Genomic DNA, 115,343 nt, shown 5'->3' with positions numbered 1-115,343 from the left:
CATGATCAGTTTTCTGAATCAGAAATTGAGTAATCCATTAAGCGACCTCTCGTAACTAAGATTGGCAAAATGCGTCATGAAATTCAAACACCTCTATTATCATGAGTCGTCTAAAAAACTTAGGAGTTGAAGGATAAAATGAAACTGAATCGTCCTATGAAAAAAATCCGGGAGCATCGCAGAAGAAGTCTTTTTCTTTGTTTGGGCATTAGTTGTTTTTTACTCGGAGCTGTCCTCTTCTACAGCGAAAATCAGCCAGCAGCAGCCTACGAGCAGTTTTTAGAGATCGATTACTTAACTGCTTTACTGGAAGAAAGACCTTCCCCTGAATCTATCAGCGATCTTGGCCTCGCTCTCATCAAACGTAGTGATCGGGTAAATCAAGAGCGCAGTGCCATTAACCGAAAGCGGCGCCGCGAAAATGTGATCGTCACGGAAGAGACTAGAAAAGTTTTTTCTCCCGATCAAGGAGCAATGGTTGATGAAGTAAGAAAAGTAACCACTCGTTTGCCTGATTCAGCCATTGATTTGTTATCAACGATGGCTGACAGCAGCGCTCTCGAGACAAAAAGAGTTCCTTTAGGTTCAAGGGACAAACTGTCCAAAATCAGCTTTGATTTTGACTCCGATAACGCGGGAAATGAACATTTATCTAGAATCACATTGGTTGATGTCCCAGAATTTTTCGGTATTGATTTCTCACAATTCGGGAAAGAGGATGATATTGAGGAGATCAAAGAGACATTGATCGAACAGTATGGTTTAGATGCTCACATCAGAGACGTTAGCGCCATTCGGAGACTTTTCTTTGTTCATAAAGGATTTGAGTTTTACATTAGTCATACCTATAATCCAAACGGAGTCGGCATCACCGTCCAAGCAGTAGAACCATAAACAAAAAAATAGTGAATCCCCGTCTCTTTGCGGGTTTAACAAAAAAGGCGTCTGCGAATCCAAACGCAGGCACCTTTTTTCTACTTCTATTTTTATTTAGGCAAAAACGGTCGACCAATTGTCACGTTCATCAAGAAATTCTTGCGCTAATTTTTGCGCACCCTCTAAGGTATGGTTCGCCGCCCAACCGCATTGCACTTCATTGCTGGCAGGTACTTCAGTTGCTTGCAAAACGTCCTTCATGGTTTTTTCTAGGACGGTCAAAATCTCTTCATAATCGTCATGATTCAAGACAGTCAAATAAAAGCCGGTTTGGCAGCCCATTGGCGACCAGTCCACGATATAATCCGCATGATTACGAATCAATTCTGCCGTCAAATGTTCTAGCGAGTGCAGACTTGCCATATCCATATGCGCTTGGTTCGGCTGCTTCAAACGGACATCATATTTGATGATGGTATCATTCGTTCCTTGTTTTTTATCGGCAACCCGTACATAAGGTGCTTTGACTTTCGTATGATCCAAATTAAAGCTTTCAACATTCATTTTCATTGTACTTCTCTCCTACTCTTTTTGTGCTTCCACAAGCCAAACATACTCATTGATCTGCTTAAAACGACTGATAAACCCATGCTGACGAAAGTATCGTTCGATATCCGCTGTGACTGGATAGTACTCTCTTTGCAGATCAGCGGCTAGTCGCTGGTGACCAGCTTGCCGTGCTTCATCGATTCGTTCCATTTTGTGGGCTAGAGAAAGAAACATCGTATCCCCGAAAAGCACTTTCCCGCCTTTGGGCAGCATCGCAGCATATTTGCCGATTGCCCGTTGTTTTTCGTCCTCCGTAAGATGATGAAAAACATAGGTAGAAACGATCGTATCAATCACATCCGTGATCTCAGGAAAAACCTCCATATCACCATCTACAAAAGTCACTTTAGAAAGACTGGGTTTTGACTTGGCGATTCGCCGCATCTCTGGCGATGGCTCGATTGCCAGCACGTTTTTTCCTTGATCAAGCAGAGCTTGTGTTAGATTTCCAGTTCCACTACCAAATTCTACCACAGACTGCCCTGCTTTTTCAGCTATTTCAGCGAGTAACTGTTCATATTTGAAAAAAACCGCTCGATATTCTTCATCCTTACCTGCAACTGTTTCATCGTACTCAGCTGCCCAGTCAGAAAAAATTGGAATAAACTCTCTCCCCATCACTAGCTACCTGCCTTTTCAAACGCTTGCTCTAAATCTTCCTGCAGATCCTCACCGTCTTCGATGCCGAGAGACAACCGAATCAAGCCATCTTTGATCCCAGATTGCTCACGAATTTCTTTAGGGATCGAGGCATGGGTCATCACGGCTGGCACTTCTACCAAGCTTTCCACGCCACCTAAGCTTTCTGCTAAAGTAAAAATCTTTAATGATTCAACAAATTCTGCTGTTTTCGATTCATCGTTTAGTTCAAAAGATATCATACCGCTATACCCAGACATCTGTGATTTGGCGATCTCATGTCCTTCATGGGCAATCAATCCTGGATAATAAACCTTTGCGACAGCTGGATGTGCTTGTAAGTAGTGGGCAATTCTCATCGCGTTGTTTTGATGTGCTTCCATCCGCAAAGCAAGTGTTTTGATGCTTCGTTGGATCAACCAGCTATCATGAGGCCCCAATACACCACCAATGGCGTTTTGAAAAAAAGCAATTCTTTTGGCGATTTGCGGCTCTTTGGCAACCGCTAACCCAGCTACTACATCACTGTGTCCACCGAGATACTTGGTAGCACTGTGAATCACAATATCTGCGCCTAATTGTAGCGGCTTTTGAAAGTAAGGGGTCGCAAAGGTATTATCCACGATCGTCAAAATGTCCTGTTTTTTAGCTAGTTGGGCAACGATTGCGATGTCCGTGATCTTCAATAATGGATTAGTCGGCGTTTCCAGAAAGATCGCTTTGGTTTCTGGAAGGATGGCTGCTTCAACGGCAGCTAGCTCATTTGTTTTGACAAGTGTATAAGACAATCCGCTTTTTTCTAATACTTGATGGAGCAAACGAAACGTCCCGCCATATACATCATCCCCTAAAATGACATGGTCTCCAGTCTGAAACAGCGAGAAGACCGCATGGGTGGCTGCTAATCCAGAGGCAAAAGCAAACCCTTGGGCGCCTTCTTCCAGATCCGCAATCAATTCTTCTAAGGCAAATCGAGTTGGATTGCCTGAACGACTGTATTCATATTGCTTTGGCTGACCAAGAGCATTTTGCCGATAGGTTGATGTTTGGTAAATTGGCACACTAACAGCACCAGTCATTTCGTCTTCGCTGATACCGCCGTGGATTACTTTTGTATTAAAATGCATGGTTTACTCCTCCTATGAATGGGGTGATTGCTGATTCACCCGCATAAATCTGTTTTGATAGATAGCGATCGCCTCCATCTGGAAAGACGGTAACGATCGAGCTTCCAGTTGGTAATTCGAGGCTTTCTTTTACTGCTGCTGCCATCGCCGCTCCACTTGAACTTCCAACAAGCAAACCATAGTTTCTTGCCAAGTAACGAGTAAAAGCAAAGCCTTCCGCATCACTGATCGTATAAATTTGATCAATAAGCAAATCGTCAAAAAATTGTGGAATGAACTCAACACCGATCCCTTCAATCTCATGTCCATGGGCAGGCCCGCCATTTAAGATCGATCCTTCTGGTTCAACGACAGCAAGTCGAGTGCTTGATTTTTGCTTTTTTAAGTATGTTGCGACACCCGCGAAGGTCCCCCCGCTGCCAGCTCCAGCAACAAAGCTGTCGATTTTTCCAGATAACTCCTGAAAGATCTCTGGGCCTAAGGTTGCTTGGTAGGCTGCAGGATTGTTTTGATTGTGAAATTGCATTGGCATAAAACTATTTGGCAGCTGTTTTGCTATTTCCTTTGCTTTTTCAACCGCCCCTTGAATGCCTACTTCAGTGGGCGTATGAACGATGGTCCCGCCCAACGCTTCAATCAGTTGCTGCTTTTCAAGGCTAAATTTTTCAGGAATGACAAAAATCATTTTTAAGCCATACTCGATCCCAGCTAAAGCTAAACCAATTCCAGTATTTCCCGCTGTCGGTTCGATAACGGTTGTCTCATGATCGATCACATGCTCGCGAAACGCTTCATCGATCAAATACTTTCCTAAGCGGTCCTTGATACTTCCACCAGGATTTAAATACTCAAGTTTCGCATAGATGGTACTTCCCTTTTTGCCGCCAAATGCTGCGGCATCAAATTCAAAGAATGGGGTGTGCCCAATCAATGCTTTTATATTATTAACGATCATCGCTTGACTCCTCGCTCAACTTTGTTTGGCACAACTCGTATGCTTCATGTACTCATTTTCATTTGCAATCATCAGCCGTCGCCAATGAAAGCGGTAAAAAACAGCAAACAAAAAGGGGTACTGACTATTACATCAGTACCCCAAAAAAATGTCGTCTTATCCGGATAGAAGTGAATCACTAAAGAAACTTCAGCGATCTTCTGCGACAAAGGAACTAATAATAGGCATGACAAATCGGTATGCTGCTTTTTGCACCATACAACAACAACAGGTAGTTTGTGTGTTGACGTTTGTCATGTCTTGTTCCCTCCTTTAATTTGCTTGTTATCAAAATAGCACGACTCTTTTTTATTGTCAAACGTTTTTTGAAATCACCGAGCACACATTGATGATCTTTAATAAAATAACATCATAGAGGATAGTAAGCACTCACATAGGCATCCACGGCTTTGATCGCTGCTGCAACATCTTCTGCAGAAACCGGAAATGGCATATTGTGGATCGTTTCCCCTTCGATGGTTGCTTGCTCGCCAATTTTTAATAGGTCTGCATCGCTGGCTTCCGCAAGATGCATGTCGGATAATGTCGTCGGTAATTCTAATGCCTGATACAATTCTATATATTGGTCGAGCTCTTCAGGATCTGCATTTTCCAGCATCAATTGAGTGAGTGTTCCGTAAGCAACCTTCTCACCATGGGTCAGATCATGAACGTCTCCTTCAAGGGCTGTCAAGCCATTATGAATCGCATGAGCTGCTGCCAGACCTGCACTTTCAAAGCCTAATCCACTAAGCAAAGTGTTGGCTTCCACGATTTGTTCAAAAGCTTCGGTAACGACTTGTTTTTTATTCGCTTGATAGGCTTTTAAGGCATTCTCAAAAAGGATCTCTTCGCATTTTTCAGCGATCGCCATGCTGGCAATTGGTTGCACTCCGCCGACCATATTTTTACTATGGCTTCGAGCAACAGCACGTGCCTCGACATAGGTTGCGAGTGCATCCGCAATACCAGCGGCTAGCAATTTGGCAGGCGCTTTGGCAATCACAGCGGTATCCACTAAGACAAGTTCAGGATTTTTGTTATAAAAACGATACTTTTCAAAACGACCTTCATCAGTATAAATAACAGAAAGTGCCGAAGTTGGTGCATCAGTGGAGGCAATCGTTGGCAAAACAGCAATCGGTATTTTCAATTCATCCGCAACAGCTTTCCCAGTATCGATGGCTTTCCCACCACCTAATGCGGCAATCACTTCGATTGATTCACTTTTGGCTTTAGAGACGATACGATCGATTTCATTTGCAGAAGCTTCTCCACCAAAAATTTCTTTTACCGGTTCTAACTCGGCTGCTTTCAGGTTCTCAAATAGTTCTTCACCGGCAATTTTCCAAACAGTTTCATCGGTCAAAAGAAGCACTTTCTTTCCTAAATCTTTGATATGGGATAACCCATGCTTCAAGACCCCTTTTCCTTGAACGTATCGTGACGGACTCGCAAATATTCTTTCCATTGTATCTCCTCCTTTAATTGGTCTACTTTTATTGTGACACACTAAGCAAGCGATTTCAAAGGAAAAGAAAAAAAGATGGCAAAGAAGATTCGATTCTTGCCCATACTGCACATTTATAGCCATACAAACACTCATGCCCTTATAAAACGGATGGTTTTATAAGGGCATGAGTTGGATTTTTTCATGGTTATTTCTTTTTCCCACCAAAAGCATCTTTCATTTTATCAAAAAATCCTTCTGGTTGTTGTTCGTTCGTTTCATGGCCACTGGCTTTTGCATAAGCCCGCAATGCCTCTTTTTGTTCCTCATTTAAGTTCTTAGGTGTGATCAGCTTCACTTTGACCTGTTGATCGCCATTGCCGCCTCCCCGTAAGCGAGGGGCTCCCTTACCGCGTAAGCGGAAGTTTGTGCCTGTTTGCGTACCAGCTGGAATTTTTAATTTCACATTCCCATGAACCGTTGGTACATTGACTTCGTCGCCTAAAGCAGCTTGGACAAAGTTTAACGGCAGTTCGTAATAAATTTCCGACCCATCACGGTCAAAAATATCACTTTCTTCCACTCGGAAAACAACGTACAGATCACCATAAGGACCACCATTGGTGCCAGCTTCTCCTTGACCAGACAAGCGCATTTGTTGTCCATCTTCGACACCTGCAGGTACGTTGACTTTCACACTATGTTTTTTCTTTTCATGGCCAGTACCATGACATGTTGTACATGGTTCTTTGATTTCTTTCCCAGTTCCATGACAAACATCACAGGTTTGACGGCTCATCACACGACCAAGCGGTGTTTGACGTTCAACATTGATGGTACCTGCACCATGACATTTATGACAGGTTTCTGGTGAAGTACCTGGTTTTGCCCCGTTCCCACCGCAGGTATGACAGGTTTCTTCACGATTGTATTGAACAGTTTTTTCCACTCCGAAAATCGCTTCTTCAAAGGAAAGATCAACCGCATATTGCAAGTCCGCTCCTTGTCGAGGTGCATTAGGATTGGCTGCTCTGCCGCCTCCACCACCGAAAAACGATTCGAAAATGTCTTCAAATCCACCAAAACCGCCACCGGAGAATCCGCCACTGTTAAAGCCGCCGAATCCACCGCCATAACCGCCTCCGTAGTTCGGATCGGTACCAGCATGACCATACTGGTCATAAGCAGCTCTTTTTTGGGAATCACTTAATATTTCATAGGCCTCAGAAATCTCTTTAAACTTTGCTTCTGCATCAGGTTCTTTATTGATGTCTGGATGATATTGTTTTGAAAGCTTACGATAAGCTTTTTTGATTTCGTCATCCGAAGCCCCTTTTTGTAGACCTAAGACCTCATAATAATCTCTTTTGTCTGCCATTGGCTTCCCTCCACTATATTCTTGCGTCTCTCGTATTTTAGCATATAATTCGCTCTAGAAAAATACGTTTCGCAAATTCATAAGAAAAAGCCAAAGCGGTGACTTTGGCTTTTTCACAAACAGCGATTATTTATCGTCACCGTCTACTTCTTCAAAGTCGGCGTCAACCACATCGTCTGCGCCGCCTTGTGCAGCTTCTGGATTTTCTTGTGCTTGTTGTTGTGCTGCTTGTTCGTATAATTTAACAGTTAAGTTTTGTACGATTTCATTCAAAGCATCACGTTTCGTTTTCATTTCTTCTAAGTTGTTTGCTTCAAGTGCAGCTTTCAACTCATCACGAGCTTCTTCCGCTTTTTTGACTTCGTCTGCATCCACTTTGCCTTCAAGCTCTTTCAATGTTTTATCAACAGTGAACAACAAAGCATCGACGTCATTGCGTAGATCAACTTCTTCTTTGCGTTGTTTGTCGGCTTCAGCGTTTGCTTCAGCATCTTTTACCATGCGTTCGATTTCTTCATCTGATAAACCTGAAGATGATTTGATCGTGATTTTTTGTTCTTTTTGTGTACCTAAATCTTTTGCAGAAACATTGACGATCCCATTTTTATCGATATCAAATGTTACTTCGATTTGAGGGATGCCACGAGGTGCTGGTGGAATATCCGTCAATTGGAATCTACCTAATGTTTTGTTGTCAGCTGCCATTGGGCGTTCCCCTTGCAGGACATGGATATCAACGGCTGGTTGATTGTCTGCTGCAGTTGAGAAGACTTGTGATTTACTTGTAGGGATCGTTGTGTTACGATCGATCAGTTTTGTGAAGACGGCACCCATTGTTTCGATACCTAATGATAATGGTGTAACGTCTAGTAAGACGACATCTTTCACATCACCTGTGATCACGCCACCTTGGATCGCAGCACCCATCGCTACCACTTCATCTGGGTTTACTGATTTGTTTGGTTCTTTATTGGTTTCTTTACGAACAGCATCAACTACTGCTGGAATACGTGTTGAACCACCAACTAAGATGACTTCATCGATTTCTGATTGTGATAAGCCAGCATCTTTCAAAGCTTGGCGTACTGGAATTTTTGTCCGTTCGACTAGGTCTGCGGTCAATTCATCGAATTTCGCACGAGTCAAGGTCATTTCCAAGTGCAATGGACCAGCATCACCAGCTGTGATAAATGGCAAGCTGATTTGAGTACTTGTTACACCTGACAAGTCTTTTTTTGCTTTTTCAGCAGCATCTTTCAAACGTTGCAAGGCCATTTTATCTTTTCCAAGATCAATGCCGTTTTCTTTTTTGAATTCTGCTACCATGTGATCGATGATTTTGTTATCAAAGTCATCCCCACCTAGGTTGTTGTCCCCAGCAGTTGATAATACGTCAAAGACGCCATCCCCTAATTCAAGGATCGATACGTCAAAAGTACCGCCACCTAAGTCAAAGACTAGGATTTTTTCATCTTTATCTGTTTTATCTAACCCATAAGCTAAAGCTGCGGCAGTTGGTTCGTTGACGATCCGTTCTACTTCAAGACCGGCAATTTTACCAGCATCTTTGGTTGCTTGACGTTGTGCATCGTTGAAGTATGCAGGAACAGTAATGACTGCTTTTTCAACTTTCTCACCTAAATAGTCTTCAGCAAATCCTTTGATGTATTGAAGAACCATTGCGGAAACTTCTTGTGGTGTATAGGATTTGCCTTCAACTTCTACTTTGTATCCAGCTTCACCCATATGGCGTTTAATAGAAGAAATCGTATTCGGGTTTGTTACTGCTTGGCGTTTTGCAACTTCCCCTACTTGGATCTCACCGTTTTTGAATGAGACAACAGAAGGTGTGGTACGGTTTCCTTCTGGATTCGTAATGATTTTTGCTTCGCCGCCTTCAAGGACAGCAACAGCTGAGTTTGTTGTTCCTAAGTCGATACCGATAATTTTACTCATAAGTAATACACTCCCTTTTTTAATTTAAACATCTACTTATAGATAGAAAGAACTATTGTGCAACGATGACCATGCTTGCACGCAAGACACGATCATGCAATTTATACCCTTTTTGCAAGACAGTAACGATTGTGTCTGCCGGTGTTTCATCAGAGGCAGGTACAGTCTGCACCGCTTGATGCAAGTTCGGATCGAACATTGCACCTTCAGCAGGAATCTCTTCGATTCCCTCTTCTTTTAAGGCTTGACGCAGACTTTCAAGAACCATTTCAACGCCTTTTTTCAAATTCGCAGCTTGGTCTTGATCGACATCTGCTGCCATCGCTCGTTCCAAATTGTCGATTGCTGGCAACAGTTTTTTGCCAAGATCTTGCGAGCGGTATTTTTGTAAAAGTTCCCGCTCGTTGCGGTTACGTGAAGTGATATTTGCGATCTCTGCACGAGCACGCAGGAATTGATCTTCCAATTCGTTATTCTTTTCTTGCAAAAGTTCCAATTCGCTTTTTTCCACTGCTTCTTCCTCTGGTTGAGGAGTCTGTGCTTCAGTTTCAGTTGATTCATTTGAAGATTCAGTTGTTTCTGCGGTTTCTTCAGCAGTTTTATCTAATTCTTCATCTAAACGCTCTTCTTTTTCCGTCACGTTTCAACCATCCCTTCTACGATTTGTTTCATTGCCGCTTATTCATTGGCAGCGTCTAATGCGCGATAATAATCGGCCAATTTTTTTGCTAACTCGCCTCGAAAAACTTCCATCAATCCAAACATCCGTGAATACGGCATACTTGATGGACCTAATAAAGCGATCGTTCCTTGTCCATGACCTTCGATTTCATAGCTGGCTTGGATCAAACTCATATTTTGTAACAAGTCGTTGCCAAGCTCAGAGCCGATTCTGATTTGAATCGCAGAATCTCTTGGCGCCAGCAGCTGTGTCAGCTGATCTGCGTTTTTCATAAATGAATACATCGATTTGAACTGACTAACATCTTGCGTCGGTTCAAAATCCAGAAGATTCATTCGCCCGCCGACGAAGATTTTTTCTTCAAAAATATGGCTCAGCATCGTATCAAAGAGATCAACGATTCCGTCAGTCGTTTGAAAATACTTATGCAGAATCATAGGAATCTCGGTTCTTAATCGATGGTAGACCGTCATTAGAGGTTCACCGATCAATTTGTCGTTGATGATCCTTACCATTTTTTCCAAATCTTCGCTGCTCATCGATTCAGGAAGAGTAAAGACTTGATTTTCGACATTTCCTTTATCCGTCACGATGATCGCGATGATCTGTCGTGCATTCAAAGGGACGATTCGAAAGCCCGTCAATTTCCTTTCCTTCATATCTGGTCCGAGAGATAACGCTGTATAGCTAGTCAAGTTGGACAAGATCGTGGCAGACTGCTGGATGATTTCATTGATTTCATGAAAATCTTTTCCAAAAGAATGACGAATGGTTTGAATTTCGTTTTGGTCAACTTCAGATGGCTTCAATAAGTGATCAACGTAATAGCGATACCCTTTTATTGATGGCACACGCCCTGAAGATGAATGTGTCTTTAACAGAAGTCCAGCTTCTTCCAGCGCCTTCATCTCATTACGAATGGTGGCAGAGCTAGCTTCAACCCCATCTTCCATCAATCGCTTCGAGCCCGTGGGCTGACCAGTATTCGTATAGTTTTGGATGATGAGGTGTAAAATCATTTGTTGTCTAGGTGTCAACATTTTATCCACTCCTCCGTTAGCACTCATTCCTATTAAGTGCTAACACGATTATAAATATACCATATTTGCTAGGAATGTCAAGTATTTGCATCACTTTTTTAGCACTCTTTCTAAGAGAGTGCTAAAAAAAGAAATCAAAAAAAGAAGCAGCGCGAAATGGCTACTTCTCTTCCTTGTTCTTTCTTATTTTTCTCCATCCAAGAGAAATGCTTCAAACACTTCGTTGCCAATGAACATCCCAGCTTTCGTTAAAAAGACACGATCACCTTGACTAGCCAACCAGCCTTTTTGAATCAACTGTTCGCTAGTTGAACCATAGATTTCCTGAAAAGACTTCCCGAATTTTTCTGCAAAGCGTATTTTTGAAATGCCAGCCTTTTTACGAAGGCCTAAAAACAGTTCCTCTTCCATTTGATTACTGGTTGTCAATTCTTCGGTTTCATGGATTGGCAATTGATTTTCCTGTAATGGTTTCAAATAATGCTGGATTGGACCTTTGTTCTTGTAGCGGGTCTGTCCAAGATACCCGCTGGCGCCTGCCCCAAAGCCAAAATAATGTTCATTGTTCCAATACACTAGATTATGCAAGGACTCATACCCTGGTCGTGCAAAATTACTGATTTCATATTGATTCAAGCCAGCTTTTGTCATCGCGGCGATCGCCTCATCAAACATCTGCGTTTCAGCTTCTTGAGAAGGCAGCGCCATTCTCCCTTGGCGAACCCAGTTCATAAACATGGTTTTGTTTTCTAAAATCAAGGAATACATCGCATAGTGAGGCAACCCGAGATCAATCGCTCGCGTCAGTGTATCACGGAAGCTTTCTATGCTTTGTCCCGGAAGTGCATAAATCAAATCGATCGTCACATTCTGAAAATCATGTTTTTCCAGCAGCTGAATGGTTGAATAAACATCTTCAGCGGTATGCTTGCGGCCAATTTTTTTAAGCAAGCGATTATCAAAGGTTTGGACCCCCATCGACAAGCGAGTGACTTGATGGTTTTTCAAAACCAGCATTTTTTCTTCACTCAAATCACCAGGATTTGCTTCCACGGTAAACTCTTTGGTTGTGTGGGTCGGCAGCAATTCATGCACACCTGAAAGCAATCGATCCAGCTGGTTCGCCGAAAGCGACGTTGGCGTCCCGCCGCCGATATAAATTGTTTCCGCCTCATTGATAGGCTGACGCAAGAGGGTCAGCTCAATTTCTTTTAGTAACGCTTCGATGTACTCATCCACTGGCTGCCCTTCTAAAAACACTTTGTTGAAGTCACAGTAATAGCAGATATGTTCACAGAATGGTATATGTATATACGCAGAAATATTTTGCGCGCTTTTTGTAGATGGATCGTTTATTGTTTGACCTTCAGGCATTCCTAAGTGATTCTCCTCTACCTTCTTTTTACTCCCATCGCTGAGAGCATCGGCACTCATTGTAGCATAGTTCTTAGAATTCTCCTATCACTTGGACTATTTTGGGCAAAAAAAAACACCACTTCCAAGAAGTGATGTCTTCAAATAGTCATAGCAAAAATTAAGAGCACTACTCTTATTAAGTACGGTAAAATACCGCTTTTGTTCTTATCCCACCCAGAAAAAAATCTGTTTGTTACAAGAACTAACACTTCCCCCAAACTGTTAGCGCCACAATAGATAAGCTGTTGCTGACGGCTTACTTAACAAGAGCAGGACTCTTATTCTTGAAAGACAATTGCTTGTCTTATCTGACTTAAGTATACCTTTTTTAAAAAATTAAGTCCTATCATCTTTTTCACCAGTCTATGAAAACGATGAGAATCATCCCCTTGGCGACCGTTATAGAATGTGCAGCAAAATATCGATCAGATAGCGGATCAACCGATACGCAATAAATAAGAAGAAAATATTTCCCAGCAAGAATTGAAAAACATTGCCGATCGATCCTTTAAAGGAGCGAAAGCTGAAATAACGCGACCAACGATTGAACCCGTTTTGGCGATTTCGTTTCAAACGATACGCTTCATCATACTTCATTTCCAAGAGGTCATAGTAAAAAATCATCAAGGGTTGTTGCACAAAGAAAACTTTTTTATAGCCTGCCATCAACGTGTACTGCTTATTATTGGAAGGGAAATTGCGATTGCCGTTTTTCTTCACGCGCATCGTTGTTCCATCGTTCATTGGGAACGCATAATGATCCTCGAATTCTGTCAGTTGATGAATTTGCGGCACCTGATTTTCTTCTTCAAAAGCACGTACGACCTCACTCGCCTTCTGAGAAAGTGAAACTAGCCACGCCATCATCCCTAGCAAAATACCTAACAAGATGATATTTAAAAGCAAACTTTCTTGTAACAAAAATAAATAACCTAAGATAATCAAAATCGCCACACCAAGGGCAATCATTCTTCTACGGAAATAACTGCGATACATCAACTCAAAAGAGCGCCGATAATAGGCAAAATCTTCTTTTACAAAATCCATTTTTTCCACATCTTTCTGCGTTTAGGTTGCTGATAATGTATCAAAGATCCTTTTGAAAGTCAATTTACCGAAAAAGTTTCAGCGTCTGATTTGTTTCAAACAAGAAAACGTTTTATAATGGAAGATGTAACAAAAAAAAGCGATGAAAGTAGGTTGAGATACGTGATATTACAAGAAACATTTACCTTGCAGAACAAACTGACGATTCCTAAGATTGGCCTTGGAACCTGGCAATCTTCTCCAGAAGATGCTTACAACGCCACAAAATTTGCCATTCAAAACGGTTATCGACATGTCGATACAGCGGCAGCTTACAAAAACGAAGAAGCGGTTGGGAAAGCTGTGCGCGATTCAGGCGTTGCCCGCGAAGAAATTTTTGTTACCACGAAAGTACCTGCTGAGTTGAAGACCTATCAAGAAGCGGTTGATAGCATTGATGCTTCTCTAAAAAAACTTGACTTAGGGTATATCGATTTGATTTTGATCCACGCTCCTCGTCCTTGGAAAATCATGGGAAACAATCCAGAAAACAAAGATTTTTATCTTGAAAACATCGATGTTTGGAAAGCACTAGAAGAAGCCTACTTAAGTGGGAAAGTAAAATCAATTGGTGTTTCCAACTTCGATCAAAAAGATTTACAGAATATTTTTGATCATTGCGATGTGAAACCGATGGTCAACCAGTTTGTTTACCATATTGGACGCACAAATGAAGAGTTATTGGCATTTTGTAAAGACCACGAAATTTTAGTGGAAGGCTATTCTCCAATCGCCACCGGTCGTTTGCTCGATAACGATGCAGTGAAGACGATTGCGGAAGCTTATGGAAAATCTATTCCACAACTTTCAATTCGTTACTTGCTACAAAAAGACATTCTGCCATTGCCAAAATCCGTTCATGAAGAATACATTGCTGACAATGCCAAAGTTGACTTTGAAATTTCTGAAGAAGACATGAAGAAATTGGATGCGTTGCAAGCTTAAGAATGCTTACGTTTAATTGAAAAAAGCAGTCCGATCAAGTCCAGTAAATGCTGGTCATGGATCGGGCTGCTTATTTTGTTCTAAAACTCTGTTTAGAAAAACAACCGTTTCTTAGTTTGTCAAAGCTGGAATCTTCTTACGTTAGTTGCTCAAAGGTACCCCACACTTTCACTTCTTGTTTTTCTACCATCGTTCTGCCTTTCGCTAGAACCGTTTCTACTACTAATGTTTCTTTGTTCAGCAAGCAAATATCAGCATCCATCCCTGCTGCAAGACGTCCCTTTTGATCAAGCTTCAATACTTTCGCTGGATTAGAAGTGATTGCTCGAATGGCGATCTCCAATGGAATCTGCTCTTTTTGGACTGCTTCTTTAATGCCTACCATCAAGGCTCGCGAACTACCGACACCCAGACCTATGAATTGATTGTTTTCATCAAAGTACGGGAGGCTGCCTTGCCCATCAGAGGTCATGGTAAATTGATCCAGCCCGATCCCTTCTGCTAACAAACGCTTCAATCCTTTACTGAAGCGAACCTCATCGTCTTCTTTTTCCCAGAAATCAGGATCCTCACTCGCTGTAAAATCAATCGTTCCACCCATTTTTGCAAAAGCAATACTTGCTTCGAAAAGCTCGCTGGTCCGATTGGCATGTGTCGGTAAAAATTGGCTGATTGGAATCTCTGTTTCTTCGATGGTTCGTAAAAGCAGCTCATATTTTCTCTTTCCTCCACCTAAGTGGACGTTTACGATGCCTGCTTTTCCAGAAAGCATCCCACCAACACGGGCATCCGCCACCGCGCGGGTAAATTCTTCGAAACTCGGTTGTGAAGAACGATGGTCAGAAACGGCAATTTCACCGATACCAATGATTTTGTCAATAGTCAAAAAATCTTGAATGATAGAATCGGTGACCGGAGTCAATGGCAATCGATAAGAACCGGCATACAAGTACGTCGTGATGCCTTCTGCCTCTAGTCCACGGGCCTTACTGATCAAGGCAGTCATATCTCTGCCTACTCCGTCAGTACCCAAACACCCAACCACTGTCGTTACCCCCGCAGAGGTCAGCTGAGACAATTTCACTTCTGGTGTCCGGTTCTGAAAGCCGCCTTCCCCGCCACCTCCTAAGATATGAAAGTGGCAGTCAATAAATCCGGGAACAGCAAGTAACCCTGTGCCATCGATTTCTTCAAGAGGAACCCCTGAGAATCCTCCTTCGATCGAATCTTCAATAGCAATAATCTTGTCTTCGCTTAAAAGAATATCTTTTTTTCCTAAATAGTCAGGCGCATAAACCTCCGCTTGTCGTATCACCTTCATGAGTGCTTCCTCCTCGTGTCTGATTGCTTCTTATTGCAAGCCGATCGCGACTGCAATAAAGATGAAGATCGTTCCTAATACAAATAAGAACCCTTGCATTTTGATCTGGAATTTCGCCCATTTCACCCATTCGATTCTTGCGACACCTAGCACACCGATCAGACTTGCCGATACTGGAGTGAAGGCATCCATGAAGCCTGAGCCTAATTGATAAGCCAATACAGCGATCTGTCTTGAAACACCTAAAAGATCAGCTAATGGCGCCATGATCGGCATGGTCAATGCAGCCTGACCTGAATTGGAGGTCACGATCAAATTGAAGAAGCTTTGGAAAATGTACATGAACCATGCCCCAATAAATGCTGGAACATTGCTTAACAAACCACCGATGCTGTGCAAAATCGTATTCAAGGCTGACGGCACGTTGGCATCAGAACCGCCGAGAACCAGAAGAATCCCTTTGGCCATCCCTACAACGATTGCAGTTCCCGCTAATTCTGAGGCCCCTGATTGAAAGGCACTCGCCACATCATTCAAGCCCATATTTTCTAATTTGAAAAGAACCGCTATGATTCCTGCCCCTAAGCCCATAACAAAGAATTGAGAAGCGATCTCGGGAATATAATAGCCTTTTTGTGTCACACCCCATACGATCCAGATCAAGACCGCCAGCATTTCAACCAAGATCAATTTATGACCTAATAAAAATGGTTTTTGCTCACTGGAGGTTTTTTCAAGATGATTTCGAAAATACGCATCTGATTGATACGTGAGCGATTTCTCAGGATTCTTGCGAATTCTTTCGGCATAGATCATGAGGTATCCTGCGGATAATGCGGTAACCACGACCCACATGATGATTCGGAACGTTGCGCCTGAAAGAACGGGAATACCTGCGATCCCTTGAGCCACTGCCACACTAAATGGACTCATCCACGAGGTGGCATTCCCAATCTGGGAGGCGACATAGGTGACAGTGACCGCCACGATCGAGTCATACCCTAATGCGATCACGAAAGGCACCATGACCATCGAAAACGGAATGACTTCTTCTGCCATCCCAAAAGTAGCACCACCAAATGAAAAAGCAAAGAACAACAGCGGCAATGCCAAACGTTCTAATCCACGGGTTTTGCTGATAAATGCAAAGATCCCCGCATCGATCGCTCCCGTTTGCATGATAATACCAAATGCACCACCGACCACTAAAATCAGTGCTGCAATCCCTACTGCTGAGCCGTATTTGTCGCCAGAAACCAACCCTTCAAAAACAAAATTTAAAAAGCCGAAACCGCCAAAGTCATCGGTTCCCCAAACCTTGGCTGTTTTATGCAGTTTTTCTGAAGTATCATAAATCTTTTCGCCATAAAGGCTGTAAAGGGTGTCATCCGTTAGCCCGACCTCATCTAATTGACTCTGGGACAACTCTTTAGGCCCTTCAGCTAGAACAGCTGCTAAAGCCTCAGGATCGACATCTAATTCTTCCAGCTCTTGTGGATCGTCTTCCAATTGATTCAACTGTTGATAGACGTATTCGTTATCTAACGGGTAGGCATAACGAAACGAATCTTGCATCAAGACCGTTCTGGTACTTATGTCCCCATTTGCATCGGTATACTCGATTTCTTGTGTACTAAATTTCCCAGCAGGAACTAAGAAAGTCAGCAACCATGCCAACAGCACGACCCCAAAAATGATGACATACGTATGCGGCGTTTTCATTTTGGTTAAATCTTTCTTTTCTTTCCCCTTTTTCGCTTTTTTTCCAATTGTCACTTTTTCTCTCCCTTTCCCTTTGCAGCGTACTGCATAAATTATCATTTTAGCCTATTTTTTAGTATATCGAAAAAACGTTTTTTCCTCATGGGGAAAGCATTAGAATTCAAATAAACTACGTTATAAAAAGAGAGAAAAAGAAAAAGTGAAAAGAAGCCAGAAACGCTTCTTTTCACTACGAATGACTAGTTTTCTTCAGAAAGCCCATCAAAATAAGCTTCAGTGTCTCGTTCATCTTGCTTTAATTGCTCGATCAACGCTTGTGCGCCATTGAAAGCGACTTGATCACGTAAGAAATGATGCCAACGGATCGCCACGGTTTCACCATAGATATCTTGGTGAAAATCGAGAATATAAATCTCTACTGTTAACTGGCGACCTTGACCAAACGTATCATTGTGACCAATCGATCCCATCGATGGATACCACTTGTCACCAACTTTGATTTCCGTCACATAGACGCCTTCTTTTGGCAACCGAACGGTGCTCTTCACTTTGATATTTGCGGTTGGAAACCCAAGTTCTCGTCCTCTAGCATCACCGTGAACGACGGTTCCTTCAAATTCATAAATATACCCTAACAAGCGATTGACTTGCGCCATATCACCATTTTGTAGTGCAGAGCGAATGCGTGTGGAGCTGACCTTTTCCTCATGAAACGATTCTTGCGCGACAGTCACGACTTCAAAACGTCCTTCTGCATAGGTTGGCAAAAGCGCCATGTTGGCTATCTCTTTCTTGCCATAGGTATAGTCAAAACCTGCAACAACAACTTTTGCATGCAGTCCGATCATGTATTCATCTACAAATACTTGCGGTGCCAAATTTGCAAAAGCAGAAGTAAATTCAATGATATAAAGAATATCTACCCCAAGTTGTTCCATGTGCGCTTCTTTTTGCGGCAAACTGGTCAGGTATTGCATTTTTTCAGGATCAACCTTTTGAAAAACGATCGAGGGATGCTGATTAAAGGTCATCAACGCCAATTTTAACCCTTTCTCCTCTGCAATCTTTCGTCCTGTTTCAATGACTTTTTGATGACCTAAATGCACGCCATCGAAAAAGCCTAAAACTAAGACGATCTCCTCCTCAGGAATCGCTGCGTGATCATAAGGGTGTCTTATTTCAATGATTTCCATATTCATTCTCCTATTTCTGTACGGATGACTTTTACCGGTTTCATCATATCCTGGTATTTGTCATGAGCTTTATAGATACTGATCAATTGTTCTCGATAAAAAATCGCCACTAATTCCTCTGGGCGCTTTGGTAATCCAAACGCGCTGAAGGGCAAACGCATGCCATTTTTTACTTTCTGCCAGAGGTCTGCATCGATCGTCACTTGAAGAAATTCTGATACCCCGTATTCTAAAGGTAGTAGTAGTTCCGAAACACGTTGTTCATCGACTGCCTTTTGAACCTCTGCAATCGTGTAGGATTGTTCTTTTGAAAAACCACCGCTTTTTAGGCGAGTCAAATCAGACATATGCGCGGGTACACCCAGCAATTTCCCTGTGTCGACCGCTAACGTGCGAACATAAGTCCCTTTTCCACAAGCAACTTCAAAACGCCAGCTTTGCGTATTGTCCTCATGAATAATCGGCTCTGAAATTCGTTCAAAGGAATAAATTTCTGCTTTGCGCTGTGGCCGCTCGACAGTTTCATTGTTACGAGCATATTCGTAAAGTCGTTTGCCATTGACTTTGACCGCCGAATACATCGGCGGGATCTGGGTAATCGTCCCCGTCAACTGTTTCATTGCCTGATCGATCTCTTCCTTCGTAAACGGACGAGTTAGTGCTTGTTGTTCAACGATATCCCCCGACCGATCTTCTGTAGTGGTACTGAAGCCCAAAGTGATTTCCCCGGTGTAGACTTTTCCAGAATCAACCAAGTATTCGACGATCTTCGTTCCTTTTCCGATACAAATGGGCAAGACACCATCCACGTCAGGATCTAGTGTGCCGCTGTGTCCGATTTTTTTTGTCTTTAATATTTTTCGTAATTTAAACACGCAGTCGTGACTTGTTTGTCCACGCTCTTTCCATAATGGTAAAATCCCGTCCATCGTATTCCTCCATTTCACTTCAACTTGCTTATTATAACATATAAAAAAAATTCATTGCACGACAAAATCCTTTTCGCTCTTTCTCATTACATGATAAACTAAGCATATAAGGAGGTCCTAAAATGGTTGTTTTAACGATAGGGTCATTTATTGGATTTGCCATTTTTTTGATCATGATTCAGCTCGGCACGATGCAGCGTTGGGAAGAAGCGTTTGCTTTGCAGATCATCCAAAGCCGTACGCCCTCTTTGACGCGCATGATGCACTTTTTTACCAATTTAGGAAAAGCCTTTCCGACAGTTGCGATCGCTTTACTGTTGTTTGCCTTTCCATCATCGCGGGCGGATCTTGCACCAAAAACAGCAGTCAGTATCTTCATAGTATCAGCAGCTGCTTACTTGATCAAACGAATCGTCCGACGAGATCGTCCTATTGATCATCGTTTAGTTGAAGAAAAAGATCACAGCTTTCCTAGTGCTCATGCTGCCACATCCGCTGCCATGTATGGAACGATCGCCTTGAATCTTGGACAATTGGTTCCCTCAGCTGTCATCCCGATGACCTTACTGGCAATTTTGCTTAGCTTTATGATTGGCTTTAGCAGAGTCTACTTAGGGATCCATTTTTTAACAGATGTGATCGGTGGTTGGCTCTTAGGGGCAGGTGTTGCTGGACTGGTTACTTTACTGATGAATTCCTGATGCTTTTTCCAAATAAAAAAGAACAGCTTCGACTGGAAGCTGTTCTTTTTTTTATTCTTCTGAGTGCAATGCGCGAATCATTTCATCAATTTTATTCCCGTATTGTACAGATTCATCCAACTCGAATTGGATTTCTGGAACTTTGTAGAGCGTTAGCGCTTGGCCTAGTTCACGACGAACCAACCCAGTTGCTTTTTCCAGTCCTGCTTGGGCTTTTTGCTTATCTGAAGCCAAGTCCGTCAAGGTGCTGTAAAAGATCGTTGCTTGCTGCAAATCTCCAGTTACTCGTACATCTGTGATCGTCACATCTTGCACGCGAGGATCACGAACTTTTTTACGAAGAATTTGATTGACTTCTTTTAAGATTTCTTGCGCCACTCGGCGATCTCGATAGTTAGCCATTCAAAAAGCCTCCTTGTATAGTTGTCATTTCGTTTATTTTGTTGGTACTTCTTCCATGACATAGCCTTCGATCACATCATCGACTTTTACGTCGTTGAATTTCTCGATCATCGCGCCACATTCAAATCCTAGCTTCACTTCTTTGACATCGTCTTTGAAGCGTTTCAAGCTGGCAAGTTTGCCTTCATAGATGACGATACCGTCACGAATCACCCGTACACCACTGTCACGGCGAATGCTGCCTTCCGTCACATAGCAACCAGCGATCGTACCAACTTTAGAAACTTTGTAGGTTTCACGAACGATCATTTGACCGGTGATTTTTTCTTCGAATTCAGGATCAAGCATCCCTTTCATCGCTGTTTCGATTTCTTCGATCGCTTTGTAGATAATGCGATGCAAACGAATATCGACTTCTTCTGCTTCCGCTTGCTGTTTGGCTTGCGGTGTAGGGCGGACGTTGAATCCGATGATGATGGCATTACTTGCTGCTGCTAGCGTTACGTCACTTTCATTAATGGCACCAACGGCTGAATGGACGATGTTTACTCGCACACCTTCAACATCGATTTTCTTCAATGACGCAGCTAACGCTTCGGCTGAACCTTGTACGTCTGCTTTGATGATGACGTTCACTTCTTTCAGTTCGCCTTCTTTTAGACTTTCAAACAAGTTATCCAATGTCACACGACTGCTTGATGCACGTTGTTCCATCAAGGCACGTTTTGCACGTTCTTCACCTGCTGCCCGAGCCGTTTTTTCATCTTCAAAGGTAACGAAACGGTCACCTGCTTGAGGGACATCGTTCAATCCTGTGATTTCGACTGGCGTTGCAGGTCCAGCTGCTTTATCACGACGACCTAAATCATTCGTCATCACGCGGACACGACCGAAAGTGTTCCCTACAACGATTGGATCACCAACATGAAGAGTTCCTTGTTGTACCAATAGTGTTGCTACAGGACCTTTGCCTTTATCAAGGCGCGCTTCAATAACGGTACCGATCGCTCGTTGGGTAGGATCAGCTTTCAAATCTTCGACTTCTGCTACTAAGAGGATCATTTCAAGCAATTCTTCAATGTTTTGCCCAAATTTCGCTGAGATTTCAACGAAGATCGTATCCCCACCCCAAGCTTCTGGGATCAACTCATGTTCACTTAATTCTTGCATCACATGTTGAGGGTTAGCACCTAGTTTATCGATTTTGTTAACTGCAACGATGATTGGCACTTTTGCTGCTTTCGCATGGTTGATCGCTTCCACCGTTTGCGGCATGACACCATCATCAGCTGCGACAACTAAAATCGTAATATCAGTGATACTTGCTCCCCGTGCACGCATACTGGTGAACGCCGCGTGTCCAGGAGTATCTAAGAAAGTGATTGGTTTGCCGTTGATGTCGATTTGGTAAGCCCCAATATGCTGCGTGATTCCTCCAGCTTCACCACTTGTTACGCGTGAATGACGTAACGTATCAAGCAATGTTGTTTTCCCGTGGTCAACGTGACCCATGATGGTAACAACAGGTGGTCGTGATACTAAATTCTCTTCAATTTGTTCTTCTGCTTCGAAGAATTTATCGATGTCTGCGATATCCACTTGAACTTTTTCTTGTGGTTCGATTCCGTAATCGGTAGCAAGCAGTTCAATCGTATCTTTATCTAAAGGTTGGTTTTGATTGACCATAACCCCCATCATAAAGAGCTTCTTGATGATCTCTGCTGGTTCACGGTAGATTTTTTTCGCGATATCCGCTACGTTCATGCCTTCTGTATATTCCAATACTTCTGGCAGTTCACGGAATTTACGTGCTGGAACTGGCGGTTTCTTTTCCGTCTGCTGACGGCCTTTTTTCCCTTTTTTGTTAAATTTATTGCGATTGTTGTTGTTGAAATTGTTATTGCGTCCACCGTAATTTGACTTGCCGCGGTTTTGATTTCCTCCACGGGAATCATTCGAGCCTTGCGTACGGTTGTTGTTGCGGTCTGCCCCTTGCGTATTTCCTGCAGATTGAGCGGCTGGACGGTTTTGTTGCCCTTGATTGTTCGGACGATTTTGTTGTCCTTGGTTGTTTGGACGGTTTTGCTGTCCTTGGTTATTCGGACGATTTTGTTGCCCTTGGTTGTTTGGACGGTTTTGTTGTCCTTGATTGTTCGGACGATTTTGTTGTCCTTGGTTGTTTGGGCGATTTTGTTGCCCTTGGTTATTCGGACGGTTTTGCTGTCCTTGATTGTTCGGACGATTTTGTTGTCCTTGGTTGTTTGGGCGATTTTGTTGCCCTTGATTATTCGGACGGTTTTGTTGTCCTTGGTTTGTTGGGCGGTTTTGTTGCCCTTGATTGTTACGATTCTCTTGGTTATTCACTCGATTATGACTTCCTTGGTTATTTGGTCTGTTACTTCCTTGACTGTTCGTGCGCTCTACTTGTCCTTGACCAGCAGGACGGTTATTGCTTTGCGTAGTTCGCTGTTGACTTTGATTGTTATGACGGTTTTGGAAGTTAGGATTATTTCTTTGCGTTTTAAATTTCTTTTGTTCTTGTTTTTCCGGCTGGTTGGCTGGTTTCTGATTTGCGGGATTTGAGTTTGCAGATGTTTTACCATTTGGATTGCCGCCTAATGACTGCTGCAATTTCTGCGCCTCTCCATCTGAGATCGCGCCCATATGATTTTTGACATCAAAGCCTAAAGATTGTGCTTTTTCAACAACCTCTTTGCTCGATTTGTTCCATTCTTTTGCAAGTTCATAAATTCTTTTTTTCCCCATGCAATCACCTTCCTAACCTAATATTAATTCCTGCACCTTCCTTGCAAATCCTTGATCTAAGATGCCAATGACCATTCTTGGTTTCCCAATGGCCGCACTGATTTCATCAGCAGAAAATGCATCTAGGAGCGGAATTTCGTAATAAGAACTTTTGTCCTTAATTTTCTTTTGTGTATTTTTACCAGCATCACTGGCGACAATGACCAAAGCAGCTTTCTCATTGCGAATCTCTTTTAAGGTCATTTCTTCACCAGTCACTAATTTCCCAGCACGCATGGCTAGTCCTAACATATTTAATGCTTTGGTTTTATTCATTTGCAAATAACTCTTTTCGCGCTTTTTGGTGCGTTACATAGTCCAATAGTTCTTGGTAAAATTTATCTGTTAATTTCGTTTCCAGCACCCGATCCAAGATCCGCTTATCCCATGCTTTCTGGGCTTCAGCCGGTTCGATCGCTATATAAGCTCCTCGACCTGGCATTTTTCCTGTTGGATCGATGGAAACAACGCCTTCTTTTGAACGAGTGATACGAAGCATTTCTTTCTTAGGCAGCATTTCGCCTGAAATCACTGATTTTCGTAAAGGAATTTTTCGTTTTTTCATCACGATCTCACCTCAACTATTTTTCGTCAAACTCAACATTTTCATAATCATCTGCAGTCATGTCTGATGAAAGAATCGCTTCATCAACTGTTTCCGCAGATTCTGTTGCTTCTGTGCTGCTTTCTTCAGCAGCTTCTGAAGCAGTTGCATCATACTCATCGATATAGTCGCCTTCATCCAGCTTCGCATAAAACTCTTCCATGTCTGTTTCTGATTTGATATCGATTTTGAAGCCAGTCAATTTGGCTGCTAGACGAGCATTTTGTCCGCGTTTACCGATCGCCAATGATAATTGGTAATCAGGAACGACAACAGTACATGCTTTCGGATTATCAACGTCGAAAATAACGTCGCTGACTTCTGCTGGATTCAACGCATTGGCGATAAAGATCGCTGGATCTTCATTCCATTCCACGATGTCCATGTTCTCGCCTTTTAATTCATTGACGATCGCTTGAACCCGTTGACCTTTAGGGCCGACACAAGTGCCGACTGGATCGACGTTGGCATCAAAGGAACGAACAGCAACTTTGGCACGATCCCCTGCTTCACGAGCAATACTTACGATCTCTACAGTACCATCATATACTTCTGGCACTTCTTGTTCAAATAATCGGCGTAGCAAATCTGGATGGCTACGGCTAACGAATACTTGAGGGCCTTTCGAAGTATTTTCAACACGAGAAACGAATACTTTGATCCGATCATGGGGTTGATAAAACTCATTTGGCATTTGGTCTTGTTTTGAAAGCACGGCTTCAATTTTGCCTAAGTTTACATAGATATAACGATTGTCTTGGCGTTCAACGATTCCTTGCAGAATGTCTTTTTCGTACGCACTAAATTCGTTATAGATAATGTTTCTTTCTGCTTCACGGACCCGTTGCAAAATGACTTGTTTTGCCGTTTGCGCCGCAATACGACCAAAGTCTTTAGGCGTTACTTCAAAACGGATTTTGTCGCCGATTTCATAAGCGGGATTGATTGTCATCGCTTCTTTTAATGAAACCTCTAGTTGCGAGTCCATGACTTCTTCTGTCACTTCTTTGACTGCATAGACGTGGATGTTGCCTTTTTTCTGATCAAATTCAACTTCCACATTTTGCGCTTGCCCGTAATGACGTTTGTACGCTGAAACCAATGCCGCTTCCAAGGCATCGATGACAATCTCTTTTGAAATGCCTTTCTCTGCTTCTAATGCATCCAATGCATTCAACATTTCTTTACTCATGATTCTTTCATTCCTCCGTGTTTAAAATTGAATGGCTAAACGAGCTTTGGCAATATTTTTCCGGTCGATCGTTCGTTCTTTTTCTCTGGTTTTGATTCGGGTCTTAATAACTAGCTGATTTTCGTCGAATGACTGTAAAAAGCCTTCGAACTGTTTTTCTCCATCAATCGGTTGATATAAAGAAACATGAATGTACTCGCCGACTGCCCGTTGATAATCTGCTTCTTTCTTCAATGGACGCTCGGCGCCAGGGGAAGAAACTTCCAAGAAATAGGCCTGTGGAATAGGATCAGGTTCGCATTGGTCTAATTGTTCACTAAGTTGTTCACTGACAAAGGCACATTCCTCGATATCGATTCCGCCTTCTTTATCGATGAACACACGAAGAAACCAATTTTTCCCTTCCTTCACGAATTCTACTTCAACTAATTCAAATTTTTGCGCATCCAGAATAGGGGTCACTATATCTGTAACAGTTTCCACTACCGTACTCACAACATCGCCTCCTTTATTTCTCAACGAAACGAACTTCATTCCATTAAAAAGAGTGAGCGAAAAAACCGCTCACTCACTCTAAGTATCATTACATTGTAAATATAACACAATTTTCATAAAGATTCAACTACTGTCGCATGTTCCCTTCGCTTTCAGAAAAAAACAAAGCATTTTCTTAAAGATTTTTAATGCCTGGGTGAATGGCTGTTAGTGAATCACTTGACCAATCCGACGTAGTAGTTGTGGGAAAATGCTCTCTGGATCAAAGTCCATTGGCGCGTCATGTGGGAAATGAAGCCAGAGCCGACCACCATAAACCACTAGTACCAAAAGTGTCAAGGTCAGCCACAGGTTGTGACTGTGGTAAAGTTTGCTGATTTTCGGATTTTTTTTGAACAAAACGATTCCGAATACGATCGGCACTAACCAAAACAAGGGATGAAAATGCAGCGCACCTTCAAGATCACCCTGAAATAAGTGCAAGTAGGCGCGCGTCATGCCACAACCTGGACAAGGAAACCCCGTTAACCATTTAAACGGACAAATCAATAATCGACCCAATCATCTGAATCAGACGAATCGTTTGATGTAGCAGATGACATCATGGCATTTTGATCAGCTGCTTCCCACATTTGATTCATATCACCTTGTAAAATCGCCATGTTGATGAAATCAAAAGCAAAAAGGCTCAAGACGACAAAAAGGATTTTGTTGTCACTCAGACGAGGCATATTCGCTCGTTGTTGTGCACTCATAAAGATATCCGCAATTCGGTACCACCAATAAATTTGGTACAATCCGCAAGTAAGGATCGTGAGTAAAATCGACGTTTCTGGCGAAAGACGATTATCCCCGCTGTACTCTGCTAGCTCTTTGGTTGTTTGGTACATCCAAAAGAATGTATAAATGCCACAAGTAATAAATGTTAATAAAATGACCGATACAACCGATTTCTTTCTAACTCCGTAATTATAATTCATCACAAACTCCTTTTCTTTTTTTTCATTTTTGCCACTTATCAATTATACTACAATCTAATCATCATAACAAAACCTATTTATTTATTTTTGTGAATTTAGACAAAAAAGCACCATCTTAAAGAAGGTGCTTTTTCGCTTCATCCATCATAAAACTATTTTCGACTATAGTTTTTCACTTCTGCAGCCATTGCATCAACAAACAGATTCAATTCTTCGACTTGGGTCTCTTTGCTGCCGTAGCGACGGATATTGACTGTCGCGTCATTGACTTCTTGATCCCCAACAACGATTTGGTAAGGAATTTTTTGGGTTTGTGATGCGCGGATCTTATACCCCATTTTTTCGTTGCGGTCATCCACTTCTACCCGCAGTCCTTGTGCCTGCAAGCGTTCTTTGATTTCGTAAGCATAGTCACTGTGAGCTTCGACTGAAACTGGAATGATCGATGCTTGGATCGGCGCCAACCAAGTTGGGAATGCGCCTTTATAGACTTCCGTTAGATAAGCCACAAAGCGTTCCATCGTTGAAACGATGCCGCGGTGGATCACCACTGGACGGTGGTTGTTTTCACCATCTTCACCAACATACGTTAGGTCAAACCGTTCAGGCAACAAGAAATCTAATTGGATCGTTGACAAGGTTTCCTCCATGCCTAAAGCTGTTTTCACTTGGACATCTAGTTTTGGTCCATAGAAAGCTGCTTCGCCTTCTGCTTCAAAATAATCCAATTCTAATTCATCCATAGCGGCTTTTAGCATCGTTTGCGCATTTTCCCACATTGCATCGTCATCAAAATATTTGTCTTTGTTTTGTGGATCACGATAACTTAGACGGAAACGATAATCGGTGATATTAAAGTCTTCATAAACACCGATCATTAAATCAAGTGTCCGTTTGAATTCTTCTTTGATTTGATCCGGACGGACGAATGTATGCCCATCGTTTAAAGTCATTTCCCGAACCCGTTGCAATCCAGATAATGCCCCTGATTTTTCATAGCGGTGCATCATGCCTAATTCAGCGATCCGAATCGGTAGCTCACGATACGAATGAATGTCATTTTTATAAACCATCATATGATGCGGACAGTTCATTGGTCGCAATACTAACATTTCCCCATCCCCCATATCCATTGGCGGGAACATGTCTTCATGGTAATGATCCCAGTGCCCTGAGGTTTTGTATAGATCCACGTTTGCCATGATTGGTGTATACACATGTTGGTACCCTAAGCTGATTTCTTTGTCCACGATATACCGTTCGATCGTACGACGGATCGTAGCTCCTTTTGGCAGCCAGAACGGCAAACCAGCGCCGACTTCAGGTGATAACATGAACAATTCTAATTCTTTTCCTAATTTACGATGATCGCGTTCTTTTGCTTCTTCCCGTAAACGGATAAATTCCTTCAAGTCTTTTTTATCGAAAAAGGCTGTTCCATATACCCGTTGCATCATCTGGTTGTCAGAGCTTCCACGCCAGTAAGCACCTGCCACTGATAACAATTTGTACACTTGGATACGACCAGTTGATGGGACGTGAGGACCGCGGCAAAGATCGACAAATTCACCTTGCTGATAAGCAGTAATCGTTTCATCATCTGGTAATTCAGTGATCAACTCTACTTTGTATGGATCTTCGGCAAAAAGGGTCAACGCTTCTTCTTTTGTTAACACGCGGCGTTCGATTGGCAGATTTTCTTTGATGATCTTCATCATCTCTGCTTCGATTGCTGGTAGATCTTCTGCAGTTACTGGGTTTTCCCCATTGTCTGTGTCATAGTAAAAACCAGAATCAATTGCAGGTCCTACCCCAAAATGGATCGATGGATAGAGTCTGCGCATAGCTTGAGCCATTAAATGAGCTGTCGAATGACGAAGTAAGCCTAAGGCGTCTTCATGATCGGGTGTCACGATCTCAATCGTTGCATCTTCTTCGATCGGACGTGAAAGATCGATCAGTTGTCCATTGACTTTTCCAGCTAAGGCTTTCTTTGCAAGACTTTTCGAGATACTTTCAGCAATCTCTTTGGTTGTTACCCCAACAGCAAATTCTTTTTTTGCGCCATCAGGAAATGTAATAAATAATGACATATGAATGTCCTCCTTTGATGATTTCAATCAATAAAAAAAGTCCTAGTATCGGTTACGATACTAGGACGATCACTCGTGGTTCCACCTATTCTTCAAAAACAGAAAAAGTCTGTTTTCCTCTTCATGAGATAACGGTTCAACCGCCTCCGTTTCAACAGAGGTCTTAAAAAAGTGGTCATCCTTTGGTTTTCTTCTAGGAAATTTTCAGCCAAGATTTCCCTCTCTTATCGAAGACTCTCAAATTCAGGTGTCTTTTTTATTGATCGATTATGGCTCAATTAAACCACTCTCTTGATAAAAAAGCAAGAGAATTATTTCCAATCGCCATTCACAGCATAGGTTCCTTGCTTCATTTCATTGATGATAACATGGATATGCTCTTTAGGGGCGCCTGTATTTTTATGGACCGCCTCAGTGATTTCTTTCATCATATTCGTCAGTTGCTCTTGCGAACGTCCTTCAACTAGTTCGACATGGATAAATGGCATACGACTTCCTCCTTTGTTTGCTTTTGATTATACACCTTTTTCAAAAAGACAAAAACTATTACCTTGGTTTCCAAAGAAAACCATGACTTTATTCTTCCTGATAAACGACACAAAACTTTTCGCAAACACACAGCATTTGATCGTGAAAAGACAACCCCGCTGAGGCATAAGCTCGTCGAAAAAAAGCTTCATGAACACGGCGCCAATAAGCCAAAGTGCGATCTCCTTCCCCTTCTAAAAAGGCAAAGTCTGCTGTCACCTCATCAAAAGGCACGATCGACACTGACTCTAAGTAAAGATCAGCTTTCGGTACATCCGACCCATTTAAAAGGACACTATAGGTTCCTGATTGCGGCAATGCTTCTTGCTCGATTTCATAGAGCGCAGCGGCAGATGTCGTTGCCGTCTTTTTGCCAGCTAAAACCAGTGCTGCCAGTTCATCGGCCATTTGTGGTGTATTACCAAAGGACCAAGCATCTTCATAGGTCAAAGGAGATTGATTTCTTGGATTTGCTTTTAAAAACCGCTGCCAAAACGCCTGAATCTGACAGTCTTTTATTTTTGATTCTCTGGTTTCATCTGCCAATTTTTTTCACTCCAATACTTCGTATATGTTTGGACATTCTCAGCTTCTTGCCAATCATAAGCCAGCCCTAATTTCTCGCTGATGTTCTTTGCTTGGCCATCAAAACGTTTTTGCATCTTCAAGAGGGACTGACCGCAGGCAGTGATCGTGGAAAAATCAAGCAAAGAGGTCAATTCCCGCCACTCCTTTTCCGTTAGAAACGACTGTAGGTATTTATGATTTTTCCCTGTACTCACCTGAAATTGCTGAGCTTGGGCAACGAACAAATCTTCAATCCATAACAATTCTTGCCAACAAATAGTGTATAAATGATCCGCAGCATAAATCAGCTGCTTTCGAAGCAGCCCTTTCACGACATACGTGCTTACCCACCAAAATTCGTTGCAGTGTTCCTGAAAAGCGGCTTGGGTCGGGCGCTTGATCCAGTAATGCGAATGATTTGCTTGATTAGCACAACTTAGTATTTGGTCTGGATCAAGCAGCGGCTGCAAGCCTGGTTCGTTAGCCAGACGATCGACCAGTGCAAGAGGACATAGCATGAGATCGATTCTTACTCCGTCTAAAAAATGCATCAAGTACGTAAAACACCCGCCCAAACTTGGCGGATAGATGGTGCTAGCTTCCGGTGTTTGCCTGATCATGATCGGTCCAAAGGCTTCTAACCATGAAGGATCATCGACCAAGGGCTGAATATCATCCATTACGTAAACCACATCAAAGTCTTGTAAAAAATCTTTTGGCGCCTGTGGATCGGTCCGTGAACCAGATAAACCGATGGCACGTGCCCCAACACGTTGCCCCACAGACAGGATCAATTGGTGCAATTCTGCTTCTTCCCTCACCGTCTCCACCTCTTTTTCGTTTCGTTTTTGAACACCTAAGCTCTTTTTATAAATATTAGCATAGTTTCTTTTTTTCCACGACATTCGCAGGGAAAATATGCTATAATTTTATGTCGCAATTTTTTTAAGGAGGATCCTTCGTGAACGAACGTCAAAAAGAACAACAACATGTCAATGAAACCATTGCTCTGATCCACAGAGAACAAGCGATCCTTTCGCAGCAAAAACAAGAGTTAGCCGCTAAAATGGATGATCAATTAAAAGAAATCGCCGATAAGAAAATTCGCGGGGGCGACAGTGAAGCCTTTTATGAATCAGTTATCGAGTACCAGCAGCATGAACAAGAATTGCTGATAAAATACCAAACCGCAGAATCACAAGAAAAACGCGTCAAAACCTTAACAACGATGGCGGGCAATCCGTATTTTGCTCGAATCGATTTCAAAGAAGAACAAGAAACCGAGACCCTCTATTTGGGGATCGCTTCATTGCGAGACAAAGATGAAGAAACGATCGTCATCGACTGGCGCGCACCGATCGCCAATCTTTATTATGAAGGAGAGCTTGGTGAGACCTTCTACGAAACAGACACTGATCGGTTTACGGTAGAATTGCTTTTGAAACGCCAATTTAAAATTCAAAATGGTGAAATCTTGTCGATGGTCGATACTTCGGAGATCATCAATGACGAATTTTTGTTGGAAATATTGGATGAAGCCTCTACTTCTCAAATGCGTAACATCGTTTCGACGATCCAAAAAGCACAGAATCAAATCATTCGTGATACCACCAATAAATTCTTACTGATCGAAGGGATTGCTGGAAGTGGGAAAACCTCTGCTTTGTTGCAGCGGGTCGCCTTTTTACTTTATCGGAATCGCAAATGGTTGGACGAAAAACAAGTCTTGCTGTTTTCACCCAATCATTTGTTTTCTGACTATATTTCCATGGTCCTGCCTTCTTTAGGTGAAAGTGAAGTGCCCACAAGAACCTTCCACCACTTTATCCAATTGATTCTGACTGGCTATGAAGTGACGAAAGAAACCCAACAAGAAGAAACCTTTTTAAGCGGCGATGATGATGCCATTGAAAAAATCAAAAGTAGTCTTTTCTTGGTGGAAAAAATCAACCGTTATGTCCGTTCGATTGCACCGATCGGTCCCTTGTTCCGTGATCTAAAAATCCAAGGGCAAACCTATTTGACAAAAGAACAGATTCGCCGCTGGTATCAAGAAACCAATAACGAACTGCCGATTTACCAAAGAACCCAACTGCTTCAAACGAAATTATTAAAAAAAATCGGCGGCTTGGAAAAAGATGAAGCAAAAAAAGACTGGGTCAAAGAAGCGACCGAAGAACAATTGCAACAAGTATTTGCCAATGATCCTCATCAAGAATACAGCGAAGAAAACGAACGCCGTTTGCGGAAGAAACTTAGACAGCAGATCGTCCGCAAGAAGTTCCGTTCCTTGACGCGGGGAGTGAAAAACTTTCAGTTTATCAACCAAGCCAAGCAATACTTACACTTTTTACAATCGGTTGAGTCTGCTTCAGTCAAAGAAACTGGCATCGAGGCTGCGACTTGGCAGCAAAGTATTGCCGATATTCGACAAGGCATGCGCCAAAGACAGATCAAACAAGAAGACGCCGTTTTGTTTTTCTTACTGATCAAACAGCTTTATCCTGTTCACGTCGAAGAAAAAGCTCGGTTTATCTTTATCGATGAAATGCAGGATTTTCCACCAGCACAAGTGGCTCTACTGCGTCAGCTTTATCCAAAGGCTGGCATCACTCTATGCGGCGATTTGAATCAAAAAGTGTATGGCAATGAAACGATCGTCGGGGCATTAGCAGAATTATTCCCCCGCGAAAGTGTGAAACGTTATCAATTGAAAACCAGCTATCGTTCGACTAAGGAAATCACAGATTTCGCCAATCAATTTTTAGTTGGCAGTGATCAAGTGGAATTGACGGCTCGTAAAGGGGCGGTACCAACAATTGTTAAAGGAACTGCAACTGAAAATCTGGCTTTCCTAGAAACCAGTATTCGTGACGCAGCTGAGAATCAGCGTTGGCGCACCGCGATCATTTGTAAAACCGCAAAGGATTGCCAGCAGTTATATGCCCAACTGGCAGAAACAATGCAGGAACAAGTGCAGCTGATCACCTCTGAAGAAGACTTCATGAAACGCAATGTGATGATTTTCCCGGCCTTTTTAGCAAAAGGGCTAGAGTTTGACCAAGTATTTGTCTGGACACCAGGTGCCACTTTCGTGACTGAACAAGACCAATTGATTTTTTATACAATGGCGACACGGGCGATGCATCAGTTGACCGTCCTCACCCAAGAGGAATTGCCGCTGCTAGCAAAAGCTGATCCTACCACTTATCAGTTCCAAGAAGCATCAACGATCGGATAACAAAAAACATCACTTTCGGCGAGTTCCCAAAGGAAACAAGCCGATCGTGATGTTTTTTTAGCCTTTTAACTCGCCAATAAATAAACGGGTTTCTGGATAGCGCATCCCTACGATGGTTAAAATCATTTGCAGCTCAGAAACGTGTTCGGGATCTTCTGGAACGAATAATTTTGTATGTCGCCCAATGCTGCCGTTATCGATCAAGCGATGGGTACGATTCCACTCACTAAATTCTTCAATCGTCGTAAAGCGACTAAGAGGAAAGCCAGCGCCATCCAGAATTTCTGTCAATCGAAAAAGTACATAGGAACTGTCGATGACAAATTCTTTTCTATGAGGCAAAGCACGCGTTCGTTTATAATCAATAATTGCTTTTTCTGGTCGGTGCTCTAAAAGCCAATCCAACAGCAAGAAGAACCCTTCCATTCGATACTCATCGATAAAGAGCCGTTCAGAGTATTCCGACATGCGAAAGACTAATGGAATCAAGAATCGCTCTTTATAAATTAATAAGGGTGCGCGATCAACGACGACATTTAAATAACGATTCAAATAAGAAGAGCCACGATAATCACCTAGACGATACCCTTCTACCCCATACTTTTGATATTTCCGACAAAGAGCCGAGCAGTCAGAAATCGATACAGACACTTCTGCTAGCTTTTCAAAACCACTTAAGATTCGATTAAATGGCTCTAAAACGATTTTTTCTTCCATGTCTGCCCCCCTAACGATTTGTTTGCTTATGTAGTAAATCATAACACATAAAATGTATAGAAACCAACTGAAAAGATGATCAACACAGAAGAATTTTCAGTAAATGAGCAACGCTACCGCTTCATTATTTCTCTTGCATAAGCGATAAAGCTTCTACATAAAAAAACATACTAAAAAAATGGCAGCCAGATTGTCTCTAGGCTGCCAAGTGACACTTATTCTTCCGCGTCTGCCACATTGTGATAGACGTTTTGTACGTCTTCAAGATCTTCTAACACATCGATCATTTTTTCGAATTTTTCTAGATCGTCACCCGTCAAGGTTACTTCATTTTGAGGAATCATTTGCATTTCTGCAATTGAGAATTCAGTGATTCCTTTTTCTTTCAAGGCTTCTTGAATGGCATGGAAGTCACTTGGTTCACCGTGAACGATGATTTGTCCATCTTCTTCAACGACATCACGAACATCGATCTCTTTGTCCATCAAGTATTCTAAGATTTCATCCGCATCGTCACCGGCAAAGCCAAAGAGTGCCGTGTTATCAAACATATAAGCAACGGCCCCTGAAACACCCATATTCCCGCCGTTTTTACCAAAAGCGGCCCGAACATCGGCTGCGGTACGGTTGACGTTATTTGTCAACGTATCGACGATCACCATTGATCCATTTGGTCCAAATCCTTCGTATCGAAGTTCTGAGTATTGTTCATCGCCAGAACCTTTGGCTTTTTCAATCGCACGGTCAATAATGTGTTTTGGCACATTGTAGGTTTTCGCACGTTCGATAACAAAGCGTAATTTTTGGTTCGCGTGAGGATCAGGATCACCCGATTTTGCTGCTGCGTAGATTTCGATTCCAAATTTTGCATAAACTCGGCTATTGTTTGCATCTTTAGCAGTTTTTTTCGCTACGATATTTGCCCATTTACGACCCATGATTTCACTTCGCTTTCTTGTTTTTAAAAATCCTTATTCATTATACTTGTCAAATGGCGTTCTGTGAAGTAATTTTCACTTATTTATCAATAAAAAGCGGAATTCTTCGAAAATTTTGTTCTGTGATTTGAGGATTCCCTTGCTGATAGATCTGGTCGATCCGCAATGACAAGCCATAGCGCTGTGCTTCATGCTTACCAAATTTAGCGATCAGCGGCAGGGTCAGCTCTTTTTTGACCTCTTTTAAATAGTGCTGCCCTTGCTTCGTATACCCTAAGACTCGAATAAAGGAATGTTCTTGAGCTTCCTTCATTTCAGCTTTTGTCACTTGGAACAATACATAACAAGCAAGACGCTGCAGCCGCGTTTGGGTATAACGTTTCGTCTTTAACAACTTGATAAAATCTGTAAAAGAATCCGCCGCCGTCACATATTGTTTTAGTCGATATTCTAATCCTTCTTCCATCTGGTAAATAGCAGCTAATTTTTCGATTGGGGCAGAAATGATCTGGTATTGAAGATACGGCCAAAAGGCTTCCCAGTCGACTGTTGCTTGTGAAAGAAAGGTTTGTGTGGCTTCAGGAACAAAATCCGCAACAGCTGCACCTTGTTTGATTGCTTGGCGAATGGCTGTTGCACTGGCGATTGTGGGATGATCGAATTGTTCTGAATGATAGGACGCCGCAACGCGTTGGATGGGGACCAAACGCATTGGTTTTTCATAATGCAGCACTTCCCGTGCATACGCCATACCCAACAGATGATTGGGCTGGTCTTTTTCTTCATGGTACTCAGGATATAGCTCACTGAGGACCGCACTCATTTTTTGACTATAGGTAGCATTTTGCCTAGCTAAGCGTTGAAATGCGTCATCGATCATTAGTCGATTTTCTTTTTCAAAGTGAGCAAACTTGGCATAGTCGAAGGGGTGTTTCGTATCTGTGCCGAAGCATAACAACTCACATTGCAGATCCTGCAGAATCCTAATCGCTCCCGATGCAAAAAAATCAGCAGAGTGGACGGCCCAAGCGGGGGGCAATTCGACGATCAAGTCTACCCCATGTTGTAGTGCTGCTTGAGCTCGCTGCCATTTATCGATGATTGCTGGTTCGCCACGCTGTAAAAAATTTCCACTCATCACCGCAACGACGACATCAGCATTCGTTACTTGCCGTGCTTTTTCCACATGGTATTGGTGTCCATGGTGAAAAGGATTGTATTCTACGACTAGTCCGCAAGCCTTCATCGACATCCCTCCTGTTTTACATAACGGTTACTTATGGCAGACAAAAAACCAGCGACGGCTTTTTTCATTTGGTTTCGTATCGATAAAATCAGCATAGCATTCAACATTAGCAAAACCAGCATTTTCTAACATTCTTAAATAGCTTTCAAGAGGATAGGTTCTTTCTTGATGAAGCTCATCTAAGCGTTCAAACAACCCATTCTCTTGTGCAACAAAAAAGGTCAAGAAGTGTTCAATGCTATGGTCTTTTTCGCCTTGATAGCTTTCCCAAAGAAAGGCAAATTCATCGGTTTGGTAATGATAGCTATAATCAGGAAAGACTTCATCGATTTGATATACGGAATGCACATCAAATAAAAAGACGCCATCTTCTTCTAAACAACTGTAAACACCATCAAACACTTGCTGCACACTCTGCTCGTCTTCCATGTAGCAAAGGGAGTCAGAATAGCAGGTAATTGCTTGATAGGTGCCAACATCTACGAGATCCAGCATGTCACCCGCAACAAATTGCACAGCCGCCTCTTCTTTTTCAGCCCGTTGACTAGCGATCATCAGCATCTCTTCTGAAAGATCTAACCCAGTCACGACAAAACCAGCCTTGGCAAACTCAACGGCTAACGCACCAGTTCCACAAGCCAATTCTAACAGCTGTTTTCTTTTTCCTAAATGACGACAAGAAAAATCCAGCCACTTTTTATAGAGACTGGAATCCATTACTTCGTCATAGACAAATGCGAAGGTTTCGTAAGCCATTACGCCACGACCCATTCATTAAGATCCACAAGCGGCGCATCAGACCATAATTTTTCTAGGTTGTAAAAAGCACGTTCTGAGGCACTGAATACGTGAACGATCACGTCACCTAAGTCGATCAAGACCCATTTTCCACCATCTTTTCCTTCGACACGGCGAACAGATACTTGATTTTCTTCTTCTTTATCGATGACTTCATCAATGATCGCATTGATTTGACGTTCGCTATTTCCTGAACAGATCACAAAGTAATCTGCTAGCAAAGAGATTTCCCGCACATCTAATGCCATAATATCTTCGGCATGTTTGGAATCGGCGGCTTTTACAGCAATTTCTAATATTTTCTGACTATCTATGGTAATTCCCTCCTTTATTTGGCTACCCAAAAATTGTAGGTTTCGATCGTTTTTGGGTAGATAACTGCTTCTGTTTCGATCAAATGAAGCAAGGTATGTTTCGTTTCGTAAGCAACAGCGGCATCTAAGTCAATCATTGCGATCTCTCTGGCTTCAACGACTCCAGGAAACGTACGTCCGGGTTCGATATAATCTGCCACATAGATGATTTTATCTAACAGGCTCATCTTAGCAGCTCCGGTGGTGTGCAAACGGATCGCTTGTAAGATTTCTTCGTCATCGATTTCTAATTCTCGTTGAACGAAATCAGCACCGACAAGTCCATGCCAGATGGCATTGTTCCAGTTCAAGAGATCCAAGTCGAATCCGTCTCTACGAATGACTAATTGAAATTCTTCATCGCTGCGTTCTTTCGCATAATCATGCGTCAAGGCGGCGATGCTGGCTTTGACCGGTGAAGCACCATATTTTTCCGCAAGGGCAACGGCCGTTTTTTCGACACCTAACACATGCTCAAAGCGCTTTTGACTCATCTGCATTTGGACCTTTTGCATCAAAAGTTCCCGTTCTGCTTGTGTGTAGTGTTCACTCTTCATCCAAGTACAACCCCTTTTCTTGAATATAGTGTAACACATTATCTGGCAATAAGTAGCGAACCGAACAACCTTGTTGCACTTTTTTACGAATTGTTGTTGAGCTGACATCCATTAGCGGGATATCGATCCAAATAATCGGGTATGGGCTATCGATCGGCACTTCTGGACGACGAACCCCCACAAAAGTCACCAATTCCATCAGCTCATCGATTTGATGCCATTTTGGTAAATAGTTCACCATATCCCCGCCAATGATAAAATAATAATTGGTATCTGGATTCTTAGCTGTCAATTCCCGCATCGTATCAACCGTGTAACTCTTACCTTTTCGTTCCAACTCAATGGTCTCTACAGCAAATCGCGGATTATCGGCGATCGCCAACTCCAACATCGCCAAGCGGTGCTCCGCTGGGATCGTCTTTTTCTCATCAACATGAGGCGGTAAATACTCAGGCATGAAATAAACTTTATCCAGCCCTAATGCTTGCCCTACTTGCTCACCCATGACCAGATGTGCGTAGTGTACTGGATTAAAATTCCCACCAAGAATGCCCACTTGCTTTTTCGGTACAAGTTCTTGTGTTTGTGTCTCTAAAACCGTTTGTACCTTTCCAAATGTTTGTCCTTGCATGCCTTCTCCCTCCTAAATTGAACGAACTTTGCTTGAAATCGTTTGGTATTTTTCTTTGCTTGACGGTTTGAATAAAACGATCACTCGTCCGATGATCTGTACCACTTCACAGCCGACTTTCTCACGGATCGTTTCAGCTGCTTCGTCAGCAACCTCATCGGTATTTTGGAGCAATGAGACTTTGATCAATTCTCGTTTTTCTAGCGCTTCTTCAATTTGCGCCATCATCGCGTCATTCAAGCCGCCTTTGCCGATTTGAAAAATCGGGTTTAAATGGTGCGCTTCACTTCGTAAAAATCTTTTTTGTTTTCCTCGTAAGTCCATATTCTTCCTTCTTCCTTATACTAATGCTTTACGTCTAAGCACATCGACACCCTTTGGCGCCCACCCAGCGATGACACACGGTTTGGTGATCGTGATCCAGCCAAGTCCAGCAAAAACGATATCGGTTTTTTCTTTGATTGAAAATTCGAAACGGACGAGTTCAGGAAAATCCGCCACTTCATCTGCTCGCGGCGGCTGCAGCAGCCCACCAACATGTTTCTCATAAAACTCATCGGCTTTCGTTAATTTGGTCCGATGGATCGCCACATCATTTGCTACATAAGCAATAAATGAACTGCGTTCTCCTTGAATGAAATCAAATCGGGCAAGTCCTCCTAAGAACAAAGTTTGTTCTGGATTCAACTGATACACCTTTGGTTTGATCTCTTTGGCTGGTGCCACGATTTTTAGATCTTTTTTACCTAAATAATGCGCCATTTGATGACGATGAATAATTCCTGGTGTGTCGATCAAGAAGTGTCCGTCATCCAATGGAATCTCGATTTTATCCAATGTGGTTCCCGGGAAACGCGAAGTCGTGATCAATTCGTTGATCCCCGCTGTTTGTTTGATGATTTGATTGATCAATGTTGATTTTCCAACATTCGTCACACCCACCACATAGACATCGCGTCCTTCACGATACGTTTCGATCGCTTGCAGTAAAGCTTCCGTTTCACCTGGCTTCTTGGCACTCGTCAATAATACATCCACTGGTCTTAAACCAGCTTCATGAGCACGTTCCTTCATCCATTGGGTCATCTTCGATTTTTTCAAAGATTTTGGCAAAATATCCACCTTGTTGCCCACTAATAAAACAGGATTATTGCCGACAAAGCGGTGCAGTCCTGGGATCAATGAACCATTAAAATCGAAAATATCAACGACATTAACGATCAAGGCTTCTTTTTCCCCGATTTCATTCAGTAGACGCAGAAAATCATCGTCGGTAAGGGAAACATCTTGGATCTCATTGTAATGGCGCAAACGGAAGCAGCGTTGACAATAGACTTCTCCTGATTCAAGTCCTTTTTCTAATGCGGATCGCGGGGTGTAGCCCAATTCATTGGGGTTCGTTGTCTGAATCACTGCCCCGCAGCCGATACAGTGAATTTCTTCGATTCCTTCTGTCATATTAAATTCCTCCACGCCATTTTAACTCTGGGTTGTGCTTCAATAAATAGTTCATGATTTTTCTTTCTGCGGCTCGATTAAATTGGGTTTTCCAAGAATCCGTTGGGATCACTGGTTTCACTAAAATACTGCGAACACCGGCACGATTGGCACCTCGTACATCCGTCATGATTTGATCGCCGATCATCACGACCTCTTCTTTTTTCAAGCCTAATTGTTGATAGCCTTGTTTGATCCCTCTTGAAAAGGGTTTTAATGCGCGGTGTACGTACTTTAAACCAAAGGGCGCAACTGCCCGTGCCACTCGTTCACTATTGTTGTTGGAAACGACAACTACAGGTATCCCAGCATTTTTCATTTCTAGTAGCCAGTTTTTTAGTTCTTCGGTTCCGTCAGGATTGTTCCAAGCAATCAAGGTATTATCAAGATCGGTCAAAATCCCTTTGATCCCCTGTGCCTTTAGTTGGCTAGGGGTGATTTTATAAATCGCATCGACCATCCAAGTCGGTTTATAATTTGAAAACATAAAATCTCCTTTGCTGCATGATTTCTTCACGTATTAAAAATCGGCGACTAGTCATCGATCCAAATTGTCGATCCTTAAAAAGAAACAGTCCGATCTGCCTACAATCACGCAGATGGTTTCTATCAAGATCAGACCTCTTCAACCTGTAATTATACAATAGAATCTTTTTGAATACTAGCAAGTGCGCCAGTTTCTGCAGGTTTCTTGTAAAAGAACTGAAAAAGGAACCTGCCAAGACAACCGTTTGTTCTATCACTTCTTTAAAGTAGTCTTTTTTCCGTCAAAAAAGCATCCTTTTACTGAAAGGATGCTTAGGAAAGGTCCAAATTTATCACTAACAACTGCGAACTTCTCGCAGTTTACAATACTTTACTCAAAAAATCAATGGTTCGTGGATTTTTCGGATGATCAAAGATCTGTTCTGGCGTTCCTTCCTCCATAATGATTCCCTGATCCATAAATAAAATCCGATCCGCGACTTCTTTCGCAAAGCCCATTTCATGAGTGACGATGACCATCGTCATTCCTTGCTGAGCCAAACGCTGCATGACGGACAATACTTCGCCAACCATTTCAGGGTCTAACGCTGAAGTCGGTTCATCAAAGAGCATCACGTCTGGTTCCATCGACAAGGCACGTGCGATAGCGATTCGTTGCATCTGTCCACCAGAAAGACTTTGAGGATAGGCTTTTGCTTTGTCTGGTAAGCCAACATCATTTAGTAGTTGTTTTGCCAACTGATCAGCCGCCGATTTTGCTACCTTCTTGACTTTCGTCGGGGACAAAGTAATGTTTTCTAAAACCGTCATATTCGGAAAAAGATTAAAATTTTGAAATACCATACCCATTTTTTCACGCATCTTATACAAATCATTCTTTGGATCGGTAATATCGGTTCCTTCAAAAAAGATTTTTCCGCTTGTCGGTACTTCTAATAGGTTCAAACAGCGTAAAAACGTGCTTTTTCCTGACCCAGATGGCCCAATCACCACTACGACTTCTCCTTGATCGATCGTCGTTGTGATCCCTTTTAGCACTTGATTGCTGCCAAAGGTTTTGTGTAAATCTTGAATATCTAACATCATAGCTTGTCTTCTCCTTTTAACGACGATAGCCTTTGCCTAGTTTCTTTTCCCATAAACTCAATAGTCGCGAAGTCGTAAACGTCAAGATGAAGTAAATGACCGCCGCCACATAGAAAGGCGTTAATGGTTGGAAAGAACTGGTGACAACGATCTGCGCACTGTTCATCAGCTCGTAGATGCCGATCGTTGAAAGCAAAGAGGAATCCTTAATCAAAACGATAAATTCATTGCCTAGTGGCGGCAAAATGTTGCGTAGTGCTTGTGGCAATACGACATAACGCATCGTTTGAAAAGGCCGCAACCCTAAAGAACCAGCCGCTTCTGTTTGACCGTAATCAACGGCATTGATTCCCCCTCGGACGATCTCAGCAACATATGCCCCAGAATTAAGCGAGAGCGCAATGATCCCAGGAAATAGCCGCCCAAAATCAAGACTCAACACGCCGATCGAGACCGTCGGCAAGGCAAACATTCCTTGCAAAAGACCAAAAGCGATCAATATCTGCACCAGCATCGGTGTGCCGCGGATGACTTCAATATACGCATTAGCAAACCAGCGCAAAGGCGTCACTTTTGATAATTTCATTAGGGCAAAAATCACCCCTAGAATCGTTCCAAAGATCACGGTGATGATAGAGATCACGATGGTGATCACCACACCAGAAAGAAAATAAGGGTAATATATCGCTAAAAAGGATAAATCCATAATTGTGTCTACTCCGTTCTATCTATTGCGCCGCATTTTCGTTGGCTAGATCTGTGTTCTTTTGTACATACTCATCGATTGTACCATCTTCAATCAATTCTTTCAAAATACTGTTTAGTTCTTCTTGTAATTCGGTACTCCCTTTAGGTAAAGCAATTGCATAAGAATCGCCTTCAGATGCTTCTAATGCTACATCAGTGATCACGAGGTCATCATTTTGTGCAACATACGATTCAGCAACCGCACTTTCAAGGACCAAACCGTCGATCGAGCCTTGTTTCAATTCATTGACTAGATTCGGAACTTTGGCGATGGAAACCAATTGCGAATCAGCTAATTGATCTTGAACGATCATTTCTTGGATCGAGCCTTTTTGAGCGCCTACTTTTTTGCCAGACAAGCTTTCGATTGAATCAAATGCCGATTCATTGTTTTTATTAACAACTAATTTTTGTTCTGGTGTAAAATAGTTATCGGTGAAATCAAAAGTCTGTTTACGTCCGTCAGTTGCTGAGATGCCTGAAACAGCGATATCGGCTTTCCCTTGTTGCAAAGCAGTCAAAACAGCATTGAAATCAAGGTCCAAAATATTCACTTCGACACCAAGACGATCAGCGATCTCATTGACCATATCGATATCTGCGCCCACGATCGTATCTTTGCCATCGATCAAGGCATGAAATTCAAACGGGGCAAAGTCAGCAGAAGTTGCCACATTTAACACACCAGCTGCTTTGATGGCTTCCAATTGATTATCCGACGAACCGCTGGCACTAGAACTTCCAGTACTCGATGATCCGCCATTCCCACAAGCTCCTAAAACCAAAATCCCCGTCAATACAACAAGTGCTCCAAATAATTTTTTCATTAAAAACGCTCCTCTTCAAAACAAATATTTATGCAATATAATCTTCTTATATTCAGAATATATACATAATAGCACAGAATAATTAAATTTTAAACTAAAAACTTCGCCATTTGTACGATTTATTCAATAACACTTTTAATAAAAAAATACTAGGATACCCATCCTCTAATCAGAGTGGATATCCTAGTTTTTAAAATCGGCGAAAACGTTGATACCTTGCCTCAAGCAATTCATCTGTTTGCAAGGTAGAAAGTTCGGCAAGTTTCTTTGAAATTGCCGCTTTCATCTGTTCCATCAATTGCTCTTTCGGTAAAAAGGCCTCTTCATGGGTTTCAGCAATCACTTTTTCAATAACACCGAGTTCATATAGTTCTTGAGCTGTGATCTTCATCAAGCCAGCAGCTTCTTTGGCACGGCTGCCATCTTTCCATAGGATCGAAGCAAAGCCTTCGGGAGATAAAATGGCATAGATCGAATGTTCCATCATCCAAACCTCATCGCCTAATGCCAGTGCTAAGGCACCGCCGCTGCCGCCTTCACCAATGATGATTGCCAAGATCGGCACCGTTAAATCGGACATTTCCATCAAGTTACGGGCAATCGCTTCGCCTTCTCCGCGCTCTTCCGCGCCAATACCGCAAAACGCCCCTGCTGTATTGATCAATGTGACCACAGGTCGCTGAAATTTTTCTGCTTGCTTCATTAAGCGTAACGCTTTGCGATAACCTTCAGGATGTGGCGAGCCAAAGTTTCTGCGTAAATTTTCAGGCAGATTACGGCCTTTTTGAATACCGATCACGGTCACTGGCTTGCCATCTAAACAAGCAATGCCGCCAACAACGGCTTCATCTTCGCCAAACAGACGGTCTCCATGAAACTCTTCAAACTCAGAAAAAATGCCGTCAAAGTAATCCAGTGCCGTCAAACGGTCTTTGCTGCGAGCGAGTTCAACGATTTCGTGGGCTGCTCTAGTCATTACGATCCCATCCTTTCCGCGTATGCAAAGAAATCAAATGGTGGATTTTCTCCCGCAAGTTCGTCCGCGGAACGATTTGATCGACAAAGCCATGATCTAACAGAAACTCTGCCTTTTGAAAGTCTTCAGGTAGTTCCTGACGAATGGTTTGTTCAATCACACGTCGTCCAGCAAAACCGATCAAGGCTTGCGGTTCTGCCAGGATGATATCCCCTTCCATCGCAAAACTAGCGGTGACGCCACCGGTTGTCGGGTCCGTTAAAACCGTTAGATAAAACAAGCCAGCTTTACTGTGGCGTTTTACCGCTGCAGAGATTTTTGCCATTTGCATCAGTGACAAAATTCCTTCTTGCATCCGCGCACCACCTGAAGCGGTAAAAAGAACAACTGGTAGCTGTTTTTCGATCGCACGTTCAAACAAACGGGTGATCTTCTCCCCCACGACCGTTCCCATACTGCCCATGATGAAATTCGCATCCATGATCCCGATCGCTAACGGCAATCCTTGAACTTTTGCTTCTCCTGTGAGGACAGCCTCATGCAACCCAGTTTTTTCTTGCATTTGTGCGACTTTATCCAAATATCCAGGAAAATCAAGCGGATCTTTTGTGGTTACATCTGTGTCCCATTCTTCAAAACTTTTCTCATCAATCGTGATAGCGATCCGTTCCCAGGCACTGATTCGGAAATTATACCCGCAGTGAGGACAGACTTTCTCTGCCCCCATCTCCTTCGTATAAAGCGTTCGTTTGCAACTAGGACATTTCGCCCAAAGATTATCTGGTACGACTGGTTCGTTCGTTGGCAGCTGACCTCGATTAGGATTGATGCGAATGTAGTTTTTCTTCTTAAATAAAGCCACTCATCTTCCCTCCTATTGTTCAGGTGTCCAATTTGGCAGAAATTCCTCTTGTAAAAAGGCGGTTGTATAGTCTCCCGCAATCACTTTCGGGTGACTGATCAAGTCCATTTGGAATTCTGCATTTGTAATGACACCATCGGTCACTAATTCGGCTAACGCCCGCTGCATCTTCATCAACGCTTCGAAACGGTTCTCGCCGTGAACGATCACTTTAGCGATCATAGAATCATAATAAGGTGGAATCGTGTAGCCAGAATACATGGCACTGTCTACACGAACGCCTAGGCCGCCACTTGGTAAAAACAAATTGTTGATCTTGCCTGGTGACGGTGCAAAATTGAAGGCTGGATTTTCTGCATTGATCCGACATTCGATCGCCGCGCCCGTCATCTTGATGTCTGCTTGCGTCAAGCCTAGCGGTTCGCCACTAGCGACTTCAAGTTGTTTTTTGACTAGATCAATGTTTGTCACCATTTCGGTGATCGGGTGTTCCACTTGGATTCGAGTGTTCATTTCCATGAAATAAAACTCCCCAGTGTCCGCCATTAAAAACTCGATCGTGCCAGCATTACGATACCCTACCGCTTGTGCGGCACGTACCGCTGCTTCTCCTAGTTCTGCTCGCTTGCTTTCAGAAATCACCACAGAAGGGGATTCTTCCAACACTTTTTGGTTGTTGCGTTGTAGCGAGCAATCGCGTTCACCAAGGTGGATAATATTACCAAAAGAATCACCTAACACTTGCACTTCTATGTGTCGAGCAGGATAAATGATTTTTTCAATGTACATTTCATCGTTGCCAAATGCCGCTTTCGCTTCTTGCTGCGCCGAAGCAAAATGATGAGGCAATGCTTCTTTATCTGCGACTTTCCGTATCCCTTTACCGCCACCGCCGGCCGCAGCTTTGAGCATGACTGGGTAACCAATCTCTTCAGCGATTGTTAAAGCTTCTTCCACATCAGAAATCGCGCCTTTGCTTCCGGGAATGACCGGTACTTCTGCTTCGATCATCAAGCGTCTTGCATTGATTTTGTTTCCCATTGCATCGATAGTCTCACTCTTTGGCCCAATAAAGACGATATTGCATTCCTCGCACATCGCAGCAAAGCGGCTATTCTCTGAAAGAAAGCCAAATCCAGGATGGATCGCCTCAGCCTTTGTGACGATCGCAGCGCTTAGGATCTGCTGTACATTCAAATAAGAGTCGGCTGCTTTGGCAGGTCCGATACAAATCGCTTCATCGGCAAGCTCTGTATGCAACGCTTCTTTATCTGCTTCTGAATAAACGGCGACCGTTTGAATACCTAATTCGCGACATGCGCGAATGATACGTACGGCGATTTCGCCACGGTTTGCGATCAATACTTTAGAAAACATGTCTCACCTATCCAATCATGAAAGTCAATTCTGCTTCCGCCACTTTTTTCCCATCAACATAGGCAATTCCTTTGCCGATGCCAGCTGCAGATTTCACTTTGATTATTTCTACTTCTAAGATCAAGGTATCGCCTGGTGTTACTTTTTTTCTGAATTTCGCTTTGTCTAAACCGCCAAAGTAGGCAGTTTTCCCACGAAAATCTTCCAATGATAGCAATGCTACAGCACCTGCTTGCGCCATTGCTTCCACGATCAATACTCCGGGCATCACTGGTTCATGGGGAAAATGACCTTGGAAAAACGGCTCATTGATAGTAACGTTTTTCTTCGCAACGACCCGTTTGCCTTCTTCTAACTCCTCTACCCGATCCACTAAAAGCATCGGATAACGATGAGGGATGATTTCTTTGATTTCTTGAATCGTTAATGCGCTCATTGCTTTACCCTTCTTTCACACGGAATAATGGTTGATTGTATTCAACGATTTGTTCGCTTTCAACCAAGACTTCAACTAATTCGCCATCGACGTCACTGACGATTTCATTCATGACTTTCATCGCTTCAACGATACAGAGAATATCACCTTTTTTCACGTGATCGCCGATTTGTTTGAAGTTGTCTTTATCAGGACTTGGTTTCAAATAAACGACACCCACTAATGGAGAGACAACTTCTTTGCCCTCTAAGACAGGTTTTGCCGTTTCTACTGTGTCCGGTGTTGCTGAGACAGCAGGCGTTGGTGCAACAGGAGTTGGCGCAGCATTCGCTGCAGGAGCAGATGCAGGTGCAGAGGATGCACTTTGTAGCCCACTTGTCGTATTTTTATTAAAATAAAGTTCAAATGTCTCTTTTTTTAATTGAAGCTCAGTTAACGTCGATTGATCGAATTGGCTGAGCAGCTCTTTTACCTCATGTGTTTCCAATTACGCTTCCTCCCAACGTTTCAGCAAGATCACTGCATTATGACCGCCAAACCCAAGTGAATTACTCATGGCATAGGTCAATTCTGCTGGTTGGCTTTGATTGATAACAACGTTCAAGTCGATCTCAGGATCTTGTTCTGTCACGTTGATGGTTGGTGGAATAAATTGATGTTGTAATGCTAATAGTGAAGCAATGGCTTCGATTCCACCAGCCGCCCCAAGCAAATGACCAGTCATTGACTTTGTACTGCTGACGTATGGTTTTTTATAGTCTTCGCCCAATCCGTATTGGATCGATGTCGCTTCTGCACTGTCATTGGCAGGCGTGCTTGTACCGTGGGCATTGATGTAGCCAACTTCAGCCGGGGTGATCGATGCTTCTTGCATCGCCAATTTCATTGCTTTTCCAGCACCTGATCCATCTGGATTTGGCGCAGTCATATGGTAGGCATCACAGTTCGCACCATACCCTACGACTTCACCTAAAATCGTTGCCCCACGTTTTTGCGCATGCGCCAATGATTCTAAAATGAAGACACCAGCGCCTTCACCCATGACAAACCCACTACGATTTTTATCAAACGGAACGGAAGCTTTGTCAGGGTCTGATTCAGTGGTTAACGCCGTCAGAGACGCAAAACCAGCGATACCGATTTCACAGATCGTCGCTTCTGAACCACCAGCGATCATGACATCTGCGTAGCCATGCTTGATGTTCCGAAAAGCTTCACCGATTGAATGGGTACCAGAAGCACAGGCGGAAACAGTCGTCGTACAAATGCCTTTCGCACCTACCCGTAATGCAATGTTGCCGGCAACCATATTTACGATCGACATCGGTACGAACATTGGTGATACCCGATTTGCTCCTTTGTCATGCATCCGAATAACTTGGTCTTGAATCGTTGGCAAGCCGCCGATCCCTGAACCAACCATCACGCCAAAACGATCCACATCAATGGTTTCTGTATCTAACTTCGCCATTTCCATCGCTTCTAACGCCGCATAAATTCCATAAATGGAAAAAAGATCCATCCGCTTCGTATCTTTTTTAACGAAGTACTTTTCTAACGGAAAATCTTTGACTTCAGCGGCAACTGAGATCCCTGTTGCTTCTGCGTCAAATTTTGTAATCGGGCCGATGCCGTTGGTCCCGTTTTGTAAACTTGCTAAAAATGTTTCTGGGTCATTTCCGATTGGAGAAGTGACGCCGTATCCTGTAACTACTACTCGATTCATCTATTCTTCCTCCTACCCTTGCATTGCCATCCCGCCGTCTACACTGATCACCTGACCAGTGATGTAGGGGCTTTTTGCTAAAAAGACTGCTGTTTGCGCAACATCCTGTGTGGAACCAAAACGCTGTAATGGAATATTTGCCAATGATTGTTCTTTGACTTTATCCGACAGCACTTCAGTCATCTCTGTTTCGATAAATCCTGGGGCGATCGCATTGCAGGTGATCCCCCGAGCGGCACCTTCACGAGCGGCAGATTTCGTAAAACCGATCACGCCAGCTTTACTTGCCGCATAGTTGGCTTGCCCGATATTTCCCGTCAAGCCGACCACACTCGTCAAATTGATGATGCGGCCTTCTCGCAGCTTCATCATTTTTTTCAACGCGTGCTGCGTCATATTGAAGGTACCAGTCAAATTTATTTTGATCACTGAATCAAAATCTTCGGGTTTCATTCTCAACAATAATTTGTCATTCGTGATCCCGGCATTGTTGACTAAAATGTGGATCGGTCCGACTGCCGCTTCTGCTTCTAAAAGCATGGCTGCCGCTTGATCAAAATCAGAAATGTCCCCATTGATCGCTACACATTTCACGCCGTAGCTGGTGATGCGATCGATCAGTGACTGGGGAATTTCTTTTCGTCCATTTAAAACGATATTGGCTCCTTCTTTGGCAAAGGCTTCCGCGATGGTAAAACCGATCCCTCGCGAGCTACCAGTTACAAAGACGTTTCTATTTTGCAGATCCATAAATTCCTCCTAGTTGAATCGGGCTAGTGTATCTGCCAACGTTTGGCTATCTTCTACACGCGCAGTCTGTATTTCTTTGTCTATTTTCTTCATAAAACCGCTCAATACTTTTCCTGGTCCGATCTCGATGACTTGTTGGATGCCAAGCTGCTTCAGTGTCGCAATGCTTTCGTAAAAACGCACTGGCGATTTCACTTGCAGCGTCAACAGTTCCTTGATTTGGTCTTGCTGCATTGGCTGCGCGGTCGTATTGCTGATGACAGGTACTTGTAACTCATCAAAGGTGATTTGAGCTAATTCCTGTGCTAATTGCTGCGATGCGGGTTCCAACAAAGCAGTATGGAAAGGACCGCTGACATTTAAAGGAATCACCCGTTTGGTTCCAGCAGCTTGTAACAATTCCACCGCTTTATCCACTGCCGGCGCTTCACCGCCAATGACGATCTGCTGCGGCGTATTGTAATTCGCTGGTGTCACGATCCCCACTTGACTTGCTTCTTTACAGATTTCTTCAATCGTTTCAGCGGGTGTGTTCATCACAGCGACCATTTTCCCAATACCTGCTGGCGCCGCACTTGCCATATACCGACCGCGCTTTTGCACCAATGCGACTGCTGTCTGGAAATCAAGCGCACCACTAGCGACTAAGGCTGTATATTCGCCTAAACTCAAGCCAGCAACAGCATCTGCTTTGATTCCTTGCGCATCCAAAAGTCGCCAAAAAGCCGTACTTACCGTTAAGATGGCAGGCTGCGTATATTCCGTCTGGTTTAAACGTTCGTTTTCAGTAAAGCATAGCTCGGCCATATCATATCCTAGAATGGTGCTGGCTTGTTCAAACGTCTCACGAACGATTGCTTCTTGGTGATAGAGCTCTTCTCCCATTTGGGGGTACTGTGCGCCTTGACCGCTAAATAAAAAGGCTGTCTTCATCTTGCACTCCTTCATTACTTTGATCGTTGTCGTTGGAGAACATGGCTTCTTGCAGTTCGTCTATGAATCAGCAAAAACACGTTCTTAAAAAGGAAAGGCTAGGCTGTCTGCCTAGCCTTTGTTTTATGCTTGTTGTTTTTCTACATATTTAACTAGATCTTCAACGGTTGTGATACCATCTTCTGTTTCGATCTTCACATCGAATTCATCTTCGATCTCGTTAATGATTTGGAAAAGATCCAAGCTGTCTGCTTCTAAATCTTCTTGGATGTTTGTGTTCAATTTGATTTCTTCTTTTTCTTTTCCTAATTCTTCTGCTACGATTTCTTGAATTTTTTCGAATACCATGTGTATATTCCTCCAATGTGTTTTTCAATAGTAATTTTGTTTCGTGAACAAGTTATAAGGTGGCTAACATAGTTCCCCATGTCAATCCGCCGCCAAAACCTGAGAACACCACTTTTTGACCACTGCCAAGTGACAGTGTACCTCGTTTGATTTCTTCATCTAGCAATAACGGAATCGAGGCTGCCGAAGTATTGCCATAATCTTGCATATTTTGCAAAAATTTCTCACGGGGCTGCTTCAGCTTGCGAGCAACTTTGTCTAAAATACGTGAATTTGCTTGGTGAAGCAAAAAATAATCGATTGCTTCATCTTGTGTCAGATCATTGATCGAGGCGACCACATCACGCGTCGCAAAATCAAAGATTTCTCGTCCAATCATTTGCATACAAGCACTATACGCCGGAGCGTTTTGTGAAAAAGGATTCTCATTCGTGCGAAAACCAGATGTTAAGGACATGCCTCGCGTCCCATCTGCTTTTAAAGACTCTTTGAGCAAATGCTGCTCTGAAGATGCTTCCAACAATAGACCGCCGGCACCATCTCCGAATAAAACAGCCGTCGAACGGTCGTTCCAATCCAAGACTTTTGAAAGTACTTCTCCACCGATGACCAATCCTTTTTTAGCGCCCGTTCGAATCAGTTTTTCAGCCATAGACAATGCATACACGAAACCAGCACATGCTGCACTGATATCAAAAGCAAAGGCATTGACTGCCCCAATCGCCCCTTGGACTTGGCAAGCAACCGCCGGTGTATTGAAATCCGGTGTGATCGTCGCTACCAAGATAAAATCTAGACTTTCTGCTGAAAGCTGAGCATCTTGCAAAAGCGTTTGAGCGACGCGAATACAAAGGTCTGAAGTGTTTTCGCCAACAGCGACTCTTCTTCGTTTGATTCCCGTGCGAGAATGGATCCATTCATCTGAAGTATCCATCAAATTTGATAGATCATCATTTGTTACGATTTTTTCTGGAACATAACTTGCAGTCGCGGTAATTTTTCCAAACATATTCATCCATTATTCTCACTTATAATCTTGTAAAAAGTCATGCAGATTTTTCAGTGCTTTCAACAGTGCCTGTTCCTCTTCAGGAGACATCTGACTCAAGACACCTTTCACCATCTCACGATGAAAATGCTGATGAACACGATAAAGGAGTTTTCCTTTTTTCGTCAAACCTAGTTTGACGACTCGCCGATCATCTTCACTGCGAATCCGTTCTACATATTCTTTTTTCACCAAACGATTGATCGCGATGGTCAAAGTCCCAACAGTGATCGAAAGCTCTTTGGCAACTTCAGTCGTGGTCTTTTTTTTGTACATCCCGATGGCTTCGATGGTATGCATTTCGGTAATTGAAAGGTCTTTGAATTGAGATTTTTTCAATTCAGATTCTTCAATCACTAAGATGTCATTAAAGACGCTGACTAAGTAGTCATTAACTGTTTCTAAATTGGGTTCCATAACCTTCACCATCCGAATACTTTGATAATCAAATCATTTGATAGTCAAACTATATCGGAAGTTATTGAGAAATGCAAGAATTTTTTCGAACTTTTTTTATTTTTAAGCGCATTTTTATTTAAGCATTGATTTTCTAAGATTTTAAAAGCTGCGAGTTGACAAAATAATCCGTTTCCGTTATAGAGAAATTTCCTTTGAATGTCAAAGTTTATCATTGCGTTGCTTCCACTCTATTTCTAATTTTTTCTTGTCAAAGGCCAGCAAACGTTGCTCTCTTACGCTTCATCTGCTACTCTTTGAAGGAAGGAGAGGAACGATCGATGAATCCGAACAAAGAGTTTCTAAAAAACAAAGCAAATGCACTGCCTGAAAAGCCTGGTGTTTATTTAATGAAAGATCAGCACAACGAAGTCTTGTATGTAGGAAAAGCCAAATCATTGAAACAGCGTGTCGTTTCTTACTTCCGAAAAAATCAGCAGCATGCCAATAAGGTGCTTCGACTTGTTTATAATGTCGTTGATTTTGAAACGATCGAAACAGATACAGAATTGGATGCACTTTTACTTGAATGTCGTTTGATCCAAGCTTTTCATCCTATCTACAACCGACAAATGAACCATTCAGCCAACTATTGCTTTGTTGACTTGACGAATCATACCTTCACGATCACTCAAATACCCCAAATTGGCAGTTATGGCCCCTTTCGGCAAACAAAAAAATTGCCAGCATTGTTTCAATTATTGTCAGAAACCTTTCAATTGCCGACTGTCAACGAACTGACGCTATTGACCTTACGTAAGCAGCTCCCTCAAATGGATGCGTATCCCTTGGAAGAGAAGTGGCGGGAGATCGGCTGTTTTTTTGCAGGAAAGAAGACCGACTGTTTTTCACTCCTTAAACAACGCTTAGCATATCTGATTGATCACCTATTGTTTGAGCAAGCTAGTGTACTGCAGCGCGAGATCCATTTAGCACAAAGCTTTTACCAAGAAATCGTGAGGGTCAATCAGTTTATTCAAGAACCAGAAGTGATTTTTTCTATTCCCCTTGACTTAGAGGAGCCAGGATCACAGATGACTCAAATCAAATACTATCAAGTTAGCTTTGGCAAGTTGATCCAAACAAAAGTTCTTTCTCCCGAGGAAACATTCCAGCCACTCCCGTCAGCAAGCGCTGCGCTTCCCTTAGCCCCGGAAGATCTCGATCCATTAGGGATCATCCTTAATCACCTGTATCGCCAAGAAAAAGCAGCAGATAAATAAAAAACAGCAAGCCCAAGTAGGCTTGCTGTAAAGAAATGAGAAAGCGACGACGAACGTCCCACTCATTCTTATTGGATCAAATCATAGATTTCCATGGCTACAATATCAACATTATCAAATTGATAAGATTGACTTGATTCTGCTTCCGTTAATTCAAACGTTTCTGTCGAATTGTCATAAGTAACGGTACATTTTTCGACGCCTTCTTTTTCAAAACGACGTACTTGAACTTCATTGTCTTGCGCTTCGACCATCGCTTCTAAACGTTTGATGATAGCGACTAATTGCGAACTTTTCATTCGTAAGCCTCCTTTTTCTGTCCGTTATATTGTATCAAAACATCCTCTATCTTGCATTGATTTTTCGTATTTTTTTTGTCATTTTAAGATTTTTTTCCATCTTGCCACCAAAGTTTAATCAGCGCCTGCGTTCCGTCATTTTCGAAGCCTTTTTCAGCTAACTGATCATACAATTTTTTAGCTAAAGCGGTGCTTGGCAAATCCAATCTCATCTTCTTGGCCTCATCCAAAGCGATCCCCAAATCTTTGATGAAATGTTTGACAAAAAAGCCTGGAGAATAATCCTCTTTTAGGATACGAGGACTGTAATTCGTCATGGACCAATTGGCTGCCCCACCGCCAGAAAGCGTGTCAATCACTCGTGGTAAATCAAGACCGGCTTGATTCGCATAGACCAGCATTTCTGTCATCCCCGTCATGGTTCCGGCAATCATGATCTGATTGGCCATTTTCGTATGCTGACCCTTCCCTGCCCCTCCTTGAAGTTGAAACGTCTTTCCTAATACTTCAAAAAGTGGTTTTACTTGTTGGTAAGCTTCTTCATCGCCACCAACCATAATCGTTAGCGTGGCGTTTCTCGCACCAAGATCACCACCAGAAACTGGCGCATCAATACTCGCTGCTCCTTTTTCCTTCGCTGTCTGGTAGATTCGTTCTGCCAAATCAGGTGTACTGGTGGTAAAATCCACCAATGTTTTGCCCGTCACAGCCGTTTGAAAAATCCCTTGAGGCCCATAGTAAACCTCTTCAACATCGGATGGATAACCAACCATTGTAAAGATGATTTCACTTTCTGATGCAACTTCTGTTGGGGTGTCACACCAAATTGCTCCATTCGCAACGAGTTCATCTGTTTTTTCTTTCGTCCGATTGTAAACATTCACTGTATGTCCTGCAGCTAAGAGATGACCAACCATCGCTTGACCCATGACACCAGTACCGATAAATCCTAATTTCATGCAGATCCCTCCAAAATAAAAAAGTTCATGTCTTTAGTATACGCTAAAAACATGAACTTGCGAAAATTTTCTGTTTAATCGATCGTTCGGCGAAAGGCCTTTAATTTTACTTTGAATTTTTCTAGCGTCTGCTCGGTTTCTTTTTCGATGCGTTCTGTTTCATAATAAGCGACCATGTCATGGTAGAAAGATAGCATCGACTCACCGAAGCGCAATGCCGAGATCTCGTACATTTTTCTAGCAAGAACTTCGGGATCAGCAGGAATCTTTCGTTCATAATAATCAATAAATGCTTTTGCGAAATCCCGATCACTCTCATAGGTGACACCTAAAGACGGATCATCGATCAAGGTGTTTAAGTAGTCATTGCCTTCAACGACTAACGGTGTTCCAGCAGCCATTGCTTCCGTGTAAGTCAGTCCTTGTGTTTCTGATGTGGAGGCACTGACGAAGTAATCGGCAGCATGATAATAGATCGCCACTTTATCATTTGCCACTTCACCGACAAATTGAACATGGTCAGATAAAGCCATATCCACCACTTTTTCTTCTAATTTTTCTTTATGCGGACCTTTCCCAACGATCACTAATTGCGCATCAGGAATCTTCGTTAAAATTTCTGGCATGCCGTCGATGATTGCTTGGATATTCTTTTCATAAGAAATACGACTGAGGGAAAGCAGCATGGGTTGATTCTCAGTGATGCCCAATTTCTCCCGCAATTCTTTTTTCATGTCAGTTGTAATATCCGGTCGGCGAAACTTCTCAACTTCGATCCCTGTGGGGATGATCCGCATTGGTGAAACCACACCATACCCTCTCAGCGTATCGATGACCCGTTCACTTGGACAAACAACACCTGTCGAGTGGTTGGCAAATAGCCGTGAAAGATATTTCACGTGAGATGGCCGCAAGACCTTTCCGTTTGCGATGTAGTGCAAGTAATCTTCATACATTGTATGGTAGGTATGGATCACAGGAATCTGCAATTTACGCCCCACCATTTTCCCCAACATCCCAGAACCAAACTCTGTATGGGTATGGATCAATTCCAATTCTAATTCTTTAGCGATCAAATAGGCATACAACATGCCGCGAACCACGATTCGCCGATCTTTGAAGGACACAAACGGGACACTTGGCATGCGAATGATATCTTCTTCGTCCAGATCAGCATTTGGATCGGTCGTTGTAAAGATATACACTTTATGGCCTTTTTTCTCAAGCTCTTCTTTCAATGTCTTGATCGATGTCGCCACACCACTTACCTGGGGGAAGTAGGTGTCAGTAAAAAATCCGATTTTCAAAACGGTACCTCCAAACTTTACATTAGTTTCTTCATTCCGTATTCATCACTTTTGTATAAACCTCTTGTAATTTAAACCCAATTTCATCAATACTCTTTTGCTTTGCTGTTTCATAACCCGCTTCACTCAACGGTGGCAACGTGCCCTCCACGATTCCTTTGATTTTCTCAATAAATCCTTCATTGTTTTTTTCCATGTATGCATTGTGCCCATTACTTAGCCACCCTTTATAAACAGGAATATCCCGAACGAGCACATTTTGGCGGCTGGCTAACGCCTCAAGGACTACGATCCCTTCTGTTTCTTCATAAGAAGGAAAGAAGAATAAATCGGCAGCGGAATATGCGCCTTCGATAATGTCTCCTTTGATATAACCTGGAAACAACACATTTTCTGGATGGTCTTCATTGACGAGGTCGCGGATCTGTTTAGGAATCGTCATCATTGGTGTATGACCAAACCAGATAAACGTATACTCAGGCAACTGTCTAGCTATCTCTACAAAATCAAGAATGCCTTTTCGTTCAAAAAATAAACCGACGGATATAATGACTTTTTGATCTGGTAAGAGATTGAAATACTCGCGAAAGGCTTTTTCTTTCTCTTGATCCGGCTGATATTTGTCAAGATCGATGCCGTTTGAGATCGCTTCGATCGGTACTTGGATACCATACCCTTCCAAAAGTTCTTTCGAATAAGGAGTCGGGGTGATCAACTGATCGGCTCTAGAATAAAGATTGATCAAATATTTTTTATATAATGGCGAAAGCTGGTTTGAGCCGATAAATGAATTCCGAAAATCCTCTTCTGTAGAATGGGCATGGTAAATCACTTTTTTCCCTTGTCTTTTGGCTTTGTTGACCATGTGCATACTATTGATCCCATACGTGTTGATATGAAGGATATCATAGTCCTCATCATTTTTATCAAGAGTAAAAGGAATCCCGACAGATGTCAGTGCTCGTTGCTGATGGGCCAACGCTCGACCGATACCTGATTTAGCTAATAATTTTTCTCCTTCAAAATAAAGAAGTACTTTCAAAGATGATTCCTCCTTGGAAATGCTTATATCTGATATTAGTATACCATAGGCAATCGGAGACATACTCCTACCATGGTCCTAGATTTTGTTCCCCATTTAATCATGATACGTGAAAAACCTACGGAATCATAGCTTTATACAAAGATATGACAAAATTGTTCGTTTTCTGAAAAAACGAGCAGGCTATTGCAAGTCAAATCGAACAAGAAGGCTTCTTATAACAAAAAAAAAGGCAACAAGCAAAATTGCTTGTTGCCTAGAAATGATTAGTTTACATACTGTTCGATTAGCTCAACAACTTCTTCCATTGTATCGCAATCTTCTAAAGCACGTTTTGCTAATTCTTGCATGTCAGTCGTTGACAAGCGTTTCATTAAGCTACGTGTTTTCAGAACAGATGTTGCACTCATTGAGAACTCATCTAAGCCCATACCTACAAGAAGCGGCACAGCAGTTTGATCGCCCGCCATTTCTCCACACATACCAGCCCACTTGCCTTCAGCATGCGCTGAATCGATCACGTTTTTGATCAAACGTAAAATTGATGGGTTGTATGGTTGGTACAAGTAAGACACGCGCTCGTTCATGCGGTCTGCAGCCATGGTGTATTGGATCAAGTCATTGGTACCAATACTAAAGAAGTCAACTTCCTTCGCAAACTTGTCTGCTAAAACAGCAGCTGCTGGAATTTCGATCATGATTCCGACTTGGATCTCGTTAGAAACCTCAACGCCTTCGTCAATCAATTTTTGACGCTCTTCTTCATACATTTTCTTCGCAGTACGGAACTCTTTCAATGTTGCCACCATTGGGAACATGATACGTAAGTTGCCGTGAGCAGAAGCACGTAACAACGCACGAAGTTGGGTACGGAACATGTCATCCCCAAGTTCAGATAAGCTGATACGCAATGCACGATAGCCTAAGAAAGGATTCATTTCATGAGGCAATTTTAGGTAAGGAAGTTCTTTATCGCCACCGATATCCATTGTACGGACAACCACTGGTTTGCCAGCCATTCCTTCTAAAACTGCTTTGTATGCTTTGTATTGGTCTTCTTCTGTTGGGAAATCAGGAGAATCCATGTACAAGAATTCAGTACGGTATAAACCGACTGCTTCTGCACCATTGTTGTGGACACCTTCTAAATCTTTAGGCGTTCCAATGTTCGCAGCTAATTCAAAGTGCTTGCCATCAGCGGTAACTGTTTCAGCATCTTTCAATTTTTCCCATTCTGCTTTTTGTTCTGCGTAGGCTTTCCCAGCTTCAACAAATTCAGCTGCTTGGTCATCTGTCGGGTTGACGATAACGTCACCGATAATACCGTTAACAGCTAAGATGTCTCCCGCTTTCACTTTTGCAGTGATCTCCATTGTTCCAACGATTGCTGGGATTTCAAGAGAACGTGCCATGATAGCGGAATGAGAAGTACGTCCACCGATATCTGTTACAAAAGCTTTTACAAAGTTGCGGTCTAATTGTGCAGTATCACTTGGTGTCAAGTCATGCGCAACAACGACTACTTCTTCGTTGATCATTGAAGGATTAGGCAAAGTCACATTCAGCAAATGCGCCAAGATACGTTTTGCGACATCTTTAATGTCAGCTGCACGTTCTTGCATGTAAGCATTGTCATCCATTGCTTCAAACATACCAATATACATGTCAGTAACTTCTTTCAACGCAGCTTCTGCATTGACTTTGTTATCTGTCACGTTTTGTTTGATTTGACCAATCATCTCAGGATCTGAAAGAACCATTAAATGAGCATCAAATACTTGTGCTTCTGCTTCACCTAAAGTTTGCGCTGCTTTGTCACGGATTTGTTGTAATTCCGCTGTTGACTTCGCTAACGCATCATCTAAGCGTGCTTCCTCTGCTGCAGTATCTTCAACTGATACTTTTGAAAAAGATAAATCAGGTTGTACTAACAGGTAGGCTTTCGCAACGGCTACACCATCACTAGCAGCAATTCCTTTTAGCATCTCAACCATTATTCAGACAAACCTTCTTTTTTCATTGTTTCTACGATTGCAGCGATTGCATCTGCTTCGTCAGCACCTTCAGCAGTGATAGTTACATCAGAACCTTGGCCAACGCCTAATGACATTACGCCCATGATTGATTTAAGGTTTACTGATTTACCTTTGTACTCTAAGTTGATATCAGAGTTGAATTTGCTTGCTGTTTGAACCAATAATGTAGCTGGACGTGCGTGAATCCCTGTCTCAGCAACTACGTGAAAATCTTTCTTTTCCATATTGATCAATCTCCTTTATGATACGTTTTTTTGTGTGAAGGCAAAATTTCCATGCATGCAATGACACCCGAAAAAAATCGCCCTTTCAACTGTTAAGATTACCATTTTTTTCCTCGATAGACAACCGTTTTCTCTTAAATAAACGATTGAAATAAATGTCCTATTTATTTTCTTGCACATAACGGTAGATGATCTTCCCATTTAAGCCCGCTTCTCCGACAAAAGAAGACCGATCTTCCAACTGGAGCCAGACATCTCTAAACGCCAGGAATTCTGGCTGTTGGACAATCAATTCTTGGATCTCTCCATTGCGCAAACGCGTTATTTCTGAAGCAAAATCTCTGTTCTCCATCCTCAATTCTCACCTCTTTCTTTCTATTATAATGGAATTACTTTTTATTTAAAAGACGCTTCTGCTAATGAAAGAGCGGCAAAAATTTTTACGAGTAAAATTCTTGCAGTCTGACAAAAAGTTAGTATAATAGAATTATGGTCAGTAAAGGTCAATAACACATTACCTCGAAGATGACCGTTTCTATGCACACAGCCCCTTTTCTTTTACAAGTGTAAAAAAGCGCCGTAAAATAAGGGTGTTGGAACAAATATGAAAGGTCGTGAATCTATGCTTTGTCAAAATTGCGGCAAAAATGAAGCGTCTATTCATTTATATGCCAGTGTCAATGGTCAAAGAAAACAACTCGATTATTGTCAAAGTTGTTACCAAAAATTAAAAGCTCAATCTGGGAATGCTGCAGCTGCAATGGCGCAAGATCCTTTTGGATTCGGCAATATTGATGATCTATTTCGTCAAATGTCTCGCCAGATGCAGCAAGGAAATACCCCTTATGAACAAACCCCTCCGACGCAAACCGGCGGTAACGGTTTTGTCGGTGGACAGCCTCCACGCAATAACCAAGCACCTGCAGGTCTGTTAGGAGAATACGGTATCAATATTACCCAAATGGCTCGTGATGGCGAAGTCGATCCAGTCGTTGGTCGTGATTCAGAGATCAAACGAGTGATTGAGATCCTTAATCGTCGAACAAAAAACAACCCTGTGCTTATTGGTGAACCTGGGGTTGGGAAAACTGCCGTCGTTGAAGGGTTAGCCCAAAAAATCGTAGATGGCGATGTGCCACAAAAACTGATGGACAAAGAAGTCATTCGTTTGGACGTTGCGTCTCTTGTTCAAGGCACAGGTATTCGTGGACAATTTGAAGAACGCATCCAAAAATTGATTGAAGAAATCAAGCAAGCAGAAAACGTGATTTTGTTTATTGATGAAGTCCATGAAATCGTTGGCGCTGGTGCAGCTGGCGACGGAAATATGGATGCTGGAAACATCTTAAAACCAGCTCTTGCTCGTGGAGAACTACAAATGGTCGGAGCAACGACGTTAAATGAATACCGCATCATCGAAAAAGATGCTGCTTTAGAACGCCGTTTGCAACCAGTACGTGTGGATGAACCTTCTGTGGAAGAAACGATCCGTATCTTAAAAGGTTTGCAACCACGTTATGAAGATTATCATCATGTGAAATATACTGATGAAGCGATCGCAGCTGCCGCTACCCTTTCTAACCGATACATCCAAGACCGATTCTTGCCTGATAAAGCAATCGATCTAATAGATGAAACAGGTTCTAAGAAAAACTTGACGATCCAAATCGTTGATCCAAAAACGATCGAAAAGAAATTACAAGAAGCAGAAGAACAAAAACAAGCTGCCTCTCGAGAAGAAGATTTCGAAAAAGCTGCTTACTATCGCGATCAAATCAATAAATTGCAAAAAATGAAGGAACGCCAAATCAGCGAAGAAGAAACGCCAGTCATTACCGAAAAAGACATGGAACAAATCGTTGAAGAACGGACAAATATTCCAGTTGGTGAATTGAAAGAAAAAGAACAAACGCAATTGAAAAATCTTGCGGATGACTTGAAAGCTAAAGTTATCGGACAAGATGAAGCGATCGATAAAGTAGCCAAAGCGATCCGCAGAAATCGGGTCGGTTTAGGCAAACAAAATCGTCCGATCGGCTCTTTCCTATTCGTCGGGCCAACCGGTGTCGGGAAAACCGAATTAGCAAAACAATTAGCCTATGAGATGTTTGGTTCTGAAGAATCGATGATTCGTTTCGATATGTCAGAATACATGGAAAAACACAGTGTATCCAAACTGATTGGCTCTCCTCCTGGTTACGTTGGCTATGAAGAAGCGGGTCAATTGACGGAAAAAGTTCGTCGGAATCCATATAGCCTGATTTTATTAGACGAAGTGGAAAAAGCCCATCCTGATGTATTGCATATGTTCTTGCAAATTCTCGATGATGGTCGTTTGACGGATGCCCAAGGACGTACAGTCAGCTTTAAAGATACCTTGATCATCATGACAAGTAATGCTGGAACTGGCAAAGTTGAAGCCAACGTCGGCTTTGGCGCAGCGCGTGAAGGCATCACTCGTTCCGTGTTAAATCAATTGAACAATTACTTTACGCCAGAATTTCTCAATCGCTTTGACGGGATCATCGAATTCAAGGCACTAAGCAAGGAAAACTTGTTATCGATCGTGTCCCTTATGCTGCATGATGTCAATCAAACACTTAGTCATCAAAAATTGCATATCGATGTTCCACAAGACGTGCAAGAAAAACTGGTCGATCTAGGTTACAGCGCAACGATGGGTGCTCGCCCATTGCGCAGGACCATCCAAGATCAAATCGAAGACGGGATTGCTGAATATTATCTTGAGCATCCTCAAGTTCGTCAATTAAAAGCACAATTGGAGGATTCCGATAAAATCGTTGTAACTTCAGCCGAATCCTCTGCACTTCCTCAAGAAACACCTTCTGCTGAAGAGGAAAAACCATCGGAAACAGATGAGCAATAACGTGTCAAAACGGTGACCAATCCGTTCGTTTTGCCAGACAACCATGTTTTGCCAAAAAATTGGGTAATTCCGAGTTGTCTGGCTTTTCTTTTGAAAAAAAACGACCTATAATGTTATTAATAAATACATAGAATGTGAGGTGAGTCTGGTGAAATTAATCAACGTTACAAACAGCCATTCTCGACTAGTATTGAATCAACTTGAAAATACCGACGCAGAACTTGTAAAGGTTTACACCGCCGGAGACACGACCGTGATCTTTACCTCAGCGCCGAACCACAATGAAATTTTGCTGATCAATAAAAAACGGAATATTCGCCCGACGGAAGTAGAAGAAATCAAAAATTACTTCTTGAAAAAATTACCTGATGGCTCCTATGATCCTGCTACGATCTCTGTGATCCAAATGCCCGAAGTGGTAGAAATCTCCATCAAAAAAACGTTGTCTTCCTCACGTTAGCTTTGCCTAATCACGTGTATAAAAAATATCTATAAAAGGTGACTGTCGCAGCCCTCTTTTATAGATATCTTTTTTTGTCTTCTCTCCTCCTTCTTTCGCCTAGTACTTCGACCAACGCTACCTGATAGTCAAGCAAAAAAAGAGAGCGTTACGCTCTCTTTTTCAAGTATATTTATTAGAAATCATCGACTGGATCATCACATGTAGATTGTGCCAATCCTTGGTACTATGAACATTGCCAAAAAATGTAAATTTCTGTGACTCATTATGGATCAGCACGCCATCAGAAACCAGTATGTCTGAGTCTCCTAAGTTCGAACTAAAGTGAATCACATTTTCATTGTAAATTTTTAATAGTTTGTTCTTAATGACCGGAATATATTCAGGGTGGTTCAAAAGAGAAATACCAATGCGAATCGGTTCCTCTTTTTGGATAGGTAAATAAGATGCTGTAATCTGAGCGATTTTCCTTAAGAAAAGGGCTTCTTTTTCTATTACAAACGAATGGCGCTGCAAGACGGTCGCAATCAGCTCCTCCACCTCTAATACGCGTTCGTTCGTAGAGGACAAATCTTCAGTAGACACAAAACTATCCAAAAAGAGATGGAGACAGCCCCATGTATTCATCACTAATTCATAGGTAAGAAACGCTTCGATTGCTTTGGAAAGATCATACTTTTGCGACAAGACAGCCACAACATCGGCAGAAAATTCGACCAATGGATTCCCCGAGAGGTTTCGCAGCTGTTTCCCCAAAAGAAGTTTCTCTTGATCCGAGATCGTTTCAGGTATGAAGAGAAAAACCCAGAAATGATAAAAAATCTGTTCTTTCTCGATATCTTGCTGACTTCTGATCGGCAGCAGCTTGATCACTTGCTTTTCCCCATTGAGTTGCTTGATTTGCTCATAAATAGCGATGGAAGCTTCGTCTAATTCATTGACGATATAGCCCCTCAACACCGCATTCTCAATGATTGAAAACATAATGTCGTGCTTCACTTTTGTAGTTTTCAACGGCTCATATTCTTTCGCAGCTAATTCAACGCTTGCACGGGTGCGCTGATTGATGTAAACATTGCAAGCCATGATCTCAACTAAATAATGGTACATCCGCACACAAGGCTCTGCCCCTGTCAGATCAATGGAATCTGTGTTGTTATTGATAGTAATCGGGACATTTTGGATAACCAGCATTTTTTTCAGATAGCTGATCAATTTATAACAATAAGAAATACTAAAAATCAATTCTTCTGAGATGTCCACCATACGGGTCTTTCTTTTTCTTAACAAATAGGATAATAGACGATAATAAGGAGATTCTAAGAAATACTTCTTCTTTAGATTCACAAAAATATGCAGGCTTTGTTCTTCGTTTAATTCTCGTGACAAATAAACGGTTCTCTTTTTCAACAAAAAAATAGACTCGTCAAAGGTCGTAAACTCTCTCATATCTTCGGCGATTTCATTGATCAATATTTTCACCTGATACAAAGATTTGTTTATCGTTTCACATATTTTATCAAGAGACAGCTGCTTCTCCAAAATGATATTTCTAATAATAGTTAATTTATCTACCTGTTTTTTGGTTAAATAAAACCTATACAACTTTTCTATATACTCCAAAATTTTTTACCCGCCTTATTTAAAAAGTATCCTAGTTTCCAATTATAGTAAAATAAACTTAAATTTGAGCCTCTTTTTTCATTAAACGGACAATTTTAATAAAAACTTCAGAAAAATCCCCGCTTCTTTAAAACAGAACGGGTGAGAAAAACTTGTGAAACGATTCTTACCTTTTATAACAAAAAAGTGTTGGAAACCATTAAAAAGATCCTGTGAATTAGCTGTTTCCATAGACTTAGAAAAAATTCGTATTCTTTCATTGATTGGTAAGTGACTTGGAGAGTAAAATTATTTTCTAGCTGGACAAACTTCTTTGAGGAATCAAGTTCATTTCAAAGAGCTTGTAATAAAATATCTTCTCTTTTTAGCCAGCAATCTTTGTATTCATAAATGTTGATGATCGACAATTCATCACTCATCTCATTAATTGACCGCATAATTTCTTCATCATCCGAATCAACATTGCCAATGACATGCATATCATAATGAATACCAGATTTATCCACGCACTCAACGATATAACTGATGACATCTCCCCAAAAATGTTCCAATCGATGCGTGCCTCCTGCTTTTTCTAGCCTTGAACGTTCAGCGATACACAAAACGTTTTTCGAAGAGTATTGCAAGATGTTGATTTCCCCTAGTGATTCTGCTAAGTAGTCAAGAACCGATTGCCGATCATCCTCTTGATCCACAATTAAATTTCTCTCTAAAATCGTGTTCGTCTTGTTGCTGAAAAAGCGCACAGTCAACATGGTAGCATTCTTTTTTCCACTGAAATTTATTCTGGTTTGCAGCATTTTGATTCACTCCTTAAAAGAACTTTGATCCTCTGCTATTAAGGATATAGTAAGAACCAGCTGATTTTTATCGTCTTTTTTTCAAAAAAACTACAAATAAAATAATCATTGTCACTCTTTTTCTTTCTACTGACTAAAAGACCTGACGATTAGAAACAAGTGGCAACTTCATAAAATTGAGAAAGACAAAAAAACTCTTTCAAAGCTTTCTTCAAAGAGTCTGATTGTATATTCCTAAAAAATGATGCTTTCTATTAAAATCTAGGGTTCATGAGATAGCCATCCCACACAGTTAGTTTTTTGAGATTTCTTTATAATGAAACAAACATGAACGTTTATTAACACAGGAGTAACCCTTGATGTCTCTGTCGCTTGAAGCTAGAAGAATTGTAGGTGCAGATTACTAATTGAATGAAAACGTTAATTGATATTTTTTCATAAGTAACTTCGATATACCTATCCAATAGGAACGCATAAATAGAATCATACTTTTCAATCCCCACCCTACGCAACTGTTCATACGCGTAAAGCTACTGCCAAAATAGGTTCTTAAAAATGATAGAAAGTTGGTTTCTATTGAATTGCAGGTGTTCACTAAAGAAATATCAGACATGAATTTTCAGAACTGGTTTCTCTGACAGCGACTGGTTCAGAGCAAATTCTCAGAGACTACGAATAACATTTTTTTCTTTTTTTAGGTCCCATCCTAGTTGGAACGACAATTCTTTCAACTCTGAGAAGGCTTTGACTTAAAATAAATACCAAAATATACCCCTGCAACAAATTTACTTTCATAGTCATTATTACCGAATTGATAATTCATAGACAAAAAGATCGGTCGACTTGATAATCAACATCATTTGATTACTAGAATATTTAATTAAATTATTTTATAAAAAAATCAGATTAATAAAATACTTTCTACTTTTTCATTAAAAATAGCGAAAAAACGGATAATAACATAATACACCATCATTGTATACTTTATTTAAGCAGTAAATCATCTGCAAAAATTAAAGTGAGGTTTTATTATGAAAAAAGTTATTTTGGGTACTACATTGGCAACATCTTTACTACTAGTAGGAGGAATCACTGCGTCAGCGACTATTGGAGACCCGGTTACCGCTCCCCCAATCGCTGTTACTATCACCGAACCAGAAAATGGTGCTAGCTTTACATTTAACACCTTGACTTTAAATGAATTCGAAATTAGTGACGCCTTATTGGATGGAACTCAGGAAGGAACTATTGAAAACGTTGGTGGAATATTAACAAACTTGACTCGTGTCCCTATGAGCGTTACCATTAGAGTTTCTTCTGAATCTGATGGTATCTACTTCTCAGATTCACTGAAAGAAATCTCTTTGCCAGCAATAACTGCAGACCCTATCGCTCGTTCAACAGAAGGCGCGTCCGTTAACTTCACATTCAATCGTGAAACTGCTTTGCTAGACGAAGGCACGCCTACTATCACAGTTATTGCATCAGATACTCCTGACACTGGCAATGGCGATACATTTTAATTTAAAAAAAAGGATAGCATATGGATAAAATATCAAAACACAGAGACTCTTTTCTAAGAGTTTCTGTGTTCTTCCTCATATTGACAATAATCGCAAATATAAATATAAGTATTGCAACAGCGAATGAGACGACGAATACTTTAAAACTATCACTTAGTGATACCGAATATGAAACATCAAGAAATACTCTTACTTTTCCTTCTGATGTTGATAAAAAGTATACATTTGAAATTAAACTGGAAAACATTGGAGCTGGTGATTCATCAATAGCGGTCACTCCCTTTTCTTCAACTGCTATTTCAAGAGAATCCTCTATTTTGTACACCTCGAATACAGAGAACCTTCTCGATGATAAATACGACTTTTCAAATTATGTTACTATCGCTTCAGATGCTATAGACGAGGAGAATCAAATAGAAATTGCCCCTAATGAATCTGTTGGTGTCAGCATTACCATAAATGTTCCAGACGACATAGAGCTTGAAGGTACTGTAATGGGTGGAATTAATTTTAAGCAAATATTAGGTGTTGAAACAGCTGAAGATTCTATTAGTATTGCGTCTGCCTACGAGTCTATCATTTTTATCAACTTAATTTTTAGCGAATATGAGGATATTCAAGATATTATTTATCAAGACTTCTCCTTTGTTGCGCTTCAAGATACAGTAAATCTACAATTTTATGCCCTCAACTATAATCCTATTTTAGGCAACTTGAACAATGCGCTTTACGAACTAATAAATCCAAATGGAGAAACAATTGCCTCTGGCGAGTTAGCAGATTCCGTTCTTTTAACGCCGTTGACCAAATCAAGAATGCAGATCCCTTTAATAGACGATAGTGAACTTATTGAAGGCGAATACCGTTTAACTATAGAAACAACTAGAAAAGCGATCACGACTACTTTTTCTTATGAGAAAGAAGACTTGGATAACTTCAAAAAAGAGAACCGTCCAACGAACACTGCCGATGTTCAGACAAATAATCAAATCCTTATCTGGATTATCTTTGTTCTCGTTGCAGCGTTGGCAGCTGCAGTCATCTATATTTTTAAATCAAAAAGAAAAAGAGAGGGCTAGTGTTGTGACCCCAAAAGTTAGCTTTTAGGACTAACTTTTGGAGGTCGCTTCAAAGCTCCTTTTTTTTAGTACCACCAATTAGTCTCAAACTTATTCAGCAAAAGCACTTTTCACCTAGTATTAGAAAAAGATGTGCAAAAAAACCGCTCCTATTCAGCTAAGCGGTTTTTTCTACACTAGTTTTAAACATATCTTTTATCAAAAATCACTTCTTTTGTAAAAATTGTCGCTATCTCGTACTGGCACTCTTCCTCTAAACGATCCTCATGGACAGTATCATCATTGATATCCTCAAGTGATTCTTCTTGGCTGAATGAATCATTCTCTAATGAGTCTTCTTCCTCTGGGCGTTCAGATTCATCTTCAATGCCATCGTCTTCTTGCTTTTCATCCTCTTGGTCTTCATCTGTCAAGTTTTCGTCTGGAATCTCCTCTTTTTCCTCATCCGTCTGATTCATTTTTATATCTTTCGTAAAGGTCTCTGAATCATCAATTGCTGTAAACGTGACTAATAGGTAGTACTCAGAGTTGGCATCAAGATATTCCTTTATGTTCAATGTTGCAGCTACATTAAGAATCATTGATGCTTCATCAGTATCCTCAATCTGAATGATCATCTCTTCCGAACCGCTCACGCTGTTTAGTTCTGCTGAAAATCCTTCTCCGACAGCCGTGATCGTTACGTCAAAAGCACCTTCACTGCCGTTGCTATCGACAGTCAGCTGAAGATCTTGTGTGGTTTTCAACAAATAATAGTGTTCGTCCTTAAAGTCAATCGTGTTCAAATCAAAAATCAACGTTTCGGAAACCTCATCAGCTGCAGCCTCTATTGTTGGAAAGAAACATATCGCCGAAAATATGAATAACAAACTTTTTAGCACTACCTGGTCCCCTTTCTTCTTTCAGAAATCACTTTTATTTAAAAAATAATCATTCGCTTTAGCAAAATCGATAGATAGATAACTGTAAACTAGCAATAAGACTAATTCATTTTGGAGTCCCGAAGCCATGGTTCACCAACTGAAAACTTAAGCCATCTGTTAGAAGTGCTTCAAATGAAGTTTCAAGGGCTATAAACAAATCCTACACAGATATCTTCACTAGTAGCATCTGACAAAAAAAACATGTCCCTCAATCAAATGATTAAACGACCTTTATCACTGGCAATCTATTCTCTGCTTTTCCTCTACTTTCAAACAAGTGAAAATTTCCTGAATCATCAAATGTGCCTATGATCTTTTTCTATTCATTTCAAATGCATTTCCTTGTGGTCACCTTTAATACTACGCTCTTTTTCCGACTCATTTTATCTTCTTTTAAAAGAATGGTTATAAATTAGGATAATTGTCTGATCATTGGACGATTGCCCCCAATCATGCAACCTTCCTTCTGTATCAAAAGCACGTTTTCAGCAAAAAAAAGCCCCTTCTTATCCATTTGGATAAGAAAGGACTTTCTACGATCGTTCAATTAAAAAGAACAGCCTTACGTACAAAGTTGCGCATACCTAGACAGTCTCGCGGGAAACAGCTCTTACATCAAGCTCTTCAATTCGACATCTGGGTACTTGTCAGCGAACCAACGCATTGCAAATTGATTTTCAAATAAGAACAATGGTTGATCGAAACGATCTTTCGCTAAAATATTACGGCTTGAGCTCATGCGCTCATCTAAGTCTTTCGGATCGATCCAGCGAGCGATCTTGTGGCCCATTGGGGTCATAATGACTTCGGCATTGTACTCATTCATCATGCGATATTGGAAAACTTCAAATTGCAGTTGCCCGACAGCACCGATGATATACTCATCACTAAGATACGTCTTGTACAACTGGATAGCCCCTTCTTGGACCAACTGATAGATTCCTTTGTGGAAAGATTTTTGCTTCATCACATTTTTTGCAGTGACTTTCATAAAGAGTTCCGGAGTAAATGATGGTAGCTCTTCGTAAGCAACTTTTAGTTTTCCTTCATAGATCGTATCGCCAATTTGATAATTTCCCGTGTCATAAACCCCGATAATATCCCCAGCGACTGCTTCTTCAATATTTTCTCGGGTATCTGCCATGAATTGTGTCACATTGCTGAGTTTCATTTTTTTGCCAGTACGCTCAAGTGTCACGTCCATGCCTCGTTCAAAGGTTCCTGAACAAATACGGACAAAGGCGATCCGGTCACGATGGGCAGGGTTCATATTTGCTTGGATCTTGAACACAAACCCAGACATTTCTGGTTCATATGGACTGACTTCATCACCAGCCAAAGTTTTGTGACCGTAAGGCGCTGGTGCAAAGGACAAGAAGGTTTCCAAAAAGGTCTGCACGCCGAAATTCGTAAGGGCGGAACCAAAGAACACGGGTGTTTGATCGCCTCGTGCGATTTTTTCTGTATCAAAGGCATCGCCAGCTTCTTGCAGTAATTCTACTTCTTCTAAAACTTGTTGGAACAGCCCATCTTCGGCAAATGGATGATCTGCAGGAAATTGTCCATTTTCATCTAGGGCAACTAAACGTTCCCCACCGTGATTGTCTGGACGATAAAATTCGACCCGTTGGTTATGGATATCATACAGTCCTTCCAAGCCTTTCCCCATGCCGATCGGCCAATTCATTGGAAATGATTCGATCTCTAAAAGATCTTCTAGTTCTTCTAATAATTCTAATGGTTCGCGGCCATCACGGTCGAGTTTATTGATAAAGGTAAAAATCGGAATACCGCGTTTTTTAACGACCTGGAAGAGTTTTTTCGTTTGCGCTTCGATCCCTTTTGCGCTATCGATCACCATGACCGCACTATCCACCGCCATCAAGGTACGGTAGGTATCTTCAGAAAAGTCCTCATGCCCAGGGGTATCTAAAATATTGACCCGTTTGCCTTGGTAATCAAACTGCATAACAGAACTGGTAACGGAGATCCCCCGTTGTTTTTCAATTTCCATCCAGTCGGATTTTGCGAAATTCCCAGTCTTTTTCCCTTTGACCGTACCAGCTTGGCGAATCGCGCCACCGAATAATAATAATTGTTCTGTAATGGTTGTTTTCCCCGCATCCGGGTGGGAAATAATCGCAAAGGTACGGCGACTATCAACTTGTTGTTTTAATTTTGGATTATCCATTGATTTTATTGCTCCATTTCTTGTATTTACAATGCGAACAGTATCTATTTTAACCTGTCGCTAGTTTTCTGACCAAATCAGTATATCATGGATAAGGGTGATAAAAAAGCAAAAAAAGACAAGAAATCCCTTTGACTACTCTCTTTTACAGAGTTAGGCAAAGGGCGTTCTTTCCATTTGATGGAAAGAAATTAAAATGCTGGCAATAAGGTATCGCTATGGTCGTTTTCTAAAAATTCGCGAACTTTATCGCTAGTCATGGCACGGCGCAAAACGGCGATTTTTTCAGAATCTTGATTGTCTTCTCGAGCAACCAATGAGATAGCAAAGCGATCATCGATCGTTTTTTCTAAGAAAAGGGCATCGGCTGGTTTCAAACCGATTTTCGCGATATAGGTTGGGTAGTTGTATACCAAGGATACATTCGGTTCATCATAGGCTTCCGCAAGATTCAGTAAATCAACAGATAACCATTCAAAGTTTTTGGGATTTTCGGTAACGTCTTTAAGTGTTCCATTAACACCAACGCCATCTTTAAGGGTGATCAATCCTTCTTCTGCTAAAATCGCTAACGCTCGACCTTCGTTAGACACATCATTCGGCAATGCAACTTTTGTTCCTTCTGGAATATCATTGATATCCGTATACTCTTTGGAATAAAAACCGACTTTTGCGTTGTAGATTTTATCTAACGCCACTAGGTTTGCATCTTTTTCTTCATTATACATTTGCATATATGGTTCATGTTGCGCAAAGTTGGCATCGACCTCGTCATTATTCAGCAGCTCATTGTACTGGATATTGTCATTGACTTGGACCAACTGGATTTCCCAGCCATCTTCCACTGCTTCCGCTGCAACTTTTACGACATCGGTCATTGGCGTCGTTTGCGAAGCGACCTTGATGATTTTCTCTTCGCTCGCCTCATCCGAACCCGTACCGCAAGCCCCCAATACACCTAATGCCAATACACTCAATCCTAAAACAAATCCTTTTTTCACTTTCATTCCTCCTATTTTCGTTTATCAAGTTTTCTTGCTGCTTGATTGCCAATCCCTTGCAGGATAAAGACCAAAAGAATCATGATGATAATTGCAAAATACATGACGCCATATTCATAGCGTTGATAGCCATAGCGGATCGCAAAATCGCCGATACCACCACCGCCGACGATCCCCATCACCGTCGAATAAGAAACCATACTGACTGCTGTCGTCGTTAAAGATAAAATCAAGCCGCTTCTAGCTTCCACTAGTAAAAACGACCAAACGTATTGCCATTGACTGACGCCAAGGGATTTCGCCAAATAAGAAACTTCTTCTGGGACATCCAGCAGTACTTGCTCCGTCAAGCGAGCAAAAATACTCATAGCAACGATACTCAAAGGGAAACTGGCGGGAATCGGTCCAAATGAGCTGCCTAAAAGCATTCGCGTCAGTGGGATCAAGGCTACGACAAATAATAGAAACGGAAACGAGCGGATGATCGTCACAACGAGATTCAAACCCTCATAAAGAAATGAGATTTTTTTTCCACGACTGCGGCTAAGAAAGAGCCAGACACCTAGCGGTAGTCCTAAGACAATGGCTGCGAGCATCGAAATCCCCATCATGATCGCTGTTTCTTTCAAAGACTGAAGTAATTCAGGCAGATAATACAAAATACTCTCACTGATCGTCATGCAGCAAACTCCTCTCCACTTTGTCCACATAAGAGCTTTCTTTGCGGACAATTGGCTGCGGATGATTGACAAATTCCGCCGCAAAGACGGCATCTTCCAATACAAACACACGTTGACAAATTTGTCTGACTGCGGTTAGCTCATGACTAACGAAAATGACTGCTGGCTGAAACGTCTGTTGAACTTTTTGCAGTAAAGCAAGTACATCGGCTTTCGTATCTTCATCCAGCGCACTAGTGGGTTCGTCACACAGCAGGATTTTCGGCTCACGGATCAACGCCCGTGCGATAGCTACTCGTTGTTTCTCCCCACCGCTCAACTTGGCCGGATAGATATCGGCTTTGTCTTCCATCCCAACAAATGAAAGCATCTCCAACACCTTCTTTGATGATTTCCCCATTAACTTCAAGGGCAAATAGACATTTTCAAAAACGGTTCGATTGTGTAGCAGATTGTAATTTTGAAAAATCATGCCGATTTCCTGCTGCGCATGTAGCAGTTGCTTTTTGTTTAAGGGATCGATTCGTTTCCCGTCAAAGAACAGCTCCCCACTGTCAGGTGTCTCAATTAAGTTCAAAAGCCGAAGCAACGTTGATTTCCCCGAGCCGCTTTTGCCAACGACCCCAACAATTTCCCCCGGCTGAACAGCAAAAGAAAGACTATCTAGGACGCTTCGATCGTAACGCTTTGTGATGTTGATGGCTTCTAGCATCTTTTTTCCTCCTAATCAAACAGCAACGCAAGAAATTCAGCGTTAGTCATCTGATGGATAAATTGCTCGATGGCAATATCCTTTAGCAAGCGGCTAATGGTGTTTTGTTCAAAATCAATACCTCGTAGCATCGCTTCAAGTTCACTGATCTCTTTTTGTCCAAAAAAATCACCGGTAATTTGAATCGCTGCAATCTTGCCTTTGTTGACAGTAAAATCGACTTCAACGATCCCAACCTGCGCAAACCGGTTTCTTTTTTGCCATTCAAAAGCAGGCGCTTCATTAAAAATCCACTCATTGTTCGCGTAACGTTCTTCAAACAACGTTTGGATCGCTTGGCGATCCGCATCCGTCAAGACGATCTCTTGCTCACTGATTTCATCAATCGATTCTACTTCATAGATTCGGCAAAGGAGTGTGTCTCGAAATGCCTTGGTATCCATTGATTGGTATTGTTCTGCCAAATACGGTTTAATATTCGTCACACTTTTCCGTACGGATTTCGTTGCTTTAGAGGCAATTTTTTCTTGGGCAACGTGTAGGACTTTTGTTAATTCTTCTAGATCCACATCATACATCAATGTGCCATGAGAATACGTTCGACCTTTTTTTGTATACATCGCATTGCCAGAAAACTTTTTCCCATCAATGAACAGATCATTGCGGCCATGTACTTCTACCTCCTTGGCTCCCATTGCCGCTAAGCCTTTCATGATCGGTTGTGTTGCACTTTGGTAGTCACCAAAACTCGTGGCATCTTTTTTGGTGACAAAACTAAAGCTCATGTTGCCTAGATCGTCATAAACTGCTCCACCGCCAGATGTCCTGCGAGTCAACACGATATTGCGACTCCTTAAATAGTCAAAATCAATCTCTTGATACGCATTTTGATTTCTGCCGATTATAACACATGGTTTTTGTATGTATAACAGAAGACAAGGTTCTGAAACATCTACGTTATTCATTAAATACTCTTCAGTTGCCAAATTGTAACGGATATCATCACTAAGCATACGGTAAAATTTCATTTCAAGCCCCTCGTTCTCATTAGATTTCTATGGATATTCTCGCTTTTCTTACGGAAAATTGCAATCAAACTGCTTAACGATAAGATACATGTGTTTTTTTATCTGTTTTTAAACTGTATTATTGATTAGATTTATCGTAACCGTTTCTTACAAACAAATCAAGGGGAATAAGTAAAAAAAAGGAACAAAAAAGACCAAAGCAGTTGCCTTGGTCTTTCTCATTTCATTCATGCGGAACTTTAACGGCGAGGCTCATCTTCCTCAAAATCTTTGCGGAAATAGCGGCGTTCTTCTTCTGGTTCCACTTCGCCTTCTTCTGGATCATGGAAGATTACACGGATCTTCAAGACACGTGATCCTTCCATTTCTTCAGAAATCAATTTCACGTTATCCACTTCAAAGGAAAGTTTCTCTCCTTCATCTGGAATCATTCCTAAAGCAGTGATCAAGTAGCCTGCCATCGTATCGACGTCGCTCATATGCAAGCTCATATTGAAAGCTTCATTGAAATCATCGATCAGCATCCGACCTTGGATCACGTATTCTTTATCAGAGATTTTTTCATAAAGCTCTTCGACCTCATCGGATTCATCATCGATCTCACCGACGATTTCTTCAAGCAAGTCTTCTAACGTAACTAACCCAACGACTCCGCCGTATTCATCAAGCAAGATCGCCATTTGGTTTTGGGTTTTCTTTAATTCATAAAGCAAATCATCGATAAAGACTGTTTCTGGCACAAACAGTGGTTCTTGCAAGATCTGCTTGATGTCCATTGTTTCAAAGCCGTATTTGTAGGCACATTTCAAAAGGTTTTTGGTATGCAAAATCCCAACGACTTTGTCTTTATCTTCATTATATACAGGAATACGAGAATAATTTTCTGCTAAAATTTCAGTCAAAATTTCTTCTACTGAGTCATTGATATCCACCATAAAGGCAGAGGTTCGAGGAACCATGACTTCACGGGCGACTTTCGTATCTAATGAAAAGATCCCTTGCAGCATCTCTAATTCATCTTCTTCGAAGACTCCTTCTGTTTCCAACATATACCGCATTTCATCACGGGTCATCTTTGTGTCTTCATCGTCAAATTCCATTGGAGTGATCCGCGCCAATAAGCTTGTTGAAGCAGATAAGAACCAGACGAAGGGCTTTGCAATAATCCCGATCGTTCGAATCACACCAGAAGTGAACTGGGCAACTTCTTCTGATTTGTTCATGGCGATACGTTTTGGATACAACTCACCGAAAACGATCGACACATAGGTCAAGATCGCTAAAACGATAATGTTCGCTAAGCTTTTAGCCGCCGTTCCTCCACCTAATAAAGGTGCCAGACGGGTCGACAAGGTATCTGCCAGAGATGCCCCAGATAAGATATTCACCAAGGTAATCCCAACTTGGATCGTTGACAAGAAATTTGTTGGATTATCAATGATTTTCAATAATTTTTGTGATTTGACATTTCCTTCTTCCGCTTTTTGCTCCACACGGTTTTTGTTGACTGAGACGACTGCGATCTCAGAGGCCGCTAGAAAAGCGTTGATCAATGTCAAAACGATCAATAATAAAATTTGCGCTAGAAGCGACTGACTCTCGGGGTCAGCATTCATAATAGCATTCTCTCCTTATTTTTTCATATTCTAAAAAAAATCGTGGGCTTAGCCCACGATAAAATCCTATCACAAAGTTTTTTTCTTTGCAATAAAAAACACCAGTCATTGATTACTCGATCAACCGTTCTTGATTTTTCTTGATTTTGTCATCTTTGATCAGACGAACAATAAAGACCACGATCGTCCGACAAATTGCGTAAAACGGTACTCCTAAGAAAATTCCCAGCAAACCTGCCAGATTTCCAGCGACCAATAAAACCAAGATGATCGTTAATGGATGGATCGCTAATGATTTTCCGATCACATTCGGGTAGATAACATTTCCATCTAATTGTTGGACGACTAGTACCACGACACAGCACAGCAATGCGCGGAACGGTTCATCAAAGACCGTTACTAAGACTGCTGGAATCAAGCCAAGATACGGACCTAAATAAGGAATCAAGTTTGTGACCCCTGCGATCACCCCAAAAAGAAAGGCATAGTTGACGCCGATCATCCAGTACCCAATAAACGTGAAGGTAGCGACAAAAATACATTCGATCGCTTGCCCACTGATGTAATTGGATAGTGTCTTGTTTAAATCACCTAGCAACCCAACAATCTGCTCTCGTCTTCTTTCTGGAAAGACTGTTTTCAGATTAGGAACTAGCTTTTCTCCATCCTTCAACATATAGAAAAGGATGAATGGGACTGTAACGATGATCATCGTCGCGGAAGCAATCGTACTGACGATCGATCCTAAGCTAGTGGATAACCCACTAAGAAACTGCTGCAGCAAAGAACCATAAGAAAGATTTAGGTTTTCTAACTGCTGCGCGATATCGATTTGTTTGAAAAATGGATCATCTGCGATTCTTGAGATCCAGCTTTCCATATTTTTGGCAAATGTTGGAATATTTTCCGCCAATGAAGTAATCTGACTCACCAGATTAGGAATAACGCTGACGAAAATCAAGATGATTGCTGCTACTAATAACAATAGAACCAATATGACAGCAAACAGTCGTTTTATTTTTGTCGTTTTCATCAAAAATAGGACGATTGGATTTAGCAGATAATACAGAAAGCCAGCAATCAATACTGGTGCAAATAAAGTAGAAAAAAACGTGCCGATCGGTGCAAATAGAAAATTGACTTTACTTAACACAAACACGAGTGTCACTAAAACCAATGCTTCCAATGACCAAAAGAACAGTTTTGATTGTTTGAATTTGTCGAACAAAAGATTCCCTCCCTTTTTTATAACATTATAGTTGATTTTGTAAAAAAAAGCTTGCGACTTTAGCCGCAAAAAAAAAGAAATTTGTAAAAAAAGTGGTATACTAATAAAAATAACGGAGAAATCATAGCTGAGGTGAGTTTTTTTATGCATATCGCACAAACAAAAGATACGCTAAGTGAGATCTATTTGGCGTCATTGAAAATACGAAATCAAGTGTTCGTGAAAGAGCAAGGGGTTCCATTAGCATTAGAAGTAGATGAAAATGAGGCATTGGCTGTTCATTTCGTCTTATATGACGATGACAATGAAGCAGTCGCAACCTTACGTTTTTTACCGATCTCTGATCATGAGGTGAAATTACAGCGAATGGCGGTGCCAGCTGCTCATCGAGGTTCAGGCTACGGCAGGCAGTTGATCGAGGGAGCGGAAGCTTTCATTCAAAAACAAGGAATCAAAAAAGTCACATTAGGGGCACAGTTAACTGCCAAAGAATTTTACTTGAAGTTAGGTTATCAGCCTGAAGGCGATGTCTTTTTAGACTCGGATATGCCCCATATCAAAATGAGCAAAACCTTTTAACGAGCTGTGATTACTTAAAACAGCGACCACAAAACAGATCCTTTCTCTGTTTTGTGGTCGCTGCTTTTTATTCCTCTGCTTCAACGATCTCTTCAATCGCTGTAAGCAACGCTTGCGCCACCCTTTGATCATAGCCTTCACTTGTAATCACCGCTAAATCACTGTCACTGTTCAAATAACCTAACTCCAACAAAACTGCTGGAATATATTGCTCTCGTAAAACATAATAGTTACCAAAACGAGTGCCGTTGGAACTCAATGCCACTGAACTACTCAAACTGGAAGTGATCGTTTCTGCCATCTCTTTTGCCCCAGTATAGTAATAGTAAGTTGTCAGTCCTTGATTGCTGTTTGGTAGCTCTGAATTGTCGAAATGAATGCTGATAAATAGATCTGGTTCCTCCGAGAGTGAAGCTGCAGTAATTTCAGACAGCGCTAAATAGCGATCTTCGGTGCGTGTATATCTGACTTGAATTCCCGCTTGGGTCAGTACTTCGCCGATCGTTTGGACGGTGGCTAACGTCAAATCTTTTTCCATGATCGTTTGATCCGTTGACAGTGCCCCAGAATCTTCGCCGCCGTGCCCCGCATCAAGAACGACTTTAAAGTCTGACAATTTTTTTGGAGTCTCCGAAAGTGGAACTTCTTGGATGGATGCAGAATGCTTTTCAATGTAACCCGTTATTCCATCGTCAGTTTGGATTTCAACCATCTCTTCTGTTTGACTAAGTACGGTTGCCCAACTTCCACGGTGGATCTTCCCGATGACGGTTTCTTGACTTGTTGTCTGATAGATCGATACATAATCGTTCTCACTTTCAATCGCTGCATCGTATTCTGAGGGATCCACGTAAATTTGGACCATGCTTGCCGTTTGTGCGACCTCTTCTGCTTGAGCGTCCGACTCGGTTTGAGCCGTGCTTTCTTGGGTCTCTTCTTGAACAAAATGATCATTTCTCAACACAGCAAAACCTGCCGCAAAAAGTAGAATCATGGTAGTACCGATAACAAGCTTCCCTTTTTTCTTCATTTGCTTCCCCCACTTTTTTCTTGGTCTTTCTATCATGGGACTAGCAGCTTAAACAGAACTTAAAGGCAACTGCTAGAAGCAACCCTCTCACAGCACAAAAAAACTTCAACCGAAATGGTTGAAGTTTCTCGGGAAAAATGAGCGATCCGACCCATTTCACTTATTTTTGAGACAACTGCTTGTAGCGATCATACCAAATGTCCACATACCCTTGCGAAAAGGGTCCTTTGCCATTATTGATCCAATCTACTAAAATTTTGACATTTTCTTTCAAGATAAAATCAATGTCTTGCGGATATTGCATAATCTTACTGTGCAATTCATACTCATCCACATCTAGTAAACGTTTCTCGCCATCAGGAAATACTTTGATATCAAGGTCATAATCGATATATTTCAATGCCTCTTCATCAAGTAAATACGGTGAAGCAAGATTACAATAATAGGAAACCCCCTTTTCTCGAATCATTGCAATAACATTAAACCAGTATTTTTTATGAAAATATACAATTGCTGGTTCACGGGTAACCCAGCGTCTTCCATCTGATTCGGTCACTAATGTATGATCGTTGACCCCTATCACTGAGAATTCACTGGTCTTTAAGACCATCGTATCCCGCCACGTTCGATGCAAATTGCCGTCATGTTTGTAGCTTTGAATGCTGACAAACTCTCCTTCTTTTGGAACTCGCATAGCAACCCTTCCCTCAGCAAGAAAACTTGCGTTTTGTTTGGGTGTTCATTACACCGACATCGTTAATATTATAGCAATAAAAGAAAGCTTTGCCTAGAAATCTTTATCGAGTTTCTGATATTTCTTTAATTGATCCACCAATTTCTGCTGGGGTTTTGGGAAAACATAGTTTTGAAAGGATTCTTTTGCTGCCCATTCGCTGTCTTGTAACGTGAGCTCTCCACGTTTTCTGCCGTAAAATAAAAGGACGTGCCATTTCAAATGACTAAAGATATGAGTGATTTCGCCAAAATGTCGTTTTTGCCAAACGACAGGCAGATCAGGAAAAATCTCGAGCGCATCATCTTCGGCAATCAAATCCAACTGCAGCTGCTCCTCTTTTGCCCATGTTCGCTGCAGAGCCTCGTACTGTTCTTTCGTCACTTCCACCAAAGGAAAATGCCACATAGAAGCCAATAAGCCTGTTTCAGGTCGCTGCACGAGTAAAAACGAGCCTTGATCTTCGATGGCGCCTGCGATGTAATAGACATCTTTTGGCTTTGCTTTTTTCGATTTCACTGGAAAGTCTGTTTGTCGATTCTCCGCATAAGCAAGACAATACTGACTGATGGGACACTCTTCACATTTCGGTGTGGTGGGTGTACAGATTCGTGAGCCAAGATCCATCAAGGCTTGATTAAACTCACCAGGTTCATCGGGGGAAATGATCGTTCTCATCGCCTCGTCGAATGGTCTTCGGCTGCTGGCTTTCGCAATATCTGCTTCGATACAAAATAACCGACTGACGACCCGCATCACATTTCCATCGATTGCCGGTTCTGGCAAGCCAAAAGCAATACTGCCAATCGCTCCAGCTGTGTAGGGACCAATTCCTTTTAATGAGCGAATCTCTTCAATTGATTGGGGCATTTCTCCGTCGAATTCGGCAACGATTTGCTGGGCGGCAGCCTTAAGGTTACGGGCACGAGAGTAATAACCTAAACCTTCCCAAACCTTTAAAAGCTTTTGTTCTTCGGCTGCCGCCAAGTCTTGGATCGTCGGGAATTGTTCCATAAAACGATAGAAATAGCCAATCACTGTTTCCACTCGTGTTTGTTGAAGCATGATCTCTGAGATCCAGATTGCATACGGATCGTTGGTCGCCCGCCAAGGCAGATTGCGTTTTTCTTTATGATACCAAGTTAAAAATGTTTCTTGGAACGTCTTGATTTTTTCTTCATCCCAAGTTTCCCATTGCTTACTCATCCACTACTTCCTCATCTAAGAATCGTTGTATATCATCGATGGCAAACCCTTTTTGATAAAGGCCTTGCTTGATTTTCATTTTTCGTTTCATCAACGGTAACCGCTGATGCCGCCGCATAAGTCGGGCCCCTTCTCTTTGGAGCGCTTCATTTTCTTGGTCCTCATCTTTTTCCATCGGTAATTCATCCAAAATCATCTGAATGACTCCTTGATGAAAACCTTTTTGCATCAAATGCATTTTTATCTTTTGGATCATTTCTTTATGGCTTTTGTTGTGAAAACGACGCATCGCTTTTTCAGCCGTATGATAACCGACTTCAAACTGCATTTCCTCGGTATACAAAGGCAATACTTCCTGAATCACGGAATCTTTTAATCCTTTTTTTCTCAATTGCTGACTGATGACCACGGGTCCTTTATCACTCATGCGGACTTGGGTGCGAATGTAGCTTTCTCCGTAGTTTTTGTCATCGATCAAATTCAGCTCTTTCAGACGTTCAACGACTAAGTCTCGGTCTTGTTTTTCGATTTCTTTGTCTTTCAAATAGGTACGGACTTCCATTTCAGAACGCAGCTGATAGCTGATATAGTTCATGGCTTGCTGCAATCCTAAATCAAACCCCGCACTTTTTTTGATTTCTTTTAATTCTTCTTCACTCAGTTCCTTGCCTTTTAATAGCCGAAAACGGACCAAAAGATCTTCTGAGACCCGCAGCGTTTCACCTTCTGATGTCGCCACTTCATAAAATGGTCCTTTTCCTTTATTGATACGAATAATTGTATTCATCTTCTTCACCTCGCGAACGTACATTCTATTTTACCACAACTACGATGAAATTCCTTCTAATCAAGCTGAAAAAATGTGGTAAAATGAACTGACTATTTTATTTAAGGAGTTCACATGGCAAATACACAAGTCCAGCTTGGACAAAAACTACAACTAACGATTAAACGCTTGGGGATCAACGGAGAAGGCATTGGGTATTACAAAAAGTTGATCATCTTTGTTCCCCGTGTTCTACCGGGGGAACAGGTCATTGCCGAAGTCACCAAAGCATCTCCCCGCTTTGCTGAAGCTAAGATGACCAAAATCATCAAGCCAAGCAGCGATCGCATCCAACCACCCTGCAAATTTTACGACCGGTGCGGCGGCTGCCAATTGCAGCACTTAGTCTACGACAAACAATTAGACTTCAAAAAAGACCTATTGAAACAAGCACTTGAAAAATTTAAGCCAAAAGGCTACCAACAGTTTGAACTAAGGGATACTTTAGGCATGGATGTTCCTTGGCATTACCGCAACAAAGCACAATTTCAATTGCGTTACAACAGTCAAACCAAACGAATCGAAGCGGGTTTATACGAAATGGAGTCTCATCGCTTAGTCGCCATTGATGATTGCCTCGTACAAGAACAAGATACGCAAAAAGTGATCAACGGCATCGTCCAATTGTTGAATAAATACCAGATCCCGATTTACGATGAACGCAAGAACAGCGGGATTCTACGGACATTGATGGTTCGTATCGGGATCGCGACTGGCGAAGTTCAAGTCGTGTTTATTACCAACTCTGTCAAACTGCCGCAAAAAAATGCGCTGATTCGCGAGATCAATCAGCGCTTGCCGCAAGTCGTTTCCATCATGCAAAATGTGCAAAACAAAAAAACGTCCGTCGTCATGGGAGAGGAAACGATTCATCTTTGGGGCAAAGAAGCGATCGAAGAACGGTTGAATGAACTGACCTTCGACTTGTCCGCCCGCGCATTCTTCCAGCTGAATCCACAGCAAACCAGCATCTTGTATCAAGAAGGGTTAAAAGCCCTTGACTTGAGCAAAAATGAAACAGTCGTTGATGCCTATTGCGGTGTGGGAACGATTGGGTTGAGCGTGGCTCCTTATGCCAAAGAAGTCCGCGGCATGGACATTATTCCTCAAGCAATTGAAAATGCCCAAGAAAATGCACGCCGCATTGGTGCCCAAAATACCCATTATGAAACGGGAACTGCTGAGGAGCTCTTACCAAAATGGTTCAATGAAGGCTTCAAACCTGATAGCATCATTGTTGATCCGCCAAGGACAGGCTTGGATGAACGATTATTGCAAGCTTTGCTGAAACAACCACCGAAGAAGATGGTCTATATATCTTGTAATGTTTCTACTTTAGCAAGAGACTTGGTCCAATTAGCCAAAGTGTTTCACGTAGAATATCTGCAATCAGTAGATATGTTTCCACAAACCGCCCGCTGCGAAGTAGTGGTAAAATTGACTCGCAAATAATCATTGGCCTGACAAATCATCTTGTGATTTGTCAGGCCAATATTGTTTTCGTTGTCTTTTAAGCATAACGATTAATTGATTTGTAAGACGAGGACTTTCGTGGCAATAAAGGTGTCCCCTACTCGCTGCCCATAAAGACTTACCGATCGTTCAAGCTGCAGATCCGCACGTGACCCCTCCACGATTCGAGAATTATGCGATTGTGCATCATATAGAATTACTTTTATCTCAGTCTCGCTAGTAATCGTAAAGGATAATCTTTCCTCAGATGCGATTGCCATATCAAAGACTTCGCCGTCTTCCCCTGTTCCTTGAGAAATGTTCGTCAACTCCATCTCAAAACGATCACCATCAATAAGAATGAGTGTGCCCGTTTCATCTGCTTGTGCCAATTCCTCATTCGCTCGCTCTGCATCAGTCTGAGTCACTTGTTGCGCTTTTGTCTGATCGGTTTGATCGTGATTATTTTGGGTCTCGTCTCCACTTTGACTTGTTTGCGTTTGCGCTTGTGGCGTATTGATTTGGTTGTTGATCGGTACGTTGTCGTTGTTTGTCTGTGGGTCATTCGCAGCAACACCACAACCACTAAGTAATGCCACAAACAAGATAATTGCTGTTTGTTTTTTTATCATAAAAAACACCTTCCTTTTATTCATAGCGTAATGCTTCGATCGGTTTTAATTTCGACGCTTTATAAGCGGGCAAGTAACCAAAAATCGTACCGATCAGCATTGAAAATGACACACTGATCAAAATGGATAACAATGAGATCGTCATCGGATACTCTAACAGACGCAAAGCGATCAGACTGATCAACAGACCGACGAAGATGCCAATCAGCCCGCCGATCACCGATAAAACGATTGCTTCTGTCAAAAATTGCTGCAAAATCACTTTACGTTTGGCACCCAATGCTTTCTTCAAACCGATCTCTCTGGTACGCTCTGTCACACTGACCAGCATCGTATTCATTACACCGATCCCACCGACGAGTAAGGAAATGCTAGCAATTCCCCCCAGTAAAATCATATTCGATCGATTGATATCATCGGTCATTTTCTGCACTTCATCATAGTTGCGGATGGAAAAAACAAAATCCGAAGGCGGAATACTCTTGGTCAATTCATGGCTGGCTTGAACGACTGCTGATTCTAAGACGTCCGCATTCGTTGCCTGAAACAGCACTGTTGGCCTTTGGTTGAGCTTTCCTTCGACGAAACTTTGGCTGCCTCGAGGGATGAAGACATATTTCCCTGACAGTTGCTCCGTGTCAGAAACAGCTACGCCAACGATGCGAAAGGGCGTCCCATTGATTTCGATCAGTTGATTGATAGGATCACGATACGAGAAAAAAATTTCCGCCAAATCTTTCGTAATCACCGCAACTTGCTTTTGTGTCTGCAATTCGGTTTCAGTCATTGCTCTGCCAGCAAGGATCGTATGGGGCAAAATTTCAAAGAACCCGCGATCCATGCCTAGCACTGTCGTATCGGTTTGCTGGTCTCTATGGAAAACTGTCAGATTAGCTTCATAGAACAAGCTAACGTTCTTGGCGTGATCAATGGTCAGCAACTTTTGCAGCTCTCCTTCTGATAGTTGCGGGGCATAATCAGGCAAACGATCATTTCTGCCGCTTTCGCCCGCTAAAAAAGCACTTCTGGCGTCATATTCAATCCGCATCGAGTTAGTATCACCACCAATCAGTTGCTTTTTCATGTTCTCAGTATTTCCGTTGATGATACTCACAATGGAAATGATGGAGGCAATCCCAACAATGATTCCTAGCATCGTCAACAAGGAACGCAAACGATGCTGGTAGATTGCGTGAATGGCTAAGCGAATATTTTCGGTCATCTTGTGCCCTCCTCAACAACTTCACCATCTTTAATGACGATTTGCCGCTTTGCATAGTCCGCGACTTCTTGTTCGTGGGTAATCAAAACCACTGTTTTTCCATGATGGTTCAGCTTAGTAAATAACGCCATGATCTCATGACTATTAGCGGTATCTAAAGAACCTGTCGGCTCATCTGCTAAAATCACATTTGCTTCTCCTGCTAATGCCCGAGCGATCGCTACTCGTTGTTTTTGCCCCCCTGACAACTGATTGATCCTAAAATCGATCCGATCCCTCAATCCGACACTTTCTAAGGCGTGAATTGCTCGAGTCGTTCGTTCTTCCTGATTGACACCAGCATACAAGAGCGGTAAGGCAGCATTTTGTAAAACGGATAGTTTGGGCAACAGTTCAAAATTTTGAAACACGAAGCCGATTTTTTGATTGCGGATCTCGGACAGTTCATCTTCACTCATTTGACTGGTATTTTTACCATCAAGTAGATAGCTGCCCGTTGTTGGCGTGTCTAAACAGCCAATAATATTCATCAAGGTCGACTTGCCTGATCCTGATCGGCCCATGATGGAAACAAACTCGCCAGCATTGATTGTTAAGTTGATTTTTTTCAAAACGTGAATTTCGCTAGTGCCCTGTGGGAACGTTTTGCAGACATCAATCAGTTGGATCATTTGGTTTCACATCCATTCCTTCTTGGATCCGAACTGTTGGGAAGACGAGCACCACTTGCATATCCAGTTCACTTTCTAACAGATACATGGCTTCATCCGTTTCATCTTCCATGATTTCCACGGATAGTTTACTGATTTTATGGTCCTCAACGACGTAGATGAAGGGCCTATCTTCTTCATAAAACACGAAAGATTTGGGCAGCTTGATCGCGGTTTGCTCTTCCTCAATGCGTTCTACAAAACAATGGATGCCAATACTAGGTGGATCTTCACTTTCATCCAAAACGACCTCAAAACTAAATTGCGACAAATTAGGGTTTGCGCCTTGTTCTTCAACCACTACCGAAGGCTCTTTCATATCCCCAACTCGGGTGATCTTTCCAGTCCATCGCTGACTGCCGCCATTACGGTCTCTAAGTTCAACTTTTTGACCAGGCTCAAGTTGATTGCGGCGAAATTCATCCACAGTCCCTTTTAAAAAGAGCCGACTGGTATCAACGATCGTCATAAAAGGATTTTCTGGAGCCGCTTCACTTGCGCTTCGATTCATTTGTCGCTCGTCCACGTCTTTAACGATTCCATCAATTTCGGCTTCCACGACGTCTGAGCCATGTTGCTCTTTGACTGAACGTAGTTCTAATTCTGCCCGTTCCAGCTCTAATTCGGCATCGCCAATGCTGCTTTCCAAGTTTTGCGCTTCTAGCAGTAATTGACTTTGTTGCATTTCCAAATCGGTTTTACGATCTTCCAGCCCTTCTTTGTCCTCTTCTTCCGCACTGGCAATTTTTTGTTTCGTCTCCTCCAGCTGATTCGTGACCTTATTGTATTGTTCCCATTTTTGATTCGTTTGCCGTCTTGCTTGTTCCACAGCTCTCGAGCGATTTGCCGTCGCCTGTTCTGCTTCTTTAATGGCCAAAGCCCCCTCAGGGTTAGAGTAAACAAAAAGAGCTTGCCCTGCTTTGACTTGATCCCCTGCCTCTACTTTTTTCTCAACAACTGATCCTCTTGAGCTATCCACCTTGACTTCAACCGTTCTTGCTGGTTCAACGACTCCTACTAAGTAAAAATCTGCTCTCGGTTGCAGATCTTGCAAAGTTATTTGAGTGATGGAAGGTTCTTCACGACGAGCAATCCCCCAGGCACTCGTCCAGCCTAAACTGCCGATGATCAGTAAACTACTGATGATCATGAAACTCTTTTTTGATTTGTTCATATGCTTTCTCAAACATCTCACCTTCCTGATTGGTTAATCGAATGACCACCTTTATTTAACCATTGAATCAATTTCCGTTTTGAACGTTTCTCTTAATATCCGCTGAAGATTTCTTAAGAAAGTAGAATTTTTCCATTCTTTTTTTATTAATATGAAGAATTCTTAAGAAGAATTAGCTATTCGCTCTTACTCCTCTTTGCTATAATCAAGAAAGAATCAAGAACGAGTTAGAAAGGACTGTTTCATGCGTAGTAAATATTCTTCATTTGTCTTTTTTCTGGTTGGCTTCTTCTTATTGGTAGGAGCCTTATGGCTATTAAAGGAAACGAGACTCATTCAAATGGTGCTGGATAATTTTTTTTCAAACCTCGTTTTACAGGAAGTTGTGGAATCAAGTGATGGCGAAGGCGGGATGATCCTTGGTACATTTGTCGACTGGCGCCCTGTTAAACAATTGTTCTTGGCATTCTCCCTCTTTCTCGTTTTTGCCGTTACCTTGATTTGCTATTTTATCTATCGTTATGTTTCAAGGAAAAAAATTGCAAGGATCGCCGAAGGAATTCAGCTCTTTTTCTCTCAATCGGAAGCAAGTTCGACGGGCAGCCTAGCGATCGATCATGAATTATTAAAAATAAAAGATTCGATGAACCGCAATGAGGCTCTTTTAAAGGAAGAAACACAGCGCACCAAGGACTTGATCACCTATTTGGCGCATGACTTAAAGACTCCCTTAGCTTCAGTGATCGGCTATCTCAACCTATTGTTGGATACGAAAAACTTGACCAATGAACAAATGACGCAATCCTTGACGATTGCTTTAGAAAAGTCTGAGCGTTTGGAAACGCTGATGAATGAATTTTTCGACATCACCCGTTTTAATCTGCAAGACATCCAATTGTATCAACGGGAACTTGATTTCGTCTTCTTACTGAAGCAAATCCAAGAAGAATTCTATCCGCTGCTGAAAGAAAAAGAACAAACCATCTGCTACTCTGGACCAGAGAGCTTGAAATTAAAAGCCGATAGTGAACAGTTGGCGCGAGTGTTAAACAATCTGTTAAAAAATGCCATTGCCTATGCGCCTGATCAAACCACGATCACAATGCAGCTAACCGTGGACGAACAAGCAGCAACTTTTATCCTAGCGAATCAAAGTGAGCCGATCGAACAAGAACAAATGGAGGCATTATTTGAAAAATTTTATCGTCTGGATCAAGCTCGTTCAACCAAGACAGGTGGAGCAGGTCTCGGATTGGCGATCGCCAAAGAAATTATTTTGGCCCATCAGGGAACGATCCGAGCTGCTAGCAAGAACAATGAGATTCAAATGATCGTCACATTGCCTTTAGCGACAAATCAACATGAAAAAACGAGAAAGTCAGTTAACTGAAAAGGAAGGTCAATACGAGTGGAAAAGATACTTTTAGTTGAAGATGAAAAAGAAATTTCAGATTTGATTGCCTTTTATTTACGAAACGAAAATTTTTCTGTCATCACTTGTGCAGATGGGAATGAAGCTCAGGTACAGATCGAGCAAAACAGCTTTTCTTTAGCGATTCTTGATGTCATGCTGCCAGATATCACAGGCTTTGACCTGTGTAAAATCATCCGCAAAAAGCATCATTACCCAATTATTATGTTGACAGCTAAATCTGAGGAGATCGATAAGATCACTGGTTTGACAATTGGTGCCGATGATTACATCACCAAGCCCTTTCGTCCGTTGGAAGTGATCGCTCGGGTGAAAGCTCAGATACGCCGCTCGACTCAATACAACGGCTCAGATCAAAACAAATTGATCGTGAGGGAGTTGGAATTAGATGTCAATAAGCGAAAATGTTTCTTGCAAGAAGAAGAACTTTCCCTGACGCCCATCGAATTTTCCATTTTAAAATTATTGATGGAGCGAAAAGGCCAAGTGGTAAGCTCTGAGGAAATGTTTCAAGAGGTTTGGGGCGAAAAATATTACACGTCTTCCAATAATACCATCATGGTCCACGTTCGAAACCTTCGGGAAAAAATGCACGATACCCACAAGAAGTCCTCTTATATCAAAACCGTTTGGGGGATCGGCTATAAAATTTAACACAAAAACCGTCCTTTCATTGTACGAAAAGGACGGTTTTCTTGGGACTGAACACAAGTAAATCGAGAAACATAGAAAAAAGCCAGAACTGATTCTTTCAGTTCCAGCTTTTTTTATTTAGAAACGTGCAACTGCAAGCTTCTTTTATTTCGTAATCAAAGCATCTAAACTAGCCACTGCCAGACTCATCTTCGCGATTTTATCCAACAAGGCAAAACGGTTGCGACGAATCTGTTCATCTTCCACCATGACCATTGTTTGATCAAAATAAGCTTCGATCAATGGGCGCAGTGCCACTAAGCTTTGGTAGTTTTCTTCCATCGTTTGATGTGGGAACTTGTCCTCTACTGTTAAGACCGCTTCATACAAGGCAGTTTCAGAGTCGTTTTCAAACAAGGCAGGATCAATTGCTGCTTGATCCAATTCGGCTTTTTTCGCTAAATTGATCACCCGTGTCAAAGCTTCCATCGATGGTTTGAAGTCGTTGTCCTGCAGATGTTCTCTTAACATTTGAGCCGTTTCAAACAACGTACTGATGTCTGCTTGACGTGCGCCTAAGACAGCTTCGATGACATCATGACGCGTATTTTTGCTGAGTAAGAATTGACGCAGACGACCTTTGACAAAATCGGTCACTTGTTCTTGACCAGCGGCAAGTTGAATCCCAAAAACTTCTGGTTGAGCATTAATGGCTTCACGAATTTCTTCTTGCAACTGAGCAAATGGGAAGTACCAGCGCTTTTCAGCTAAGATGCGAATAATCCCGTAGGTTTGACGGCGTAAAGCATAAGGATCGTTTGAACCGCTTGGAACCATATCAACAGCGAAGAAAGCAAGTAAGCTGTCTAATTTATCCGCAATCGCTAAAACAGCCCCGATTTTTGATTGTGGCAGCTCGCCTTCTGCTGAGATCGGCATGTAGTGTTCACGAATCGCTTGGGCAACTGCTGGTTTCTCTCCTTGGATCAGGGCATATTTTTCCCCCATGATCCCTTGCAACTCAGGGAATTCCCCTACCATATTGGTCACTAAATCAAATTTATAGATTTGAGCTGCCCGTTGAAGGTCGGTCAGTTCTTCTTGTGTTAAACCAACGGTCTTCCCGATGATTTGCGCTGCTAGTCCGACACGTTGCATTTTTTCATATAAGCTGCCGATTTTTTCGTGGAAGGTGACTTGCTTAAGTTTTTCTACGCAATGGTCAATGGTCAGCTTTTTGTCTTCATTGTAGAAAAACTCAGCATCTTCTAGACGAGCGGTCAGGACTTTTTGGTTTCCTTTGATGACATTATCGATCTTCACAGCATCCCCATTGCGGGCAGAGATGAAGTGCGGCAGCAATTCTCCGTCAAGGGTGCGGACATCGAAGTAACGTTGATGTTCTTTCATAGAAGTAACTAATACTTCTTCAGGGACAGAAAGATATTTTTCTTCAAAGTCCCCTACAAAGGCTGTTGGGTATTCAACTAGATTTGTCACTTCTTCTAGTAAGTCTTCATCTAAATCGATCCGCCAGTTGTTTTCTTGAGCGATCGCATTGATTTGTGCGGTGATCATTTGTTGACGTTCGCTTGGATCAGCGATGACAAATTGATGCTTCATTTTTTCCAAATAGTCGTCCGCATGATCAAACGTGACCGCCTCACCTAAGAAACGATGACCTTTTGACTCGCGACCGGTAACAATATCAAGGATTTGGAAAGGAATGACTTGCTCACCAAAGAGCGCTACGATCCAATGAATTGGTCGGATATATTCAAAATCGTAGTCTGCCCAGTGCATCGTTACTGGGAACGTCAAACTCGTGATTACTTCCTGCAATCCTTTCAATACCTCAACGGTTGGTTGACCTTGGGTATGTTTTGTTACATAGACATACTCAACACCTTTTAATTCACGGAAGGTGATGTCATCGGTTGTCAATCCTTGTCCACGAACAAACCCTTGAGCTGCTTTCGACCAATTGCCTGCTTCATCTAACGCGATTTTTTTCGCTGGTCCTTTGACCTCTTCTTGCGTATCCGCTTGTTTTTCAGGAATACCGGTGACATAGACAGCCAAGCGGCGAGGTGTGGAATAGGCTTCGATCGTTGTATAAGGCAATGCATGAGCATCTAAGAAAGCTGCCGTTTTTTCTTGTAATTGTTTCATACTTGGGGTTACGACATGCGCAGGTAATTCCTCTAAGCCGATTTCTAATAATAGGTTTTGTGCCATCTTATTTTCCCTCCTCAATCAGTTTTTGCGCCACTTCTGGATCAAGCAATGGATAACCGAGATTTTTCCGTTCTGCTACAAATAGTTTTGCTACTTGACGTGCCATGTTACGGATACGTGCGAGGTACCCAGCACGTTCAGTGACGGAGACTGCGCCACGTGCATCCAACAAATTGAAGGTATGGCTGCATTTTAAGATATAGTCGTAAGCTGGATGAACTAAGCGTTCATCGATACAGCGTTTTGCTTCTTTTTCAAAACGATCGAAGTTCCCTAAAAGCAAGTCTTGGTCACTGACTTCAAAGGAATATTTTGAATGTTCATACTCAGGTTGGCGGAAAATCTCACCATATTTGACACCTGCAGACCATTCAAGATCGTAGACACTTTCAACTTCTTGAATATAAGATGCCAGACGTTCTAAGCCGTAAGTGATCTCTGATGTCACTGGCTTACATGCTAAGCCGCCGACTTGTTGGAAGTACGTAAACTGAGTGATCTCCATCCCGTCTAACCACACTTCCCAACCAAGACCTGCACAACCCATCGAAGGATTTTCCCAGTTATCTTCGACAAAACGAATATCATGTTCTAATGGATCGATCCCTAAAAGACGCAGGCTTTCTAAATAAAGCTCTTGGATATTTTCAGGAGAAGGCTTCATCACGACTTGGAACTGGTGGTGCTGATACAAACGATTTGGGTTTTCCCCGTAGCGGCCATCAGCTGGACGGCGAGAAGGTTCTACGTAAGCGGCGTTCCATGGTTCTGGACCGATTGCACGTAAAAATGTGTATGGGCTCATGGTCCCAGCCCCTTTTTCTGTATCATAGGCCTGCATCAGCATACAGCCGTTTTCAGACCAGAATTTTTGCAGGGTCAAAATCATCTCTTGCACAGTTAGTTTACTCATCTTTTTCTTCCTTTCTTATAACGCATTGACAACAGGATAAAATTCGACAACTGATCCAGGGATCAATTTCACTTCGACCACGACATCTGCTTCTAAAACATCCGATAAGTCGTAAAGCATTTGGTCTGGACTCGTTGTAAATTCATGTAAAAGCTGTTCATCCTTTAAAAGGCGAACTTGCAATGGAATACTTGCTAATACTTTGAGCTTTTTTTCGGTAAACGCACTTGCTGGAATCGTCATATCAAATAACATAAAAACCCTCCTTTGTTTTTGGCTATTCTTGGTGTGAAACATAAAAAAGTCCCTATATCTATACACTTTGTATAGATATAGGGACGATAAATTCGCGGTTCCACCCTACTTCCGACAAGTCGGCAGCTTCATTGATCATGCTCACGGACGCCTGCGAAATAAGGTTCCAACTTGGCTTTCACTCTCCCAAGTTCGCTTCATGGAATGGTCTTCTTTCTTTCTTCCGATCATAGCACGGATTCGATTACCCTTATGATAGTAGTTGAAGCTAGGGTTTGTCAATGATTAATTTGAACTTTTATGCTTCTGGACCTAAATCCGCCTGATCATGAAAGACGATCTCATCAGCGATTTTCCCATCACTTTCAAAAACGATGATCTCATTCATTCCGATTTTTAAAAACGGTGCTGGGACGTACAAGCGCTGCTGCGGTCCTTTTTCCCAAAAACGGCCGATCGTATGACCATTGACTTGGACAAACCCTTTACCCCAGCCTGGCAATTCGATAAAAGTATCTGCACATTCATCAAAAGCACATTCAAAGCGTGAGAAACTTGGTTGTCCTTTTTGCCATTTTCCTTGGAAATCAATGGCATGCAAATTATCCATCGGTAAGGGATAGATTTCCCAGTTGCTTTGGAAGGCACCATTGATGATCACACCGTCTTTGATGCCTTTGTGCTGATGGTTCATTTTTACGGAATAATTGACCCGCCCCATATTCTCCACTAAGATCCCCAACTCGTTTTCTGATTCTGATAAATCGAAACTGTAGGTTTGACCGATTTCTTGATCGTAATCGATGCGCAAAAGTTCCTGGTTGATAAACGTATGGGCACGATCCATCGTATTGATCAGACGGTAGTCGGCAATCTTCCGAGCAGGCCCAATCAGTGAGCGATAATAGATATAACCTGTCGCTTGATTGCAGGCTTCCATCGATAACGGGTAATTACTTATAATCGGTTGACTGATCGTGTCGATCGTCGAAAACAAGGAGACTCGTTCTTTCACTGAGAATGTTCCATAAGCTTTTCGCTCAATTTTCATACTCAAGGGAAACTCAGGAATTTCCGCATAGTCAGCGATCACCTTTTTGAAGGCTTGGTATTTGGCAGTAGGTTCTCCCCATTCTGTCAACAAGGCATCGTAATCATAGCTAGTGACATCCGGCGCTAAGCGTTCATAATAGTTTGACCCGTTCATAAAGCCAAAGTTGGTCCCGCCATGAAACATATAGATATTGACAGAACCTAATGCTAAACAATCCTGCAATTCCTTTACTGCATCTTGTGTTGAGGTCGTATGGTGCTGGCCGTCACCCCAGGCATCAAACCAGCCGATCCAAAATTCCATGACCATCAGTGGCCGTTTTTCTCCGTGAAATCTTCGAAGTTTTTCAAAGTTTTCCTTGATGTTGGAGCCGCAGTTGATCGTAGGCAATGCCAAGTCTTTGATACTGCCGTTTTCTAGCATATCGTGCCAAGGTCCGTCGGAGGTCACTAACGGCGTTTCTACACCATGCTGCCGCATCGCAGCCACCATTTTCCGCAAATACTCTTTATCATTGGCATAGCTGCCGTATTCATTTTCTACTTGCATCATTATAATCGGACCGCCTTGGGTGATCTGCAGATCCCGCACTTGTGGAAACAAATGGGCGAAATAACGAGTGATTTTTTCCATAAATGGGGGATAATCAAACCGAAGCTTCATCATAGGATCTTGCAATAGCCAATAAGGCAGTCCCCCAAATTCCCACTCCGCACAAATATAAGGTGCTGGTCGCAAAATGACATAAAGCCCTACTTCTTGTGCCGTTTGGATAAATCGCCGCAAATCAAGGATCCCATCAAATTGATAGACACCTTCCTGTGCTTCATGAAGATTCCAAGGAACATAGGTTTCAACGGTATTACAGCCCATCAAGCGTAGTTTCTCTAAACGATCTTGCCAATATTCAGGAACGACACGAAAATAATGGATCGCTCCAGAGATCACTTTCAAAGGCTTGTTGTCTAAATAAAAGTCATCTTCAATAGCAAAAGTTCGCATCAGTTACGCTCCTCTTTGACGATATAGGTGGTGTATTGCGTCAGCATCATTTCTGAAGAAAGAACCTCGCCCGTCAGAAGATCCGTTTTTCCAACAAACATTTCTGGCAGCGGTTGTGCTTCTTCGTGGAAATTGATGATGACAAAAAATTTCGCCTCTGCATTTTCACGACAGGCAATTTCTAGTTTTGTTGCCTCCTCGATCACTGGGGTAATATCGGACTCTTCGACGATTGTTTTGAAAAGCTGATCTTGCAGCTGATCTTCCAACTGTCCACCAAAGTAATAGACGGTTCCATCGCCAAATGTATTTTTGGTCACTGCCGGCATTCCTGCATAGAAATTGCTCGTGTAATGCGCTAGCGCTTCGGCGTTTTCTAAATGGATCAAATCGCTGACTAAATTACTTGTTCCTGTAAGTTCTTCATTAACTAACGAAACCCCGTTTGATTGTTCTGGCGCTAATGCATCGATTTCTTCCACCCAGATGCCAGCTAACTCCCGCAAGGGGCCAGGGTAACCGCCTAAGTGAACATTGTCTGATTGATCAACGATGCCGCTCATATACGTTGTAAGTAAAGCACCGCCTTGCATAACGAAATCAGTTAGCCGCTCTTGCATCCCTTCTTTGATCATGTACAGAACCGGAGCTGCGACTAGCTTGTATTTTGATAAGTCAGCATCCACGGGAACCAAATCGACCGCAATATTTTGTTCGTAAAAATAGCGATAGTAGCGATGGATCTGTTCCACATATTTCAGGTCAACGGTTGGACCACTCGTATATTCTAAAGCCCAATAATTGTCCCAATCGAAAATCACAGCAACCTGTGCTTGGGTTTGCGTGCCAATGATGTCTGAAAGCTGCGCTAATTCAGCCCCAAGAGCTGCTGTTTCTCGGAAAACCCGCGTGTCTTCATGACCGACATGTTCGATGACCGCACCATGGAATTTCTCACAAGCACCAATGGAACGTCGCAATTGGAAGTATTGGATCGTATCTGCCCCATGAGCAATCGTTTGATAGCTTTGCGCTCGCATCTGTCCTGGTTTTTTTAATGAATTATAAGGCTGCCAGTTTTGTTGGGAAGGTGTTTGTTCCATCAGCATAAAGGGTTGCTGTTTTAACCCGCGCATCAAATCATGGGTCATGGCTACTAAGCTCCATGGCGTATTGTACGATGGATAATTATCCCACGAAACCAAATCCATTTCCTTTGCCCACTTGAAATAATCCAATCCTTTAAAGGTTCCCATCAAATTCGTTGTAATCGGTGTTGTGGGATCGATTTTCCGAATAGCGTCCCGCTCCATCATGTAGTTTTTTAAAAGACTATCCGAGTTGAACCGCCGGTAGTCAATAGAAATTCCTGCAAATGCCGTCTTGTCATAGCCGATTCCTTCTGACAGCGCATTTGGCAACACGATTTCATCCCATTCATACACGGTATGACCCCAAAATTCCATATTCCAGGCTTTATTCAGTGCTTCGATCGTATGATATTTATCCTTTAACCAGACACGAAACGCTTTTTCACAGTTGTCGCAATAACATTCGCCGCCGTATTCATTATTGATGTGCCAACAAGTCACTTGTGGATTTTCGCCGTAACGTTCGGCTAATTTCGTTGCCAAGCGTTCTGCGTATTTTTGATAAACCAAACTGTTGGGACAGGCATTGTGCCGTTGCCCAAACTTATGATGGCGTCCATCATAATCGGTGCGAGCGACTTCTGGATACTTCTTAAACATCCAAGCTGGCAAAGCAGCTGTGGAAGTGGCTAAGACGATGTCGAAACCTTCCGTACTTAATTTTTCGATGATTTGATCCAATTCCTCAAAATCATAACAATTTTCAGAGGGTTGGATCTTTGCCCATGAAAAAACATTGACGGTCGCGCTATTGATACTTGCTTTTTTAAAGATCCGAATGTCTTCTTCCCAAATCTCTTTCGGCCACTGATTTGGATTATAATCGCCGCCAAATAGAATTCTATCAAAAAATTTTGTCATGTAAGTGAACGCTCCTTTAAAATAAAATGATTTCTACTCTCTTATTGTAAGGCTTTTCATTCTGTTGTAGTATAATACATGAAACACTATTTTATAACTTTTCGAAACACGGAGGTACACTATGCCTATCTACTTTTATCAAACCAATCAGCAGCTGCCTTTATCTCTGGAAAGCATCGGCAACGATTGGGCGCAAGATGACGTCGCTCGTCCTGATGGCTATCCCTACTTCCATTGGCTGCAAACCGAGCAAGGGGAAGGCCGAATCACATTTGGTCAGGAATCGTTTATCTTACGTCCGAATGAAGGCATTTTGATTTTTCCTTTTACGCCCCATCGCTATTATCCATTGACTAACTGGAAAACATCCTTCGCCACATTCCAAGGCCCTTTGGCAGCTGAGGTGTTAAAGCAGTACACGAATCAGCCCTATATATTAGCTGAAGAGTCAGAAACCTTTTCTTATGTCACCTGGATCAATCAACGGATCAAAGAAGACCAACAAATCAGTTGGGACCCGCTACGGGCTTCTAGCGAATGTTACCGCTTTTTATTGGCGATCATGCAAGAACGCTCAGGGAATCCAACAGAAAAACACCCGCTGTTCCAACAATATCTGGTTCCCGTTATACAAGAAATCGAAACGAATTACGATCAGGCGATCACGATCAAAGAACTAGCAGGGCTCGTCTATGTGTCACCACAGTATCTCTCACGTTTGTTCCAACGTTTTTTGGGGCAATCTACTGCACAATATTTATTGAACTACCGCATGACCCGAGCCAAAGAGCTTTTGGTGGCACAGCCAGATCTGCCCATTCAACAAGCTGCCTTCGCAGTGGGGTTTCAAGATGCAAGTCACTTTACAGCATTATTCAAAAAAAGAGTCGGCTTAACTCCATTAAAGTTTCGCCAACTCTATCATTGATTTTTCGGTTTTAAGACGTCTTGCCATTGCCCCATCTGATCGATAAACTTCTTACTTTTTAAATGAATGCCCACATATTCATCATATAATAAATCAATCACTCGTCGGATCGCGGCTTTCGTTTCTGGCTTTAATTTGATTGAAGCAATCTGCTCGTAGGATATTTGCGAAAATAAGCGAATAAAATGGATCGCCCGAGAATCAGCATGATAACGACGTTCGTCCATCCCCCAGTGCTGTTCACATAAAATACCGCTATATTTTGAGGAATAGTCAAACCGACCGTCGGTTTTTCCGCAGATCGCACAATGGGTCCAATTCGGGGTGATCCCGAAACGGTGCAAAATCTGGATCTCAAAGATATTGGTGATGATCTCTGCGTCGTTTTCTTGGTCCATTAATTGCAAGGCCTCATGTAAAAATTGGTATAGATGTGGGTCATAGACCCGATCATCAATAGCAGAATCAGCCAAATTCAATAAGTAGGTTGCATAACCAGCAATAAAAATATCACTTTGGATCGTACGAAAAGGATGGATGTCTTTGGCATTGTTTAAAAAGGACAAGCCTTCCGTTTTGATGGTTCCCATGTAGGTGGCTTCAGTATAGGAGAGCAGCGCTGGTGCCAAGGGGTTGTTTTTCCGATGGGCACCCTTGACATAAAACATTTGCTTCCCAGCAGATTCCGTAAAGATTTTGACTAGCTTGTCTTTTTCTTTATGGTCTTTTGAAAAAAGTAAGATTCCTTTTGTTTCAACAAGATTCATCGTCGCACCCCATTTCTTTAAAAAAACTGATCCAGTTCGCTAACTGCATCAGTTTTTCTTCATTAAAACAGATCATGTTTGATCTGCATGTCATCAATACTCATCTTTGCGATAGCCATAATCTGTTAAGAATGTTTGCTTGTCGCGCCAATCTTTTTGAACTTTTACCCATAATTCCAAGAAGACTTTGTCATCTAACAAATGTTCAATGTCTAAACGAGCTTTCGTACCGATCTGTTTCAGCATTTTTCCGCCTTTGCCGATGATAATGCCTTTTTGACTGTCACGTTCGACAATGATCGTCGCTTGAATATGCACCTTGTCATTGTGGTCTCGTTTCATGGAGTCAACCACGACCGCTACTGAGTGAGGTACTTCATCTCTGGTCAGTAGCAAGACTTTTTCCCGCACCAATTCAGAAACGATAAAGTATTCTGGATGATCCGTGATTTGATCCTCTGGGAAGTACTGAGGCCCTTCTGGCATTTCATCGATCAGTAGCTTCATTAACGTTTCGAAATTATTGCCTTCTGTTGCGGAAATCGGTACGATCTCAGCAAAGTCCATTTGTGAGGAGTAGTCTTCAATAATTGCCAATAAGGCATCTGGATGGACTTTATCAATTTTATTGATCACGAGGAAAACCGGTGTCTGACTTTGGCGCAATCGTTCGATAATAAAATCATCGCCCTTGCCACGCTTTTGGTCCGCACTGATCATAAATAGCGTCACGTCAACTTCTCGCAGTGCACTATAGGCGGTTTCAACCATAAAATCGCCTAAACGGTGTTTGGGTTTGTGGATCCCTGGTGTATCGATAAAGATCAGCTGTGCGTCATCCGTTGTGTAGACCCCTTGGATTTTGTTACGGGTCGTTTGCGCTTTGTCACTCATGATCGCGATTTTTTGTCCTACGACTCGATTTAGTAGTGTTGATTTCCCAACATTTGGCCGCCCGACGATCGCAACGAAGCCTGATTTGTGTGTTGTCATTGTTGTTCCCCTTTATCTTGTGTTTTGGTGCGCATCAGAAGAGCTGCAGCAATTTTGGCAAGAAGATGATCGCTGCGACGACTAACGCAAAAACTGCAGTCATCAGCACGGCACCAGCAGCCATATCTTTGATTTTTTTTCCGATAGGATGGAAATGGAAATCTGTAAACATATCTACGACGTTTTCAAAGACGGTGTTGATGATCTCAACGATCCAGACTAAGAAAACAGCTAGCAGCAACCAGAGCCATTCCATTTGACTCAAACGGAAAATAAAGCCCGCAATGATCGCAACGATTCCTAGTGCAACATGTTTACGCATATTGCGTTCCTCTTTAAAGACGGTTTTTATACCAGTGAAAGCAAATTCGATCGACGAAATAAATTGTTTGTTTTTCCCAATATTCTTATCTTTTGAGTCCATAGGCATCCAGTATTTCCTTTTGCAATCCAAACATTTCCTTTTCATCTTCAGGTGTCATATGATCATAGCCATTGATATGCAAGAAACCATGTAACGCCAAGAAACCCAGCTCCCGATCATAGGTATGCCCGTATTCAGCAGCTTGTTCTTTCGCTCGTTCAATGGAGATCATAATATCTCCAAGATCACGCGGCAGCTCTTCAAGGGCTTCGTCAAAAATGATCGACAGCTCTTCGTCTGTTTCTTCTTCAAAGGCAAAACTAATGACATCTGTTGGCATATCTTTGCCGCGGTACTCCCGATTGATTTCTTGGATCGCCGCATTGTCCATAAATGTGACGGACATTTCTGTATCCTCTGGAAGTTCTAAATGTCCTGCAGCAAATTGCAACAGTCCTTCGATCTCTTTGATCTTGGTTTCCCCCACTGAATTTGTCTCATCTAAAAAGGTAATCTCCATTAGCGCTCTCTTCTTTCTTGTTCTTCTTTCATTTTCTCTGCTTCCGACTTCATTTTTGGATATTTGATCCGTGAATGGAAGGTACTGCAAAGTCCGTTGACCAGTGATTTTTCAATCATTCGGATTTCTTTCAAAGTCAGGCCTGTTTCATCCAGTTGACCGTCTAAGATCCGATCATTGATAAGATTTGCAACAAATTCTTGAATCTTTTGATTTGTTGGATTTTCCATCGCTCGAACAGCTGCTTCACAACTATCCGCGATACTCACAACGCCAGCTTCTCGTGTTTGCGGTTTTGGACCAGGATAACGGAAATCTTCTTCCATCACCTCGGGATTACGCTCTTTGGCTTTCACATAGAAATAACGCATCAAGGTCGTGCCATGGTGTTGACGACAAATGTCGATCACCATGCGGGGCATTTTGGCTTCTTCGAGAATTTCCGCCCCATCGATCACGTGACCGAAGATAATTTGTTTGCTGTCTTCAGGCAACAAGAAATTATGCGGGTTTTCGGCACCAGCAGGTAAATTTTCTACGAAGAAATTGGCATGTTTGACCTTGCCGATATCATGGTAATAACAAGCCACACGAGTCAGTAAGCTTTGCCCGCCGATTTCGGCAACGGCATTGGCACTAAGATTGGCAACCATCATACTGTGATGATACGTTCCTGGCGCTTCTTCCAGCAACTGTTTTAACAATGGATGATTCGGGTTACTCAATTCATTTAACACGATCATACTCTCATCCGTCACCAACAATTCGATGTAAGGATGTAGTCCCATCGTTAGCAAATAGCTTAAGAGAGAGCCTGCTAAACCACAAATGATCGTGGTCCAAGTGTTCCCGCGAGCAAAATCCATTCCTTGGAAAATCACCAGCACAAAACTCAGTAAGAGCGGAAAGACGATCACCCACGCTACTGCCGTTTTCCCTTGACTAGCGATGCGGGCGCGCTTGATCATCGTTCCCATCAAGCCAGAGAACAAATAGGTGACTAAGACGGTCGTCAACAAGTTGGTTCCGCTAGAATCAAAGTAAATAAAGAGTGCACTGATTACTTGGAAAATCGCAGACAAAATCCCCAAACGACGGCTGGAGAAAATACTCAGGATCAACGGTGTAAACGCAGCTGGGAAAAACAGCGGGATAAAGGTCACTAATTCAGATTGGAAAAGTTGGAAAAACTTCATGATCAAAATACTGAATGCCATTGCCAAAATATAAAACGTGACCGCATTCATCCGTTTTTCCACGTCTTCCGTCTGTTTCGTGTAATAAAACACCATCAGCATCTGTAAGACTGTTGCTAACACTAAAGCGATCAATGGAAAAACAGAAAAGGTCTGATTAGTCATTCCTAAAAGCTGCAGCTTCTCTAGGGCATTGGCATCGATCTGCGAGCCCTCACGGACAATGATCTCTCCTTGATAAATCATCACTGGAGGAACAGCGTCCATGGCGGTTTGCCGTGCTTCTTCTGTCCGTTTTTCATTTGGGATATCGTTCACGACGATTCCTTGATTGACTAAGAAACGTAAGACAGAAGCCATATCTGAGCTAACATCTAAGAACTGGATCTTATCTTCCGCCTCAGAACGGAACGTACTTAATTCCGTTTGGCGGATCTGTTTCGCCATTTGTTCATCTATTAATTGTAGCGCATAGGTACGCACTGTATTTAATTCATCATCACTTAATGAGAACATCGTCGTCAAAAAATTATTGGTAAATGACTGATAAAAATCTAGTTCATCATCACTCATTTTTTCAAATTCTTGTTTTAAGGCTGCGATATATTCATCTGTACTAGGTTTAGGGATATTTTCATCCTCATCGGCTTCAGCCACTTTTTTTTCATGAGCTTCATCCACTGATTTTTTGACTGAAGCAACTAAGTCAAATAAATGATCGATACGATCATGCTGCGTTTGTGCCAGTGTATCCTGATACGTGTACTCTGGTGGTACAGCTTCGGCAGCCAGTTTACGTTTTTGTTCCGTCGCAGCGGTATTTTCGATCGTTTTATTGGCACGGATATTTTCTTCCGCCACTTGACCTTCGCTATAATCGACATTGTTTTGTTTGACGCTGGTGTACATGATACCAATCGAAAAAAGAAAGAAAAGGAACATCAAAACTGGTAGATAGAATTTCCCAAGTCTTTCTCTAAATTTCCGTAGTGGTTGAATGATCATAGTTCTCCTCCTAAAAGACGATCAGCGCTTGTCTTTAAGATCTGCTTCTTCATATGCGCGAATGATCTCGGCAACAACTGGATGCCGCACGACATCTCCTGCTTCAAAATTAGCAAAAGCAATTTTAGGGATCTCTTGTAACGTTCGTTCGGCGTGGATCAGGCCGCTTAAAGTCCCTTTTGGCAAATCGATCTGGCTGGTATCGCCATTGACGATCATTTTAGAGTTGAATCCTAAACGGGTCAAAAACATTTTCATTTGAGCGATCGTCGTATTTTGCGCTTCATCTAAAATGACAAAGGCATCTTCTAGCGTACGTCCACGCATATATGCCAATGGTGCGATCTCAATGACGCCTCGTTCCATGAGACGGTTCGTATGATCCATCCCAAAAATTTGATACAACGCATCATAAACGGGGCGTAAGTAAGGATCGACTTTTTCTTTCAAGTCTCCTGGTAGGAAACCAAGATTTTCTCCTGCTTCAACGGCGGGACGTGTCAAAATGATTTTTTGCACTTGGCCTTTCTTTAGAGCTGCAATTGCCATTACGACTGCTAAGAAGGTCTTTCCGGTTCCAGCGGGGCCGACACCAAACACTACATCATGTTTACGGACGGCTTCGATATATTTTTTTTGCCCAGCATTTTTCGCTCGGATCGGTTTGCCGTTACGGTCTTTGATGATCTCTTCTTCATACATATCTTTGAAATAATCAAGACTGCCCTTATTCACCATATTCAACGCAGTGATCACATCAGGGGTACTGATATTGATGCCTCGTTTGATCAACTCTTGCAAAGCCCGAATCACGGATTGTGCCTTTTCAGCGGCTTCAGTTTCTCCTACGATTTGGATCAGCTCACCACGAGTGTGAATGACCGTTCCTGTGGAGTCTTCAATAATTTTGATGTTCTTATCGTGGGCACCTAATAATAAACGAACGTCATCGTTTTCACTAAGTGTTATCTCGATCGTTATTGTTTTGTCTGTCAAATATGTTACAGCTCCTTTTTTGGCGTTCTTATTAATAATAACATAAGATGGAAAAAAGAAAAATTACTTATCAAGCACAACAGTCGTTTCCCCTTGTCCTTATGCTTTTTTTAAGTTTTCGAAATCAGAAAAAAAAGCCGCAAGCATGTCATCCATACTTGCGGCGTGAGCTTACATTTGATCCAATAATTCTTTAACGATCGCATTGACTTGATTGCCGTCTGCTTTGCCTTTAACTTGTGGCATTACAGCACCCATCACTTTTCCAAATTCTTTGGAAGAAGAAGCACCAGTCTTTTCAATCGCTCCAGCGACGATTTGGCGGATTTCCGCTTCATCGAGTTGTGCTGGCAAATATTTTTCAACAACTGCAATTTCAACTTTGACTTTCTCTGCTAGATCATTTCGGTCAGCTTTCTCAAACTCATTTAAAGAATCACGACGCTGTTTCATCTCACGAGACAAAACGGTCAACTCTTCTTCTTCATTCAAGTCAGAACCTTTTTTGATCTGCTCATTTTGAATTGATGCTTTCAACATGCGGATCACCTGCAAGGTTTCCTTGTCTTTGGCTTTCATCGCTGTCTTCATGTCATCATTCAGTGTACTTAGTAGTGTCACACTACCAGCTCCAATTCTCAAAACAGTAGAAAATTAGAATTTTTTGCGTTTTCTAGCTGCTTCAGATTTTTTCTTACGCTTTACGCTAGGTTTTTCGTAAAATTCACGTTTACGAGATTCCTGTAAAGTACCCGCTTTTGACACGGAACGTTTGAAGCGACGAAGAGCATCGTCAAGTGATTCGTTTTTGCGAACGACTGTTTTTGACATGTAAATTCCCTCCCTCCGAGCTTAAAAAGTAACCGTAGTTGTTATTGAAATAAAATCCCAAAAAACACGACTGTCCTTTAAAAATTATAGCTAACCCCTGAAAAAGTGTCAAGGCATTCTGTTAAAAAAGTCTTCGATCCCATCAAGTTTGTTTGGGTTTTCATTGACATTCTTCACAACGGCCCAAAATCTCGAAGCGATGTCCCTCGATCAAGCAGCCAGGAAGCTGTTCTTGGAAGAAGTCCATCGGGCAAATATGCAGTTCTTTTGTTTTGCCACAAACCGTGCAAATAAAGTGATGGTGATGATGGTCCTCTAATTCTGCACAGCAGTTATAGCGAAACTTCATCTCCCCGTTCAGCTCTGTTTCTTCTAAAATACCGATCTCAGAAAAATCATGCAGATTACGGTAGATCGTATCATAGCTCAAGCCAGGATACTTTTCTGACATGTATTCATGAATTTCCTTTGCTGGCAAATAGCGATTGCGTTTCACTAAATAGGTGATGATCGCTTCTCTTTTTTTGGTATATTTAAAGCCATTTTCTTTCAATGTAGTCATGGCATGCTCAATAAGTGTTTGATTTTTCATCGTAGGCCCTCCTGATAAATCAAAATCATTCCGATTCTATCGATCTTAAGTATGGTATAATGAAATCAATAAAAAAGCAAGAGAGGATTTTTCTTATGAAGCCAACTGAACCTGAACAACCAGACTTGCAAGAAAAATTGCAAACCAGTGCCGCAGTGACGATGTTCGTGTTGTCGGACTCTGCCGGCGAAACGGCATCGAAGCTTGCACAAGCGACAATGGCCCAATACCCCAGCGTCGAATTTAACCTTTTTAGACGCACGTTTATCCACACAAAAGAGCATTTGATCAAAGCTTTGTCTGATGCAAAAAAACACAACGCCATTATTCTTCATACCTTGATCAAAGAAGAACTTGTAGATTTGACGAATCATTTTTGTGAAGAAGCTGACCTTTACCATTTCGACGTATTGACCCCTCCAGTAAGTGAAGTAGAACGACGAACTGGCGTAGCACCTTCACGAGAGCCAGGGGCTTTGCACCACTTAAACGAAAATTATTTCAAACGCATCAAAGCCATGGAATTTGCGGTTATGTACGATGATGGGAAAGACCCTCGTGGCTTCTTGGAAGCAGATGTCGTGTTACTAGGGGTTTCTCGGACGTCAAAAACGCCTTTGAGTCTATTTCTAGCAAACAAAAATTTAAAAGTTGCTAACCTGCCTTTAGTACCGCAAGCCCACATCCCAAAACAGCTCTGGGAAATCGATCCGAAAAAAATCGTCGGGCTAACAAACGATCCGAATGTGTTAAACAGTATTCGCAAAGAACGGATGCGCTCCTACGGCTTGAACCCAGATTCTGCGTATTCCGATATAGAAAAAATCAAAGCGGAGCTGACGTTTGCCAATGATCTGTATGAAAAACTAGGCTGTGTCGTGATCAATGTCGCTTCTCTTTCCATCGAAGAAACCGCCTCTATGATTTTAAATGCATTAAACTTAGAAGATCATAGCTATTACACGTCAGAAACGAAAGACTAACATCGATGAAGCAATGAAAAATGGTGAGCAGAAAATCTTCTGCTCACCGTTTTTGGTCTGTGGCTCATTTATTATTATTCTCTTTTAGAACACTTGCAGCCCTTCACGATCGATTTGTAATTGTTCGATATACGCATTGCTCTCCAAGGCATGCAAAAGTTTTGAGATTCGTTCTGCCCGTTCCTCTGGGACGATCGCTAAGACCGTAGGACCTGCGCCGCTTAAGAAACAGCCATACCCGCCTTCTTCTTCGCAGATTTGGCGAATGGTCGACAAGTGCGGCACAAGCTTTTCCCGATAGGCTTCATGAAAACGATCCTGTTGCATCAATTTTCCTGCAAGAGGCAGATTACCATTGATGACCGCTGCGATCATCACGTTGGCGATCGCACTGGCTTCGACAGCTTGCTCGTGCGAAAGGGTCTGCGGCAAGACTTGACGACTTGCTTCAGTCAACAGTTCTTCATGAGGAATATAGGCAATGATCTCGCACTCTGGAAAATGATGCTTGACTAAATACGTATGCTTGTGCTGATGGTCGTAAGCAGCAACCGCAAAATCTCCATAAATCGCTGGTCCAACGTTGTCAGGATGCCCTTCGATGGCAGTTGCGATCTCAAGCTTTTGTGCTGCACTCAGATTCATGTGGGCCATGCGGTTGGCTAGTTCAATCCCGGCGACGATCACCGAGGAACTGCTGCCTAAGCCTCTTGCCAAAGGAATGTCCGAACTCATTCGGATTTTCAAAGGCTTCATGTTTGGTGCTAATTTCAATGCCACACGCAAAAGCAAGTTGGTTTCATCCGTTGGGATCTCTGAACCTAGCTCATGGATGATTTCCCACGTATCGTTTTCTTTTAAAACTTCAATGAACAAATACTTTGACAGGGCAATCCCGCAGGAATCAAAACCAGGCCCTAAGTTCGCACTGGTTGCAGGAACGCGGATCTTCATAGATTGGCAACTCCTTCACGAAGATGCTGACGCATTTCTTCTAAATCACTCATCTTATTGATGGTTACTTCTGTCGCTTTGATAGCTGTATCAGGATCCTTCAGACCATTTCCAGTAAAGACGGCAACGACAGTCTCACCTGGTTTGATTTTCCCTGCTTTCACGTGCTGGATGACACCAGCCAGCGAGGCAGCTGAGCCTGGTTCAATAAACACACCATCTTGCGCAGCAATTTTACGGTAAGCATTCAAAATTTCCTCATCGGTTACTGCATCGATGTGTCCATTTGATTCATCACGAGCGGCTTCTGCCAACTGCCAGCTGGCTGGATTGCCGATCCGAATCGCTGTAGCGATCGTTTCTGGTTGTTCGATGACTTCCCCACGGACGATCGCAGCAGCACCTTCAGCTTCAAACCCATGCATTCTTGGCAACGCGGTGCCTTTTTTCTCATGCCATTCTTTGAACCCTTTCCAATATGCCGAGATATTCCCTGCATTACCGACAGGAATCGCAAGAACATCCGGTGCTTGCCCTAATTGTTCGCATACTTCAAAGGCCGCTGTTTTTTGTCCTTCTAAACGATAAGGATTGACTGAGTTTACTAGCGCCACGGCTTCGGTTTCTGCAATATCTCGTACTGCTTTTAACGCTTCATCAAAGTTTCCTGGGATCGAAATGATGTCGGCTCCATAAACGATTGCTTGCGCCAATTTTCCCATAGCGATCTTGCCATCTGGAATAACAACATAGGCTTTGATCCCCGCTCTGGTCGCATAAGCTGCTGCTGCCGCACTGGTATTTCCTGTCGATGCACAGACGATTGCTTTGGCACCTTCTTCCACCGCTTTTGCCACCGCCATGACCATCCCTCGGTCTTTAAAAGAGCCTGTCGGATTCAGCCCTTCGTATTTTCCATACAATTGAATCCCTAATTCCTTGGAAAGGCTTGGTAAGGGAATCAACGGCGTGTTGCCTTCAGCCAGCGACAATGCTGGTGTATTTTCGTTGACTGGCAGATATTCCTTGTATTGATGCAATAATCCTTGATACATGTTTATTCCTCCATCACTTTCATTATTTGTATGTCTTGTGCATCGGTATAAGTTGCGAGTTTTTCTGTTAACTCTTTTTCGCTCATTGGATTGGTGATTCCAGCTATTCGTTGGTCTGCTTCGTTGAACACCGTTTGCTCAAACGCAAACCATTCTGGAAGAGCGTTCCCTTTGATCTCTTGACTTGAAAACGACACATAATGCTGGCTAGGGACTTCTTCTACAGATGCTAATGCTGTTTCTTTTTCAAAAGTTAGAAAAGGTTCAACGATCCCAAAGCTTTTATTTTTTGCTAAAACGGTCAAATCCGCTACCACGCTGGTGGCCGTCGGTCGTGATCCTGCTCCTGGTCCATAAACCATTGATTGATCGATGCCTTCACTCTCGATAAAAATGCCATTAAACTCGTTTTGGATCGTCGCTAACGCATGGTTTTTCGGCACTAATACAGGTCCAACTGACACAGTAAGGGAACCGTCAACTGTCTTTTGTGCTGCACCGATCAACTTCACTTCATAACCAAAGGCTTGTGCCTGCTTAATATCTGCCACAGCTAAGCCGCGGATGCCTTTTGTTGCCACATCAGCAACATGGATCGTTTTCCCAAAAGCAAATTTGGTCAGGATCACCATTTTATAGGCCGCATCGATACCGTCAACATCATTAGTAGGATCTGATTCGGCAAAACCTTTTGCTTGGGCTTGTGACAAAGCATCTTCATAGGTCATGCCATCTTCCGTCATTTTTGTCAGCATATAATTGGTCGTCCCATTGACGATACCAAAAATCCCTGTGATGGTATCAGGCAGATAGTGGGTGCTCAATGTACGCAAGATCGGAATGCCACCACCCACGCTGGCTTCATAATAAAGAGACACCCCGGCTTTTTCAGCGATTGCCAGCAGTTCAGGTCCATGGGTGGCAATCAAGTCTTTATTTGCCGTCACAACGTGCTTCTTATTTTCTAAAGCAGCTGAAATAAACGCTTTTGCCGGATCGATCTTCCCGATCAATTCCACAATTACGTCGATGGTCTCATCTTCAAACAACTCATTTGCCTCATTCGTCAACGCAAACCCGTACTTAGCCGCTAACGCAGACTTATCCTCGTAAGGCGAAGCTAATGCTTTCGTGATTTGCACACTGACTCCTGTGCGTGCCAGAATGGCTTCTTTTTGCTCTGCCAACACTTGGCATACCCCGCTGCCGACAACACCCATTCCTAATAATCCAATGTTCAATTGCTTACCCATAATGCCCCCTAACTGAAAACGTTATTAAAAACCGTTCATCTAATTTTAATATTTCCACTAGCATACCAAAAACAATAAGAAAAAACTAGGACTTTTGAGAAATTCTCGCCCTAGTTTTAACGGTGATGGATATGTTCGAATGTTTTTTGCAAAATATCCACAACATGTTTGTCATCAAGACTATAAAGGATGGTTTTTCCTTGTCTTTCCGACTTTACGATCCGATTATCTTTCAAAAGTTTCAGCTGATGAGAAACTGCTGATTGTTCCATATGTACTTGTTCTGCAATCGAAGTGACATTGCGCTCTCCTTCTTGAAGAGACAACAAAATTTTTAGTCTAGTGGGATCACTAAGCATTTTAAAAATCTGTGTTACTTGCTGAATTTCTTCTAGTTTCGGCGTAGTCATCGCGCCACATCCTCTCTTATTTCCTTTTGCATTTTAGCCCTTGATAGACAGCTTGTCAATCAATGCTCGACGATCAAGGAGAAGAAACGTGCTAAAAGACAAGAATAGATCCAAGCGTCAGAAAATTCCCTTTAGAAGCTTCGGTCCCTCAACACCTGTTTACTGGGGGAAGCGAACGCTTCTTTTTCTACCACTCGGATCATTCAGTCAATTGCAATTTTTTTGATTATGAAGACATCAGATGACTTTATTCACCTGTGATTTCTTCGATCGCTGCTTGCAGATCAGCAATTTTTTGTTCTGCTGCTTCTGCCGTATCGCCTTTTACACCAATATAAAACTTGATTTTAGGTTCGGTCCCAGAAGGACGAACAGCAATCCAGCTTTCATCTTCCAAGGTGTATTTCAAAACATCAGAAGGCGGTGTGGTCATTTTTTGTTGGTGACCATCTAAGCCCACACTAGTCAACAATTTAAAGTCTTCTGTTTGCACGACAGGGGTTCCTGCGAAGACGGAAGGTGCTTTTTCACGGAAAGTCTTCATCAAGGCAGCAATCTTAGTTGCCCCTTCCATGCCGCTCATCGTTATAGAAATCGTTTTTTCTGCATAGTAGCCGTACTCTTCAAAAATATCTTGCAGACCATCATACAATGTTTTGTCTGATTGTTTGTAAAAAGCAGCCACTTCTGCTAATAAAACGAGCGCTTGGATCGCGTCCTTATCCCGTACGAATGGTTTAACTAAGTAGCCATAGCTTTCTTCAAAGCCAAACATGAAAGTTTGAGAATGGTCTGTTTCAAATTGTTGGATTTTTTCGGCAATAAATTTAAAGCCAGTTAAAACATTGATCATATCAACATCGTAGGATTTAGCGATCGCTGTTGGCAATTCACTAGAAACGATCGATTTTAAGACTGCTGCATTTTCTGGCAATGTTCCAGCTGTTTTATGGGCTTCTAGAATGTAACGGATCATCAATGCACCTAACTGGTTACCTGTCAAGACTTGGTAGTTGCCATCTGGCATTCTTACTGCAGCCCCTAAGCGATCGGCATCTGGATCTGTTGCGATCAATAGATCAGCACCTTCTTTTTCTCCTAAAGCAATCGCATATTCAAAGGCAGAGTGCTCTTCTGGATTCGGTGATTTTACTGTACTGAAGTTTGGATCAGCAACCGCTTGTGAGGGTTCAATAATGAATTGTTGGAAACCAGCTTGTTTCAACGCTTTCTCGCCAAGCATCCGCCCTGTTCCGTGAAGTGGTGTATAGACAAGTTTCAAATCTTTGCCCACCGTATCGATCAATTCTTGATCGATCGTGACTTCTTTGATTTCTTTCAGATAGGCAGTATCGATTTCTTCGCCAATAATAGAGATCAAGCCGCTGTTTTTGGCTTCTTCTTCACTTAATACAGGGATCTCCAACGGATTTTCAATTTCCCGAACAAATTTTGTCAATGCATCCGCATCTGCTGGTGGCATTTGCCCACCATCTTCCCCATATACTTTGTAGCCATTGTATTCGGCTGGATTGTGAGAAGCAGTGATCATGATTCCAGTAAAGGTTTTTAAGTAACGCACAGCAAAAGATAATTCTGGCGTCGGACGTAAGCTTTCAAAGACAAAGGCTGGAATATCATGTTTTGCCAATGTTTTTGCTGCTTCCATCGCGAACTCAGGTGAAAAATGACGGGAATCATAGGCAATCGCTACGCCACGACGTCTTGTTTCGGGATCTTGTGTATCCATAAAGCGAGCCAAGCCTTCCGTTGCTTGACGAATCGTATAAATGTTCATCCGATTGATACCAGGTCCTAAAATCCCTCGCATGCCAGCAGTCCCAAATTCCAAAGGCATATAAAAAGCGTCTTCTAACATCGCAGGATCTGCTTCTAATGCGGTCAATTGTTCTTTTAATTGTGGATCTAAGTGTTCACTGTTTTTCCATTGATTAAATGTTTGTTCCCATGCCATAAAATAACCTCTCCTTTTTCCGTTAAAATGCTCTAAAATTAGTATAACACTACTTACAGATTTCTCAAAGAATAACCAAACGAAAAATAAAAAAAGCTGCTATCAAAAGTGATTGACACTTTAAAAATAACAGCTGATTCCATTAGATTATTTTGTTAATTGCGCATCCTTTTGTGTTTCAATAAAATCAAACACTTGTTGACCAGCAATACTGCCATCGCCGACTGCCGTTGTGATTTGACGCAAGCCCTTTTCACGAACATCGCCAATCGCGTAAACACCAGGAATTGAAGTTTCCATCTGATCATTTGTTAAGATCCAGCCAGCATCATTCGTGATACCGCTAGCTTTGAATGGTTCTGTCAACGGATCTAAACCAACATAGATAAAGACACCGCCAGCAGCTTCTTCTGTCACTTCATCCGTTTTTACGTTTCTGATTTGCACGCCAGTTACGACCATCTCATTGCCTTTGATTTCTTCCACAACAGAATCCCAAATAAAAGAGATTTTCTCGTTGGCAAATGCGCGGTCTTGGATGATTTTTTGTGCTCGTAATTCATCACGACGGTGAACGATCGTTACTTCAGAAGCAAATTGCGTTAAGTAGATCGCTTCTTCGACTGCTGAGTCGCCTCCACCAACAACGATCAAGCGTTTGTTACGGAAAAAGGCACCGTCACAAACCGCACAGTATGAAACTCCGCGTCCTGCGAATTCTTCTTCGCCTTTGACGCCTAACTTTCTATGTACACATCCTGTGGCAATGATGACTGTTTTCCCTTGATAGGTTTTGTCTTCGGTGGCAACTTCTTTGAACTCACCTTGATCCGTGATGCTTTGAACGATCCCATAGGCATTTTCAACACCAAATTTAATGGCACCTTCATACATTTTAAATGCTAATTCAGGGCCTAAGATTGATTCGAAGCCAGGATAGTTTTCAACCTCAGCCGTATTGTTCATTTGTCCGCCAGGTGCTCCTCGTTCAATCATTAGTACTGATAAATTCGATCTTGACGCATAAAGCGCTGCTGTCATCCCCGCAGGGCCTGCGCCGATGATAATTACATCATACATATATTTCCCTCCAATTTGGACTACCCATACTTTACTTTCAAAAGCAAATTCTTTCAACTCATCTGCTTACAAAAAATAATAAGATATTCCTGCTTTTACTTTTGAAAATTACATTGACTTTCTTTTCAATTTTTGTAAAATTTTCACGATACGTCTATTATATAGAAAATAAGGAGTCCTTACAATTGAATAAGAAAAAACTTTTAGGAAAATCAGACCGTGACCTGATTTTTCTCAGCTGGCCGATTTTTGTTGAGCTATTTTTGCGGGTCGTTATTGGGAATGTCAACGTTTGGATGATTTCTCATTATTCCGAGCCAGCAGTAGCGGCCGTCAGTGCTGCCAATCAACTATTGAATTTAACGGTCTTTATTTACGGTTTCATCACCGTGGGTACTCAGATCATTATCGCACAATTGATTGGTGCGAAAAAACGCGACCAGATACCGAAAGTCATCAATACCGCTCTTTTTGGGTCATTGTTCATCGGGATTTTGATCAGCTTGATGTTCCTTTTCGGCTCAACCTACCTTTTGCGATTCATGGGCTTAGATGCTGAATTAGTTGCTTTAGGTCATGGATACTTACAAGTGTATGGCGGAAGTCTGTTCCTTTCATCGATCACGGCGGTCATAATTGCTGTCATGCGTAGCCACAGTTTCACAAAACCTGCGTTATTGGTACCGATGTTTGCTAGTATCCTAGCCGTCATTGGCAATTACTTTGTCTTATACAGCCCTTTTGGTTTACCGAATTTCGGTGTGACTGGATTGGCATTTTCTAGCGTCTTTGGTAATTCGATCGGTTTACTGATTGCCGCCATGTTGCTGAAGAAACATGTGAATTTTTCTGTTTTATCTGCCCGTTTCTCGAATGTTTCTTGGGGCGTGATGAAAAACATTTTGACTTACGGATTGCCTTCTTCTGGCGAGTCTCTTTCCTATCAAGGAGCGCAAGTCGTGGTGACGATGATCGTGGCTCAACTTGGCGCAAGTGTCTTGATTGCAAAATCTTACGTAACAGCTATCACCCAATTTGTTTATTTGATCGCCTCCGCATTAAGTCAAGGAAACCAAATCATGATTGGCCGCAATGTCGGTGCGGGTGAATTCGATCGTGCGCATCAGCGAGGCATGCGCACGATGGTGATCGGGATCATCGCCTCGGTAACGATCTGCTTATTGACCTATCTATTTATTGAACCGATCATGGGGATCTTTACTTCCAATACCGAAGTAATCGAGATTGCTAAAGGTGTCTTTTTAGTAGAGATCGTCTTAGAAACAGCGCGTGCAGTCAATATGATCCTAGTTGGTTCATTAAATGCAAGTGGTGACGTGAAGTTCCCATTGATCTGCAGCCTAATTGTTCTATGGGTCATCAGCTTACCGTTTTCCTACTCACTGGCCATCGTCTTTAAATTTGGCTTGATCGGCGTTTGGATCGCTTATGCCATTGACGAAGCATTGCGCAGCGTCTTAATGATCTATCGCTGGCATTCTGGGGTATGGAAAACTAAATCTGTCGTTCATCCACAAGAAGCAGAACCAGAAGTCTTACCAGAAGCATAATAAGAGTCCAGTGGTCCCAACGGCCGCTGGATTTTTTGTTTTTTATAAGAAATAAAATGCGCCAAGAAGTTTGCTTGGTTTTTTTGAAGACTTTGCTCTATACTTATCTCAGAAACTATCGACTATGATTTACATTAAAAGGAGCGTTTGCTATGTCAATCTATGACTACCAAGCAACATTAGAAAACGGCGAAACTTATTCGCTAGCAAACTACGAAGGTCAACCGCTGGTGATCGTCAATACAGCTACAAAGTGCGGGTTGAACCCGCAGTTCAAAGAATTACAAAGTCTTTATGAAACCTATAAAGACCAAGGGTTGGTCGTTCTAGGGTTTCCTTCTGACCAGTTCAAACAAGAAGTCGGCTCAGCCGAAGAAGCCGCAGCCGCTTGCCGAACCACCTATGGTGTTGATTTTCCGATGCACAAGTTAACGGTGATCAATGGCAAAGACGCAGATCCCTTGTTTCGCTATTTGGAAGCAGAAGCACCGGGTACATTAGGCAAAGCCATTAAATGGAATTTCACGAAATTCTTGGTGGACCGCCAAGGTAAAGTCGTGGAGCGTTTTGCTCCACAAACCAATCCTCAAAAAATGATTCCAGAGATTGAAAAAGTTCTTTAAAAAATGAATAAAGGCGACCTTAAGGACAAAACATGTCATGCTTAAGGTCGCCTTTTTTTGTAATTGCTGCAACGCAAGCCTTTTACAGCACTCTCATTGTCGGTTATCAATAATCTCTGAACAGCCATTTCTACTTATACAAATCATTCGTTTCAATAGTTTTTAAAAAGACTTTAAAAAAACTGCAGTCGATCTACTTAGATTTCTCTAAGGGATCAACTGCAGCTTCTTATAATTAGTTATTCGATAAATCTTCACCGTTTGAAGCAATCACTTGTTTGTACCAATCAAATGATTTTTTCTTTGTTCGTTTCAAGGTGCCGTTTCCTTCATTGTCACGGTCCACATAAATGAAACCATAGCGTTTTTTCATTTCACCTGTTCCAGCTGAAACTAAATCGATACAACCCCAAGTCGTGTAACCCAATAAGTCGACACCATCTTGTTCAACCGCATCTTTCATTGCTTGAATATGCTCTGCCAAGTATTGGATTCGGTAGTCATCTTCCACATAGCCATCTGCATCTGGTGTATCCACAGCTCCTAAGCCGTTTTCAACGATAAACAATGGTTTTTGGTAGCGATCATAAATGTCATTCATTGTGATGCGCAAACCAAGTGGATCAATCTGCCACCCCCACTCACTTGCTTCCAAGTATGGGTTTTTCACAGAGGCAAAAATATTGCCAGCCGTTTGTTCTAATAATTCAGCGTCCGTGGTTGATACGCGGGAAGAATAGTAAGAGAAGGAAATAAAGTCTACGGTGTGAGCTTTCAACAGCTCAAGGTCGCCTTCTTCCATTTTGATTTCGATCCCATTGCGTTCCATTTCTTTCAGCGCATATTGTGGATATTCCCCACGTGATTGAACATCAATAAAGAAATAGTTTTCGCGATCTGCTTTGCGTGATTCCCAGACATCTTCTGGTTTGCTTGTATATGGATAGTATGCGCCAGCAGCTAACATACAGCCTACTTTGTTCTCAGGGTCGACTTCATGAGCGATTTTCGTTGCGATCGCAGAGGCCAATAGCTCATGGTGAGCCGCTTGGTATTTCACTTGCTCAACGTTATCGCCTTCTTCAAAGTAAAGACCTGCTCCCATAAATGGCGCATGGAGAATCATGTTGATTTCGTTGAAGGTCAACCAGTATTTTACTAATCCTTTGTAACGGTTGAAAATCACGTTACACAAGTTTTCATAGAATCCGACCAATTCACGAGAACGCCATGCCCCGTATTTTTCAACTAAATGCATTGGGCAATCAAAGTGAGTGATCGTTACTAATGGTTCGATCCCATATTTGTGGCATTCTTTGAAAAGATCTTCATAGAACTTCAAGCCGTCTTCATTTGGTTCTGTTTCATCCCCTTTAGGGAAAATCCGACTCCAAGCGATCGACAAACGGTAGGTTTTAAAGCCCATTTCGCCAAATAGCGCGATGTCTTCTTTGTAGCGATGATACATATCGATCGCTTCTTTTGCTGGGTAGAAATGTTCGTCATCAAAATCGAACATTTTCATTTGACCAGTAAT

115 protein-coding genes (2 of these 115 cut by a window edge) are annotated in these 115,343 nt (G+C 42.1%); 18 read left to right on the top strand and 97 right to left on the bottom strand.

What is annotated here, in order from left to right; translation table 11 throughout:
- On the top strand, positions 1–33 hold the 3' end of the coding sequence (locus IGI77_RS07935) for a hypothetical protein (protein WP_438769821.1). Its footprint begins 456 nt before the window's first position; only the last 33 of its 489 coding nucleotides appear in the window; the start codon falls outside the window, past its left edge; its stop codon occupies positions 31–33.
- Positions 34–138: 105 nt separating this feature from the next.
- Positions 139–894: a Tat pathway signal sequence domain protein gene (locus IGI77_RS07930; RefSeq protein WP_434232418.1), complete on the top strand. Its 756-nt coding sequence runs from the start codon at positions 139–141 to the stop codon at positions 892–894.
- A 96-nt stretch (positions 895–990) separates the two neighbouring features.
- Here IGI77_RS07930 and IGI77_RS07925 read toward each other — a convergent pair whose 3' ends face one another.
- The 11 genes from IGI77_RS07925 to IGI77_RS07875 form a co-directional block, all read right to left on the bottom strand.
- A complete protein-coding gene (locus tag IGI77_RS07925) occupies positions 991–1,446 on the bottom strand; it encodes an S-ribosylhomocysteine lyase (RefSeq protein WP_008382180.1) in 456 nt (151 codons plus the stop codon).
- 12 nt (positions 1,447–1,458) lie between these two features.
- A complete protein-coding gene (locus IGI77_RS07920) occupies positions 1,459–2,103 on the bottom strand; it encodes a class I SAM-dependent methyltransferase (protein WP_413156430.1) in 645 nt (214 codons plus the stop codon).
- A 2-nt stretch (positions 2,104–2,105) separates the two neighbouring features.
- Positions 2,106–3,251 carry a cystathionine gamma-synthase gene (locus tag IGI77_RS07915; RefSeq protein WP_438769820.1) on the bottom strand — a complete coding sequence of 382 codons (1,146 nt, stop codon included), beginning with the start codon at positions 3,249–3,251 and terminating at the stop codon, positions 2,106–2,108.
- Positions 3,241–4,206 (bottom strand): PLP-dependent cysteine synthase family protein, encoded by a 966-nt coding sequence (locus tag IGI77_RS07910; RefSeq protein WP_438769819.1) that lies wholly within the window; start codon positions 4,204–4,206, stop codon positions 3,241–3,243. Before IGI77_RS07910 ends, IGI77_RS07915 begins: the two co-directional genes overlap by 11 nt.
- Before the next feature lie 409 nt (positions 4,207–4,615).
- Positions 4,616–5,716 (bottom strand): glycerol dehydrogenase, encoded by a 1,101-nt coding sequence (locus tag IGI77_RS07905; RefSeq protein ID WP_034857973.1) that lies wholly within the window; start codon positions 5,714–5,716, stop codon positions 4,616–4,618.
- Between the two features lie 187 nt (positions 5,717–5,903).
- Entirely contained in the window at positions 5,904–7,073 is a 1,170-nt protein-coding gene (gene dnaJ / locus IGI77_RS07900) for a molecular chaperone DnaJ (protein WP_005225937.1), read from the bottom strand.
- Positions 7,074–7,199: 126 nt separating this feature from the next.
- Positions 7,200–9,029, bottom strand: coding sequence for a molecular chaperone DnaK (gene dnaK, locus IGI77_RS07895; protein ID WP_005225936.1), 1,830 nt, complete (start codon positions 9,027–9,029; stop codon positions 7,200–7,202).
- Positions 9,030–9,081: 52 nt separating this feature from the next.
- Positions 9,082–9,669 carry a nucleotide exchange factor GrpE gene (gene grpE, locus IGI77_RS07890; RefSeq protein WP_005225935.1) on the bottom strand — a complete coding sequence of 196 codons (588 nt, stop codon included), beginning with the start codon at positions 9,667–9,669 and terminating at the stop codon, positions 9,082–9,084.
- A 38-nt stretch (positions 9,670–9,707) separates the two neighbouring features.
- Positions 9,708–10,751: a heat-inducible transcriptional repressor HrcA gene (gene hrcA, locus IGI77_RS07885; RefSeq protein WP_005225934.1), complete on the bottom strand. Its 1,044-nt coding sequence runs from the start codon at positions 10,749–10,751 to the stop codon at positions 9,708–9,710.
- Positions 10,752–10,934: 183 nt separating this feature from the next.
- Positions 10,935–12,125: a radical SAM family heme chaperone HemW gene (gene hemW, locus IGI77_RS07880; RefSeq protein ID WP_086295222.1), complete on the bottom strand. Its 1,191-nt coding sequence runs from the start codon at positions 12,123–12,125 to the stop codon at positions 10,935–10,937.
- A gap of 441 nt (positions 12,126–12,566) precedes the next feature.
- The gene (locus IGI77_RS07875; RefSeq protein ID WP_015509594.1) at positions 12,567–13,214 is read right to left on the bottom strand and encodes a hypothetical protein; all 648 of its coding nucleotides are present in this window, start codon (positions 13,212–13,214) and stop codon (positions 12,567–12,569) included.
- Positions 13,215–13,331: 117 nt separating this feature from the next.
- Here IGI77_RS07875 and IGI77_RS07870 point away from each other — a divergent pair, with 117 nt between their 5' ends.
- Positions 13,332–14,198 carry an aldo/keto reductase gene (locus IGI77_RS07870; RefSeq protein ID WP_074536422.1) on the top strand — a complete coding sequence of 289 codons (867 nt, stop codon included), beginning with the start codon at positions 13,332–13,334 and terminating at the stop codon, positions 14,196–14,198.
- 136 nt (positions 14,199–14,334) lie between these two features.
- Here the strand turns inward: IGI77_RS07870 and iadA are convergent, their stop codons facing one another.
- From iadA to truB, 4 genes are all read right to left on the bottom strand, one after another.
- Positions 14,335–15,519, bottom strand: coding sequence for a beta-aspartyl-peptidase (gene iadA / locus IGI77_RS07865; RefSeq protein ID WP_438769818.1), 1,185 nt, complete (start codon positions 15,517–15,519; stop codon positions 14,335–14,337).
- Between the two features lie 30 nt (positions 15,520–15,549).
- Positions 15,550–17,241 carry a putative basic amino acid antiporter YfcC gene (yfcC, locus tag IGI77_RS07860; protein ID WP_170927566.1) on the bottom strand — a complete coding sequence of 564 codons (1,692 nt, stop codon included), beginning with the start codon at positions 17,239–17,241 and terminating at the stop codon, positions 15,550–15,552.
- 239 nt (positions 17,242–17,480) lie between these two features.
- The gene (ribF, locus tag IGI77_RS07855) at positions 17,481–18,434 is read right to left on the bottom strand and encodes a riboflavin biosynthesis protein RibF (protein WP_015509590.1); all 954 of its coding nucleotides are present in this window, start codon (positions 18,432–18,434) and stop codon (positions 17,481–17,483) included.
- Between the two features lie 2 nt (positions 18,435–18,436).
- Positions 18,437–19,363, bottom strand: coding sequence for a tRNA pseudouridine(55) synthase TruB (gene truB, locus IGI77_RS07850; protein ID WP_074536424.1), 927 nt, complete (start codon positions 19,361–19,363; stop codon positions 18,437–18,439).
- Between the two features lie 122 nt (positions 19,364–19,485).
- Between truB and IGI77_RS07845 the strand changes: the two genes are divergently transcribed.
- Positions 19,486–20,064, top strand: coding sequence for a phosphatase PAP2 family protein (locus IGI77_RS07845; RefSeq protein ID WP_015509588.1), 579 nt, complete (start codon positions 19,486–19,488; stop codon positions 20,062–20,064).
- Positions 20,065–20,115: 51 nt separating this feature from the next.
- Here IGI77_RS07845 and rbfA read toward each other — a convergent pair whose 3' ends face one another.
- From rbfA to IGI77_RS07785, 12 genes are all read right to left on the bottom strand, one after another.
- Positions 20,116–20,466, bottom strand: coding sequence for a 30S ribosome-binding factor RbfA (gene rbfA, locus IGI77_RS07840; RefSeq protein WP_005225925.1), 351 nt, complete (start codon positions 20,464–20,466; stop codon positions 20,116–20,118).
- Between the two features lie 33 nt (positions 20,467–20,499).
- Positions 20,500–23,232: a translation initiation factor IF-2 gene (gene infB / locus IGI77_RS07835; RefSeq protein WP_438769817.1), complete on the bottom strand. Its 2,733-nt coding sequence runs from the start codon at positions 23,230–23,232 to the stop codon at positions 20,500–20,502.
- Between the two features lie 12 nt (positions 23,233–23,244).
- On the bottom strand, positions 23,245–23,547 hold the full coding sequence (locus tag IGI77_RS07830) for a YlxQ-related RNA-binding protein (protein ID WP_015509584.1): 303 nt from the start codon (positions 23,545–23,547) through the stop codon (positions 23,245–23,247).
- On the bottom strand, positions 23,540–23,836 hold the full coding sequence (gene rnpM, locus IGI77_RS07825) for an RNase P modulator RnpM (RefSeq protein WP_438769816.1): 297 nt from the start codon (positions 23,834–23,836) through the stop codon (positions 23,540–23,542). Before rnpM ends, IGI77_RS07830 begins: the two co-directional genes overlap by 8 nt.
- Before the next feature lie 16 nt (positions 23,837–23,852).
- On the bottom strand, positions 23,853–25,067 hold the full coding sequence (gene nusA / locus IGI77_RS07820) for a transcription termination factor NusA (RefSeq protein WP_060792086.1): 1,215 nt from the start codon (positions 25,065–25,067) through the stop codon (positions 23,853–23,855).
- A 21-nt stretch (positions 25,068–25,088) separates the two neighbouring features.
- On the bottom strand, positions 25,089–25,562 hold the full coding sequence (gene rimP / locus IGI77_RS07815) for a ribosome maturation factor RimP (RefSeq protein ID WP_005225920.1): 474 nt from the start codon (positions 25,560–25,562) through the stop codon (positions 25,089–25,091).
- A gap of 207 nt (positions 25,563–25,769) precedes the next feature.
- Positions 25,770–26,108, bottom strand: a complete 339-nt coding sequence (locus IGI77_RS07810) for a DUF2752 domain-containing protein (RefSeq protein ID WP_171805166.1) — start codon at positions 26,106–26,108, stop codon at positions 25,770–25,772.
- Positions 26,108–26,542: a DUF4234 domain-containing protein gene (locus IGI77_RS07805; protein ID WP_034857985.1), complete on the bottom strand. Its 435-nt coding sequence runs from the start codon at positions 26,540–26,542 to the stop codon at positions 26,108–26,110. Before IGI77_RS07805 ends, IGI77_RS07810 begins: the two co-directional genes overlap by 1 nt.
- Positions 26,543–26,694: 152 nt before the next feature.
- Entirely contained in the window at positions 26,695–28,635 is a 1,941-nt protein-coding gene (thrS, locus tag IGI77_RS07800; protein WP_015509581.1) for a threonine--tRNA ligase, read from the bottom strand.
- 311 nt (positions 28,636–28,946) lie between these two features.
- A complete protein-coding gene (locus IGI77_RS07795) occupies positions 28,947–29,123 on the bottom strand; it encodes a 2-hydroxymuconate tautomerase (protein ID WP_005225916.1) in 177 nt (58 codons plus the stop codon).
- Between the two features lie 88 nt (positions 29,124–29,211).
- Positions 29,212–29,709, bottom strand: coding sequence for an ASCH domain-containing protein (locus tag IGI77_RS07790; protein ID WP_438769815.1), 498 nt, complete (start codon positions 29,707–29,709; stop codon positions 29,212–29,214).
- A complete protein-coding gene (locus tag IGI77_RS07785; RefSeq protein ID WP_438769814.1) occupies positions 29,679–30,551 on the bottom strand; it encodes an aminoglycoside 6-adenylyltransferase in 873 nt (290 codons plus the stop codon). Before IGI77_RS07785 ends, IGI77_RS07790 begins: the two co-directional genes overlap by 31 nt.
- A 140-nt stretch (positions 30,552–30,691) precedes the next feature.
- Here IGI77_RS07785 and helD point away from each other — a divergent pair, with 140 nt between their 5' ends.
- Complete coding sequence (helD, locus tag IGI77_RS07780) at positions 30,692–32,971, top strand: RNA polymerase recycling motor HelD (RefSeq protein ID WP_438769813.1); 2,280 nt, start codon at positions 30,692–30,694, stop codon at positions 32,969–32,971.
- A gap of 57 nt (positions 32,972–33,028) precedes the next feature.
- On the opposite strand, the gene IGI77_RS07775 is transcribed toward helD, so the two are convergent.
- The 24 genes from IGI77_RS07775 to fabT form a co-directional block, all read right to left on the bottom strand.
- Positions 33,029–33,688: a hypothetical protein gene (locus IGI77_RS07775; RefSeq protein WP_005225912.1), complete on the bottom strand. Its 660-nt coding sequence runs from the start codon at positions 33,686–33,688 to the stop codon at positions 33,029–33,031.
- A 215-nt stretch (positions 33,689–33,903) separates the two neighbouring features.
- Positions 33,904–34,626, bottom strand: coding sequence for a YebC/PmpR family DNA-binding transcriptional regulator (locus tag IGI77_RS07770; RefSeq protein ID WP_005225911.1), 723 nt, complete (start codon positions 34,624–34,626; stop codon positions 33,904–33,906).
- A 79-nt stretch (positions 34,627–34,705) separates the two neighbouring features.
- Positions 34,706–35,872: a nucleotidyltransferase gene (locus IGI77_RS07765; protein WP_438769812.1), complete on the bottom strand. Its 1,167-nt coding sequence runs from the start codon at positions 35,870–35,872 to the stop codon at positions 34,706–34,708.
- A gap of 27 nt (positions 35,873–35,899) precedes the next feature.
- Positions 35,900–36,628, bottom strand: coding sequence for a class I SAM-dependent DNA methyltransferase (locus tag IGI77_RS07760; protein ID WP_438770520.1), 729 nt, complete (start codon positions 36,626–36,628; stop codon positions 35,900–35,902).
- Positions 36,628–36,969, bottom strand: coding sequence for a ribosome silencing factor (rsfS, locus tag IGI77_RS07755; protein WP_034695537.1), 342 nt, complete (start codon positions 36,967–36,969; stop codon positions 36,628–36,630). Before rsfS ends, IGI77_RS07760 begins: the two co-directional genes overlap by 1 nt.
- A gap of 29 nt (positions 36,970–36,998) precedes the next feature.
- Positions 36,999–37,580 carry a bis(5'-nucleosyl)-tetraphosphatase (symmetrical) YqeK gene (gene yqeK / locus IGI77_RS07750; protein ID WP_438769811.1) on the bottom strand — a complete coding sequence of 194 codons (582 nt, stop codon included), beginning with the start codon at positions 37,578–37,580 and terminating at the stop codon, positions 36,999–37,001.
- A complete protein-coding gene (locus IGI77_RS07745) occupies positions 37,570–38,211 on the bottom strand; it encodes a nicotinate-nucleotide adenylyltransferase (RefSeq protein ID WP_005225906.1) in 642 nt (213 codons plus the stop codon). The genes yqeK and IGI77_RS07745 overlap by 11 nt, the downstream gene beginning before the upstream one ends.
- A gap of 12 nt (positions 38,212–38,223) precedes the next feature.
- Positions 38,224–38,535, bottom strand: coding sequence for a ribosome assembly RNA-binding protein YhbY (gene yhbY / locus IGI77_RS07740; protein WP_005225905.1), 312 nt, complete (start codon positions 38,533–38,535; stop codon positions 38,224–38,226).
- A gap of 15 nt (positions 38,536–38,550) precedes the next feature.
- Positions 38,551–39,669 (bottom strand): ribosome biogenesis GTPase YqeH, encoded by a 1,119-nt coding sequence (gene yqeH / locus IGI77_RS07735; RefSeq protein ID WP_438769810.1) that lies wholly within the window; start codon positions 39,667–39,669, stop codon positions 38,551–38,553.
- 1 nt (position 39,670) lies between these two features.
- Positions 39,671–40,195: a YqeG family HAD IIIA-type phosphatase gene (locus IGI77_RS07730; protein WP_005225903.1), complete on the bottom strand. Its 525-nt coding sequence runs from the start codon at positions 40,193–40,195 to the stop codon at positions 39,671–39,673.
- A gap of 359 nt (positions 40,196–40,554) precedes the next feature.
- Positions 40,555–41,280 (bottom strand): amino acid ABC transporter ATP-binding protein, encoded by a 726-nt coding sequence (locus IGI77_RS07725; RefSeq protein ID WP_438769809.1) that lies wholly within the window; start codon positions 41,278–41,280, stop codon positions 40,555–40,557.
- A gap of 16 nt (positions 41,281–41,296) precedes the next feature.
- A complete protein-coding gene (locus IGI77_RS07720; protein WP_005225900.1) occupies positions 41,297–41,986 on the bottom strand; it encodes an amino acid ABC transporter permease in 690 nt (229 codons plus the stop codon).
- Between the two features lie 22 nt (positions 41,987–42,008).
- Positions 42,009–42,854, bottom strand: a complete 846-nt coding sequence (locus IGI77_RS07715; protein ID WP_438769808.1) for a transporter substrate-binding domain-containing protein — start codon at positions 42,852–42,854, stop codon at positions 42,009–42,011.
- Positions 42,855–43,044: 190 nt separating this feature from the next.
- Positions 43,045–43,830 (bottom strand): acetyl-CoA carboxylase carboxyl transferase subunit alpha, encoded by a 786-nt coding sequence (locus tag IGI77_RS07710; RefSeq protein WP_015509573.1) that lies wholly within the window; start codon positions 43,828–43,830, stop codon positions 43,045–43,047.
- Complete coding sequence (gene accD, locus IGI77_RS07705; protein ID WP_005225897.1) at positions 43,823–44,692, bottom strand: acetyl-CoA carboxylase, carboxyltransferase subunit beta; 870 nt, start codon at positions 44,690–44,692, stop codon at positions 43,823–43,825. Before accD ends, IGI77_RS07710 begins: the two co-directional genes overlap by 8 nt.
- Before the next feature lie 12 nt (positions 44,693–44,704).
- On the bottom strand, positions 44,705–46,069 hold the full coding sequence (locus IGI77_RS07700; RefSeq protein ID WP_005225896.1) for an acetyl-CoA carboxylase biotin carboxylase subunit: 1,365 nt from the start codon (positions 46,067–46,069) through the stop codon (positions 44,705–44,707).
- 7 nt (positions 46,070–46,076) lie between these two features.
- Positions 46,077–46,505 (bottom strand): 3-hydroxyacyl-ACP dehydratase FabZ, encoded by a 429-nt coding sequence (gene fabZ / locus IGI77_RS07695; RefSeq protein ID WP_005225895.1) that lies wholly within the window; start codon positions 46,503–46,505, stop codon positions 46,077–46,079.
- A 4-nt stretch (positions 46,506–46,509) separates the two neighbouring features.
- Entirely contained in the window at positions 46,510–46,992 is a 483-nt protein-coding gene (gene accB / locus IGI77_RS07690) for an acetyl-CoA carboxylase biotin carboxyl carrier protein (RefSeq protein WP_016610184.1), read from the bottom strand.
- Positions 46,993–48,231, bottom strand: a complete 1,239-nt coding sequence (gene fabF, locus IGI77_RS07685; protein WP_005235583.1) for a beta-ketoacyl-ACP synthase II — start codon at positions 48,229–48,231, stop codon at positions 46,993–46,995.
- Between the two features lie 12 nt (positions 48,232–48,243).
- Positions 48,244–48,981: a 3-oxoacyl-[acyl-carrier-protein] reductase gene (gene fabG, locus IGI77_RS07680; RefSeq protein ID WP_008378189.1), complete on the bottom strand. Its 738-nt coding sequence runs from the start codon at positions 48,979–48,981 to the stop codon at positions 48,244–48,246.
- Between the two features lie 9 nt (positions 48,982–48,990).
- A complete protein-coding gene (gene fabD / locus IGI77_RS07675; protein ID WP_074536437.1) occupies positions 48,991–49,914 on the bottom strand; it encodes an ACP S-malonyltransferase in 924 nt (307 codons plus the stop codon).
- A 123-nt stretch (positions 49,915–50,037) separates the two neighbouring features.
- Positions 50,038–50,262: an acyl carrier protein gene (locus IGI77_RS07670; protein ID WP_005225890.1), complete on the bottom strand. Its 225-nt coding sequence runs from the start codon at positions 50,260–50,262 to the stop codon at positions 50,038–50,040.
- Positions 50,263–50,314: 52 nt separating this feature from the next.
- Positions 50,315–51,277 carry a beta-ketoacyl-ACP synthase III gene (locus tag IGI77_RS07665; RefSeq protein ID WP_005225889.1) on the bottom strand — a complete coding sequence of 321 codons (963 nt, stop codon included), beginning with the start codon at positions 51,275–51,277 and terminating at the stop codon, positions 50,315–50,317.
- 9 nt (positions 51,278–51,286) lie between these two features.
- A complete protein-coding gene (gene fabT, locus IGI77_RS07660) occupies positions 51,287–51,727 on the bottom strand; it encodes a fatty acid biosynthesis transcriptional regulator FabT (protein ID WP_008378199.1) in 441 nt (146 codons plus the stop codon).
- Positions 51,728–52,047: 320 nt separating this feature from the next.
- On the opposite strand from fabT, the gene IGI77_RS07655 reads away from it, so the two are divergent.
- Positions 52,048–52,989, top strand: a complete 942-nt coding sequence (locus tag IGI77_RS07655; protein ID WP_438769807.1) for a GIY-YIG nuclease family protein — start codon at positions 52,048–52,050, stop codon at positions 52,987–52,989.
- A gap of 68 nt (positions 52,990–53,057) precedes the next feature.
- On the opposite strand, the gene IGI77_RS07650 is transcribed toward IGI77_RS07655, so the two are convergent.
- The 7 genes from IGI77_RS07650 to IGI77_RS07620 all read right to left on the bottom strand — a co-directional run bounded on the left by IGI77_RS07650 (position 53,058) and on the right by IGI77_RS07620 (position 59,208).
- The gene (locus IGI77_RS07650) at positions 53,058–53,288 is read right to left on the bottom strand and encodes a YkuJ family protein (protein WP_005225886.1); all 231 of its coding nucleotides are present in this window, start codon (positions 53,286–53,288) and stop codon (positions 53,058–53,060) included.
- A gap of 83 nt (positions 53,289–53,371) precedes the next feature.
- Positions 53,372–54,247, bottom strand: a complete 876-nt coding sequence (locus IGI77_RS07645) for an NAD(P)-dependent oxidoreductase (RefSeq protein ID WP_438769806.1) — start codon at positions 54,245–54,247, stop codon at positions 53,372–53,374.
- A 74-nt stretch (positions 54,248–54,321) separates the two neighbouring features.
- The gene (locus IGI77_RS07640) at positions 54,322–55,554 is read right to left on the bottom strand and encodes a glycosyltransferase family 4 protein (protein WP_005225884.1); all 1,233 of its coding nucleotides are present in this window, start codon (positions 55,552–55,554) and stop codon (positions 54,322–54,324) included.
- A 31-nt stretch (positions 55,555–55,585) separates the two neighbouring features.
- Positions 55,586–56,596 (bottom strand): glycosyltransferase, encoded by a 1,011-nt coding sequence (locus IGI77_RS07635; RefSeq protein WP_438769805.1) that lies wholly within the window; start codon positions 56,594–56,596, stop codon positions 55,586–55,588.
- 266 nt (positions 56,597–56,862) lie between these two features.
- A complete protein-coding gene (gene ptsP / locus IGI77_RS07630) occupies positions 56,863–58,590 on the bottom strand; it encodes a phosphoenolpyruvate--protein phosphotransferase (protein ID WP_005225882.1) in 1,728 nt (575 codons plus the stop codon).
- Positions 58,590–58,856: a phosphocarrier protein HPr gene (locus tag IGI77_RS07625; RefSeq protein ID WP_003126335.1), complete on the bottom strand. Its 267-nt coding sequence runs from the start codon at positions 58,854–58,856 to the stop codon at positions 58,590–58,592. Before IGI77_RS07625 ends, ptsP begins: the two co-directional genes overlap by 1 nt.
- Before the next feature lie 160 nt (positions 58,857–59,016).
- The gene (locus IGI77_RS07620; protein WP_005225880.1) at positions 59,017–59,208 is read right to left on the bottom strand and encodes a hypothetical protein; all 192 of its coding nucleotides are present in this window, start codon (positions 59,206–59,208) and stop codon (positions 59,017–59,019) included.
- Positions 59,209–59,478: 270 nt separating this feature from the next.
- Between IGI77_RS07620 and IGI77_RS07615 the strand changes: the two genes are divergently transcribed.
- Both IGI77_RS07615 and IGI77_RS07610 read left to right on the top strand, forming a co-directional pair.
- Positions 59,479–61,743: an AAA family ATPase gene (locus IGI77_RS07615; protein ID WP_438770518.1), complete on the top strand. Its 2,265-nt coding sequence runs from the start codon at positions 59,479–59,481 to the stop codon at positions 61,741–61,743.
- 148 nt (positions 61,744–61,891) lie between these two features.
- Complete coding sequence (locus tag IGI77_RS07610) at positions 61,892–62,203, top strand: DUF1827 family protein (RefSeq protein WP_005225878.1); 312 nt, start codon at positions 61,892–61,894, stop codon at positions 62,201–62,203.
- Positions 62,204–62,365: 162 nt separating this feature from the next.
- Here the strand turns inward: IGI77_RS07610 and IGI77_RS07605 are convergent, their stop codons facing one another.
- Entirely contained in the window at positions 62,366–63,685 is a 1,320-nt protein-coding gene (locus IGI77_RS07605; RefSeq protein WP_225582179.1) for a helix-turn-helix domain-containing protein, read from the bottom strand.
- A gap of 473 nt (positions 63,686–64,158) precedes the next feature.
- The gene (locus tag IGI77_RS07600) at positions 64,159–64,626 is read right to left on the bottom strand and encodes a hypothetical protein (protein ID WP_438769804.1); all 468 of its coding nucleotides are present in this window, start codon (positions 64,624–64,626) and stop codon (positions 64,159–64,161) included.
- 1,031 nt (positions 64,627–65,657) lie between these two features.
- On the opposite strand from IGI77_RS07600, the gene IGI77_RS07595 reads away from it, so the two are divergent.
- Positions 65,658–66,149 (top strand): hypothetical protein, encoded by a 492-nt coding sequence (locus tag IGI77_RS07595; protein WP_438769803.1) that lies wholly within the window; start codon positions 65,658–65,660, stop codon positions 66,147–66,149.
- Positions 66,150–66,169: 20 nt separating this feature from the next.
- On the top strand, positions 66,170–67,228 hold the full coding sequence (locus tag IGI77_RS07590) for a WxL protein peptidoglycan domain-containing protein (protein WP_438769802.1): 1,059 nt from the start codon (positions 66,170–66,172) through the stop codon (positions 67,226–67,228).
- Positions 67,229–67,410: 182 nt separating this feature from the next.
- Here the strand turns inward: IGI77_RS07590 and IGI77_RS07585 are convergent, their stop codons facing one another.
- The 8 genes from IGI77_RS07585 to IGI77_RS07550 form a co-directional block, all read right to left on the bottom strand.
- A complete protein-coding gene (locus IGI77_RS07585) occupies positions 67,411–68,109 on the bottom strand; it encodes a hypothetical protein (RefSeq protein WP_438769801.1) in 699 nt (232 codons plus the stop codon).
- Between the two features lie 652 nt (positions 68,110–68,761).
- Positions 68,762–70,342 carry a peptide chain release factor 3 gene (locus tag IGI77_RS07580; RefSeq protein ID WP_005225872.1) on the bottom strand — a complete coding sequence of 527 codons (1,581 nt, stop codon included), beginning with the start codon at positions 70,340–70,342 and terminating at the stop codon, positions 68,762–68,764.
- 191 nt (positions 70,343–70,533) lie between these two features.
- On the bottom strand, positions 70,534–71,349 hold the full coding sequence (locus tag IGI77_RS07575; protein WP_142968365.1) for a MetQ/NlpA family ABC transporter substrate-binding protein: 816 nt from the start codon (positions 71,347–71,349) through the stop codon (positions 70,534–70,536).
- A 5-nt stretch (positions 71,350–71,354) separates the two neighbouring features.
- Positions 71,355–72,023, bottom strand: coding sequence for a methionine ABC transporter permease (locus IGI77_RS07570; protein ID WP_010748069.1), 669 nt, complete (start codon positions 72,021–72,023; stop codon positions 71,355–71,357).
- On the bottom strand, positions 72,010–72,735 hold the full coding sequence (locus IGI77_RS07565; RefSeq protein WP_438769800.1) for a methionine ABC transporter ATP-binding protein: 726 nt from the start codon (positions 72,733–72,735) through the stop codon (positions 72,010–72,012). The genes IGI77_RS07570 and IGI77_RS07565 overlap by 14 nt, the downstream gene beginning before the upstream one ends.
- 11 nt (positions 72,736–72,746) lie before the next feature.
- Positions 72,747–73,763 carry a lipoate--protein ligase gene (locus tag IGI77_RS07560; RefSeq protein WP_438769799.1) on the bottom strand — a complete coding sequence of 339 codons (1,017 nt, stop codon included), beginning with the start codon at positions 73,761–73,763 and terminating at the stop codon, positions 72,747–72,749.
- A 239-nt stretch (positions 73,764–74,002) separates the two neighbouring features.
- Positions 74,003–75,379: a hemolysin family protein gene (locus IGI77_RS07555; protein ID WP_005225867.1), complete on the bottom strand. Its 1,377-nt coding sequence runs from the start codon at positions 75,377–75,379 to the stop codon at positions 74,003–74,005.
- A gap of 112 nt (positions 75,380–75,491) precedes the next feature.
- Positions 75,492–76,607, bottom strand: coding sequence for an AI-2E family transporter (locus IGI77_RS07550; protein WP_005225866.1), 1,116 nt, complete (start codon positions 76,605–76,607; stop codon positions 75,492–75,494).
- Between the two features lie 144 nt (positions 76,608–76,751).
- On the opposite strand from IGI77_RS07550, the gene IGI77_RS07545 reads away from it, so the two are divergent.
- Positions 76,752–77,186, top strand: coding sequence for a GNAT family N-acetyltransferase (locus IGI77_RS07545; protein ID WP_438769798.1), 435 nt, complete (start codon positions 76,752–76,754; stop codon positions 77,184–77,186).
- Positions 77,187–77,253: 67 nt separating this feature from the next.
- Here the strand turns inward: IGI77_RS07545 and IGI77_RS07540 are convergent, their stop codons facing one another.
- The 4 genes from IGI77_RS07540 to recX all read right to left on the bottom strand — a co-directional run bounded on the left by IGI77_RS07540 (position 77,254) and on the right by recX (position 80,942).
- Positions 77,254–78,216 (bottom strand): N-acetylmuramoyl-L-alanine amidase, encoded by a 963-nt coding sequence (locus IGI77_RS07540; protein WP_034858007.1) that lies wholly within the window; start codon positions 78,214–78,216, stop codon positions 77,254–77,256.
- Between the two features lie 160 nt (positions 78,217–78,376).
- The gene (ntdP, locus tag IGI77_RS07535) at positions 78,377–78,910 is read right to left on the bottom strand and encodes a nucleoside tri-diphosphate phosphatase (protein ID WP_005225863.1); all 534 of its coding nucleotides are present in this window, start codon (positions 78,908–78,910) and stop codon (positions 78,377–78,379) included.
- A 93-nt stretch (positions 78,911–79,003) separates the two neighbouring features.
- Positions 79,004–80,155, bottom strand: a complete 1,152-nt coding sequence (mutY, locus tag IGI77_RS07530) for an A/G-specific adenine glycosylase (RefSeq protein WP_016610228.1) — start codon at positions 80,153–80,155, stop codon at positions 79,004–79,006.
- Complete coding sequence (gene recX, locus IGI77_RS07525) at positions 80,148–80,942, bottom strand: recombination regulator RecX (RefSeq protein ID WP_213357066.1); 795 nt, start codon at positions 80,940–80,942, stop codon at positions 80,148–80,150. Before recX ends, mutY begins: the two co-directional genes overlap by 8 nt.
- 114 nt (positions 80,943–81,056) lie before the next feature.
- Here recX and rlmD point away from each other — a divergent pair, with 114 nt between their 5' ends.
- Positions 81,057–82,433 (top strand): 23S rRNA (uracil(1939)-C(5))-methyltransferase RlmD, encoded by a 1,377-nt coding sequence (gene rlmD / locus IGI77_RS07520; RefSeq protein ID WP_081117300.1) that lies wholly within the window; start codon positions 81,057–81,059, stop codon positions 82,431–82,433.
- A 71-nt stretch (positions 82,434–82,504) separates the two neighbouring features.
- Here rlmD and IGI77_RS07515 read toward each other — a convergent pair whose 3' ends face one another.
- From IGI77_RS07515 to IGI77_RS07500, 4 genes are read right to left on the bottom strand one after another with little or no spacing between them, the layout of a single operon-like run.
- Positions 82,505–83,065 carry a hypothetical protein gene (locus tag IGI77_RS07515; RefSeq protein ID WP_230319040.1) on the bottom strand — a complete coding sequence of 187 codons (561 nt, stop codon included), beginning with the start codon at positions 83,063–83,065 and terminating at the stop codon, positions 82,505–82,507.
- A gap of 16 nt (positions 83,066–83,081) precedes the next feature.
- Positions 83,082–84,287: an ABC transporter permease gene (locus tag IGI77_RS07510; RefSeq protein WP_438769797.1), complete on the bottom strand. Its 1,206-nt coding sequence runs from the start codon at positions 84,285–84,287 to the stop codon at positions 83,082–83,084.
- On the bottom strand, positions 84,284–84,958 hold the full coding sequence (locus tag IGI77_RS07505; protein ID WP_081117303.1) for an ABC transporter ATP-binding protein: 675 nt from the start codon (positions 84,956–84,958) through the stop codon (positions 84,284–84,286). Before IGI77_RS07505 ends, IGI77_RS07510 begins: the two co-directional genes overlap by 4 nt.
- Positions 84,942–86,171 (bottom strand): efflux RND transporter periplasmic adaptor subunit, encoded by a 1,230-nt coding sequence (locus IGI77_RS07500; RefSeq protein ID WP_438769796.1) that lies wholly within the window; start codon positions 86,169–86,171, stop codon positions 84,942–84,944. The genes IGI77_RS07505 and IGI77_RS07500 overlap by 17 nt, the downstream gene beginning before the upstream one ends.
- A 244-nt stretch (positions 86,172–86,415) precedes the next feature.
- Between IGI77_RS07500 and IGI77_RS07495 the strand changes: the two genes are divergently transcribed.
- Both IGI77_RS07495 and IGI77_RS07490 read left to right on the top strand, forming a co-directional pair.
- A complete protein-coding gene (locus IGI77_RS07495; protein WP_438769795.1) occupies positions 86,416–87,561 on the top strand; it encodes a sensor histidine kinase in 1,146 nt (381 codons plus the stop codon).
- A gap of 18 nt (positions 87,562–87,579) precedes the next feature.
- A complete protein-coding gene (locus IGI77_RS07490; protein ID WP_016610236.1) occupies positions 87,580–88,257 on the top strand; it encodes a response regulator transcription factor in 678 nt (225 codons plus the stop codon).
- A gap of 144 nt (positions 88,258–88,401) precedes the next feature.
- Here IGI77_RS07490 and glyS read toward each other — a convergent pair whose 3' ends face one another.
- The 5 genes from glyS to IGI77_RS07465 form a co-directional block, all read right to left on the bottom strand.
- Complete coding sequence (gene glyS / locus IGI77_RS07485; RefSeq protein ID WP_015509543.1) at positions 88,402–90,474, bottom strand: glycine--tRNA ligase subunit beta; 2,073 nt, start codon at positions 90,472–90,474, stop codon at positions 88,402–88,404.
- Position 90,475: 1 nt separating this feature from the next.
- Positions 90,476–91,387 (bottom strand): glycine--tRNA ligase subunit alpha, encoded by a 912-nt coding sequence (glyQ, locus tag IGI77_RS07480; protein ID WP_422700539.1) that lies wholly within the window; start codon positions 91,385–91,387, stop codon positions 90,476–90,478.
- Positions 91,388–91,402: 15 nt separating this feature from the next.
- Entirely contained in the window at positions 91,403–91,642 is a 240-nt protein-coding gene (locus IGI77_RS07475; protein ID WP_015509542.1) for a hypothetical protein, read from the bottom strand.
- A 298-nt stretch (positions 91,643–91,940) separates the two neighbouring features.
- Complete coding sequence (locus IGI77_RS07470; RefSeq protein ID WP_438769794.1) at positions 91,941–93,698, bottom strand: glycoside hydrolase family 35 protein; 1,758 nt, start codon at positions 93,696–93,698, stop codon at positions 91,941–91,943.
- Entirely contained in the window at positions 93,698–95,710 is a 2,013-nt protein-coding gene (locus IGI77_RS07465) for a beta-galactosidase (protein WP_438769793.1), read from the bottom strand. The genes IGI77_RS07470 and IGI77_RS07465 overlap by 1 nt, the downstream gene beginning before the upstream one ends.
- Before the next feature lie 121 nt (positions 95,711–95,831).
- On the opposite strand from IGI77_RS07465, the gene IGI77_RS07460 reads away from it, so the two are divergent.
- Positions 95,832–96,638 (top strand): AraC family transcriptional regulator, encoded by an 807-nt coding sequence (locus IGI77_RS07460; protein ID WP_005225848.1) that lies wholly within the window; start codon positions 95,832–95,834, stop codon positions 96,636–96,638.
- Here the strand turns inward: IGI77_RS07460 and recO are convergent.
- From recO to IGI77_RS07415, 9 genes are all read right to left on the bottom strand, one after another.
- Positions 96,632–97,405 (bottom strand): DNA repair protein RecO, encoded by a 774-nt coding sequence (gene recO, locus IGI77_RS07455; RefSeq protein ID WP_005225847.1) that lies wholly within the window; start codon positions 97,403–97,405, stop codon positions 96,632–96,634. The two genes, IGI77_RS07460 and recO, sit on opposite strands and share 7 nt — an antisense overlap.
- Before the next feature lie 93 nt (positions 97,406–97,498).
- Positions 97,499–98,398 (bottom strand): GTPase Era, encoded by a 900-nt coding sequence (gene era, locus IGI77_RS07450; protein ID WP_005225846.1) that lies wholly within the window; start codon positions 98,396–98,398, stop codon positions 97,499–97,501.
- A gap of 34 nt (positions 98,399–98,432) precedes the next feature.
- The gene (locus IGI77_RS07445) at positions 98,433–98,822 is read right to left on the bottom strand and encodes a diacylglycerol kinase family protein (protein WP_016610244.1); all 390 of its coding nucleotides are present in this window, start codon (positions 98,820–98,822) and stop codon (positions 98,433–98,435) included.
- The gene (gene ybeY / locus IGI77_RS07440) at positions 98,806–99,282 is read right to left on the bottom strand and encodes an rRNA maturation RNase YbeY (protein ID WP_005225844.1); all 477 of its coding nucleotides are present in this window, start codon (positions 99,280–99,282) and stop codon (positions 98,806–98,808) included. Before ybeY ends, IGI77_RS07445 begins: the two co-directional genes overlap by 17 nt.
- Entirely contained in the window at positions 99,282–101,483 is a 2,202-nt protein-coding gene (locus tag IGI77_RS07435; protein ID WP_438769791.1) for an HD family phosphohydrolase, read from the bottom strand. The genes ybeY and IGI77_RS07435 overlap by 1 nt, the downstream gene beginning before the upstream one ends.
- 21 nt (positions 101,484–101,504) lie before the next feature.
- Positions 101,505–102,479, bottom strand: a complete 975-nt coding sequence (locus IGI77_RS07430) for a PhoH family protein (protein WP_005225842.1) — start codon at positions 102,477–102,479, stop codon at positions 101,505–101,507.
- 171 nt (positions 102,480–102,650) lie between these two features.
- A complete protein-coding gene (locus IGI77_RS07425; protein ID WP_005225841.1) occupies positions 102,651–103,100 on the bottom strand; it encodes a GatB/YqeY domain-containing protein in 450 nt (149 codons plus the stop codon).
- 33 nt (positions 103,101–103,133) lie between these two features.
- Positions 103,134–103,310, bottom strand: coding sequence for a 30S ribosomal protein S21 (gene rpsU / locus IGI77_RS07420; protein WP_002356740.1), 177 nt, complete (start codon positions 103,308–103,310; stop codon positions 103,134–103,136).
- Positions 103,311–103,470: 160 nt separating this feature from the next.
- On the bottom strand, positions 103,471–103,902 hold the full coding sequence (locus tag IGI77_RS07415; RefSeq protein ID WP_005225833.1) for a Fur family transcriptional regulator: 432 nt from the start codon (positions 103,900–103,902) through the stop codon (positions 103,471–103,473).
- A 95-nt stretch (positions 103,903–103,997) separates the two neighbouring features.
- Here IGI77_RS07415 and IGI77_RS07410 point away from each other — a divergent pair, with 95 nt between their 5' ends.
- Positions 103,998–104,885 (top strand): pyruvate, water dikinase regulatory protein, encoded by an 888-nt coding sequence (locus IGI77_RS07410; protein WP_010748043.1) that lies wholly within the window; start codon positions 103,998–104,000, stop codon positions 104,883–104,885.
- Between the two features lie 84 nt (positions 104,886–104,969).
- On the opposite strand, the gene thrB is transcribed toward IGI77_RS07410, so the two are convergent.
- The 6 genes from thrB to trxB form a co-directional block, all read right to left on the bottom strand.
- Positions 104,970–105,839 (bottom strand): homoserine kinase, encoded by an 870-nt coding sequence (gene thrB, locus IGI77_RS07405; protein ID WP_005225831.1) that lies wholly within the window; start codon positions 105,837–105,839, stop codon positions 104,970–104,972.
- A complete protein-coding gene (thrC, locus tag IGI77_RS07400) occupies positions 105,836–106,894 on the bottom strand; it encodes a threonine synthase (protein WP_005225830.1) in 1,059 nt (352 codons plus the stop codon). Before thrC ends, thrB begins: the two co-directional genes overlap by 4 nt.
- A 2-nt stretch (positions 106,895–106,896) precedes the next feature.
- A complete protein-coding gene (locus IGI77_RS07395) occupies positions 106,897–108,147 on the bottom strand; it encodes a homoserine dehydrogenase (RefSeq protein ID WP_081116560.1) in 1,251 nt (416 codons plus the stop codon).
- A gap of 116 nt (positions 108,148–108,263) precedes the next feature.
- The gene (locus IGI77_RS07390) at positions 108,264–108,557 is read right to left on the bottom strand and encodes an ArsR/SmtB family transcription factor (protein WP_005225828.1); all 294 of its coding nucleotides are present in this window, start codon (positions 108,555–108,557) and stop codon (positions 108,264–108,266) included.
- A gap of 247 nt (positions 108,558–108,804) precedes the next feature.
- Positions 108,805–110,532 (bottom strand): phospho-sugar mutase, encoded by a 1,728-nt coding sequence (locus tag IGI77_RS07385; RefSeq protein WP_438769790.1) that lies wholly within the window; start codon positions 110,530–110,532, stop codon positions 108,805–108,807.
- Between the two features lie 147 nt (positions 110,533–110,679).
- Positions 110,680–111,612 (bottom strand): thioredoxin-disulfide reductase, encoded by a 933-nt coding sequence (gene trxB, locus IGI77_RS07380; RefSeq protein ID WP_015509534.1) that lies wholly within the window; start codon positions 111,610–111,612, stop codon positions 110,680–110,682.
- A gap of 185 nt (positions 111,613–111,797) precedes the next feature.
- On the opposite strand from trxB, the gene IGI77_RS07375 reads away from it, so the two are divergent.
- Positions 111,798–113,183 (top strand): MATE family efflux transporter, encoded by a 1,386-nt coding sequence (locus tag IGI77_RS07375; RefSeq protein ID WP_438769789.1) that lies wholly within the window; start codon positions 111,798–111,800, stop codon positions 113,181–113,183.
- A gap of 152 nt (positions 113,184–113,335) precedes the next feature.
- Positions 113,336–113,806: a glutathione peroxidase gene (locus IGI77_RS07370; protein ID WP_438769788.1), complete on the top strand. Its 471-nt coding sequence runs from the start codon at positions 113,336–113,338 to the stop codon at positions 113,804–113,806.
- 235 nt (positions 113,807–114,041) lie between these two features.
- Here IGI77_RS07370 and IGI77_RS07365 read toward each other — a convergent pair whose 3' ends face one another.
- Positions 114,042–115,343 carry the 3' portion of a 6-phospho-beta-glucosidase gene (locus IGI77_RS07365; RefSeq protein ID WP_008378424.1) on the bottom strand. Its footprint extends 132 nt past the window's final position, so the window shows 1,302 of its 1,434 coding nt (coding positions 133–1,434); its start codon lies beyond the right edge, outside the window — the gene reads right to left on this strand; it ends in the stop codon at positions 114,042–114,044.

It is taken from the genome of Enterococcus sp. DIV0213h (genome assembly GCF_051711285.1).
In the GTDB taxonomy this organism is placed as follows: domain Bacteria; phylum Bacillota; class Bacilli; order Lactobacillales; family Enterococcaceae; genus Enterococcus_D; species Enterococcus_D casseliflavus.
Note: the sequence above shows the minus strand (reverse complement) of the source record. Positions and strands in the feature narration are given on the sequence as shown.

Excerpts from the sequence above, each read along its gene's own strand:
- IGI77_RS07930 (WP_434232418.1), top strand. The coding sequence starts at position 139 with ATGAAACTGAATCGTCCTATGAAAAAAATCCGGGAGCATCGCAGAAGA.
- IGI77_RS07925 (WP_008382180.1), bottom strand. The coding sequence starts at position 1,446 with ATGAAAATGAATGTTGAAAGCTTTAATTTGGATCATACGAAAGTCAAA.
- IGI77_RS07920 (WP_413156430.1), bottom strand. The coding sequence starts at position 2,103 with ATGGGGAGAGAGTTTATTCCAATTTTTTCTGACTGGGCAGCTGAGTAC.
- IGI77_RS07915 (WP_438769820.1), bottom strand. The coding sequence starts at position 3,251 with ATGCATTTTAATACAAAAGTAATCCACGGCGGTATCAGCGAAGACGAA.
- IGI77_RS07910 (WP_438769819.1), bottom strand. The coding sequence starts at position 4,206 with ATGATCGTTAATAATATAAAAGCATTGATTGGGCACACCCCATTCTTT.
- IGI77_RS07905 (WP_034857973.1), bottom strand. The coding sequence starts at position 5,716 with ATGGAAAGAATATTTGCGAGTCCGTCACGATACGTTCAAGGAAAAGGG.
- dnaJ (WP_005225937.1), bottom strand. The coding sequence starts at position 7,073 with ATGGCAGACAAAAGAGATTATTATGAGGTCTTAGGTCTACAAAAAGGG.
- dnaK (WP_005225936.1), bottom strand. The coding sequence starts at position 9,029 with ATGAGTAAAATTATCGGTATCGACTTAGGAACAACAAACTCAGCTGTT.
- hrcA (WP_005225934.1), bottom strand. The coding sequence starts at position 10,751 with ATGTTGACACCTAGACAACAAATGATTTTACACCTCATCATCCAAAAC.
- hemW (WP_086295222.1), bottom strand. The coding sequence starts at position 12,125 with ATGCCTGAAGGTCAAACAATAAACGATCCATCTACAAAAAGCGCGCAA.
- IGI77_RS07875 (WP_015509594.1), bottom strand. The coding sequence starts at position 13,214 with ATGGATTTTGTAAAAGAAGATTTTGCCTATTATCGGCGCTCTTTTGAG.
- IGI77_RS07870 (WP_074536422.1), top strand. The coding sequence starts at position 13,332 with ATGGAAGATGTAACAAAAAAAAGCGATGAAAGTAGGTTGAGATACGTG.
- iadA (WP_438769818.1), bottom strand. The coding sequence starts at position 15,519 with ATGAAGGTGATACGACAAGCGGAGGTTTATGCGCCTGACTATTTAGGA.
- yfcC (WP_170927566.1), bottom strand. The coding sequence starts at position 17,241 with ATGAAAACGCCGCATACGTATGTCATCATTTTTGGGGTCGTGCTGTTG.
- ribF (WP_015509590.1), bottom strand. The coding sequence starts at position 18,434 with ATGGAAATCATTGAAATAAGACACCCTTATGATCACGCAGCGATTCCT.
- truB (WP_074536424.1), bottom strand. The coding sequence starts at position 19,363 with ATGGACGGGATTTTACCATTATGGAAAGAGCGTGGACAAACAAGTCAC.
- IGI77_RS07845 (WP_015509588.1), top strand. The coding sequence starts at position 19,486 with ATGGTTGTTTTAACGATAGGGTCATTTATTGGATTTGCCATTTTTTTG.
- rbfA (WP_005225925.1), bottom strand. The coding sequence starts at position 20,466 with ATGGCTAACTATCGAGATCGCCGAGTGGCGCAAGAAATCTTAAAAGAA.
- infB (WP_438769817.1), bottom strand. The coding sequence starts at position 23,232 with ATGGGGAAAAAAAGAATTTATGAACTTGCAAAAGAATGGAACAAATCG.
- IGI77_RS07830 (WP_015509584.1), bottom strand. The coding sequence starts at position 23,547 with ATGAATAAAACCAAAGCATTAAATATGTTAGGACTAGCCATGCGTGCT.
- rnpM (WP_438769816.1), bottom strand. The coding sequence starts at position 23,836 with ATGAAAAAACGAAAAATTCCTTTACGAAAATCAGTGATTTCAGGCGAA.
- nusA (WP_060792086.1), bottom strand. The coding sequence starts at position 25,067 with ATGAGTAAAGAAATGTTGAATGCATTGGATGCATTAGAAGCAGAGAAA.
- IGI77_RS07805 (WP_034857985.1), bottom strand. The coding sequence starts at position 26,542 with ATGAATTATAATTACGGAGTTAGAAAGAAATCGGTTGTATCGGTCATT.
- thrS (WP_015509581.1), bottom strand. The coding sequence starts at position 28,635 with ATGTCATTATTTATTACATTTCCTGATGGCGCAAAAAAAGAATTTGCT.
- IGI77_RS07795 (WP_005225916.1), bottom strand. The coding sequence starts at position 29,123 with ATGCCATTTATCCATGTCGAACTAGTTGAAGGACGTTCGCAAGAGCAA.
- IGI77_RS07775 (WP_005225912.1), bottom strand. The coding sequence starts at position 33,688 with ATGGAAGAAAAAATCGTTTTAGAGCCATTTAATCGAATCTTAAGTGGT.
- IGI77_RS07770 (WP_005225911.1), bottom strand. The coding sequence starts at position 34,626 with ATGGGTCGTAAATGGGCAAATATCGTAGCGAAAAAAACTGCTAAAGAT.
- IGI77_RS07765 (WP_438769812.1), bottom strand. The coding sequence starts at position 35,872 with ATGAAGGCTTGCGGACTAGTCGTAGAATACAATCCTTTTCACCATGGA.
- IGI77_RS07760 (WP_438770520.1), bottom strand. The coding sequence starts at position 36,628 with ATGGCTTACGAAACCTTCGCATTTGTCTATGACGAAGTAATGGATTCC.
- yqeK (WP_438769811.1), bottom strand. The coding sequence starts at position 37,580 with ATGAAGAGTGAACACTACACACAAGCAGAACGGGAACTTTTGATGCAA.
- IGI77_RS07745 (WP_005225906.1), bottom strand. The coding sequence starts at position 38,211 with ATGCAAGGACAAACATTTGGAAAGGTACAAACGGTTTTAGAGACACAA.
- yhbY (WP_005225905.1), bottom strand. The coding sequence starts at position 38,535 with ATGGACTTACGAGGAAAACAAAAAAGATTTTTACGAAGTGAAGCGCAC.
- yqeH (WP_438769810.1), bottom strand. The coding sequence starts at position 39,669 with ATGACAGAAGGAATCGAAGAAATTCACTGTATCGGCTGCGGGGCAGTG.
- IGI77_RS07730 (WP_005225903.1), bottom strand. The coding sequence starts at position 40,195 with ATGTTTTCAAATTATAAACCGACTTGGATGGTCGATGCGATTTATAAA.
- IGI77_RS07725 (WP_438769809.1), bottom strand. The coding sequence starts at position 41,280 with ATGATGTTAGATATTCAAGATTTACACAAAACCTTTGGCAGCAATCAA.
- IGI77_RS07720 (WP_005225900.1), bottom strand. The coding sequence starts at position 41,986 with ATGGATTTATCCTTTTTAGCGATATATTACCCTTATTTTCTTTCTGGT.
- IGI77_RS07715 (WP_438769808.1), bottom strand. The coding sequence starts at position 42,854 with ATGAAAAAATTATTTGGAGCACTTGTTGTATTGACGGGGATTTTGGTT.
- IGI77_RS07710 (WP_015509573.1), bottom strand. The coding sequence starts at position 43,830 with ATGACTAGAGCAGCCCACGAAATCGTTGAACTCGCTCGCAGCAAAGAC.
- IGI77_RS07700 (WP_005225896.1), bottom strand. The coding sequence starts at position 46,069 with ATGTTTTCTAAAGTATTGATCGCAAACCGTGGCGAAATCGCCGTACGT.
- fabZ (WP_005225895.1), bottom strand. The coding sequence starts at position 46,505 with ATGAGCGCATTAACGATTCAAGAAATCAAAGAAATCATCCCTCATCGT.
- fabF (WP_005235583.1), bottom strand. The coding sequence starts at position 48,231 with ATGAATCGAGTAGTAGTTACAGGATACGGCGTCACTTCTCCAATCGGA.
- fabG (WP_008378189.1), bottom strand. The coding sequence starts at position 48,981 with ATGGATCTGCAAAATAGAAACGTCTTTGTAACTGGTAGCTCGCGAGGG.
- fabD (WP_074536437.1), bottom strand. The coding sequence starts at position 49,914 with ATGAAGACAGCCTTTTTATTTAGCGGTCAAGGCGCACAGTACCCCCAA.
- IGI77_RS07670 (WP_005225890.1), bottom strand. The coding sequence starts at position 50,262 with ATGGTATTCGAAAAAATTCAAGAAATCGTAGCAGAAGAATTAGGAAAA.
- IGI77_RS07665 (WP_005225889.1), bottom strand. The coding sequence starts at position 51,277 with ATGAATATGTTTGGAAAAATTACCGCGACTGCAAGTTATGTTCCAGAA.
- fabT (WP_008378199.1), bottom strand. The coding sequence starts at position 51,727 with ATGGAACCCAATTTAGAAACAGTTAATGACTACTTAGTCAGCGTCTTT.
- IGI77_RS07655 (WP_438769807.1), top strand. The coding sequence starts at position 52,048 with ATGAATCCGAACAAAGAGTTTCTAAAAAACAAAGCAAATGCACTGCCT.
- IGI77_RS07650 (WP_005225886.1), bottom strand. The coding sequence starts at position 53,288 with ATGAAAAGTTCGCAATTAGTCGCTATCATCAAACGTTTAGAAGCGATG.
- IGI77_RS07645 (WP_438769806.1), bottom strand. The coding sequence starts at position 54,247 with ATGAAATTAGGATTTATCGGTACTGGTGTCATGGGTCAAGCGATGGTT.
- ptsP (WP_005225882.1), bottom strand. The coding sequence starts at position 58,590 with ATGGTTGAGATGCTAAAAGGAATTGCTGCTAGTGATGGTGTAGCCGTT.
- IGI77_RS07625 (WP_003126335.1), bottom strand. The coding sequence starts at position 58,856 with ATGGAAAAGAAAGATTTTCACGTAGTTGCTGAGACAGGGATTCACGCA.
- IGI77_RS07620 (WP_005225880.1), bottom strand. The coding sequence starts at position 59,208 with ATGGAGAACAGAGATTTTGCTTCAGAAATAACGCGTTTGCGCAATGGA.
- IGI77_RS07615 (WP_438770518.1), top strand. The coding sequence starts at position 59,479 with ATGCTTTGTCAAAATTGCGGCAAAAATGAAGCGTCTATTCATTTATAT.
- IGI77_RS07600 (WP_438769804.1), bottom strand. The coding sequence starts at position 64,626 with ATGCTGCAAACCAGAATAAATTTCAGTGGAAAAAAGAATGCTACCATG.
- IGI77_RS07595 (WP_438769803.1), top strand. The coding sequence starts at position 65,658 with ATGAAAAAAGTTATTTTGGGTACTACATTGGCAACATCTTTACTACTA.
- IGI77_RS07590 (WP_438769802.1), top strand. The coding sequence starts at position 66,170 with ATGGATAAAATATCAAAACACAGAGACTCTTTTCTAAGAGTTTCTGTG.
- IGI77_RS07580 (WP_005225872.1), bottom strand. The coding sequence starts at position 70,342 with ATGGATAATCCAAAATTAAAACAACAAGTTGATAGTCGCCGTACCTTT.
- IGI77_RS07575 (WP_142968365.1), bottom strand. The coding sequence starts at position 71,349 with ATGAAAGTGAAAAAAGGATTTGTTTTAGGATTGAGTGTATTGGCATTA.
- IGI77_RS07570 (WP_010748069.1), bottom strand. The coding sequence starts at position 72,023 with ATGACGATCAGTGAGAGTATTTTGTATTATCTGCCTGAATTACTTCAG.
- IGI77_RS07565 (WP_438769800.1), bottom strand. The coding sequence starts at position 72,735 with ATGCTAGAAGCCATCAACATCACAAAGCGTTACGATCGAAGCGTCCTA.
- IGI77_RS07560 (WP_438769799.1), bottom strand. The coding sequence starts at position 73,763 with ATGAAATTTTACCGTATGCTTAGTGATGATATCCGTTACAATTTGGCA.
- IGI77_RS07555 (WP_005225867.1), bottom strand. The coding sequence starts at position 75,379 with ATGAATGCTGACCCCGAGAGTCAGTCGCTTCTAGCGCAAATTTTATTA.
- IGI77_RS07545 (WP_438769798.1), top strand. The coding sequence starts at position 76,752 with ATGCATATCGCACAAACAAAAGATACGCTAAGTGAGATCTATTTGGCG.
- IGI77_RS07540 (WP_034858007.1), bottom strand. The coding sequence starts at position 78,216 with ATGAAGAAAAAAGGGAAGCTTGTTATCGGTACTACCATGATTCTACTT.
- ntdP (WP_005225863.1), bottom strand. The coding sequence starts at position 78,910 with ATGCGAGTTCCAAAAGAAGGAGAGTTTGTCAGCATTCAAAGCTACAAA.
- mutY (WP_016610228.1), bottom strand. The coding sequence starts at position 80,155 with ATGAGTAAGCAATGGGAAACTTGGGATGAAGAAAAAATCAAGACGTTC.
- recX (WP_213357066.1), bottom strand. The coding sequence starts at position 80,942 with ATGAATACAATTATTCGTATCAATAAAGGAAAAGGACCATTTTATGAA.
- rlmD (WP_081117300.1), top strand. The coding sequence starts at position 81,057 with ATGGCAAATACACAAGTCCAGCTTGGACAAAAACTACAACTAACGATT.
- IGI77_RS07515 (WP_230319040.1), bottom strand. The coding sequence starts at position 83,065 with ATGATAAAAAAACAAACAGCAATTATCTTGTTTGTGGCATTACTTAGT.
- IGI77_RS07510 (WP_438769797.1), bottom strand. The coding sequence starts at position 84,287 with ATGACCGAAAATATTCGCTTAGCCATTCACGCAATCTACCAGCATCGT.
- IGI77_RS07505 (WP_081117303.1), bottom strand. The coding sequence starts at position 84,958 with ATGATCCAACTGATTGATGTCTGCAAAACGTTCCCACAGGGCACTAGC.
- IGI77_RS07500 (WP_438769796.1), bottom strand. The coding sequence starts at position 86,171 with ATGAACAAATCAAAAAAGAGTTTCATGATCATCAGTAGTTTACTGATC.
- IGI77_RS07495 (WP_438769795.1), top strand. The coding sequence starts at position 86,416 with ATGCGTAGTAAATATTCTTCATTTGTCTTTTTTCTGGTTGGCTTCTTC.
- glyS (WP_015509543.1), bottom strand. The coding sequence starts at position 90,474 with ATGGCACAAAACCTATTATTAGAAATCGGCTTAGAGGAATTACCTGCG.
- glyQ (WP_422700539.1), bottom strand. The coding sequence starts at position 91,387 with ATGAGTAAACTAACTGTGCAAGAGATGATTTTGACCCTGCAAAAATTC.
- IGI77_RS07475 (WP_015509542.1), bottom strand. The coding sequence starts at position 91,642 with ATGTTATTTGATATGACGATTCCAGCAAGTGCGTTTACCGAAAAAAAG.
- IGI77_RS07470 (WP_438769794.1), bottom strand. The coding sequence starts at position 93,698 with ATGCGAACTTTTGCTATTGAAGATGACTTTTATTTAGACAACAAGCCT.
- IGI77_RS07465 (WP_438769793.1), bottom strand. The coding sequence starts at position 95,710 with ATGACAAAATTTTTTGATAGAATTCTATTTGGCGGCGATTATAATCCA.
- IGI77_RS07460 (WP_005225848.1), top strand. The coding sequence starts at position 95,832 with ATGCCTATCTACTTTTATCAAACCAATCAGCAGCTGCCTTTATCTCTG.
- recO (WP_005225847.1), bottom strand. The coding sequence starts at position 97,405 with ATGAATCTTGTTGAAACAAAAGGAATCTTACTTTTTTCAAAAGACCAT.
- era (WP_005225846.1), bottom strand. The coding sequence starts at position 98,398 with ATGACAACACACAAATCAGGCTTCGTTGCGATCGTCGGGCGGCCAAAT.
- IGI77_RS07445 (WP_016610244.1), bottom strand. The coding sequence starts at position 98,822 with ATGGACTCAAAAGATAAGAATATTGGGAAAAACAAACAATTTATTTCG.
- ybeY (WP_005225844.1), bottom strand. The coding sequence starts at position 99,282 with ATGGAGATTACCTTTTTAGATGAGACAAATTCAGTGGGGGAAACCAAG.
- IGI77_RS07435 (WP_438769791.1), bottom strand. The coding sequence starts at position 101,483 with ATGATCATTCAACCACTACGGAAATTTAGAGAAAGACTTGGGAAATTC.
- rpsU (WP_002356740.1), bottom strand. The coding sequence starts at position 103,310 with ATGTCAAAAACAGTCGTTCGCAAAAACGAATCACTTGACGATGCTCTT.
- IGI77_RS07415 (WP_005225833.1), bottom strand. The coding sequence starts at position 103,902 with ATGAAAAATCAAACACTTATTGAGCATGCCATGACTACATTGAAAGAA.
- IGI77_RS07410 (WP_010748043.1), top strand. The coding sequence starts at position 103,998 with ATGAAGCCAACTGAACCTGAACAACCAGACTTGCAAGAAAAATTGCAA.
- thrB (WP_005225831.1), bottom strand. The coding sequence starts at position 105,839 with ATGAAGATCCGCGTTCCTGCAACCAGTGCGAACTTAGGGCCTGGTTTT.
- thrC (WP_005225830.1), bottom strand. The coding sequence starts at position 106,894 with ATGTATCAAGGATTATTGCATCAATACAAGGAATATCTGCCAGTCAAC.
- IGI77_RS07395 (WP_081116560.1), bottom strand. The coding sequence starts at position 108,147 with ATGGGTAAGCAATTGAACATTGGATTATTAGGAATGGGTGTTGTCGGC.
- IGI77_RS07390 (WP_005225828.1), bottom strand. The coding sequence starts at position 108,557 with ATGACTACGCCGAAACTAGAAGAAATTCAGCAAGTAACACAGATTTTT.
- IGI77_RS07385 (WP_438769790.1), bottom strand. The coding sequence starts at position 110,532 with ATGGCATGGGAACAAACATTTAATCAATGGAAAAACAGTGAACACTTA.
- trxB (WP_015509534.1), bottom strand. The coding sequence starts at position 111,612 with ATGTATGATGTAATTATCATCGGCGCAGGCCCTGCGGGGATGACAGCA.
- IGI77_RS07370 (WP_438769788.1), top strand. The coding sequence starts at position 113,336 with ATGTCAATCTATGACTACCAAGCAACATTAGAAAACGGCGAAACTTAT.